Annotated in this window: 117 protein-coding genes, 2 tRNA genes and 2 pseudogenes (2 of these 121 only partly in view); 59 read left to right on the top strand and 62 right to left on the bottom strand. The window is 51.5% G+C overall.

The features are described 5' to 3' along the window. From ACLJPQ_RS09335 to ssaU, 23 genes are all read left to right on the top strand, one after another. Positions 1-473 carry the end of a type III secretion system translocon protein gene (locus ACLJPQ_RS09335; RefSeq protein ID WP_080184924.1) on the top strand. The gene continues 982 nt to the left of window position 1, outside the view, so 473 of the gene's 1,455 nt are visible here — the last part of the coding sequence; its start codon lies beyond the left edge, outside the window; its stop codon occupies positions 471-473. Positions 474-488: 15 nt separating this feature from the next. After that, a complete protein-coding gene (gene sseD, locus ACLJPQ_RS09330) occupies positions 489-1,076 on the top strand; it encodes an SPI-2 type III secretion system translocon protein SseD (protein ID WP_064034693.1) in 588 nt (195 codons plus the stop codon). A 2-nt stretch (positions 1,077-1,078) separates the two neighbouring features. Next, the gene (gene sseE / locus ACLJPQ_RS09325; protein ID WP_000249605.1) at positions 1,079-1,495 is read left to right on the top strand and encodes an LcrR family type III secretion system chaperone SseE; all 417 of its coding nucleotides are present in this window, start codon (positions 1,079-1,081) and stop codon (positions 1,493-1,495) included. 51 nt (positions 1,496-1,546) lie between these two features. Next, the gene (sscB, locus tag ACLJPQ_RS09320; RefSeq protein WP_000979963.1) at positions 1,547-1,981 is read left to right on the top strand and encodes a SycD/LcrH family type III secretion system chaperone SscB; all 435 of its coding nucleotides are present in this window, start codon (positions 1,547-1,549) and stop codon (positions 1,979-1,981) included. A gap of 15 nt (positions 1,982-1,996) precedes the next feature. After that, the gene (gene sseF, locus ACLJPQ_RS09315) at positions 1,997-2,779 is read left to right on the top strand and encodes a type III secretion systems effector SseF (RefSeq protein ID WP_023194622.1); all 783 of its coding nucleotides are present in this window, start codon (positions 1,997-1,999) and stop codon (positions 2,777-2,779) included. Beyond that, the gene (gene sseG, locus ACLJPQ_RS09310; RefSeq protein WP_000805837.1) at positions 2,776-3,465 is read left to right on the top strand and encodes a pathogenicity island 2 effector protein SseG; all 690 of its coding nucleotides are present in this window, start codon (positions 2,776-2,778) and stop codon (positions 3,463-3,465) included. Before sseF ends, sseG begins: the two co-directional genes overlap by 4 nt. Before the next feature lie 93 nt (positions 3,466-3,558). Beyond that, positions 3,559-3,774, top strand: coding sequence for a type III secretion system needle filament protein SsaG (ssaG, locus tag ACLJPQ_RS09305; protein WP_000350226.1), 216 nt, complete (start codon positions 3,559-3,561; stop codon positions 3,772-3,774). Then, complete coding sequence (locus ACLJPQ_RS09300; protein WP_000444713.1) at positions 3,752-4,042, top strand: EscG/YscG/SsaH family type III secretion system needle protein co-chaperone; 291 nt, start codon at positions 3,752-3,754, stop codon at positions 4,040-4,042. The genes ssaG and ACLJPQ_RS09300 overlap by 23 nt, the downstream gene beginning before the upstream one ends. Before the next feature lie 11 nt (positions 4,043-4,053). Further along, positions 4,054-4,302: a SctI family type III secretion system inner rod subunit SsaI gene (ssaI, locus tag ACLJPQ_RS09295; protein ID WP_001562742.1), complete on the top strand. Its 249-nt coding sequence runs from the start codon at positions 4,054-4,056 to the stop codon at positions 4,300-4,302. Beyond that, positions 4,299-5,048 carry an SPI-2 type III secretion system apparatus lipoprotein SsaJ gene (ssaJ, locus tag ACLJPQ_RS09290; RefSeq protein ID WP_024156997.1) on the top strand — a complete coding sequence of 250 codons (750 nt, stop codon included), beginning with the start codon at positions 4,299-4,301 and terminating at the stop codon, positions 5,046-5,048. The genes ssaI and ssaJ overlap by 4 nt, the downstream gene beginning before the upstream one ends. Positions 5,049-5,065: 17 nt before the next feature. Further along, positions 5,066-5,614, top strand: a complete 549-nt coding sequence (locus tag ACLJPQ_RS09285) for a type III secretion system domain-containing protein (RefSeq protein WP_001531605.1) — start codon at positions 5,066-5,068, stop codon at positions 5,612-5,614. After that, a complete protein-coding gene (gene ssaK / locus ACLJPQ_RS09280; protein WP_080184925.1) occupies positions 5,611-6,285 on the top strand; it encodes an SPI-2 type III secretion system apparatus protein SsaK in 675 nt (224 codons plus the stop codon). Before ACLJPQ_RS09285 ends, ssaK begins: the two co-directional genes overlap by 4 nt. Further along, positions 6,251-7,267 (top strand): SPI-2 type III secretion system apparatus protein SsaL, encoded by a 1,017-nt coding sequence (gene ssaL / locus ACLJPQ_RS09275; protein WP_000238886.1) that lies wholly within the window; start codon positions 6,251-6,253, stop codon positions 7,265-7,267. Before ssaK ends, ssaL begins: the two co-directional genes overlap by 35 nt. Positions 7,268-7,324: 57 nt before the next feature. Further along, positions 7,325-7,693 carry an SPI-2 type III secretion system apparatus protein SsaM gene (gene ssaM, locus ACLJPQ_RS09270; RefSeq protein WP_000383706.1) on the top strand — a complete coding sequence of 123 codons (369 nt, stop codon included), beginning with the start codon at positions 7,325-7,327 and terminating at the stop codon, positions 7,691-7,693. Beyond that, a complete protein-coding gene (ssaV, locus tag ACLJPQ_RS09265; RefSeq protein ID WP_080184926.1) occupies positions 7,678-9,723 on the top strand; it encodes an SPI-2 type III secretion system apparatus protein SsaV in 2,046 nt (681 codons plus the stop codon). Before ssaM ends, ssaV begins: the two co-directional genes overlap by 16 nt. After that, positions 9,713-11,014: a SctN family type III secretion system ATPase SsaN gene (gene ssaN / locus ACLJPQ_RS09260; RefSeq protein ID WP_080184927.1), complete on the top strand. Its 1,302-nt coding sequence runs from the start codon at positions 9,713-9,715 to the stop codon at positions 11,012-11,014. Before ssaV ends, ssaN begins: the two co-directional genes overlap by 11 nt. Before the next feature lie 2 nt (positions 11,015-11,016). Beyond that, positions 11,017-11,394: an SPI-2 type III secretion system apparatus protein SsaO gene (gene ssaO / locus ACLJPQ_RS09255; protein WP_000449089.1), complete on the top strand. Its 378-nt coding sequence runs from the start codon at positions 11,017-11,019 to the stop codon at positions 11,392-11,394. Then, positions 11,375-11,749 carry an SPI-2 type III secretion system apparatus protein SsaP gene (ssaP, locus tag ACLJPQ_RS09250; protein ID WP_001223304.1) on the top strand — a complete coding sequence of 125 codons (375 nt, stop codon included), beginning with the start codon at positions 11,375-11,377 and terminating at the stop codon, positions 11,747-11,749. The genes ssaO and ssaP overlap by 20 nt, the downstream gene beginning before the upstream one ends. Then, positions 11,730-12,698, top strand: a complete 969-nt coding sequence (gene ssaQ / locus ACLJPQ_RS09245; protein ID WP_053445293.1) for an SPI-2 type III secretion system cytoplasmic ring protein SsaQ — start codon at positions 11,730-11,732, stop codon at positions 12,696-12,698. Before ssaP ends, ssaQ begins: the two co-directional genes overlap by 20 nt. Positions 12,699-12,765: 67 nt before the next feature. Next, on the top strand, positions 12,766-13,413 hold the full coding sequence (gene ssaR, locus ACLJPQ_RS09240) for an SPI-2 type III secretion system export apparatus protein SsaR (protein WP_000056367.1): 648 nt from the start codon (positions 12,766-12,768) through the stop codon (positions 13,411-13,413). Continuing rightward, positions 13,410-13,676 (top strand): SPI-2 type III secretion system apparatus protein SsaS, encoded by a 267-nt coding sequence (gene ssas, locus ACLJPQ_RS09235; protein ID WP_000999982.1) that lies wholly within the window; start codon positions 13,410-13,412, stop codon positions 13,674-13,676. The genes ssaR and ssas overlap by 4 nt, the downstream gene beginning before the upstream one ends. Beyond that, positions 13,677-14,456, top strand: coding sequence for an SPI-2 type III secretion system apparatus protein SsaT (gene ssaT / locus ACLJPQ_RS09230; RefSeq protein WP_000068763.1), 780 nt, complete (start codon positions 13,677-13,679; stop codon positions 14,454-14,456). Next, a complete protein-coding gene (gene ssaU / locus ACLJPQ_RS09225; RefSeq protein WP_001291718.1) occupies positions 14,453-15,511 on the top strand; it encodes an SPI-2 type III secretion system apparatus protein SsaU in 1,059 nt (352 codons plus the stop codon). The genes ssaT and ssaU overlap by 4 nt, the downstream gene beginning before the upstream one ends. 158 nt (positions 15,512-15,669) lie before the next feature. Here the strand turns inward: ssaU and ACLJPQ_RS09220 are convergent. The 3 genes from ACLJPQ_RS09220 to mdtK form a co-directional block, all read right to left on the bottom strand. Further along, a tRNA-Val gene (locus tag ACLJPQ_RS09220) sits at positions 15,670-15,746 on the bottom strand. 10 nt (positions 15,747-15,756) lie between these two features. After that, positions 15,757-15,833 (bottom strand) — tRNA-Val (locus tag ACLJPQ_RS09215). 151 nt (positions 15,834-15,984) lie between these two features. Further along, entirely contained in the window at positions 15,985-17,358 is a 1,374-nt protein-coding gene (gene mdtK, locus ACLJPQ_RS09210; protein WP_001175081.1) for a multidrug efflux MATE transporter MdtK, read from the bottom strand. A gap of 216 nt (positions 17,359-17,574) precedes the next feature. On the opposite strand from mdtK, the gene ACLJPQ_RS09205 reads away from it, so the two are divergent. Next, positions 17,575-18,216, top strand: coding sequence for a riboflavin synthase (locus ACLJPQ_RS09205; RefSeq protein ID WP_000493972.1), 642 nt, complete (start codon positions 17,575-17,577; stop codon positions 18,214-18,216). A 41-nt stretch (positions 18,217-18,257) separates the two neighbouring features. Here the strand turns inward: ACLJPQ_RS09205 and cfa are convergent, their stop codons facing one another. Then, a complete protein-coding gene (gene cfa / locus ACLJPQ_RS09200; protein ID WP_000098879.1) occupies positions 18,258-19,406 on the bottom strand; it encodes a cyclopropane fatty acyl phospholipid synthase in 1,149 nt (382 codons plus the stop codon). Positions 19,407-19,695: 289 nt separating this feature from the next. Continuing rightward, a complete protein-coding gene (gene punC / locus ACLJPQ_RS09195; protein WP_001182318.1) occupies positions 19,696-20,901 on the bottom strand; it encodes a purine nucleoside transporter PunC in 1,206 nt (401 codons plus the stop codon). A gap of 112 nt (positions 20,902-21,013) precedes the next feature. Here punC and punR point away from each other — a divergent pair, with 112 nt between their 5' ends. After that, a complete protein-coding gene (punR, locus tag ACLJPQ_RS09190) occupies positions 21,014-21,946 on the top strand; it encodes a DNA-binding transcriptional activator PunR (RefSeq protein WP_000269523.1) in 933 nt (310 codons plus the stop codon). On the opposite strand, the gene purR is transcribed toward punR, so the two are convergent. Next, positions 21,943-22,968, bottom strand: a complete 1,026-nt coding sequence (gene purR, locus ACLJPQ_RS09185; RefSeq protein WP_000190992.1) for an HTH-type transcriptional repressor PurR — start codon at positions 22,966-22,968, stop codon at positions 21,943-21,945. The genes punR and purR overlap by 4 nt on opposite strands. A gap of 295 nt (positions 22,969-23,263) precedes the next feature. Here purR and ACLJPQ_RS09180 point away from each other — a divergent pair, with 295 nt between their 5' ends. Next, entirely contained in the window at positions 23,264-23,353 is a 90-nt protein-coding gene (locus tag ACLJPQ_RS09180) for a YnhF family membrane protein (protein WP_000102277.1), read from the top strand. An 82-nt stretch (positions 23,354-23,435) separates the two neighbouring features. On the opposite strand, the gene sodB is transcribed toward ACLJPQ_RS09180, so the two are convergent. After that, positions 23,436-24,017 carry a superoxide dismutase [Fe] gene (gene sodB / locus ACLJPQ_RS09175; protein WP_000007294.1) on the bottom strand — a complete coding sequence of 194 codons (582 nt, stop codon included), beginning with the start codon at positions 24,015-24,017 and terminating at the stop codon, positions 23,436-23,438. Positions 24,018-24,143: 126 nt separating this feature from the next. After that, positions 24,144-24,965 (bottom strand): C40 family peptidase, encoded by an 822-nt coding sequence (locus ACLJPQ_RS09170; protein ID WP_001747632.1) that lies wholly within the window; start codon positions 24,963-24,965, stop codon positions 24,144-24,146. A 334-nt stretch (positions 24,966-25,299) separates the two neighbouring features. On the opposite strand from ACLJPQ_RS09170, the gene grxD reads away from it, so the two are divergent. After that, positions 25,300-25,647 carry a monothiol glutaredoxin 4 gene (gene grxD, locus ACLJPQ_RS09165; protein ID WP_000108176.1) on the top strand — a complete coding sequence of 116 codons (348 nt, stop codon included), beginning with the start codon at positions 25,300-25,302 and terminating at the stop codon, positions 25,645-25,647. 76 nt (positions 25,648-25,723) lie between these two features. Here grxD and rnt read toward each other — a convergent pair whose 3' ends face one another. The 4 genes from rnt to ACLJPQ_RS09145 form a co-directional block, all read right to left on the bottom strand. Further along, the gene (gene rnt, locus ACLJPQ_RS09160; protein WP_001282267.1) at positions 25,724-26,371 is read right to left on the bottom strand and encodes a ribonuclease T; all 648 of its coding nucleotides are present in this window, start codon (positions 26,369-26,371) and stop codon (positions 25,724-25,726) included. 100 nt (positions 26,372-26,471) lie between these two features. Beyond that, positions 26,472-26,879 carry a lactoylglutathione lyase gene (gloA, locus tag ACLJPQ_RS09155; protein WP_001237787.1) on the bottom strand — a complete coding sequence of 136 codons (408 nt, stop codon included), beginning with the start codon at positions 26,877-26,879 and terminating at the stop codon, positions 26,472-26,474. A 68-nt stretch (positions 26,880-26,947) separates the two neighbouring features. Further along, positions 26,948-28,045, bottom strand: a complete 1,098-nt coding sequence (locus tag ACLJPQ_RS09150; protein WP_000092928.1) for an alkene reductase — start codon at positions 28,043-28,045, stop codon at positions 26,948-26,950. Between the two features lie 58 nt (positions 28,046-28,103). Beyond that, positions 28,104-28,703 carry a TetR/AcrR family transcriptional regulator gene (locus ACLJPQ_RS09145; protein ID WP_001041832.1) on the bottom strand — a complete coding sequence of 200 codons (600 nt, stop codon included), beginning with the start codon at positions 28,701-28,703 and terminating at the stop codon, positions 28,104-28,106. Positions 28,704-28,805: 102 nt separating this feature from the next. Between ACLJPQ_RS09145 and ACLJPQ_RS09140 the strand changes: the two genes are divergently transcribed. From ACLJPQ_RS09140 to sodC2, 3 genes are all read left to right on the top strand, one after another. Further along, on the top strand, positions 28,806-29,045 hold the full coding sequence (locus tag ACLJPQ_RS09140) for a DUF1289 domain-containing protein (RefSeq protein ID WP_001538148.1): 240 nt from the start codon (positions 28,806-28,808) through the stop codon (positions 29,043-29,045). A 50-nt stretch (positions 29,046-29,095) separates the two neighbouring features. After that, positions 29,096-29,992, top strand: coding sequence for an aldo/keto reductase family oxidoreductase (locus tag ACLJPQ_RS09135; RefSeq protein ID WP_000250721.1), 897 nt, complete (start codon positions 29,096-29,098; stop codon positions 29,990-29,992). A gap of 79 nt (positions 29,993-30,071) precedes the next feature. Beyond that, positions 30,072-30,593 carry a superoxide dismutase [Cu-Zn] SodC2 gene (gene sodC2 / locus ACLJPQ_RS09130; RefSeq protein WP_000826828.1) on the top strand — a complete coding sequence of 174 codons (522 nt, stop codon included), beginning with the start codon at positions 30,072-30,074 and terminating at the stop codon, positions 30,591-30,593. Here the strand turns inward: sodC2 and ACLJPQ_RS09125 are convergent. The 3 genes from ACLJPQ_RS09125 to ACLJPQ_RS09115 are packed head-to-tail and all read right to left on the bottom strand — an operon-like array spanning position 30,569 to position 33,707. Beyond that, positions 30,569-32,608, bottom strand: coding sequence for an FUSC family protein (locus tag ACLJPQ_RS09125; protein ID WP_000777635.1), 2,040 nt, complete (start codon positions 32,606-32,608; stop codon positions 30,569-30,571). The genes sodC2 and ACLJPQ_RS09125 overlap by 25 nt on opposite strands. Next, positions 32,608-33,468: an HlyD family secretion protein gene (locus tag ACLJPQ_RS09120; RefSeq protein WP_001538147.1), complete on the bottom strand. Its 861-nt coding sequence runs from the start codon at positions 33,466-33,468 to the stop codon at positions 32,608-32,610. The genes ACLJPQ_RS09125 and ACLJPQ_RS09120 overlap by 1 nt, the downstream gene beginning before the upstream one ends. Positions 33,469-33,470: 2 nt before the next feature. Further along, complete coding sequence (locus ACLJPQ_RS09115) at positions 33,471-33,707, bottom strand: DUF1656 domain-containing protein (RefSeq protein WP_000649756.1); 237 nt, start codon at positions 33,705-33,707, stop codon at positions 33,471-33,473. 194 nt (positions 33,708-33,901) lie between these two features. Between ACLJPQ_RS09115 and slyA the strand changes: the two genes are divergently transcribed. Beyond that, the gene (gene slyA, locus ACLJPQ_RS09110) at positions 33,902-34,342 is read left to right on the top strand and encodes a transcriptional regulator SlyA (RefSeq protein WP_000764552.1); all 441 of its coding nucleotides are present in this window, start codon (positions 33,902-33,904) and stop codon (positions 34,340-34,342) included. A gap of 47 nt (positions 34,343-34,389) precedes the next feature. Here the strand turns inward: slyA and slyB are convergent, their stop codons facing one another. Then, positions 34,390-34,857 (bottom strand): outer membrane lipoprotein SlyB, encoded by a 468-nt coding sequence (slyB, locus tag ACLJPQ_RS09105; RefSeq protein WP_000597179.1) that lies wholly within the window; start codon positions 34,855-34,857, stop codon positions 34,390-34,392. A gap of 272 nt (positions 34,858-35,129) precedes the next feature. On the opposite strand from slyB, the gene anmK reads away from it, so the two are divergent. The 5 genes from anmK to pdxY all read left to right on the top strand — a co-directional run bounded on the left by anmK (position 35,130) and on the right by pdxY (position 39,704). Further along, positions 35,130-36,251 (top strand): anhydro-N-acetylmuramic acid kinase, encoded by a 1,122-nt coding sequence (gene anmK / locus ACLJPQ_RS09100; RefSeq protein WP_000835021.1) that lies wholly within the window; start codon positions 35,130-35,132, stop codon positions 36,249-36,251. Positions 36,252-36,338: 87 nt separating this feature from the next. After that, a complete protein-coding gene (mliC, locus tag ACLJPQ_RS09095) occupies positions 36,339-36,668 on the top strand; it encodes a C-type lysozyme inhibitor (RefSeq protein ID WP_001132086.1) in 330 nt (109 codons plus the stop codon). 58 nt (positions 36,669-36,726) lie between these two features. Further along, positions 36,727-37,383 (top strand): pyridoxamine 5'-phosphate oxidase, encoded by a 657-nt coding sequence (gene pdxH, locus ACLJPQ_RS09090; RefSeq protein ID WP_001282334.1) that lies wholly within the window; start codon positions 36,727-36,729, stop codon positions 37,381-37,383. Between the two features lie 126 nt (positions 37,384-37,509). Further along, on the top strand, positions 37,510-38,784 hold the full coding sequence (tyrS, locus tag ACLJPQ_RS09085; protein WP_000168626.1) for a tyrosine--tRNA ligase: 1,275 nt from the start codon (positions 37,510-37,512) through the stop codon (positions 38,782-38,784). A 59-nt stretch (positions 38,785-38,843) separates the two neighbouring features. Next, a complete protein-coding gene (pdxY, locus tag ACLJPQ_RS09080) occupies positions 38,844-39,704 on the top strand; it encodes a pyridoxal kinase PdxY (protein WP_080184928.1) in 861 nt (286 codons plus the stop codon). Positions 39,705-39,762: 58 nt separating this feature from the next. Here the strand turns inward: pdxY and gstA are convergent, their stop codons facing one another. The 12 genes from gstA to blr form a co-directional block, all read right to left on the bottom strand. After that, on the bottom strand, positions 39,763-40,368 hold the full coding sequence (gstA, locus tag ACLJPQ_RS09075; RefSeq protein WP_000765727.1) for a glutathione transferase GstA: 606 nt from the start codon (positions 40,366-40,368) through the stop codon (positions 39,763-39,765). Positions 40,369-40,472: 104 nt separating this feature from the next. Further along, a complete protein-coding gene (dtpA, locus tag ACLJPQ_RS09070; RefSeq protein ID WP_000100911.1) occupies positions 40,473-41,978 on the bottom strand; it encodes a dipeptide/tripeptide permease DtpA in 1,506 nt (501 codons plus the stop codon). Between the two features lie 601 nt (positions 41,979-42,579). Continuing rightward, on the bottom strand, positions 42,580-43,215 hold the full coding sequence (nth, locus tag ACLJPQ_RS09065) for an endonuclease III (RefSeq protein ID WP_001030318.1): 636 nt from the start codon (positions 43,213-43,215) through the stop codon (positions 42,580-42,582). Beyond that, a complete protein-coding gene (locus ACLJPQ_RS09060; RefSeq protein WP_023232038.1) occupies positions 43,215-43,907 on the bottom strand; it encodes an electron transport complex subunit E in 693 nt (230 codons plus the stop codon). The genes nth and ACLJPQ_RS09060 overlap by 1 nt, the downstream gene beginning before the upstream one ends. A 2-nt stretch (positions 43,908-43,909) precedes the next feature. Further along, the gene (gene rsxG, locus ACLJPQ_RS09055; protein WP_000920822.1) at positions 43,910-44,530 is read right to left on the bottom strand and encodes an electron transport complex subunit RsxG; all 621 of its coding nucleotides are present in this window, start codon (positions 44,528-44,530) and stop codon (positions 43,910-43,912) included. A 3-nt stretch (positions 44,531-44,533) separates the two neighbouring features. Next, entirely contained in the window at positions 44,534-45,592 is a 1,059-nt protein-coding gene (rsxD, locus tag ACLJPQ_RS09050; RefSeq protein ID WP_000231963.1) for an electron transport complex subunit RsxD, read from the bottom strand. Then, the gene (rsxC, locus tag ACLJPQ_RS09045) at positions 45,593-47,800 is read right to left on the bottom strand and encodes an electron transport complex subunit RsxC (protein ID WP_080184929.1); all 2,208 of its coding nucleotides are present in this window, start codon (positions 47,798-47,800) and stop codon (positions 45,593-45,595) included. Further along, positions 47,793-48,371 carry an electron transport complex subunit RsxB gene (gene rsxB / locus ACLJPQ_RS09040; RefSeq protein ID WP_001092600.1) on the bottom strand — a complete coding sequence of 193 codons (579 nt, stop codon included), beginning with the start codon at positions 48,369-48,371 and terminating at the stop codon, positions 47,793-47,795. The genes rsxC and rsxB overlap by 8 nt, the downstream gene beginning before the upstream one ends. Continuing rightward, entirely contained in the window at positions 48,371-48,952 is a 582-nt protein-coding gene (gene rsxA / locus ACLJPQ_RS09035) for an electron transport complex subunit RsxA (RefSeq protein ID WP_000133179.1), read from the bottom strand. Before rsxA ends, rsxB begins: the two co-directional genes overlap by 1 nt. Positions 48,953-49,028: 76 nt before the next feature. Further along, complete coding sequence (locus ACLJPQ_RS09030; RefSeq protein ID WP_000214061.1) at positions 49,029-49,469, bottom strand: DUF2569 domain-containing protein; 441 nt, start codon at positions 49,467-49,469, stop codon at positions 49,029-49,031. Between the two features lie 88 nt (positions 49,470-49,557). After that, on the bottom strand, positions 49,558-49,773 hold the full coding sequence (ydgT, locus tag ACLJPQ_RS09025; protein ID WP_000217946.1) for a transcription modulator YdgT: 216 nt from the start codon (positions 49,771-49,773) through the stop codon (positions 49,558-49,560). Between the two features lie 297 nt (positions 49,774-50,070). After that, positions 50,071-50,196 (bottom strand): division septum protein Blr, encoded by a 126-nt coding sequence (blr, locus tag ACLJPQ_RS09020; protein WP_001708800.1) that lies wholly within the window; start codon positions 50,194-50,196, stop codon positions 50,071-50,073. A gap of 207 nt (positions 50,197-50,403) precedes the next feature. Here blr and ACLJPQ_RS09015 point away from each other — a divergent pair, with 207 nt between their 5' ends. After that, positions 50,404-51,444: an oxidoreductase gene (locus tag ACLJPQ_RS09015; protein WP_000998242.1), complete on the top strand. Its 1,041-nt coding sequence runs from the start codon at positions 50,404-50,406 to the stop codon at positions 51,442-51,444. 73 nt (positions 51,445-51,517) lie between these two features. Here ACLJPQ_RS09015 and add read toward each other — a convergent pair whose 3' ends face one another. Beyond that, positions 51,518-52,519: an adenosine deaminase gene (gene add, locus ACLJPQ_RS09010; RefSeq protein ID WP_000565566.1), complete on the bottom strand. Its 1,002-nt coding sequence runs from the start codon at positions 52,517-52,519 to the stop codon at positions 51,518-51,520. Between the two features lie 217 nt (positions 52,520-52,736). Next, a pseudogene (locus ACLJPQ_RS09005) lies at positions 52,737-53,111 on the bottom strand (aminotransferase class I/II-fold pyridoxal phosphate-dependent enzyme); the annotation flags it as partial. 18 nt (positions 53,112-53,129) lie between these two features. Between ACLJPQ_RS09005 and malI the strand changes: the two are divergent. Further along, a pseudogene (malI, locus tag ACLJPQ_RS09000) lies at positions 53,130-53,732 on the top strand (Mal regulon transcriptional regulator MalI); the annotation flags it as partial. Positions 53,733-53,789: 57 nt separating this feature from the next. Here the strand turns inward: malI and ACLJPQ_RS08995 are convergent. Both ACLJPQ_RS08995 and manA read right to left on the bottom strand, forming a co-directional pair. Then, positions 53,790-55,298, bottom strand: coding sequence for a YdgA family protein (locus tag ACLJPQ_RS08995; protein WP_080184932.1), 1,509 nt, complete (start codon positions 55,296-55,298; stop codon positions 53,790-53,792). Between the two features lie 102 nt (positions 55,299-55,400). Next, entirely contained in the window at positions 55,401-56,576 is a 1,176-nt protein-coding gene (gene manA / locus ACLJPQ_RS08990) for a mannose-6-phosphate isomerase (RefSeq protein ID WP_001170625.1), read from the bottom strand. A gap of 199 nt (positions 56,577-56,775) precedes the next feature. On the opposite strand from manA, the gene fumB reads away from it, so the two are divergent. After that, positions 56,776-58,422 (top strand): class I fumarate hydratase, encoded by a 1,647-nt coding sequence (gene fumB, locus ACLJPQ_RS08985; protein ID WP_000066609.1) that lies wholly within the window; start codon positions 56,776-56,778, stop codon positions 58,420-58,422. Between the two features lie 167 nt (positions 58,423-58,589). Further along, a complete protein-coding gene (gene fumC, locus ACLJPQ_RS08980) occupies positions 58,590-59,993 on the top strand; it encodes a class II fumarate hydratase (RefSeq protein ID WP_001649578.1) in 1,404 nt (467 codons plus the stop codon). Here fumC and tus read toward each other — a convergent pair. The 5 genes from tus to rstA all read right to left on the bottom strand — a co-directional run bounded on the left by tus (position 59,990) and on the right by rstA (position 66,643). After that, the gene (tus, locus tag ACLJPQ_RS08975) at positions 59,990-60,919 is read right to left on the bottom strand and encodes a DNA replication terminus site-binding protein (RefSeq protein ID WP_000092495.1); all 930 of its coding nucleotides are present in this window, start codon (positions 60,917-60,919) and stop codon (positions 59,990-59,992) included. The two genes, fumC and tus, sit on opposite strands and share 4 nt — an antisense overlap. A 75-nt stretch (positions 60,920-60,994) precedes the next feature. After that, on the bottom strand, positions 60,995-62,296 hold the full coding sequence (gene rstB, locus ACLJPQ_RS08970; RefSeq protein ID WP_000732942.1) for a two-component system sensor histidine kinase RstB: 1,302 nt from the start codon (positions 62,294-62,296) through the stop codon (positions 60,995-60,997). Positions 62,297-62,406: 110 nt separating this feature from the next. Then, positions 62,407-64,113 (bottom strand): amidohydrolase, encoded by a 1,707-nt coding sequence (locus ACLJPQ_RS08965; protein WP_080184933.1) that lies wholly within the window; start codon positions 64,111-64,113, stop codon positions 62,407-62,409. A gap of 152 nt (positions 64,114-64,265) precedes the next feature. Beyond that, a complete protein-coding gene (gene ompS2 / locus ACLJPQ_RS08960) occupies positions 64,266-65,432 on the bottom strand; it encodes a porin OmpS2 (RefSeq protein ID WP_080184934.1) in 1,167 nt (388 codons plus the stop codon). 479 nt (positions 65,433-65,911) lie between these two features. Further along, on the bottom strand, positions 65,912-66,643 hold the full coding sequence (rstA, locus tag ACLJPQ_RS08955) for a two-component system response regulator RstA (protein ID WP_001080048.1): 732 nt from the start codon (positions 66,641-66,643) through the stop codon (positions 65,912-65,914). Positions 66,644-66,769: 126 nt separating this feature from the next. Here rstA and ACLJPQ_RS08950 point away from each other — a divergent pair, with 126 nt between their 5' ends. Continuing rightward, positions 66,770-67,105 (top strand): GlpM family protein, encoded by a 336-nt coding sequence (locus tag ACLJPQ_RS08950; protein WP_000524877.1) that lies wholly within the window; start codon positions 66,770-66,772, stop codon positions 67,103-67,105. Between the two features lie 59 nt (positions 67,106-67,164). Here ACLJPQ_RS08950 and ACLJPQ_RS08945 read toward each other — a convergent pair whose 3' ends face one another. Together ACLJPQ_RS08945 and ydgH are read right to left on the bottom strand one after the other, a co-directional pair. After that, a complete protein-coding gene (locus ACLJPQ_RS08945; RefSeq protein ID WP_000412353.1) occupies positions 67,165-68,547 on the bottom strand; it encodes an amino acid permease in 1,383 nt (460 codons plus the stop codon). A gap of 298 nt (positions 68,548-68,845) precedes the next feature. Next, positions 68,846-69,790, bottom strand: coding sequence for a DUF1471 family protein YdgH (gene ydgH, locus ACLJPQ_RS08940; protein WP_000769294.1), 945 nt, complete (start codon positions 69,788-69,790; stop codon positions 68,846-68,848). Positions 69,791-70,316: 526 nt separating this feature from the next. Here ydgH and pntA point away from each other — a divergent pair. Together pntA and pntB are read left to right on the top strand one after the other, a co-directional pair. Beyond that, positions 70,317-71,846 (top strand): Re/Si-specific NAD(P)(+) transhydrogenase subunit alpha, encoded by a 1,530-nt coding sequence (gene pntA / locus ACLJPQ_RS08935; RefSeq protein WP_001219354.1) that lies wholly within the window; start codon positions 70,317-70,319, stop codon positions 71,844-71,846. A gap of 10 nt (positions 71,847-71,856) precedes the next feature. After that, complete coding sequence (gene pntB / locus ACLJPQ_RS08930) at positions 71,857-73,245, top strand: Re/Si-specific NAD(P)(+) transhydrogenase subunit beta (protein ID WP_000014056.1); 1,389 nt, start codon at positions 71,857-71,859, stop codon at positions 73,243-73,245. A gap of 174 nt (positions 73,246-73,419) precedes the next feature. Here the strand turns inward: pntB and ACLJPQ_RS08925 are convergent, their stop codons facing one another. Continuing rightward, on the bottom strand, positions 73,420-74,454 hold the full coding sequence (locus ACLJPQ_RS08925) for an AI-2E family transporter (RefSeq protein ID WP_001118267.1): 1,035 nt from the start codon (positions 74,452-74,454) through the stop codon (positions 73,420-73,422). A 417-nt stretch (positions 74,455-74,871) separates the two neighbouring features. On the opposite strand from ACLJPQ_RS08925, the gene mdtJ reads away from it, so the two are divergent. After that, complete coding sequence (gene mdtJ / locus ACLJPQ_RS08920) at positions 74,872-75,234, top strand: multidrug/spermidine efflux SMR transporter subunit MdtJ (RefSeq protein ID WP_000500278.1); 363 nt, start codon at positions 74,872-74,874, stop codon at positions 75,232-75,234. Further along, the gene (mdtI, locus tag ACLJPQ_RS08915) at positions 75,221-75,550 is read left to right on the top strand and encodes a multidrug/spermidine efflux SMR transporter subunit MdtI (protein ID WP_001183821.1); all 330 of its coding nucleotides are present in this window, start codon (positions 75,221-75,223) and stop codon (positions 75,548-75,550) included. Before mdtJ ends, mdtI begins: the two co-directional genes overlap by 14 nt. Positions 75,551-75,584: 34 nt before the next feature. Here the strand turns inward: mdtI and ACLJPQ_RS08910 are convergent, their stop codons facing one another. Beyond that, positions 75,585-76,406, bottom strand: a complete 822-nt coding sequence (locus ACLJPQ_RS08910) for a trypsin-like serine peptidase (protein ID WP_138010011.1) — start codon at positions 76,404-76,406, stop codon at positions 75,585-75,587. 268 nt (positions 76,407-76,674) lie between these two features. Then, entirely contained in the window at positions 76,675-76,926 is a 252-nt protein-coding gene (gene asr / locus ACLJPQ_RS08905) for an acid resistance repetitive basic protein Asr (protein ID WP_000756315.1), read from the bottom strand. A gap of 235 nt (positions 76,927-77,161) precedes the next feature. Here asr and ACLJPQ_RS08900 point away from each other — a divergent pair, with 235 nt between their 5' ends. Next, positions 77,162-77,254 (top strand): KPN_01571 family protein, encoded by a 93-nt coding sequence (locus ACLJPQ_RS08900; RefSeq protein WP_001068154.1) that lies wholly within the window; start codon positions 77,162-77,164, stop codon positions 77,252-77,254. 66 nt (positions 77,255-77,320) lie between these two features. Here ACLJPQ_RS08900 and ACLJPQ_RS08895 read toward each other — a convergent pair whose 3' ends face one another. Then, positions 77,321-78,574: an MFS transporter gene (locus ACLJPQ_RS08895; RefSeq protein ID WP_000091796.1), complete on the bottom strand. Its 1,254-nt coding sequence runs from the start codon at positions 78,572-78,574 to the stop codon at positions 77,321-77,323. Positions 78,575-78,693: 119 nt separating this feature from the next. On the opposite strand from ACLJPQ_RS08895, the gene ACLJPQ_RS08890 reads away from it, so the two are divergent. From ACLJPQ_RS08890 to bioD, 3 genes are all read left to right on the top strand, one after another. Next, positions 78,694-79,593, top strand: coding sequence for a LysR family transcriptional regulator (locus tag ACLJPQ_RS08890; RefSeq protein WP_001019577.1), 900 nt, complete (start codon positions 78,694-78,696; stop codon positions 79,591-79,593). Positions 79,594-79,720: 127 nt separating this feature from the next. After that, the gene (gene mlc, locus ACLJPQ_RS08885) at positions 79,721-80,941 is read left to right on the top strand and encodes a sugar metabolism global transcriptional regulator Mlc (RefSeq protein ID WP_000225093.1); all 1,221 of its coding nucleotides are present in this window, start codon (positions 79,721-79,723) and stop codon (positions 80,939-80,941) included. A gap of 125 nt (positions 80,942-81,066) precedes the next feature. Further along, positions 81,067-81,762: a dethiobiotin synthase gene (gene bioD / locus ACLJPQ_RS08880; RefSeq protein ID WP_000919233.1), complete on the top strand. Its 696-nt coding sequence runs from the start codon at positions 81,067-81,069 to the stop codon at positions 81,760-81,762. Here the strand turns inward: bioD and clcB are convergent. From clcB to ACLJPQ_RS08825, 11 genes are all read right to left on the bottom strand, one after another. Continuing rightward, on the bottom strand, positions 81,718-83,007 hold the full coding sequence (clcB, locus tag ACLJPQ_RS08875) for a voltage-gated ClC-type chloride channel ClcB (RefSeq protein ID WP_080184936.1): 1,290 nt from the start codon (positions 83,005-83,007) through the stop codon (positions 81,718-81,720). The two genes, bioD and clcB, sit on opposite strands and share 45 nt — an antisense overlap. Positions 83,008-83,142: 135 nt before the next feature. Continuing rightward, positions 83,143-84,291, bottom strand: coding sequence for an osmoprotectant ABC transporter ATP-binding protein OsmV (gene osmV, locus ACLJPQ_RS08870; protein ID WP_000593093.1), 1,149 nt, complete (start codon positions 84,289-84,291; stop codon positions 83,143-83,145). Further along, positions 84,291-84,938, bottom strand: a complete 648-nt coding sequence (osmW, locus tag ACLJPQ_RS08865) for an osmoprotectant ABC transporter permease OsmW (protein WP_000379677.1) — start codon at positions 84,936-84,938, stop codon at positions 84,291-84,293. The genes osmV and osmW overlap by 1 nt, the downstream gene beginning before the upstream one ends. Before the next feature lie 9 nt (positions 84,939-84,947). Further along, on the bottom strand, positions 84,948-85,850 hold the full coding sequence (gene osmX / locus ACLJPQ_RS08860) for an osmoprotectant ABC transporter substrate-binding protein OsmX (protein ID WP_001211193.1): 903 nt from the start codon (positions 85,848-85,850) through the stop codon (positions 84,948-84,950). 28 nt (positions 85,851-85,878) lie between these two features. Continuing rightward, positions 85,879-86,589 (bottom strand): osmoprotectant ABC transporter permease OsmY, encoded by a 711-nt coding sequence (gene osmY / locus ACLJPQ_RS08855; RefSeq protein ID WP_000557304.1) that lies wholly within the window; start codon positions 86,587-86,589, stop codon positions 85,879-85,881. A gap of 304 nt (positions 86,590-86,893) precedes the next feature. Further along, a complete protein-coding gene (gene dmsD, locus ACLJPQ_RS08850) occupies positions 86,894-87,508 on the bottom strand; it encodes a Tat proofreading chaperone DmsD (protein ID WP_000206565.1) in 615 nt (204 codons plus the stop codon). A gap of 42 nt (positions 87,509-87,550) precedes the next feature. Continuing rightward, on the bottom strand, positions 87,551-88,408 hold the full coding sequence (locus ACLJPQ_RS08845) for a dimethyl sulfoxide reductase anchor subunit family protein (protein ID WP_080184937.1): 858 nt from the start codon (positions 88,406-88,408) through the stop codon (positions 87,551-87,553). A 1-nt stretch (position 88,409) separates the two neighbouring features. Next, positions 88,410-89,027, bottom strand: coding sequence for a dimethylsulfoxide reductase iron-sulfur subunit DmsB (gene dmsB, locus ACLJPQ_RS08840; protein ID WP_000213069.1), 618 nt, complete (start codon positions 89,025-89,027; stop codon positions 88,410-88,412). A 10-nt stretch (positions 89,028-89,037) separates the two neighbouring features. Continuing rightward, positions 89,038-91,473, bottom strand: a complete 2,436-nt coding sequence (ynfF, locus tag ACLJPQ_RS08835) for a selenate/tellurate reductase subunit YnfF (RefSeq protein ID WP_080184698.1) — start codon at positions 91,471-91,473, stop codon at positions 89,038-89,040. A 98-nt stretch (positions 91,474-91,571) separates the two neighbouring features. After that, on the bottom strand, positions 91,572-94,010 hold the full coding sequence (gene ynfE, locus ACLJPQ_RS08830) for a selenate/tellurate reductase subunit YnfE (protein ID WP_080184699.1): 2,439 nt from the start codon (positions 94,008-94,010) through the stop codon (positions 91,572-91,574). A gap of 156 nt (positions 94,011-94,166) precedes the next feature. After that, on the bottom strand, positions 94,167-94,475 hold the full coding sequence (locus tag ACLJPQ_RS08825) for a DUF1161 domain-containing protein (RefSeq protein WP_077908600.1): 309 nt from the start codon (positions 94,473-94,475) through the stop codon (positions 94,167-94,169). A 103-nt stretch (positions 94,476-94,578) separates the two neighbouring features. Between ACLJPQ_RS08825 and ACLJPQ_RS08820 the strand changes: the two genes are divergently transcribed. Further along, the gene (locus ACLJPQ_RS08820; RefSeq protein WP_000743122.1) at positions 94,579-95,289 is read left to right on the top strand and encodes a YnfC family lipoprotein; all 711 of its coding nucleotides are present in this window, start codon (positions 94,579-94,581) and stop codon (positions 95,287-95,289) included. Positions 95,290-95,329: 40 nt separating this feature from the next. Here ACLJPQ_RS08820 and speG read toward each other — a convergent pair whose 3' ends face one another. Then, entirely contained in the window at positions 95,330-95,890 is a 561-nt protein-coding gene (speG, locus tag ACLJPQ_RS08815; protein ID WP_000199997.1) for a spermidine N1-acetyltransferase, read from the bottom strand. 35 nt (positions 95,891-95,925) lie between these two features. Next, positions 95,926-96,267: a DUF1283 family protein gene (locus tag ACLJPQ_RS08810; RefSeq protein WP_080184700.1), complete on the bottom strand. Its 342-nt coding sequence runs from the start codon at positions 96,265-96,267 to the stop codon at positions 95,926-95,928. Between the two features lie 152 nt (positions 96,268-96,419). Here ACLJPQ_RS08810 and ACLJPQ_RS08805 point away from each other — a divergent pair, with 152 nt between their 5' ends. The 5 genes from ACLJPQ_RS08805 to ACLJPQ_RS08785 all read left to right on the top strand — a co-directional run bounded on the left by ACLJPQ_RS08805 (position 96,420) and on the right by ACLJPQ_RS08785 (position 102,155). Continuing rightward, positions 96,420-96,746: a YnfA family protein gene (locus ACLJPQ_RS08805; protein WP_000921389.1), complete on the top strand. Its 327-nt coding sequence runs from the start codon at positions 96,420-96,422 to the stop codon at positions 96,744-96,746. 121 nt (positions 96,747-96,867) lie between these two features. Further along, complete coding sequence (rspA, locus tag ACLJPQ_RS08800; protein WP_000706270.1) at positions 96,868-98,082, top strand: starvation-sensing protein RspA; 1,215 nt, start codon at positions 96,868-96,870, stop codon at positions 98,080-98,082. Positions 98,083-98,092: 10 nt separating this feature from the next. Continuing rightward, positions 98,093-99,112 (top strand): Zn-dependent oxidoreductase, encoded by a 1,020-nt coding sequence (locus ACLJPQ_RS08795; RefSeq protein WP_000836494.1) that lies wholly within the window; start codon positions 98,093-98,095, stop codon positions 99,110-99,112. A 53-nt stretch (positions 99,113-99,165) separates the two neighbouring features. Then, positions 99,166-100,545, top strand: coding sequence for an MFS transporter (locus ACLJPQ_RS08790; protein ID WP_000192118.1), 1,380 nt, complete (start codon positions 99,166-99,168; stop codon positions 100,543-100,545). 143 nt (positions 100,546-100,688) lie between these two features. Further along, positions 100,689-102,155 (top strand): mannitol dehydrogenase family protein, encoded by a 1,467-nt coding sequence (locus ACLJPQ_RS08785; RefSeq protein ID WP_023202401.1) that lies wholly within the window; start codon positions 100,689-100,691, stop codon positions 102,153-102,155. Positions 102,156-102,221: 66 nt separating this feature from the next. Here the strand turns inward: ACLJPQ_RS08785 and ydfZ are convergent, their stop codons facing one another. From ydfZ to ydfG, 3 genes are all read right to left on the bottom strand, one after another. Further along, complete coding sequence (gene ydfZ / locus ACLJPQ_RS08780; RefSeq protein ID WP_000989267.1) at positions 102,222-102,425, bottom strand: putative selenium delivery protein YdfZ; 204 nt, start codon at positions 102,423-102,425, stop codon at positions 102,222-102,224. Between the two features lie 180 nt (positions 102,426-102,605). Then, positions 102,606-103,292, bottom strand: a complete 687-nt coding sequence (locus ACLJPQ_RS08775; protein ID WP_000215563.1) for a GntR family transcriptional regulator — start codon at positions 103,290-103,292, stop codon at positions 102,606-102,608. A 129-nt stretch (positions 103,293-103,421) separates the two neighbouring features. Next, positions 103,422-104,168, bottom strand: a complete 747-nt coding sequence (ydfG, locus tag ACLJPQ_RS08770; RefSeq protein ID WP_000636564.1) for a bifunctional NADP-dependent 3-hydroxy acid dehydrogenase/3-hydroxypropionate dehydrogenase YdfG — start codon at positions 104,166-104,168, stop codon at positions 103,422-103,424. A 138-nt stretch (positions 104,169-104,306) separates the two neighbouring features. Here ydfG and dcp point away from each other — a divergent pair, with 138 nt between their 5' ends. Both dcp and ACLJPQ_RS08760 read left to right on the top strand, forming a co-directional pair. Further along, the gene (dcp, locus tag ACLJPQ_RS08765) at positions 104,307-106,349 is read left to right on the top strand and encodes a peptidyl-dipeptidase Dcp (RefSeq protein ID WP_000106261.1); all 2,043 of its coding nucleotides are present in this window, start codon (positions 104,307-104,309) and stop codon (positions 106,347-106,349) included. 344 nt (positions 106,350-106,693) lie between these two features. Then, positions 106,694-106,876 (top strand): general stress protein, encoded by a 183-nt coding sequence (locus ACLJPQ_RS08760; RefSeq protein ID WP_000807642.1) that lies wholly within the window; start codon positions 106,694-106,696, stop codon positions 106,874-106,876. Positions 106,877-106,995: 119 nt separating this feature from the next. Here ACLJPQ_RS08760 and ACLJPQ_RS08755 read toward each other — a convergent pair whose 3' ends face one another. Then, a complete protein-coding gene (locus tag ACLJPQ_RS08755; RefSeq protein ID WP_001235357.1) occupies positions 106,996-107,523 on the bottom strand; it encodes a 2-oxo-tetronate isomerase in 528 nt (175 codons plus the stop codon). Positions 107,524-107,949: 426 nt separating this feature from the next. Here ACLJPQ_RS08755 and ACLJPQ_RS08750 point away from each other — a divergent pair, with 426 nt between their 5' ends. Next, positions 107,950-108,342, top strand: coding sequence for a YdeI family stress tolerance OB fold protein (locus ACLJPQ_RS08750; RefSeq protein ID WP_000776348.1), 393 nt, complete (start codon positions 107,950-107,952; stop codon positions 108,340-108,342). 347 nt (positions 108,343-108,689) lie between these two features. On the opposite strand, the gene mgtS is transcribed toward ACLJPQ_RS08750, so the two are convergent. Together mgtS and ydeE are read right to left on the bottom strand one after the other, a co-directional pair. Continuing rightward, positions 108,690-108,785: a protein MgtS gene (gene mgtS, locus ACLJPQ_RS08745; protein WP_000901531.1), complete on the bottom strand. Its 96-nt coding sequence runs from the start codon at positions 108,783-108,785 to the stop codon at positions 108,690-108,692. Between the two features lie 247 nt (positions 108,786-109,032). Continuing rightward, positions 109,033-110,220 carry an efflux MFS transporter YdeE gene (gene ydeE, locus ACLJPQ_RS08740; protein WP_001068056.1) on the bottom strand — a complete coding sequence of 396 codons (1,188 nt, stop codon included), beginning with the start codon at positions 110,218-110,220 and terminating at the stop codon, positions 109,033-109,035. Positions 110,221-110,447: 227 nt separating this feature from the next. On the opposite strand from ydeE, the gene eamA reads away from it, so the two are divergent. Then, on the top strand, positions 110,448-111,048 hold the 5' portion of the coding sequence (gene eamA / locus ACLJPQ_RS08735; RefSeq protein ID WP_000987750.1) for an O-acetylserine/cysteine exporter. Its footprint extends 302 nt past the window's final position; 601 of the gene's 903 nt are visible here — the first part of the coding sequence; its start codon is at positions 110,448-110,450; its stop codon lies beyond the right edge, outside the window.

The raw sequence follows: 111,048 nt of genomic DNA, 5'->3' as shown, positions 1-111,048 counted from the left end.
ATATGACGCGAAGCGCGGGAAAAAGCTTTACGAAAGAGGGGGTGAAAGCCATGGCAAAAGAAGCGGCAAAAGAAGCCCTGGAAAAATATGCGCAAGAAGGGGGAAAGTTTCTGTTAAAAAATTTTCGTAATAAAGTTCTCTGGAATATGTTCAAAAAAATCCTGTATGCCTTACTGAGGGATTGTTCATTTAAAGGCTTACAGGCTATCAGATGTGCAACCGAGGGCGCCAATCAGATGAATACTGGCATGGTTAACACAGAAAAAGCGAAGCTCGAAAAGAAAATAGAGCAATTAATAACTCAGCAACGGTTTCTGGATTTCATAATGCAACAAACGGAAGACCAAAAAAAGATAGAACAAAAACGCTTAGAGGAGCTTTATAAGAGTAGCGGTGCCGCGCTTAGAGATGTATTAGATACCATTGATCACTATAGTAGCGTTCAGGCGAGAATAGCTGGCTGTCGCGCTTAATCTGAGGATAAAAATATGGAAGCGAGTAACGTAGCACTGGTATTACCAGCGCCTTCCTGGTTAACGCCTTCTTCCAGTCAATCACCCTCCGGGGAGGGAATGGGTACTGAATCAATGCTTCTGTTATTTGATGATATCTGGATGAAGCTAATGGAGCTTGCCAAAAAGCTGCGCAATATCATGCGCGACTATAACGTAGTAAAACAACAGCTGGCCTGGGGGCTACAGGTCAATGTTTTACAGACGCAAATGAAAACAATTGATGAAGCGTTTAGAGCATCAATGATTACTGCGGGTGGCGCAATATTGTCGGGCGTGCTGACGATAGGATTAGGGGCCGTAGGCGGGGAAACCGGCCTTATAGCGGGTCAAGCCGTAGGCCACACTGCTGGAGGCGTCATGGGCCTGGGGGCCGGTGCAGCGCAACGTCAAAGTGATCAAGATAAAGCGATTGCCGACCTGCAACAAAATGGGGCCCAATCCTATAATAAATCCCTGGCGGAAATTATGGAGAAAGCAGCTGAAATTATGCAGCAAATCATGGGTGTGGGGTCGTCACTGGTCGCGGTTCTTGCTGAAATACTCCGGGCATTAACGAGGTAAATATGGTGCAAGAAATAGAGCAATGGTTGCGTCGGCATCAGGTGTTTACTGAGCCTGCATATTTAGGGGAGACCGCCATATTACTTGGGCAGCAGTTTATATTATCGCCTTACCTGGTGATCTATCGTATTGAGGCAAAAGAAATGATTATTTGTGAGTTCAGGCGCCTGACGCCCGGGCAACCTCGACCACAGCAATTGTTTCACTTACTGGGACTTTTACGCGGGATATTTGTGCATCACCCGCAGTTAACATGTTTAAAGATGTTGATAATCACCGACGTTCTGGATGAAAAAAAAGCCATGCTACGCAGGAAATTATTGCGCATCCTGACAGTAATGGGAGCGACCTTTACACAGCTTGATGGCGATAACTGGACAATTTTATCCGCCGAGCATCTTATCCAGCGACGTTTTTAAATGACCTTCCTGACGTAAATCATTATCACGTGAAAATAACAATCAATAGGTATGATGATGAAAGAAGATCAGAAAAATAAAATACCCGAAGACATTCTGAAACAGCTATTATCCGTTGATCCGGAAACCGTTTATGCCAGTGGTTACGCCTCATGGCAGGAGGGGGATTATTCGCGCGCCGTAATCGATTTTAGCTGGCTGGTGATGGCCCAGCCATGGAGTTGGCGTGCCCATATTGCATTGGCTGGCACCTGGATGATGCTTAAAGAATACACGACGGCCATTAATTTCTATGGACATGCCTTGATGCTGGATGCCAGCCATCCAGAACCGGTTTACCAAACGGGCGTCTGTCTCAAAATGATGGGGGAACCCGGGTTGGCGAGAGAGGCTTTTCAAACCGCAATCAAGATGAGTTATGCGGATGCCTCATGGAGTGAGATTCGCCAGAATGCGCAAATAATGGTTGATACTCTTATTGCTTAAATAACAGAACGAAATATGAAAATTCATATTCCGTCAGCGGCAAGTAATATAGTAGATGGTAATAGTCCTCCTTCCGATATACAAGCGAAGGAGGCATCGTTTCCTCCCCCTGAAATTCCAGCCCCTGGCACCCCCGCAGCCCCAGTGCTGCTTACGCCTGAACAAATAAGGCAGCAGAGGGATTATGCGATACATTTTATGCAATACACTATTCGTGCGCTGGGTGCGACAGTCGTGTTTGGATTATCGGTTGCTGCAGCGGTAATTTCTGGCGGGGCAGGATTACCCATTGCTATTCTTGCGGGGGCGGCGCTCGTGATTGCTATTGGGGACGCTTGCTGTGCGTATCATAATTATCAATTGATATGTCAGCAAAAGGAGCCGTTACAAACCGCCAGTGATAGCGTTGCTCTTGTGGTCAGTGCGCTGGCCTTAAAATGTGGGGCAAGTCTTAACTGCGCTAACACCCTTGCTAATTGTCTTTCTTTATTAATACGTTCAGGAATCGCTATTTCTTCGTTGGTTATACAACTACAGTTTCCACTGCCCGCCGCTGAAAATATAGCGGCCTCTTTGGACATGGGGAGTGTAATTACCTCCGTTAGCCTGACGGCGATAGGTGCGGTACTGGATTATTGCCTTGCCCGCCCCTCTGGCGACGATCAGGAAAATTCTGTTGATGAACTTTATGCCGATCCCAGTGCGTTATTGGCGGAACAAATGGCATCGCTCTGCCAATCTGCTACTACACCTGCATTAATAGACAGTTCTGGTCATACATCTCAGGGAGAACCATGAAACCTGTTAGCCCAAATGCTCAGGTAGCAGGGCAACGTCCTGTTAACGCGCCTGAGGAATCACCTCCATGTCCCTCATTGCCACATCCGGAAACCAATATGGAGAGTGGTAGAATAGGTCCTCAACAAGGAAATGAGCGGTTATTGGCCGGACTTGCGAAACGAGTGATAGAGTGTTTTCCAAAAGAAATTTTTAGTTGGCAAACGGTCATTTTGGGCGGACAGATTTTATGCTGTTCCGCTGGAATAGCATTAACAGTGCTAAGTGGTGGAGGCGCACCGCTCTTAGCCCTGGCGGGAATTGGCCTTGCTATTGCCATCGCGGATGTCGCCTGTCTTATCTACCATCATAAACATCATTTACCTATGGCTCACGACAGTATAGGCAATGCCGTTTTTTATATTGCTAATTGTTTCGCCAATCAACGCAAAAGTATGGCGATTGCTAAAGCCGTCTCCCTGGGCGGTAGATTAGTCTTAACCGCGACGGTAATGACGCATTCATACTGGAGTGGTAGTTTGGGACTACAGCCTCATTTATTAGAGCGTCTTAATGATATTACCTACGGACTAATGGGTTTTACTCGCTTCGGTATGGATGGGATGGCAATGACCGGTATGCAGGTCAGCAGCCCATTATATCGTTTGCTGGCTCAGGTGACGCCAGAACAACGTGCGCCGGAGTAATCGTTTTCAGGTATATACCGGATGTTCATTGCTTTCAAAATTTTGCTATGTTGCCAGTATCCTTACGATGTATTTATTTTAAGGAAAAGCATTATGGATATTGCACAATTAGTGGATATGCTCTCCCACATGGCGCACCAGGCAGGCCAGGCCATTAATGACAAAATGAATGGTAATGATTTGCTCAACCCAGAATCGATGATTAAAGCGCAATTTGCCTTACAGCAGTATTCTACATTTATTAATTACGAAAGTTCACTGATCAAAATGATCAAGGATATGCTTAGTGGAATCATTGCTAAAATCTGAAGTTATTAGCGACGATGTTCGACGGTTGCTGCTGGAAATCATGTTTGCGGGCGTTAACCATAGCCTGATTTCCCAGGTACATGCGATGTTACCAGCGCTAACGGTTATTGTTCCGGATAAAAAATTACAGTTGGTATGTCTGGCATTATTATTGGCGGGTTTAAATGAGCCGCTAAAAGCCGCGAAAATTTTATCGGATATTGATTTGCCAGAGGCTATGGCGCTGCGTCTGTTATTTCCTGCACCAAATGAGGGGTTTGAAAATTGAATATTTCTGATATGAGCGTAGTGCCTGTAAGCACTCAATCTTATGTAAAGTCCTCTGCAGAACCGAGCCAGGAGCAAATTAATTTTTTTGAACAATTGCTGAAAGATGATGCATCCACCAGTAACGCCAGTGCTTTATTACCGCAGGTTATGTTGACCAGACAAATGGATTATATGCAGTTAACGGTAGGCGTCGATTATCTTGCCAGAATATCAGGCGCAGCATCGCAAGCGCTTAATAAGCTGGATAGCATGACATGAAGATTCATCGTATAGTATTTCTTACTGTCCTTACGTTCTTTCTTACGGCATGTGATGTGGATCTTTATCGCTCATTGCCAGAAGATGAGGCGAATCAAATGCTGGCATTACTTATGCAGCATCATATTGATGCGGAAAAAAAGCAGGAAGAGGATGGTGTAACCTTACGTGTCGAGCAGTCGCAGTTTATTAATGCGGTTGAGCTACTTAGACTTAACGGTTATCCGCATAGGCAGTTTACAACGGCGGATAAGATGTTTCCGGCTAATCAGTTAGTGGTGTCACCCCAGGAAGAACAGCAGAAGATTAATTTTTTAAAAGAACAAAGAATTGAAGGAATGCTGAGTCAGATGGAGGGCGTGATTAATGCAAAAGTGACCATTGCGCTACCGACTTATGATGAGGGAAGTAACGCTTCTCCGAGCTCAGTTGCCGTATTTATAAAATATTCACCTCAGGTCAATATGGAGGCCTTTCGGGTAAAAATTAAAGATTTAATAGAGATGTCAATCCCTGGGTTGCAATACAGTAAGATTAGTATCTTGATGCAGCCTGCTGAATTCAGAATGGTACCTGATGTACCCGCGAGACAAACATTCTGGATTATGGACGTGATCAACGCCAATAAAGGGAAGGTGGAGAAGTGGTTGATGAAATACCCTTATCAGTTGATGTTATCGTTGACAGGACTGTTATTAGGAGTGGGCATCCTGATCGGCTATTTTTGCCTGAGACGCCGTTTTTGAGCCGACCTGATCCCGAGGTGTTGCAACTTTATCGTTATTTCTGGCAACCTGCTCGTTACGCTGTACCGGAATGGCTGGATAAGCTGGGTTTTCATCCTTCAAACTGCTGGCGTTATGGCGATCGGCCCGAGTTGGATCGTCTTCTTGACAGAGCGTTAAATAGACTAAGGGGAAGCTCTGTTATTCCAGCCTGTTTAAATGACAGGCAAAAACGGCAGGTTCGTCTTGCGCCGCGTATATCGGCATTTGCCTTTGGGCTGGGATTATTCAAACTCAGGTGTAGTGACTATTTTATGCTACCAGAGTATCGGCAATTGCTTCTACAGTGGTTTAGCGAGGATGAGATCTGGCAGCTATATGGTTGGTTGGGGCAAAGAGATGGCAAATTACTTCCTCCGCAAGTGATGCAACAAACTGCATTGCAGATCGGTACCGCCATTCTTAATCGGGAAGCGCATGATGATGCGGTTTTACATGCGCTATTAGTATTATTACCCCCTCCGCAGCGTATACTTTGGCCGAAGACTTCTCTTACCGAGATTATCTTCATGGAGCATTTGCTATGAGTTTTACTTCACTTCCACTGACGGAAATTAACCATAAGCTACCCGCTCGAAATATTATTGAGTCACCGTGGATAACATTACAATTAACTTTATTTGCACAAGAGCAACAAGCTAAGAGAGTTTCACATGCTATTGTGAGCTCCGCTTACCGTAAGGCTGAAAAAATCATCCGAGACGCCTATCGTTATCAGCGTGAACAGAAAGTTGAGCAGCAACAAGAACTAGCGTGGTTGCGTAAAAATACGTTGGAAAAAATGGAAGTGGAATGGCTGGAACAGCATGTAAAACATTTACAAGAAGATGAAAATCAATTTCGTTCATTGGTCGATCACGCAGCGCATCATATTAAAAATAGTATAGAACAGGTTCTGTTGGCCTGGTTCGACCAACAGTCGGTAGACAGTGTTATGTGCCATCGTCTGGCACGCCAGGCCACGGCTATGGCGGAAGAGGGAGCGCTTTATTTGCGTATTCATCCTGAAAAAGAGGCATTGATGCGTGAAACTTTTGGCAAGCGGTTTACGTTGATTATCGAGCCTGGTTTCGCTCCCGATCAGGCTGAACTTTCCTCAACACGATATGCCGTTGAGTTTTCACTTTCTCGTCATTTCAACGCGTTACTGAAATGGTTACGTAATAGTGAAGATAAAAGAGGTAGCGATGAATATTAAAATTAATGAGATAAAAATGACGCCCCCTACAGCATTTACCCCTGGCCAGGTTATAGAGGAACAAGAGGTTATTTCGCCTTCAATGTTAGCTCTCCAGGAGTTACAGGAAACGACGGGGGCAGCGCTCTATGAGACGATGGAAGAAATAGGAATGGCGCTGAGTGGTAAACTGCGCGAAAGTTATAAATTCACTGATGCTGAGAAACTGGAGCGCAGACAGCAGGCTTTGCTGCGTTTGATAAAACAAATACAGGAGGATAATGGAGCAACGTTGCGTCCGCTTACCGAAGAGAATAGTGATCCTGATTTACAGAATGCGTATCAAATTATCGCTCTTGCAATGGCGCTTACTGCCGGCGGGTTGTCAAAAAAGAAAAAACGCGATTTGCAATCGCAACTGGATACGCTTACAGCGGAGGAGGGATGGGAACTTGCCGTTTTTAGTTTACTGGAACTTGGCGAAGTGGATACCGCTACGCTGTCCTCGCTGAAGCGTTTTATGCAACAGGCGATAGACAACGATGAAATGCCCTTATCGCAGTGGTTCAGACGCGTGGCAGACTGGCCGGATCGCTGTGAACGGGTCCGTATTTTGCTAAGAGCAATAGCCTTTGAACTTAGCATATGCATCGAACCCTCGGAGCAAAGTCGTTTGGCCGCAGCATTAGTACGTTTGCGTCGTTTGTTGTTATTCCTTGGCCTTGAAAAAGAGTGCCAGCGTGAGGAGTGGATTTGCCAGTTGCCGCCTAATACATTACTGCCGCTACTACTCGATATTATTTGTGAGCGTTGGCTTTTCAGTGATTGGTTGCTTGATAGACTTACCGCTATAGTTTCTTCATCAAAGATGTTCAATCGGTTACTCCAACAACTTGATGCGCAGTTTATGCTGATACCCGATAACTGTTTTAACGACGAAGATCAACGTGAACAAATTCTCGAAACGCTTCGTGAAGTAAAGGTAAATCAGGTTTTATTCTGATACCTGGCTTTCAATATTTAGGTAAATTGGCGTTCTGGCTCATCATGAGGCGGCAGGATGGATTGGGATCTCATTACTGAACGTAATATTCAGCTTTTTATTCAATTAGCAGGATTAGCTCAACGGCCTTTAGCAACCAATATGTTCTGGCGGCAAGGACAATATGAAACCTATCTAAACTATCATAACGGTCGTATTCACTTATGTCAGATACTCAAGCAAACCTTCTTAGACGAAGATCTGCTTTTTAAAGCCTTAACTCACTGGAAACCTGCAGCGTTCCAGGGTATTCCTCAACGATTATTTTTGTTGCGCGATGGGCTTGCAATGAGCTGTTCTCCTCCTCTTTCCAGCTCCGCCGAGCTCTGGTTACGATTACATCATCGACAAATAAAATTTCTGGAGTCGCAATGCGTTCATGGTTAGGTGAGGGAATCAGGGCGCAACAGTGGCTCAGTGTATGCGCGGGTCGGCAGGATATGGTTCTGGCGACGGTGTTATTAATCGCTATTGTGATGATGCTGTTACCTTTACCGACCTGGATGGTTGATATCCTGATTACTATCAACCTTATGTTTTCAGTGATCCTGCTCTTAATTGCTATTTATCTTAGTGACCCTCTCGATTTATCGGTATTTCCGTCTTTATTACTTATTACTACATTATATCGTTTGTCACTCACAATCAGCACATCACGGCTGGTACTGTTACAACATAATGCCGGTAATATTGTGGATGCTTTCGGTAAGTTTGTCGTAGGAGGAAATCTCACCGTTGGGTTGGTCGTATTTACCATCATTACTATCGTGCAGTTTATTGTCATTACAAAAGGTATCGAGAGGGTGGCGGAAGTTAGCGCGCGTTTCTCGCTTGATGGGATGCCAGGCAAACAAATGAGTATCGATGGCGATTTGCGTGCCGGAGTTATCGATGCAGACCATGCCCGTACATTAAGACAGCACGTCCAGCAGGAAAGCCGTTTTCTCGGTGCGATGGACGGTGCGATGAAATTTGTTAAAGGCGATACGATTGCCGGTATTATTGTTGTTCTGGTGAACATTATCGGCGGTATCATTATCGCTATCGTACAATATGATATGTCGATGAGTGAGGCTGTTCACACTTATAGCGTACTTTCAATCGGAGATGGTTTATGTGGGCAAATTCCATCGCTGCTGATTTCCCTTAGCGCGGGAATTATTGTCACCCGTGTTCCGGGTGAGAAACGCCAGAACCTGGCGACAGAGTTGAGTTCTCAAATTGCCAGACAACCTCAGTCGCTCATATTAACCGCTGTGGTTTTAATGCTCCTCGCTTTAATTCCTGGCTTTCCTTTTATCACTCTCGCTTTCTTTTCAGCGTTGTTAGCATTGCCAATTATCCTCATTCGCCGCAAAAAGTCTGTGGTTTCCGCAAATGGCGTCGAAGCACCGGAAAAAGATAGTATGGTTCCCGGCGCATGTCCTCTAATCTTACGTCTTACCCCGACGTTACATTCTGCCGACCTGATTCGTGATATTGACGCCATGCGATGGTTTTTATTTGAGGATACCGGCGTCCCTCTCCCTGAGGTGAATATTGAAGTTTTGCCTGAACCCACCGAAAAATTGACGGTACTGCTATATCAGGAACCCGTATTTAGTTTATCTATTCCCGCCCAGGCGGATTATTTATTGATAGGCGCGGACGCTAGTGTGGTGGGTGGCAGCCAGACGTTACCGAACGGGATGGGGCAGATCTGTTGGCTTACAAAAGACATGGCTCATAAGGCGCAAGGTTTTGGACTGGACGTTTTCGCGGGCAGCCAACGTATCTCCGCCTTATTAAAATGTGTCCTGCTTCGGCATATGGGAGAGTTTATTGGTGTTCAGGAAACGCGTTATCTAATGAATGCGATGGAAAAAAACTACTCTGAGCTGGTGAAAGAGCTTCAGCGCCAGCTACCCATTAATAAAATCGCTGAAACTTTGCAGCGGCTTGTATCAGAGCGGGTTTCTATTAGAGATTTACGTCTTATTTTCGGCACCTTAATTGACTGGGCACCACGCGAAAAAGATGTCCTGATGTTGACAGAATATGTCCGTATCGCGCTTCGCCGTCATATTCTGCGTCGTCTTAATCCGGAAGGAAAACCGCTGCCGATTTTGCGGATAGGCGAAGGTATTGAGAACCTCGTGCGTGAATCCATTCGCCAGACGGCAATGGGGACCTATACTGCGCTGTCGTCTCGTCATAAGACGCAGATTCTGCAACTTATCGAGCAGGCGCTGAAGCAGTCAACCAAATTATTCATTGTCACTTCTGTCGACACCCGACGTTTCTTGCGAAAAATTACAGAAGCCACCTTGTTCGACGTACCGATTTTGTCATGGCAGGAATTAGGAGAGGAGAGCCTTATACAAGTGGTAGAAAGTATTGACCTTAGCGAAGAGGAGTTGGCGGACAATGAAGAATGAATTGATGCAACGTCTGAGGATGAAATATCCGCCCCCCGATGGTTATTGTCGATGGGGCCGAATTCAGGATGTCAGCGCAACGTTGTTAAATGCGTGGTTGCCTGGGGTATTTATGGGCGAGTTGTGCTGTATAAAGCCTGGAGAAGAACTTGCTGAAGTCGTGGGGATTAATGGCAACAAAGCTTTGCTATCTCCTTTTACGAGTACTATCGGACTTCACTGCGGGCAGCAAGTGATGGCCTTAAGGCGACGCCATCAGGTTCCCGTGGGCGAAGCGTTATTAGGGCGAGTCATTGATGGCTTTGGTCGTCCCCTTGATGGCCGCGAACTGCCCGACGTCTGCTGGAAAGACTATGATGCAATGCCTCCTCCCGCAATGGTTCGACAGCCTATCACTCAACCATTAATGACGGGGATTCGCGCTATTGATAGCGTTGCGACCTGTGGCGAAGGACAACGAGTGGGGATTTTTTCTGCTCCTGGCGTGGGGAAAAGCACGCTTCTGGCGATGCTGTGTAATGCGCCAGACGCAGACTGCAATGTTCTGGTGTTAATTGGTGAACGTGGACGAGAAGTCCGCGAGTTCATCGATTTTACACTGTCTGAAGAGACCCGAAAACGTTGTGTCATTGTTGTCGCAACCTCTGACAGACCCGCCTTAGAGCGCGTGAGGGCGCTGTTTGTGGCCACCACGATAGCAGAATTTTTTCGCGATAATGGAAAGCGAGTCGTCTTGCTTGCCGACTCACTGACGCGTTATGCCAGGGCCGCACGGGAAATCGCTCTGGCCGCCGGAGAGACTGCGGTTTCTGGAGAATATCCGCCAGGCGTATTTAGTGCATTGCCACGACTTTTAGAACGTACAGGAATGGGAGAAAAAGGCAGTATTACCGCATTTTATACGGTACTGGTGGAAGGCGATGATATGAATGAGCCGTTGGCGGATGAAGTCCGTTCACTGCTTGACGGACATATTGTGCTATCCCGACGGCTTGCAGAGAGGGGGCATTATCCTGCCATTGACGTGTTGGCAACGCTCAGCCGCGTTTTTCCAGTCGTTACCAGCCATGAGCATCGTCAACTGGCGGCGATATTGCGACGGCGCCTGGCGCTTTACCAGGAGGTTGAACTGTTAATACGCATTGGGGAATACCAGCGAGGAGTTGATACTGATACTGACAAAGCCATTGATGCCTATCCGGATATTTGCACATTTTTGCGACAAAGTAAGGATGAAGTATGCGGACCCGAGCTACTTATAGAAAAATTACACCAAATACTCACCGAGTGATCATGGAAACTTTGCTGGAGATAATCGCGCGGCGTGAAAAGCAATTACGCGGCAAGCTTACCGTACTTGATCAGCAGCAACAGGCGATTATTACGGAACAGCAGATTTGCCAGACGCGCGCTTTAGCAGTGTCTACCAGACTGAAAGAATTAATGGGCTGGCAAGGTACGTTATCTTGTCATTTATTGTTGGATAAGAAACAACAAATGGCCGGGTTATTCACTCAGGCGCAGAGCTTTTTGACGCAACGGCAGCAGTTAGAAAATCAGTATCAGCAGCTTGTCTCCCGGCGAAGCGAATTACAGAAGAATTTTAATGCGCTTATGAAAAAGAAAGAAAAAATTACTATGGTATTAAGCGATGCGTATTACCAAAGTTGAGGGAAGTCTTGGGTTGCCATGCCAGTCTTATCAGGATGATAACGAGGCGGAGGCGGAACGTATGGACTTTGAACAACTCATGCACCAGGCATTACCCATTGGTGAGAATAATCCTCCTGCAGCATTGAATAAGAACGTGGTTTTCACGCAACGTTATCGTGTTAGTGGCGGTTATCTTGACGGTGTAGAGTGTGAGGTATGTGAATCAGGGGGGCTAATCCAGTTAAGAATCAATGTCCCTCATCATGAAATTTACCGTTCGATGAAAGCGCTAAAGCAGTGGCTGGAGTCTCAGTTGCTGCATATGGGGTATATAATTTCCCTGGAGATATTCTATGTTAAGAATAGCGAATGAAGAGCGTCCGTGGGTGGAGATACTTCCAACGCAAGGCGCTACCATTGGTGAGCTGACATTGAGTATGCAACAATATCCAGTACAGCAAGGGACATTATTTACCATAAATTATCATAATGAGCTGGGTAGGGTGTGGATTGCAGAACAATGCTGGCAGCGCTGGTGTGAAGGGTTAATTGGCACCGCTAATCGATCGGCTATCGATCCTGAATTGCTATATGGAATAGCTGAATGGGGGCTGGCGCCGTTATTGCAAGCCAGTGATGCAACCCTCTGTCAGAACGAACCGCCAACATCCTGCAGTAATCTACCACATCAGCTAGCGTTGCATATTAAATGGACAGTTGAAGAACATGAGTTCCATAGCATTATTTTTACATGGCCAACGGGTTTTCTGCGCAATATAGTCGGAGAGCTTTCTGCTGAGCGTCAACAGATTTATCCTGCCCCTCCTGTGGTAGTCCCTGTATATTCAGGCTGGTGCCAGCTTACATTAATTGAACTTGAGTCTATCGAAATCGGCATGGGCGTTCGGATTCATTGCTTCGGCGACATCAGACTCGGTTTTTTTGCTATTCAACTACCTGGGGGAATCTACGCAAGGGTGTTGCTGACAGAGGATAACACGATGAAATTTGACGAATTAGTCCAGGATATCGAAACGCTACTTGCGTCAGGGAGCCCAATGTCAAAGAGTGACGGAACGTCTTCAGTCGAACTTGAGCAGATACCACAACAGGTGCTCTTTGAGGTCGGACGTGCGAGTCTGGAAATTGGACAATTACGACAACTTAAAACGGGGGACGTTTTGCCTGTAGGGGGATGTTTTGCGCCAGAGGTGACGATAAGAGTAAATGACCGTATTATTGGGCAAGGTGAGTTGATTGCCTGTGGTAATGAATTTATGGTGCGTATTACACGTTGGTATCTTTCCAAAAATACAGCGTAAACCTGATAACAAAAATAATATGCGAACAATATAATAGCGTTCCAGGTCGTGTCATGAGAGATACAGTATGTCTTTACCCGATTCGCCTTTGCAACTGATTGGTATATTGTTTCTGCTTTCAATACTGCCTCTCATTATCGTCATGGGAACTTCTTTCCTTAAACTGGCGGTGGTATTTTCGATTTTACGAAATGCTCTGGGTATTCAACAAGTTCCCCCAAATATCGCACTGTATGGCCTTGCGCTTGTACTTTCCTTATTCATTATGGGGCCGACGCTATTAGCTGTAAAAGAGCGCTGGCATCCGGTTCAGGTCGCTGGCGCTCCTTTCTGGACGTCTGAGTGGGACAGTAAAGCATTAGCGCCTTATCGACAGTTTTTGCAAAAAAACTCTGAAGAAAAGGAAGCCAATTATTTTCGGAATTTGATAAAACGAACCTGGCCTGAAGACATAAAAAGAAAGATAAAACCTGATTCTTTGCTCATATTAATTCCGGCATTTACGGTGAGTCAGTTAACGCAGGCATTTCGGATTGGATTACTTATTTATCTTCCCTTTCTGGCTATTGACCTGCTTATTTCAAATATACTGCTGGCTATGGGGATGATGATGGTGTCGCCGATGACCATTTCATTACCGTTTAAGCTGCTAATATTTTTACTGGCAGGCGGTTGGGATCTGACACTGGCGCAATTGGTACAGAGCTTTTCATGAATGATTCTGAATTGACGCAATTTGTAACGCAACTTTTATGGATCGTCCTTTTTACGTCTATGCCGGTGGTGTTGGTGGCATCGGTAGTTGGTGTCATCGTAAGCCTTGTTCAGGCCTTGACTCAAATACAGGACCAAACGCTACAGTTCATGATTAAATTATTGGCAATTGCAATAACCTTAATGGTCAGCTACCCATGGCTTAGCGGTATCCTGTTGAATTATACCCGGCAGATAATGTTACGAATTGGAGAGCATGGTTGAATGGCACAACAGGTAAATGAGTGGCTTATTGCATTGGCTGTGGCTTTTATTCGACCATTGAGCCTTTCTTTATTACTTCCCTTATTAAAAAGTGGCAGTTTAGGGGCCGCACTTTTACGTAATGGCGTGCTTATGTCACTTACCTTTCCGATATTACCAATCATTTACCAGCAGAAGATTATGATGCATATTGGTAAAGATTACAGTTGGTTAGGGTTAGTCACTGGAGAGGTGATTATTGGTTTTTTAATTGGGTTTTGTGCGGCGGTTCCCTTTTGGGCCGTTGATATGGCGGGGTTTCTGCTTGATACTTTACGTGGCGCGACAATGGGTACGATATTCAATTCTACAATGGAAGCTGAAACCTCACTTTTTGGCTTGCTTTTCAGCCAGTTTTTGTGTGTTATTTTCTTTATAAGCGGCGGCATGGAGTTTATATTAAATATTCTGTATGAGTCATATCAATATTTACCACCAGGGCGTACTTTATTATTTGACCGGCAATTTTTAAAATATATCCAGGCAGAGTGGAGAACGCTTTATCAATTATGTGTCAGTTTCTCTGTTCCTGCCATAATATGTATGGTATTAGCCGATCTGGCTTTAGGTCTTTTAAATCGGTCGGCACAACAATTGAATGTGTTTTTCTTCTCAATGCCGCTCAAAAGTATATTAGTTCTACTGACGCTCCTGATCTCATTCCCTTATGCTCTTCATCACTATTTGGTTGAAAGTGATAAGTTTTATATTTATCTGAAAGACTGGTTCCCATCTGTATGAGCGAGAAAACAGAACAGCCTACAGAAAAGAAATTACGTGATGGTCGTAAGGAAGGGCAGGTCGTCAAAAGTATCGAAATAACATCATTATTTCAGCTGATTGCGCTTTATTTGTATTTTCATTTCTTTACTGAAAAGATGATTTTGATACTGATTGAGTCAATAACTTTCACATTACAATTAGTAAATAAACCATTTTCTTATGCATTAACGCAATTGAGTCATGCTTTAATAGAGTCATTGACTTCTGCACTGTTGTTTCTGGGCGCTGGGGTAATAGTTGCTACTGTGGGTAGCGTGTTTCTTCAGGTGGGGGTGGTTATTGCCAGCAAGGCCATTGGTTTTAAAAGCGAGCATATAAATCCGGTAAGCAATTTTAAGCAGATATTCTCTTTGCATAGCGTAGTAGAATTATGTAAATCCAGCCTAAAAGTTATCATGTTATCTCTTATCTTTGCCTTTTTCTTTTATTATTATGCCAGTACTTTTCGGGCGCTACCGTACTGTGGGTTAGTCTGTGGTCTGCTTGTGGTTTCTTCTTTAATAAAATGGTTATGGGTTGGGGTGATGGCTTTTTATATCGTCGTTGGCATACTGGACTATTCTTTTCAATATTATAAGATTAGAAAAGATCTAAAAATGAGTAAAGATGACGTAAAACAGGAGCATAAAGATCTGGAGGGCGATCCTCAAATGAAGACACGGCGTCGGGAAATGCAGAGTGAAATACAGAGTGGGAGTTTAGCTCAATCTGTTAAACAATCTGTTGCGGTAGTGCGTAATCCAACGCATATTGCGGTTTGTCTCGGCTATCACCCCACCGATATGCCAATACCACGCGTTCTGGAAAAAGGCAGTGATGCTCAAGCTAACTATATCGTTAACATCGCTGAACGCAACTGCATCCCCGTTGTTGAAAATGTTGAGCTGGCCCGCTCATTATTTTTTGAAGTGGAACGCGGAGATAAAATTCCTGAAACGTTATTTGAACCCGTTGCAGCCTTGTTACGTATGGTGATGAAGATAGATTATGCGCATTCTACCGAAACACCATAAATGCCTTTGGTATGCTTCTTCAGGCCACTGCGAAGGTTAAGAGGGGTAATACAGTATAGAGCAGCGCTTGACGATAAAGGTGAGAGACTGAAAATAATCGCTTTTAGCCTGGCACAAGCACCAGATAGCGTATTTTAAAATTAAACAAGATAATGGATTGGTGCGTCTGAATGGACTCGAACCATCGACCCCCACCATGTCAAGGTGGTGCTCTAACCAACTGAGCTACAGACGCATTAAAATGATGGTGCGTTCAATTGGACTCGAACCAACGACCCCCACCATGTCAAGGTGGTGCTCTAACCAACTGAGCTATGAACGCAACGTTGTAGGTGACAACGGGGACGAATATTAGCGTCACAACTGCAATGAGGCAAGAGGGAAATCGCAATTTTCTTCCTGAAATCACCTGATTGCGGTGGAAATATGCAACATGTCGAGAAAATAGCCGCCATGCGACGGCTATCGTCGTATTATCGCGCAGCGCGCTGCAAAATGATGGCGGACGGCTGACGTTGTAGATAGCGCATCCGTAGCATCATTAACACCGCCGCCGAGGTCAGGCCGATGATGAACCCCATCCAGAAGCCTGCCGGTCCCATACGATCCACCACCAGATCCGTTAACGCCAGTATATAACCGCTGGGTAAACCTAACACCCAGTAGGCGGTAAAGGTGATAAAAAAGATGGAACGCGTATCTTTATAACCGCGCAGAATACCGCTGCCGATAACCTGTATAGAGTCGGAAATCTGGTAAACCGCAGCGAGCAGCATTAATTGTGCGGCAAGCGCCACGACCTCGGGGTTATCATTGTAGAGCAAAGCAATATGCTTACGCAGAGTAACGGTAAAAATAGCGGTAACCACAGCCATACAAATGCCGACGCCTAAACCGGTACGCGCTGCGGTTTGCGCATCCAGCGTTGAGCCCTGGCCCAGACGATAACCCACTCGAATTGTTACCGCCGCAGCCAGCGACATCGGCAGCACGAACATCAGCGAGCTAAAGTTAAGCGCAATCTGATGACCCGCGACATCCACAATACCTAATGGTGAAACCAGCAGCGCAACGACCGCAAACAACGTCACTTCAAAGAACAGCGCCAGCGCAATCGGCAACCCCAGTTGAATCAGGCGCTTCATGACGACGCTATCGGGTTTGCCAAAGCCTGTTTCATTACGAATATCACGCATTGAACGCGCGTGTTTAATGTAAGAAAGCATGGCGATAAACATCACCCAATAGACCGCCGCGGTCGCAACGCCGCAGCCGATACCGCCGAGTTCAGGCATACCAAAATGGCCATAGATAAAAATATAGTTCACCGGAATATTCACCAGCAGGCCCAAAAATCCCATCACCATACCCGGTTTGGTTTTGGCCAGACCTTCGCACTGGTTTCGCGCTACCTGAAAGAAAAGGTATCCTGGCGCGCCCCACAGCAGCGCGCGAAGATAACCCACGGCTTTATCGGCCAGCGCCGGATCAATATTATGCATGGAGCGGATAATGTATCCGGCATTCCACAGGACGATCATCACCAGCACGGAGACAAAGCCTGCCAGCCAGAACCCTTGTCGAACCTGATGCGCGATACGCTCACGGCGGCCGGAGCCATTGAGTTGCGCAATCACCGGCGTCAAGGCCAGCAGTAAGCCGTGACCAAACAAAATGGCGGGAAGCCAGATAGAGGTGCCGATAGCGACGGCAGCCATGTCCGTAGCGCTATAGCCTCCTGCCATGACGGTATCGACGAATCCCATTGCGGTCTGTGCCACTTGCGCAAGGATCACCGGTATCGCTAACGCTAATAACTGACGCGCTTCACTGGTATACTTCTGCACGTATTCACCTTTTATTTTGTTGTTATATGAAAGACTAAAAAGCCGCCGTAGTGGCAGCCAAAAGAAATAGCAGGGGAAATTTCAGTCTATTGTAGCGGGGTATTACTATTTCTCCAGCGAAAAAACAGTTGTTAACGGCGCATTGCTGGCAAGCTGTTTTTCCACCTGCTATTGTGCTGAACAGTTCTGCTTTTATTTATTTCAGGAGTTGAAGATATGTTTACGGGGATCGTACAGGGTACCGCGAAACTGGTATCGATTGATGAAAAACCCAACTTTCGCACCCATGTGGTGACGTTACCGGACTACATGCTGGAGGGGCTGGAGACGGGGGCGTCGGTAGCGCATAACGGATGCTGTTTGACGGTGACTGAAATAAACGGCAACCAGATAAGCTTTGATCTGATGAAAGAAACGTTGCGCATCACCAATCTGGGCGCGTTGAGGGTAGGTGATGAGGTCAACGTAGAGCGCGCCGCCAAATTCAGCGATGAAATCGGTGGACATCTGATGTCGGGGCATATTATTACGACGGCGGAGATCGCGAAAATCCTGACCTCCGAAAATAACCATCAGGTGTGGTTTAAAGTGCAGGATGCGTCCCTGATGAAGTATATCCTGTACAAAGGCTTTATCGGCGTTGACGGTATCAGTTTGACCGTCGGCGAGGTAACGCCAACGCGCTTCTGCGTGCATCTCATTCCGGAAACGCTGGAACGTACTACGCTTGGCAGAAAAAAACTGGGTGAGCGTGTGAATATCGAGATCGATCCGCAAACGCAGGCGGTTGTCGATACCGTAGAACGCGTACTGGCTACACGAGAAAATGCGGTCAGAAATCAGGCCGACATTGGCTAACGGAAAATAAGATTCCCCCGCATGAAATGCGGGGGTGATGATTAGCGAGGAACGCGCAGACCGTTTTCAACGCCGCGCGTAAATACCACCTGCCAAAGCTGGATATCACGTGCGCGAAACGCACCCGCGCAGGCATTGAGATAATAGCTGAACATACGTTTAAAGCGCTCGTTATAATTGCCCGCAATCTCTGGCCAGGCATTGATAAAGCGCTCATGCCACGCCATCAGAGTCGTGTCATAGTCGGCGCCAAAGTTATGCCAGTCTTCCATTACAAAGTGTGATTCGCTGGCCTCGGCGATTTGACGAACAGACGGCAAACAACCGTTGGGGAAAATATACTTATTGATCCACGGATCGACATTATGATCGGTTTTTTTAGAACCAATAGTATGGAGCAGGAAAAGACCATCCGGTTTTAAATTCCTGTCAACGACCTCAAAATAGGTGTTGTAGTTTTTTGGCCCGACATGTTCGAACATACCGACGGAGACGATTCGGTCAAACTGATCGTTAAGGTCGCGATAATCTTCGAGGAGAATGGAGACATCCAGACCTTCGCAACGCGTCTGCGCCATTTTTTGTTGTTCAGCGGAGATCGTTACGCCCACCACGCTAACGCCATAATGGGTCGCCATATATTGCGACAGGCCGCCCCAGCCGCAGCCGATATCCAGCACACGCATCCCCGGTTGTAGCTGTAGCTTTTCGCAAATCAATTTCAGCTTGGCTTGCTGTGCCGCTTCCAGCGTATCGGCATCTTTCCAGTAGGCGCAAGAATATTGCATATAGGGATCGAGCATACGGGAAAAAAGGTCATTACCAAGATCGTAATGTTCCTTGCCGACAATCCAGGCGCGTTTTTTACTTTGTAGATTAATCAGACGCGCGCCGAGGATACGGAGCGTATCTTTAACATGGTGGGGGAGTTGATTTTCAAGACCGGCACGTAAGACTTTGCTGAAGAAAATATCCAGACGCTCGCATTCCCACCAGCCATCCATGTAACTCTCACCTAACCCCAACGATCCTTCCTGAAGGACGCGTTTAAAAAAATCGGGATTCTTAACACGAATGTCAGACGGGGCGGAACCATTAATTGTAATATCCGCGCGACTTAACAATTCGTTGGCGATTCGGTACCAGTTATCATCCGGTACGCTGACTTCTTCTATACACGATGAACTCATAGTTTCTCCATCACTGGACGGTGATCAGAACCTTAAAACAGCGTAGACGCTTTTTTGGCTTTGTGAGAAATCCCACGGGCAATTCCGTGAGCCAGTTATCCGACGTAGAACAGAGGAAGGGAGGAACCCTTGCCGAAAAGGCCATCCATGGTGAATCGGGAACGCTCCGGTTCCCGTTAATGCCTAATAATTATCGTAATATAAACAACCGTGAATCAGTATAGGCCGCAATTTTTGATGATTCAACCGAAAATTGTTAGCGTGCTAATTACCAGCGGTTAACAAGCTTTTAGTGAGACTTGTCGTGGGCGACATTGGCATGAGGAAACCCAGTCTCAGCGCACTCTGCATGAGACTGCATTTTATAGCCTAACGCCGCCAGAACAACGGTAGAGAGCATTACGCTGGTGGTGGTCAGCAGCGGCGTGCTGATGAGCCATGAAACCACCAGGCTTGCCAGGAAACATAACCCCAGTTGCAGCGTATTTTGTAGCGCCGCAGCGCGCCCCGTGGCTTGAGGGAAAGGGCGTAACGCTTGCGCGACGACGATAGGGTAGATGGCGCCATTAGCAATCGCCATTACGCAGAAAGGAATCAGGATCTCCACCAGTGAGGCATTATTCAGAAGGCCCGCTCCCCAGGTGGCGATAACGCTCAGCGCATACAGCCCTAACAGCCACGGAAGCAATTGGTAGCCCTGCCATTTTTGTAGCGCCGCGCGGCAACCATATCCGCCAATCAGAAAAGCGATGGTTTGCGGAACATAGCTCAGGCCAATCACTGCCGGGCTGTAACCCATCGCGCTGAGAATAAACGGCGACCCTGTTAGCCACGCAAAAAAGCTGGCGGAACAGGCGGCATAAATCAGCACATTACCGCGATAGGTTTTAGAGCGTAACAACGTCGCGAAAGTGAGTTTATCCTGTCCCTCGGTACGCGCTTTTACCGATGGTTTTAAGCGCAGCGCTGGCAACATCAGCAACAACGTAATCACGAACAGAGTGGCGAAAATCGCCTGCCATGAGAAATGCGTCAGTATCCAGCTTCCCAGTAAGGGCGCAAGCGCCGGGGATAATCCCACCAGTGGCATGATAGTGGCGAAGATACGGTTAATTTTTTGCGAAGGATAATAATCGGTCACCAGCGCTTGCCAGATTACCGTTGCCGCACAAACGCCGACGGCCTGCACAAAGCGCAGCGTCAGCAGTGCTGCCGCGCTTTCTACCCACAGCATCCCCAGACTTCCGAGCGCAAAGATAGATAACCCCAGCAGTAAAATCGGTTTACGGCCATAACGATCCGATAGCGGTCCCCAAAGTAGTTGCGCGACGGCAAAGCCAGCTAAAAACAGGCTGAGGCTGGCGCTGACAGCGGCGGCAGGCGTTTGTAAATCCGCCTGTATGGCGGCAAACGCGGGCAGGTACATGTCCGTAGCCAGAAATCCCAGCACGCTAAGACCGGCTAACCAGACTAAAAAACCTTTTCCAGGTTGCATATTTGTTTCTCTTTCTTATCAGACAGACATTGTCGCAGAGTGTAGGGAGTGAAATTACGGTTGTGAAACGTTAATATTTGTCCAGTGAATTCAAAATTTTTGTAGGCAAATTATGTGGTCGGAATACTCGCTTGAAGTGGTTGACGCCGTGGCGCGCAATGGCAGTTTTAGCGCGGCGGCGCAGGAACTGCACCGTGTGCCTTCAGCAGTCAGTTATACCGTTCGTCAGCTAGAGGAGTGGCTGGCCGTACCGCTTTTTGTACGACGTCACCGTGATGTTGAACTGACGCCTGCTGGCGTCTGGTTTTTAAAAGAAGGGCGTTCTGTTATCAAAAAAATGCAGATCACTCGCCAGCAGTGTCAGCAAATTGCTAATGGCTGGCGCGGGCAGTTAGCTATTGCGGTGGACAATATCGTCAGACCAGAACGTACCCGGCAGATGATCGTCGATTTCTATCGCCATTTTGACGATGTTGAACTGCTGGTTTTTCAGGAGGTGTTTAACGGCGTCTGGGACGCGCTCTCCGACGGGCGTGTCGAACTGGCGATTGGGGCGACGCAGGCGATTCCGGTAGGGGGGCGTTACGCTTTTCGGGATATGGGGACCCTGAGCTGGAGCTGCGTAGTGGCAAGCGATCACCCGCTGGCGTCGATGCCTGGGCCGTTAAGCGATGATACCCTGCGCAACTGGCCGTCGCTGGTCAGGGAAGACACTTCGCGAACCTTACCGAAACGGATTACCTGGCTGCTGGATAACCAAAAAAGGGTCGTCGTACCGGACTGGGAGTCATCGGCAACCTGCCTGTCGGCAGGACTATGCGTGGGAATGGTGCCGACGCATTTTGCCCGACAGTGGATAGACAGCGGAAAATGGGTGGCGCTGACGTTAGAGAATCCGTTTCCCGATGCGGCCTGTTGCGTGACGTGGCAGCAAAACGAAGCCTCGCCCGCGCTGGCATGGCTGCTGGACTATTTGGGCGATAGCGAAACGTTGAATCGGGAGTGGCTGCGGGAGCCAGAAGAGGCTCCCGACAGTGGGGATTAACGCCGATAGTCGCGGAACGGGCCGTCAGCGACCGAGCGACGCTCAACCAGGCGTGGATGAACTTCAATAGACTGTGACTCTTCACGCTTATTGACGATGCGATCCAGTAGCATATTAAATGCGGTTTCGCCTAAAGAGTCTTTGGGCTGGTGAATCGTCGTCAGCGCCGGGGTAAAGAAACGGGCGTTACGCACATTGTCATAACCGATCACCGAAACGTCCTGCGGTACGCGAAGCCCCATTTCGTCAGCCGCGCAAAGCGCGCCCATCGCCATAATATCGCCGCCGCAGAAAACGGCGGTAGGGCGATGTGACTGCGATAAGATTTGCTGCATCGCGTGGTAACCGGATTCCGGCTCGAAGTCGCCCTGAACAATCCAGTTGTCCGGCACGTTGATCAGCGCCTCCTCCATAGCTTTCATAAAGCCTGCCAGCCGGCCCGCGCCGGTGTTGCGCTCCAGCGGGCCGGGAATAACGCCGATATCCCGGTGGCCGCGTTCAACCAGATAACGACCCGCCATATAGCCGCCTGCAAAGGCGTTATCAATCACCGTGTCGGTAAAATCGGCCTTCGCTTCACCCCAGTCCATCACCACCATCGGAATATGGCGATACTCTTCCAGCATGGAAAGCAGAGGTTCTGGATACTCAGAACACATCACCAGTAGGCCATCCACGCGCTTTTGCGCCATCATGGACAGGTAGGCGCGCTGTTTTTCCAGGTTATTCCAGGCGTTGCCTAAAATCAGCGTATAGCCTTTCTGGAAACAGTTTTTTTCAACTGCCTCGATAATTTCGGCAAAATAGGCCGCTTCGCTGCTGGTCGCCAGTAAGCCTATCGACTTGGTATGGTTAACCTTCAGGCTACGCGCGACGGCGCTGGGAGAGTAGTGCAGCTCTTTAATTGCCGCCCAGACCGCGTTACGCGTTTCTTCAGCGACAAAACGCGTTTTGTTAATTACGTGTGATACAGTTGTAGTGGAAACGTTTGCTCGTTTCGCTACATCTTTAATTGTTGCCATTACATTTCACTCCAGACCCTCGCTAAGCTCCTGAGAAACGCCAGGTAAACGTTTGCCTACACACACCCTAATCGCAACATCAGGGTTGCGGCACGCCGGAAAAACGACACGGAACGTCAGGAAGGGGTCAATGGCCGTTACGCTAATTCAGTAAGCCTGGAATTTTGTCTGATCTTGAGGAAAAGGGGAAGCGTTAAAAACAGTTATCAATATAAAACATGAGAGATTTTTGTGCGGGAATGTGCAAAAATGCGCTATATCACTTTTTGTGTGGGAATAAAAAGGAGAAAACTTGATGAGTACCGACCTGAAATTTTCGTTGATTACTACGCTGATTGTTCTGGGCGTGATTGTCGCAGGTGGATTAACGGCCGCTCTGCACTGATTTCCTCTCTTCTGAGGGTGGGCGTCTCCTCTATTCTATCCCTCTCTAAAACGCAGAAGGCGTACCTTCTGCGTACTCAGACTTATGCGGCGAGATTTTTCGCAACAAATTCCCAGTTAACCAGCGCCCAGAAATGCTCCAGATAGTTTGGACGGGCGTTGCGGTAGTCGATGTAATACGCGTGTTCCCACACATCAACCGTCAGCAACGGCGTTGCATCCGTAGTCAGCGGCGTACCGGCATTTGAGGTAGAAACGATAGCCAGTTTGCCATCAGCGCTTTTTACCAGCCATGTCCATCCGGAACCAAAGTTTTTGATAGCGGCATCGGTGAACTGCGCTTTAAATTCCGCGAAGCTGCCAAAAGATGCCGCGATAGCATCAGCCAGTTTCCCGGTCGGTTCGCCGCCAGCGTTTGGCGCCAGGCAGTTCCAGTAGAAGGTGTGGTTCCACACCTGAGCGGCGTTATTAAAGATACCGCCTTCGGAGGCGCGTACGATCTCTTCCAGCGATTTGCCTTCAAACGCCGTGCCTTTGATCAAATTGTTAAGATTGGTCACGTAAGTCTGATGATGTTTGCCATAGTGATATTCCAGCGTCTCAGCAGAAATATGCGGCGCCAGAGCATCTTTGGCATACGGTAATGCAGGTAATTCGAACGACATTGCTTCTCTCCTTATTATTAATATTGCGCACGCACAATAACCCTGGTGCGCGTAAGGATAGGGTAGCAAATTGAGAGGTGGCGCAAAAGAAGAAGTTATCCTGTCGTTAAACGACAGGATAAAATATTAGCGAATTGTTTTAGGCGTCATCACCCGACGAGCGCCGACATAATGACGTTGCCAGTACTCTTCGTTCAGTGAGGTGATCTTAATTTCCTGACCGCTGCGCGGGGACTGAATAAACTTACCGTTGCCGACATAGACGCCAACGTGATCGGCGGTGCCGCGCCCCTGCGTACGGAAGAACACCAGATCGCCGTTTTTCAACTCGCTACGCTCAATGGGCGCCGCGTCACGCAGGTGATACATCTCATTCGCCGTTCGGGGGATACGGATCTTCACTAAATCTTTATAGGCATAATAAACCAGACCGCTGCAATCAAAACCGGTGCGCGGCGACGCGCCTCCCCAGTGATACGGTTTACCAATCTGATTCATGAGTTTGGACATCGCGGTTTTCGTCGCTTTTTGTACTTTTGCACGATGCGCATCGGCAATAGAGACCGGCAATGTTCCTTTCCCCTTCACGCAGTGCGGCTTACGGCCTTTACGCGTCGTGCATTTTTCCGTTACGTCGAGGGCGGCGATTGACGTGGGCGCGGTTCTGTTACGACGATGCGTCGTATGACGAGATTTCGTGGAGGCGGTGGTACGTTTTGGCGTAGAAGCGGAAGAAGAACGGCTGGTTTTTGAGGTTTTTTTTACGTTTTTTTTGCTGTTTTTACTGATCTTTTTCGTTGTGCTTTTCTTTTTATCTGCCGTTTTCGTGACATGAGAAACAGCAGGCGTCGCTTTGGCTTGCCTGGAAGCATGGGCCATTGGCGTAAAGGGGAGAGTAGTAAAAAGTAAAGCACAGAGCGTGATCGAGATTTTGTTTATCCGCGCCACTGAGCAATCCTCTGTTAAAGGCAGGCGATTCATGCCTGCGTATGATTTACAAAACCTGATAATTCTAATCTACAAAAGCACAGATTGGTAATTGCTTTTGGTTTCTGAAGCTGTGTTTCGTTAACAGATGTAAAAAAATAGCAATTAATGCTAAACACAAACGCGTTATCTACAAATCACTGCTCGGCAACCCGCTTAAAAGATATTTTGTATACAACTTATTCCCGCAGACGGTAAAATAATAAGGCATGATGAAAATGTTATTTTCCGTTGCCAGCCTGACCCGTTACAATGACAGGCTTCGGTCGTAAAAGTAGTTTAAGGAAGCGAGACAATGAGCACCACTATCGAAAAAATTCAGCGCCAGATCGCTGAAAACCCGATTCTCCTGTATATGAAAGGTTCACCGAAACTGCCAAGCTGTGGTTTCTCTGCGCAGGCCGTTCAGGCGCTTTCAGCCTGCGGGGAACGTTTTGCCTATGTTGATATCCTGCAAAACCCGGATATTCGCGCTGAATTACCGAAATACGCCAACTGGCCGACATTCCCACAACTGTGGGTGGACGGCGAGCTGGTCGGCGGGTGTGATATTGTGATTGAAATGTATCAGCGTGGCGAGCTGCAGCAGCTTATTAAAGAAACTGCGGCAAAATATAAAACTCAGGAGCCGGACGCAGAGTAATCTGTGCAAGAGGAAAGCGACCTGTAAAGGTCGCTTTTTACCGCCATCGTGAGCAAGAGCGGCGTTGTTAGCCTCGTTATTTGTCCGTCGGCAAAGGTAACGGCCAGCCGCCCAGGCGCTTCCAGCGATTGACGATTTCACAAAACAGCACCGCTGTCCGCTCGGTATCATACAAAGCGGAATGGGCCTTTTCGCCGTCAAACTCCATACCTGCCGCCAGGCACGCTTTTGATAACACCGTTTGTCCCAGCGCCAGTCCGCTCAATGCCGCAGTATCAAAGGTGACGAACGGATGAAACGGGTTACGTTTCAGCGAGGCGCGCTCTGCGGCGGCCATCATAAAACTGTGATCAAAAGTGGCGTTATGCGCGACCATAATGGCGCGGCTACAACCGCTGTCTTTGATACCTTTACGCACCATTTTGAAAATAGCGTGTAGCGCCTCATATTCACTCACCGCGCCGCGTAGCGGGTTAGAGGGATCGATACCGTTAAACGCGAGCGCTTCCGGCTGTAAGTTGGCTCCAGCGAATGGCTCCACATGGAAATGCAGCGTCATGTCCGGCATCAGCCAGCCTTGTTCATCCATTTTCAGCGTGATGGCGGCGATTTCGAGCAGCGCATCGGTTTTAGCGTTAAATCCTGCAGTTTCAACGTCGATGACGACAGGATAAAAACCACGAAAACGGTCGCACAGACCGGAAAGTTGAGCGTTATCGGACATCTGAGTCTCTTAATACGAAAAAATGCAGCGCGTATTATGGCAAATTTTACGCCGGGATGCAGTAAAACAACGGGCGCAGTGACCTGCGCCCGGCGGGGGATCAGTTACCCAGACCGCGGCCTGCGTCTTTAGCTTCAATCAATTCGATTTTATAGCCATCCGGATCTTCAACGAAGGCGATGATGGTCGAACCGCCTTTTACCGGCCCCGCTTCACGGGTCACGTTGCCGCCGTTCTGACGAATGCGTTCACAGGCTTCAGCAGCATTGTCAACGCTCAGCGCGATATGCCCGTACGCATTGCCCATGTCGTAGCTCTCAACGCCCCAGTTATAGGTTAGTTCGATGACCGCTTCTTCCGTTTCCGGACCATATCCCACAAAGGCCAGCGAGTATTTGTATTCCGGATTCTCACTGGTACGCAGCAATTTCATGCCCAGAACGTTAGTGTAAAAAGCGATGGAACGCTGCAAATCGCCGACGCGCAGCATAGTATGCAATAAACGCATTTTCGTTGTCCTTAAAATAGTCAAGATATTCAAAGTATAGCGGCGATGTGAGGCCGCTATCAATGAAATTACAGAGTAGGGTAGTCAGTGTAGCCTTCCGCGCCGCCGCCATAAAAACTTTCGGGACGCTGTGGATTAAGTTCCGCTTTACGTTGCAGACGCGCCACCAGATCCGGGTTAGCGATGTAATCGCGACCAAACGCCACGGCGTCAATCAGCCCTTTTTCGATCAGATCTTCCGCTTTTTCTGGCGTATAGGCGCCAGCGCCGATGATGGGACCGTGGAAACGCGCGCGCACTTTTTCACGGAACGCGTCGCTGTACGGTTCGCCGCCCGCCCAGTCTGGTTCAGACATATGCAGATAAGCGATGCCGCGTTTGCCTAACGCTTCAATCAGATAAAGGGCGTCAGCTTCTTCATTCGGGCCGTTATCGACATTCTGGAAAGTGCCGACAGGAGAAAGGCGGATGCCGATACGGTCCGCGCCCCATTCCTTAATGCCGGCATCAACCACCTCCAGCACCAGACGGGCGCGATTCTCTACGCTGCCGCCGTACTGATCGGTACGGTGATTAGAAGACGGTGAGAGGAACTGGTGCAGCAGATAACCGTGCGCGGAGTGCAGCTCCACCAGATCGAAGCCTGCCTCTCGGGCATTGGCGATAGCCTGGCGGAAATCGTTGACGATCCCGGGGATCTCGTGAGTATCCAGCGCGCGCGGCGTGGAAGTCTCTACGCGGATGGCCTGACCGTTTTCGTCACGCAAAGAGGTGCGGGTTCCCGCATTGATAGCGGATGGCGCGACGGGCGCTTGTCCGCCTGGTTGCAGGCTGGCGTGTGAAATACGGCCCGTATGCCACAGTTGCACCGCCATATGGCCGCCCTGGGCATGGACTCCCTGAGTGATTTTTTTCCAGGCGGCGATCTGCTCATCGCTGTGTAATCCCGGTGCGCCGGCATAGCCTTTCGCCTGTGCGGAGATTTGTGTGGCTTCGCTGATGATCAATCCGGCGCTGGCGCGTTGACGGTAATATTCCGCCATTAACGGCGTAGGAATGTCGCCCGGTTCAATACTCCGCAAACGCGTCAAAGGCGCCATAAATACGCGATTTGTCGCCGTGATGGCACCCACCTTGAGGGGGGTAAACAGTTTTGCTGATGACATAGTGGCTCCTGATATAAGTAGACCGGTCGTCTTGTAATAAAGGAAATAAAAACGCCTGTTACTGCTCAGGCGTTGCAATGATGGTCTTAACATGCGCCAACGCATTTTCCAGCGGCGCGGCGCTACGGGATATTTTGGCCTGCAAATTGGCGCCCAGCCACAGGGCATAAAGTACCTGCGCCTGTGGCAACGGCTGGCCGGTGAAATGTAAACAGTGGCTATTACGGCCATCTTCCAGCGCGCGTGCAAGCAGTGCCATGATCTCCTGCGCTCCTTTATCCATCGTAGAGCGCATATCCTCCGACAGATCGCAGACCTCCGCTGACAGTTTCACCGTCAGGCAACCGCTAATGGCGCCTTGCTGGCAAAACTGCTTTAACGTTTCCTGATACCAGGCGAGAAGACGATCGCGATGATTACCGGGACCGGAGGTGAAGTGCGCCATAAGACGCTGATGATAGCAGGCGTAATGTCGCTCAAGCATGGCGACGCCGAAGGCTTCTTTCGAGCGAAAGTAGTGATAAAACGACCCTTTAGGCACCTGGGCGGTTTTGAGCAATTCGCTAAGCCCCATGCCGGTAAAACCCCGTTGCATACAAAGCTGCTCGCCGGTGGCCAGCAGATGTTTGCGGGTATCGTGTTCGGTTTGCTTATTCATGACAGGCAGTATAGTAGACCAGTCGGTCTACTACAAGCAGAGTTGCCATAATGTCAGTTAGCGTCTTCAATAGTCATAAGCGTCAAACGTTGAGGAGGGGATGTGGCCGAGCAGTTGGAGTTTTTTCCTGTAGCAAGCCCATGTCGCGGTATCTGCCAGTCTGATGAGCGTGGCTTTTGTCGGGGATGTATGCGCAGCCGCGACGAACGGTTTAACTGGCAAAAAATGAGCGATGCCGAGAAACAAAATGTACTGCGGCTTTGTCGCCAGCGTTTCTTGCGTAAAATACGCGCAAATAAGCCTCTCCCATCGGAAGATCCTCAACAACCTTCACTCTTTTAAACGCGGAATTGCGTATACTCAACCTCATTATTCTCTATGAGGAATCTGTTATGGTTCAGCGTGTCACCATCGCTCCACAAGGCCCGGAGTTTTCGCGTTTTGTCATGGGTTACTGGCGTTTGATGGACTGGAATATGTCCGCGCGTCAGTTAGTGAGTTTTATCGAAGAACATCTGGATTTGGGCGTCACCACCGTTGACCATGCGGACATTTATGGCGGTTATCAGTGCGAAGCGGCGTTTGGCGAGGCGCTAACGCTGGCGCCGCATTTGCGGGAAAAACTGCAAATCGTTACCAAATGCGGTATTGCGACCACCGCCAGAGCGGAAAATAGGCTCGGTCATTATATTACCGATCGCCGCCATATTATTCTGAGCGCCGAACAGTCATTAAAAAATCTGGCGACAGATTATCTGGATATGTTGTTAATTCACCGTCCCGATCCGTTAATGGATGCGGATGACGTCGCCGAGGCGTTTCAACATCTGCATCAAAGCGGCAAAGTGCGCCATTTTGGCGTTTCTAATTTTACGCCAGCGCAATTTACGTTGCTGCAATCGCGCCTGCCGTTCACCCTGGCGACCAACCAGGTGGAGATCTCGCCGGTTCACCAGCCTTTGTTGCTGGACGGCACATTAGATCAATTACAGCAACTGCGTATTCGTCCGATGGCCTGGTCATGTCTTGGCGGCGGTCGGCTGTTTAATGATGAGGCTTATCAGCCGTTGCGCCAGGAACTTTCCGTTATCGCGCAAGAACTCAACGCCAGTTCTATTGAACAGGTGGTCTATGCCTGGATTTTACGTTTGCCGTCGCAGCCGCTGCCGATTATTGGCTCGGGTAAAATCGAACGCGTACGCGCCGCACTAGAAGCGGAAACGCTGTCATTGTCGCGTCAACAGTGGTTCCGAATCCGCAAGGCGGCACTGGGTTATGACGTGCCGTAATCGCCAACTCGTTGACTTTCCGTTCATGTTTTCGCCAGTGGTTTACACTTAACAGGCGACCACATGTAACGGAGGTTTTATGAAGCGATTAAGTTTAGCGATGGTGACGCTGTTGGCCTGTGCGGGTGCGCAGGCCAACAGCGAGAAAGTAGAGATGAACCTGGTGACGGCGCAAGGCGTAGGACAGTCTATCGGCACCGTCGTCATCGATGAAACCGAAGGTGGCTTAAAATTTACCCCACACCTTAAAGCGTTGCCGCCGGGCGAGCATGGTTTTCACATTCATGCCAACGGTAGCTGCCAGCCCGCGATTAAAGACGGCAAAGCGGTTGCCGCAGAAGCCGCTGGTGGTCATCTGGACCCACAAAATACCGGCAAGCATGAAGGACCGGAAGGCCAGGGGCATCTGGGCGACCTCCCGGTGTTAGTCGTTAATAATGATGGTATCGCCACCGAACCGGTTACTGCGCCGCGTCTGAAGTCTCTTGATGAAGTGAAAGATAAAGCGCTCATGATCCATGTGGGCGGCGATAACATGTCCGATCAGCCGAAACCGCTCGGCGGCGGCGGAATGCGTTACGCCTGCGGCGTCATTAAATAACCTGGAGCCAGCGTTCCCTGCGCTGGAGCCTGTTCCAGCTGCGACAGCGAACAGTGTAAGCGCCAGATAATCGCCGCCAGCTCATGCGCGGCGGGTTGATGATGATGTGCGAGCGTGTCGCAGATACGCTGTAGTTCCTGTAGCGTGACGGCAAGCGGGCGTTGCTGCACGCCGCGCTCGCTCATCACATCGCGCAGCAGGGATATACAAATATCCCGCACCCGGGAAAGCGGATCGGAACGCGACTCCCAGGCGCGCAGCTGCCACACCACATGCGAGCAGTTCAGCAGTACCACTCCCCAACGTAATAACCACCGGCGCGCCAGCGCATCCTGGCTATTGCTGAGCTGACTGACGTGATGATAGGTCAGCGACTCAAACTCGCTTTCGCTATGGGAAGGGTGACGGCTAAGCTGATCGACGAAATCCCGGCGTAGCGCGCGGATATGGCGGCGGCTTTTTACGGCATCGGAACCGGGGCGCAAAATCGCAAACGCCAGCCAGGAAATCGCGACGCCGACGATCTTGGCGGTATTATCGTTAAGGAAGTCGGCGAAGTCGTACACCGGCGGATTGGTCACGGCGATGAATGAGCCCATAAAAACGATAAGCTGCCCCCACAGTCCCGCCAGCTTAGGCATCTGCAGTTTAAGCAGTTGCATCGTGACGAACAGCGGAAAAAGGAAAAGCAAGAATTGCCACAGATCGGTGATTTGCACCATCAGGCCAAATTTCACCACGAAGCTGAATAAGGACAGCAGCACTAAAGTACGCATCAATAAGGTGAGCGACTTAAACGGCGTGGCGACGATGGAGTAGAGGACGCAACTGATCGCCGCCAGGGTTAATGCGCCGGGCCCGGATTCCCATTGCGCGCCAATACTCCAGGCGCCAATTACCGTGAGCGTGCAAAAGGTACGCACGCCGCTCCAGATGGCCTCTGCGTTATCCGTATGCCGAGCAAGGCCGGGAGTGCGGCGGATATGGATTTGATCTACCGGCGCGCCGCTTTCGATCAGATATAACTGACGGCTGCTGCGCAGATATAAGTGGCAAAAATAGCGTAATCGCTGCCAGAACGCGAGGTGACGATAATCCTGTTCATCCTGCGGGCGTAGCGGCGCAATAATCCGCGCCACGGTGTAGCTGTCCGCGCGCGGTTTTGCCAACTCAGCTAAGAGTTGTTCAATGACTTCGCGGCTGTTTTCCGGCGGCGTCGGCCAGTTTAAAAGCATTCTACGCAGACTGGAGATCACGCTGGTTAGCCGTAATTGCTGGTGTAATAATGCATTTAGCAATGCATTCTGGCGGCGAAAACGGTAGTGACTCCAGAAGGCCTGAATACGCAGCAGGTTCATGGTCAGGATTTGCCCAATCACGCCCTCATGCGCGGAGCGGATAGCGTCGGTAGTCTCCGGCTGCCACAGTAGACTGGCATGTTCCAGCAAGCGCGCATGCATGTTTTTCAACGCGGTGAGCAGGGCAGTGCCATCCGATGTGCTGGGTAGGATCATCATCATCATGCCGCCACAGAGGATGCCGACGATAACTTCACATACACGTGCCTGGGCGATATCCCACAACTGCGTGATTTCTACAATATTAACCATCGGGAACGCGATGATCGCCGCCGTGTAGCCGGACAACTGGAAAGCATAAGCGACATTATTGGTAAAATGCGCGCAGGCCCAGGTACAAAAACCGATCCAGGCGGCCATGCTAAATAAGAACAACCAGGGTTCATTCAGCGTATGGCCGGCAATAATCAACGCGGCGGTCGCGCCGAGTAAACTCCCGGCAATACGCCCCAGACTTTTACTGATTACGCCGCCTACGGTCGGAAAGCTCACCACTGCGGCCGAAGTCATCGCCCAGTAGGGCTCATCCAGATTGAGATAATAAGCGAATGTCAGCGCGAGACACATGGCAATGGTATTGCGCAACGCGTAACGCCATTGGCCGGAGGTCGCTTTAAACCAGGGCGTATTTCGCAGGGCCGGCAGGGAGAGTTTCATTACCGCTGTCCAATGGCTACGCTGCAGGTAGTGCCGGAGACGAGCGTGATATCCTGCGGCAAAGCGTCAAATTCGATACGTACCGGTACGCGTTGCGCCAGACGTACCCACGGTACGTTGGGTTTGATATCGGGCACTAAACCGGAGTCACTTTCTACGCTTTGGTCGTAAATAGCGCGCCCGATACTGCCAACGTGACCCTGTAACTTAACATTGCCACTATACAGTGTTATTAATGCAGGCTCACCTTCGCGGATATGGCGTAGTTTGGTTTCTTCGAAATATCCCATTACATAAAATGAATGGCTATCTACCAGGGCGAAAAGTGGCTTACCGGTACTGGCATAATCACCGGTACGCGTGGAAAGGTTGGTCACCCAGCCGGATACCGGCGCTTTTACTTCCGTCTGGCTAAGCTGCCACTGCGCCTGTTTTAACGTCGCCAGTGCGACATCTACGCTGGCCTGCATCGCTTTAACATTCAGATTGGCGCTATCCAGATCTTCAGCAGAGATGTAGTTACGCGATAAATGTCGACGTCGATCGGCTTCATTATTCGCTTTCGCCAGATCGGACTGCGCTTTGGCCAACTGCGCCTGCGCGTTAAGTTCTGCAATATGGAAGGGCGTTTTATCAATGACAAAAAGAACGTCCCCGGCGTTGACGAACTGATTATCTTTGATATTGAGTTGGGTAATGCTGCCAGAAACCTGCGGCGTTACGCTGACCTGTTCCGCGCGGATTTTACCATCGCGCGTCCATGGCGATTGCATATAGTAATTCCATAACCACCACGCGGCCAGAACGGCGACAACGGCGACAATGAGAGTAGAAAAATATTTTATTGTTTTTAACGACATATTTACCACACGATCAGTAAAACGAGGCCCAGACATACGCAAAGCGTAAAGAGGGAGAGATCCATTAACAGGGGATGCCAGATTTCATCAGAGTATATCCGGTCACGCAGGAGTCGGTGAATAAACAACCAGATAACGAACCCAAGCGCAAAGGCTTTAAAGAATGGCGGAAAGTAAACAGATGCTCCCAACATGAGATCTTGTAAGGGCAATCCTGTGGCGTTGAGTATACACTTCACAAGCAATGTTCCTTTGCGTCAGACATCGATGCTTTAGTTTTAGCCAAAACCGAAGCTACAGGTGCCAGGTGCGCACTATGTCTGAAAAAATGTCTATTGGTAAGCAAATTTAGCAATACATTTGTTTTGAGAATACAAATACTGCACACTATTCTAAAATCAGCATAATAACTTAGCAAGCTAATTATAAGGAGATGAAATTGGAATCGCCACTAGGTTCTGATCTGGCACGGTTGGTGCGCATTTGGCGTGCTCTGATTGACCATCGCCTCAAGCCTCTGGAATTGACGCAGACACATTGGGTCACGTTGCACAATATTCATCAATTGCCGCCTGACCAGTCGCAGATTCAATTGGCTAAAGCGATAGGCATTGAGCAGCCATCGCTGGTACGCACGTTGGATCAACTTGAAGACAAGGGGCTAATTTCGCGGCAAACCTGCGCCAGCGATCGTCGCGCTAAGCGCATTAAACTGACCGAGAAAGCGGAGCCGCTGATCGCTGAGATGGAAGCGGTCATTCATAAAACGCGCGGTGAAATTTTGGCTGGGATTTCTTCAGAGGAGATTGAGCTTCTGATTAAACTTGTCGCTAAACTTGAACACAACATTATGGAATTGCACTCTCACGATTGAGGTGCAGGGGCATACGTGTGGCCATGTGACCACACGTAAAGCCTGGTTTAGCGTGGAGAGACAGTAACCTGGCTGCCGTTGCTGGCCAGCACGACACGCTGACCTGCCGAGAAACGCGTATTTCCTTGTTTCTGCACAACCATAATGGTGTTGCCATCGTCTTTACGAATTTCCAGTTCCACACCCTGGGTTTTATTCATTGCGCTCTGGACGCCCTGGCCCGCTACGCCACCAGCCACCGCGCCTGCCGCGGTCGCCAGTGAACGACCCGTACCGCCGCCGATAGTGTTGCCGAGGAATCCGCCCAACACCGCGCCGCCGATAGCGCCAATCACGTTAGAATCATCACCGCCCTGAATTTGAACCGGACGAACGTTAACGATAGTACCGTACGTTACATTCTGAACTTGTTTAGCCTCGGATGCGGTATAAACATCACCCGAAAGGCTATCATTGTTAACACACCCAGCTAAGGATAACCCCATCAGTGAAACGGCCAGTACACGTTTAATCATTTACCCATCTCCTGTTCTTCACGAAACGCTATTTCAGCATCCCTATAGCTAAATTATATGGCATTTATGCAGTTAAGGTCATATCTTCTGCCGAAAGAATGTAAAAATCATAATCAGAAGTTAATTAACTAATCTTAAACGAAGTGGGAAGCAAGAAAAGATAGGTTATTGATATCCGTGGACGGCACGGCAAAAAACGTGACGCGGGCATCGCATTGCAAAATACGTTATGCCGAGTGTTAAGGCTTAACCCAGCTTAATAAGGAAGAGGTATGAAATCGGGCCGTTTTATTGGCGTTATGTCCGGGACCAGCCTTGATGGTGTGGATGTTGTACTGGCGGCAATTGATGAAACCATGGTTGCGCAACAGGCAAGTCTCACCTGGCCCATTCCCGTTCATCTGAAAAAAGGCATTCTCGATATTTGCCAGGGACAACCGCTTACGCTCTCGCAACTCGGCCAGCTGGATACCCAGTTAGGCCGGCTTTTTGCACAGGCGGTTAATGCGCTGTTAGCGCAACAACGTTTGCAGCCGCGGGATATCGTCGCCATTGGTTGTCATGGGCAAACGGTCTGGCATGAGCCGACCGGCGAGGCCCCGCATACGCTGCAAATTGGCGATAATAATCACATCGTCGCCCATACGGGGATTACAGTGGTCGGCGATTTTCGGCGGCGGGATATTGCGCTGGGCGGACAAGGCGCGCCGCTGGTGCCCGCTTTCCATCACGCGCTGTTGGGACATCCGACGGAAAAACGTATGGTCCTGAATATCGGCGGCATCGCCAATTTATCTCTGCTTTTCCCCGGACAGGCGGTGCGCGGGTACGACACGGGGCCGGGTAATATGTTGATGGATGCGTGGATTTGGCGACAATGCGCGCAGCCCTACGACAAAGACGCGGCATGGGCGAAAGAAGGTCAGGTTATTCTTCCATTGCTGCAAAAGATGTTGCGCGATCCGTACTTTGCTGCGTCGGCGCCCAAAAGTACAGGACGCGAATATTTCAACTATGGCTGGTTAGAGCGTCATCTTACGGCTTTCCCTGGCGCAGACGCGCGCGATGTACAGGCCACGCTGGCGGAGCTGACGGCGGTCTCCATCGCCCAACAGGTGCTGCTCAATGGCGGCTGCGAGCGGCTGATGGTCTGTGGCGGCGGAAGCCGGAATCCGTTAGTGATGGCCCGTCTGGCGGCGCTGTTGCCCGGTATCGAGGTTTCGACCACCGATAAGGCGGGGATCAGCGGCGATGATATGGAAGCGCTGGCCTTTGCCTGGCTTGCCTGGCGAACGCTCGCGGGCCTGCCGGGAAATTTGCCTTCCGTGACGGGGGCTACAGAAGCCAGTGTTTTAGGCGCTATTTACCCGGCTAACCCAATAACTCAGAGTTAACTGAATTTTTCCCGGACCCTATATCGGTAAACTAGCAAGGTCAGGAAGGGGCGTTTGCCCTTCCAGAAGCAGGAGAGCTTTCGGGATATGCCTATGAAAAAGATCGCAATAATGTGTTTACCTGTGCTGCTGACCGGCTGTAGCGTTTATCAACAATTTGTTGAACGTATGCAAACGGATACGCTGGAATACCAGTGTGATGAGAAGCCGCTTACCGTTAAAGTCAATAACCCGCGTGAAGAGGTCAGTTTTGTTTATGACAATAAGCTGCTGACCCTGAAGCAAGGAATCTCGGCCTCGGGCGCGCGTTATACCGACGGGATTTATGTTTTCTGGTCGCAAGGCGAGAGCGCCACGGTCTATAAACGAGACAGAATTGTGCTTAATAACTGTCAGTTACAAAATCCGAAGCGTTGAGATTTTCAGTATGGGGGCGCACAATAGCGCCACCCACTGATTATTTCTGATCAACGCCATGTCTGATAACGACCAATTGCAGCAGATCGCGCATCTGCGCCGTGAATACACGAAAGGCGGCTTGCGTCGCCGCGATTTACCCGCTGAACCGTTAACCTTATTTGAGCGCTGGCTTGGGCAAGCGTGCGACGCCAGACTGGCCGATCCGACGGCAATGGTCGTGGCGACCGTAGATGACAAGGGGCAACCGTACCAGCGTATTGTATTGCTCAAGCATTATGATGAAAAAGGCCTGGTCTTTTATACCAACCTGGGAAGCCGCAAGGCGCATCAAATTGAGCACAATCCGCGTATCAGCCTGTTATTTCCCTGGCATATGCTTGAACGCCAGGTGATGGTGACAGGCAAAGCCGAGCGTCTCTCCACTCTTGAGGTGGTGAGGTATTTCCACAGCCGTCCGCGCGACAGCCAGATCGGCGCATGGGTCTCTAAACAATCCAGCCGCATTTCCGCGCGCGGTATCCTCGAAAGCAAATTCCTGGAGCTCAAGCAGAAATTTCAACAGGGCGAAGTGCCGTTACCCAGCTTCTGGGGCGGTTTTCGCGTGAGTATCGAACAGATGGAGTTCTGGCAGGGCGGCGAACATCGTCTGCACGATCGCTTTTTGTACCAACGCGACGACGGCGCATGGAAAATCGACCGTCTTGCGCCCTAAAGATGCAAAAATCTTGTTTTAAGCACTGGTGCGGATGAATCCGCCGTTTTATGCTATGTCTCTTTCGCGTCTGGCGAAAAGTCGTGTACCGGCAAAGGTGCAGTCGTTTTATACATGGAGATTTTGATGGCAAGCAGTAACTTGATTAAACAATTGCAAGAGCGGGGGCTGGTAGCCCAGGTGACGGACGAAGACGCGTTGGCAGAGCGACTGGCGCAAGGCCCGATCGCGCTCTATTGCGGCTTCGATCCTACCGCTGACAGCTTGCATTTGGGGCATCTGGTTCCATTGTTATGCCTGAAACGCTTCCAGCAGGCAGGGCACAAACCTGTTGCGCTGGTAGGCGGCGCGACCGGTCTGATTGGCGACCCGAGCTTCAAAGCCGCCGAGCGTAAACTGAACACTGAAGAGACCGTTCAGGAGTGGGTGGCGAAAATTCGTAAACAGGTTGCCCCATTCCTGGACTTTGATTGCGGCGAAAACTCCGCCATCGCGGCCAATAACTATGACTGGTTCGGCAGCATGAATGTGCTGACTTTCCTGCGCGATATCGGTAAACATTTTTCCGTTAATCAGATGATCAACAAAGAAGCGGTGAAGCAGCGTCTGAACCGTGACGATCAGGGTATCTCTTTCACGGAGTTCTCTTATAACCTGCTACAGGGGTACGACTTCGCTTGTCTGAATAAACTGCACGGCGTTGCCTTACAGATTGGCGGTTCTGACCAGTGGGGGAACATCACTTCCGGTATCGACCTGACCCGTCGCCTGCACCAGAATCAGGTATTTGGTTTGACCGTTCCGCTGATCACCAAAGCTGACGGCACGAAATTCGGTAAAACCGAAGGCGGCGCTGTCTGGCTGGATCCGAAGAAAACCAGTCCGTACAAATTCTACCAGTTCTGGATTAACACCGCAGATGCCGATGTTTATCGCTTCCTGAAATTCTTCACTTTTATGGACATTGAAGAGATCAATGCCCTGGAAGAAGAAGATAAAAACAGCGGTAAAGCGCCGCGCGCGCAGTATGTGCTGGCCGAGCAGGTGACGCGCCTGGTTCATGGTGAAGAGGGGCTGGTCGCGGCGAAACGGATCACTGAATGCCTGTTCAGCGGTTCACTGAGCGCGCTGAGCGAAGCTGACTTTGAGCAGTTGGCGCAGGACGGCGTACCGATGGTTGAAATGGAAAAAGGCGCCGACCTGATGCAGGCGCTGGTAGACGCCGAACTCCAGCCGTCGCGTGGTCAGGCGCGTAAGACTATCGCCTCCAACGCTGTCACTATCAATGGTGAAAAACAATCCGATCCTGAATACATCTTTAACGATGAGGACCGTCTGTTTGGCCGCTACACCTTATTACGTCGCGGCAAAAAGAACTATTGTCTGATTTGCTGGAAATAAGGCATTAAGTAACAGGGAGTGAGAAATCACTCCCTTATTTTTGATGTTCAGGTAAAAAAATGAAGAATATCCTCGCTATCCAGTCCCATGTTGTTTTCGGACATGCGGGCAACAGCGCCGCCGAATTTCCCATGCGCCGTCTTGGCGCGAATGTTTGGCCGCTGAATACCGTTCAGTTTTCTAACCACACGCAATATGGTAAATGGACCGGCTGTGTCATGCCGCCCAGCCATCTGACTGAGATTGTCCAGGGGATTGCGGACATTGGCCAGTTAGCGCACTGCGACGCCGTACTTAGCGGTTACCTGGGATCTGCCGAGCAGGGAGAACACATTCTCGGTATTGTGCGCCAGGTTAAAGCAGCAAATCCGCAGGCAAAATATTTCTGCGATCCCGTGATGGGGCATCCGGAAAAGGGCTGTATCGTGGCGCCTGGCGTCGCAGAGTTCCATATGCGTTATGCGCTACCCGCCAGCGATATTATCGCGCCTAACCTGATTGAACTGGAAATTCTCAGCAAACATAGCGTGAATAATGTGAATGACGCCGTGCAGGCGGCGCGTGAACTGATTGCTCAGGGGCCAGAAATTGTACTGGTAAAACATCTCGCCCGCGCCGGTTACAGTTCAGAACGCTTTGAAATGCTGCTGGTGACAGCGCAGGAAGCCTGGCATATTAGCCGTCCGCTGGTGGATTTCGGCTCACGTCAGCCGGTTGGCGTTGGCGATGTCACCAGTGGTTTATTGCTGGTCAAAATTTTGCAGGGCGCGACGTTGCAGCAGGCGCTGGAGCACGTTACGGCGGCAGTCTATGAGATTATGATCGCCACCAAAACGATGCAGGAGTACGAACTGCAGGTCGTGGCGGCCCAGGACAGGATCGCTAACCCTGAACATTACTTCAGCGCAACGCGGCTGTAATTATTGCTGCTAAAAAGAGGCCGGATGGCGGTACAGCGAGCTATCCGGCAACATGACATTAATTCAGTCCTTCCGCTTTAAGCGCTGCCGCAACGGTCGGTCTTTTTGCGACACGCTGCATATAACTTTCAATATGCGTCAACCCGTCCATATTCAGTTTTACGCCATAGGCCCAACGCAATACGGTAAACAGATAAGCGTCTGCGATGGTAAAACGCTGGCCGCAAATCCACTGGTCGTCTGAAAGCGACTCATCCACATACTGCAATTTCTTTTCCAGACCGGCGCGAACGGCGGGTTTAAGTGTTTCCGGCGTGTCAGGGCGGAACAGCGGGGTAAAGCCTTTATGCAGTTCCGTTGCAATATAGTTGAGCCATTCCAGCGTATGATAGCGAGCAAGACTACTTACCGGCGCCAGAAGCTGGCGGTCGGGAACGCTGTCGGCGAGGTACTGCATAATGGCGACGCCTTCAGTCAACAGTGTGCCGTCATCCAGCAGCAGAGCCGGAACCTGTCCTTTAGGGTTGACTGCCAGGTAATCATCACCGTTTTCCAGGCGTTTTTTTGCGAGATCGACGCCATCAAGCGTAAAGTCTTTGCCAATTTCGCGCAGGGTAATATGGGAAGCAAGAGAGCAGGCACCCGGTTTGTAGAACAGTTTCATCGGTAACTCCTTTTTGCTGAGGTTTAAAGTATGGTAGTGCGGGGACGAGCAAAAAAAAAGCCGCTAACGCACAGTTAGCGGCCTGAATGTTGTTTCCCGGAAAATTAAACTGTAGCGGCTTTAGAGCCTTTTTCAGCGGTATCATCGTCCTGGGTCATACGGTTCAGCTTAGGCGCTGTCAGCAGCATCAGGACGGCGATAACGGCGGTTGCTATGCCAATCTGCATAAATACGCGACCATAGACTTCCAGGGACATCAGTGGGTCAGTCACGTCGCTCGGCACAGCCATCAGGTTGGCGACATAACCGCCGATGATGTTAGCGCCTGCCGTTGTCAGGAACCAGCTACCCATGATGAAACCCATCAGACGCTGCGGAACCAACTGTGCGACCATTGCCAGTCCCAGACCGGAGATCATCAGCTCACCGATACTTTGCAGGCCGTAGCTTGCGATCAGCCAGTTTACGGATACGATGCCGGCATCGTTCGCAAATTTGGCGCCCAGCGGCAGAATCAGGAACGCGCCGGAACACAGCACCATACCAATGGCGAATTTCATCGGCATCGGCAGCGTATCGCCCATCCTGTTATAGATAGCGGCCAGAATCGGGCTGCCGATAATGATCCAGAATGGGTTCAGCGCCTGATACTGTTCCGGTTCGAACGCGATACCGAGAATAGAGTGCTCGACGTTACGAATGGCAAAGAAGTTCAGCGACGTCGGCATCTGGCTGTACAGTACGAAGAAGATAATCGCCTGCAGCATCAAAATAAAGGCGACGATCATTTTACGGCGAGCCGCGCCGTGCATGGAAAACGCTTCTTTACCGAAGATAATGACGATGCCAAGAGCGATTACGCCCAGCACCATACGCGCGATATCTTGGTTGTGCAGCAGCCAGGTGGCGACCGCAATCAGAACGACAATACCCACGATTGTCAGCAGCAGATTACGGAAGTTGATCGGTTCAAAGTCGGGTTTGGAACCGTAGCTTTTCACCCAGCGCTGGCAGAAAGCAAAGTTAACGACGGTTATCAGCATACCGACGACGCTAAGCGCAAACGCGGTGCTCCAGCCATAACGCGCCGCCAGCCACGGCGTCGCCAGCATAGAGAAGAAGGAGCCGATGTTGACGGACATATAATACATCGTAAATGCGCCGTCGAGACGCGGATCGTCCTTCGCGTAACAGGTAGACAGCAGGGAAGACGGGTTAGCTTTAAACAGACCGTTACCCACAGCGATAGCCGCCATGCCCATATAGACGATGCCAGCGTCATGACCAGACCATGCGACCAGCGCATAACCGATAGCCAGCACCACGGCACCCAGCATAATAACGCGTTTGGTGCCCAGAATTTTATCACCTAACCAACCGCCAATGGCGACCAGGCCGTACACCAGCGCACTGAAGGAAGAGAAAAGGGTGATGGAATCCGCTTCTGACATACCCAGTTGTTTTACCAGGTAGACGGCCATAATGCCTTGCAGGCCGTAATAACCAAAACGCTCCCATAACTCTATCGAGAAGATGAGATAGAACGCCTTCGGTTGTTTGAAAGCGTTCAAACTGACGCTTTCAGTTGGTTTTTTGTTTGCAGTAGACACTTTTACCTCTTTTTTACGCCCCGTATTAACAGGGATTGTCTGGCGCGTGATGAGTCAGACTCATCCGTCCGATTGTTATATTGGAGGGGAAACGGCAGGTAATGTTCACTATCTTTCCTCTCCAGACAAGAGCTTTGTAATAATCTGTTACATATAACTCTTCTGGTTGAATCGTCCGATGTCAGAAATGTTATCCAGCGTTAAATTTCTTCATTTGAAGAATGGCAGATTTTTACACTGCAAAAAGGCCATTAGTTTGGGTGAAAGGCGATATCTTCTGCTATTTAAGGTGAAAAGCAGTGATATAGGCCATTATCTGAAAAAATGGCAGAGTAATGTTTTGTAGTGAAAACGGGGCGTCAGTCTATCCGGTTGTAAATGTAACCTTAGATGTCATTAAATTTCACATGAAGTTATCAAAGTGATCCTGATCACGGATAGATAGAATTTTTTGCGATTAAAAAAATGATTAACCTGACGTGGAGTGAAAACGAAAGCACAATACATCAGAAAAAGGACAGAGACTGGAATGATTGATGGCTAAAATAGATCCAGGCCGAAGGTGGGAGCGCGCTGGCGTGACGGACGCACTCCGACCATATCAAATATCGACTTTTTCTTTGTATTCGCAAAGATCTTCAATGAGGCAGGAGCCGCAGCGGGGTTTTCGGGCGATACAGGTATAGCGGCCATGCAAAATTAACCAGTGATGGCAGTCCACTTTGAACTCATTCGGCACCACTTTCAGCAACTTCTCTTCTACCTGCTCGACATTTTTACCCGGCGCGAACTGTGTTCGGTTGCATACACGAAATATATGCGTATCAACGGCGATGGTCGGCCAGCCGAAGGCGGTATTTAGTACTACGTTAGCGGTTTTACGCCCCACGCCGGGAAGCGCTTCCAGCGCCGCCCGATCCTCCGGCACTTCGCCATTATGCTTGTCCAGTAAAATACGGCAGGTCTTAATCACGTTTTCCGCTTTACTGTTAAATAAACCGATGGTTTTGATATAGGATTTCACGCCTTCTACGCCCAGTTCCAGCATCGCGGCTGGCGTATTGGCGACCGGGTAAAGTTTGGCGGTAGCCTTGTTCACGCTGACGTCGGTTGCCTGCGCGGAAAGCAACACGGCAATCAGCAACTCAAACGGCGACGTGAAATTGAGTTCCGTTGTGGGGTGCGGATTGTTGTCGCGCAGGCGCGTCAGAATTTCCAGCCTTTTTGCTTTGTTCATCAGACTTTCCCTGTTTCACCTGCCGGAACTGCGGAAGGCGCGGTTTCGGCGCGGCGTTTCTTCATTTTTTCATCAATAAGATATTTTACCGCCAGCATGAGTCCCAGGCCGATAAACGCGCCTGGCGGCAGCATCGCCAGCAGGAAAGGCGAGTCGGTGTGAAATATCTCGACCCGTAATACTTTTGCCCAGCCTCCCAGCAGGCTATCCGCGCCATCGAAAAGCGTACCATTCCCGAGGATCTCGCGCAGCGAACCCAGCACGAACATCGCGCCTGTCGCGCCCATGCCGATGGAAAAACCGTCCAACGCGGAAAGCCACGGTCCTTTTTTCGCGGCAAACGCTTCGGCGCGACCGACAACAATGCAGTTCGTTACAATCAGCGGAATAAAAATCCCTAAAGACTGATACAAACCGAACGCATACGCATTGATCAGCATCTGTACTGCGCTTACCACCGAAGCAATGATCATAACGTAAATCGGGATACGGATTTCTGCCGGCGTCCAGCGACGTAGTGCGGACACCGTAAGGTTGGTCAGCGTTAATACCAGCGTTGTGGCCAGACCCAGCCCCAGAGCGTTGGTTGCCGTAGACGTCACCGCCAGTAAAGGGCACAGGCCAAGTAGCTGCACCAGAGCAGAGTTATTTTTCCATAACCCCTGAACAACAATGTCTCTTATTTCGCTCATGGTTATTCTCCACAGGCGGTTAAATGGGGGAGCTGAGCGGGCAGTGATTCGGCGTACAGCCCGGCGCGTTTAACCGCATTCACTACGGCACGCGGCGTTATTGTCGCCCCGGTAAATTGGTCAAAATCACCGCCATCTTTTTTCACCGCCCAGTGCGTATCATTTTCACCACTGATGGTTTTACCGCTAAAGTGGGTAATCCAGTCAGACAAACGGCGCTCAATTTTATCACCTAACCCTGGCGTCTCATGATGTTCCGTCACACGCGTCCCCAGGACGGTACCGTTGAAATCTGCGCCAACAATAAGCTGGATAGCGCCGGAATAGCCATCTGGCGCGGTGGCCTCAATGATGGCCGCTACGGGTTTATCATCCTTGCGAGCGATAAAAACACGGTGTGTGCCTTTGCCGAGGGCGGGCGCATCGACCAGATAACAGCTCTCTTGCAGATTATTATTGTAACGATCTGGCGGCAATACCTGATCGAACAGGGCATGCTGTTGTTGCAGCGCTTGTTCGTGGATGGTTGATTTTGTCATCTGATTAATCACCGCGGTCAATCCCGTAGAGCCTGCGGCAAAAAGCGCCAGCGTAATACCGTGTTTACGAATCGTTTTCAGCATGGTTTATCCTTTGCGATGTCCATAGACGCGGGGGCGCGTGTAGTAGTCGATCAGAGGAACCGTGATATTCGCCAACAGGACAGCAAAAGCAACGCCGTCCGGATAGCCGCCGAAGCTACGAATCAGCCACACTAATACCCCAGCCAGCGCGCCGAAAATTAAACGTCCACGGTTGGTCGTGGAGGCGGTAACCGGATCCGTTAAGATAAAAAATGCGCCCAGCATGGTGGCGCCTGACAGCAGATGAAGCTGCGGCGAGGCCAGCGTAGCGGGCGAGAAAAGCCAACCTAACGCGGCGCATAGCGCCAGCGTCAGCAGAAAACTGACCGGGATATGCCAGCGGATGGCTTTTTGCCACAGCAGGAATACGCCGCCGACAAGCCAGGCGAGGTTAACCCACTGCCAGCCCACGCCAGCCAGCGCGCCGCTGTATATCGGGTACTGCATGATTTGCTCAACGGAGTGCCCGGCGCGCAAGGACGTTTTAAACGTATCCAGCGGCGTTGCCTGGCTGATACCGTCAATACCGATACGTAGCAGCGTCATATCGCCGCCGCTGGCGGTATGCCCGGTAAAAATCATCCGCAACGTGTCCAGCATATCGGGCGTTGTTGCGGCTATTTCATAAGGCGGCAACCAGCTTGTCATTTGCACCGGAAAGGAAATTAATAGCACCACGTAACCGATCATGGCCGGATTAAAGGGGTTTTGTCCCAGCCCGCCATATAACTGTTTAGCGATAATAATGGCGAATCCGGTTCCCAGCACGACCATCCACCAGGGCGCAAGCGGAGGGATGCTGACCGCCAGCAAAAGCCCCGTCAATAACGCGGAATAATCCTGCAGGTGACTGGCGACCGATTGTTTGCGCAGCCTGAGGACAATGGCTTCTGCGACGAGCGCCGTGATAGCAGCCAGAACGATCTGGAAAAGCGTTCCCCAACCAAAAAACCACGTCTGCGCGGCAATCCCCGGCAGAGCGGCGATTACTACCAGCAACATGATTCGCGATGTCTGGCGCTGGTTATGGGTATAAGGCGAGCTTGCGATTCTGAATACCATTTAATCCTCGTTAACAACCTGCTGCTGTGCTGCTTTTTTTGCCTGAACGCGGGCGATAGCCGCAGCAACCGCGGCTTTACGCGGGTCGGCCGGTTCGGCAGGTTCGCTTCCGGCCTGCTGCTCCTGTTTACGAGCTTTGGCGCGGGCGATGGCCGCTTCCACCGCGGCTTTACGCGGATCGACCGGTTCGGCAGGTTCGCTTCCGGCCTGCTGCTCCTGCTTACGGGCTTTGGCGCGGGCGATAGCCGCTTCCACCGCGGCTTTGCGCGGATCGACCGCTTCGGCAGGTTCGCTTCCGGTCTGCTGCTCCTGCTTGCGGGCTTTGGCGCGGGCGATAGCCGCTTCCACTGCGGCTTTGCGCGGATCGACCGCTTCGGCAGGTTCGCTTCCGGCCTGCTGCTCCTGTTTGCGGGCTTTGGCGCGGGCGATAGCCGCCTCCACCGCGGCTTTACGTGGGTCGGCCGGTTCGGCAGGTTCGCTTCCGGCCTGCTGCTCCTGTTTGCGGGCTTTGGCGCGGGCGATGGCTGCCTCCACTGCGGCTTTACGCGGGTCGCCGCCGGATATCGCGCTGTCAGCCACCGGATGAGCGGCTTGTTTAGCGCGCGCTTGCGCTTTACGCGCTTCACGGGCCGCGATGACGGCGCTATTGTCTGGCAGACTACCCGCCTGAATAACCACCGGTTGCGTGGCCTGCGCCTGTTTCTCTTTTACCCGCGCCAGCGCAGCGGCAATGGCATCCTGATCTTTTGCCGCTGGTTGTACCGCTGCGCTCTTATGACGTGCAAGGCGGGCGGCTTTTTCGCGCTCCAGTCTTGCCTGACGAGCCTCAAAACGCGCTTTGGCTTCGGCGGCGCGTTTTTCTTCAAGCCTGATCGCATTAATCTCCGCTTTTTCCTGACGGAAATATTGGACGAGCGGAATATTACTGGGGCAGACCCAGGCGCAGGCGCCGCATTCTATACAATCAGCAATATGGTGAGCGGTAGCCTTGTCATGCTGCTGCCCTTTGCTGAACCAATAAAGCTGCTGCGGTAAAAGGTCGGCAGGGCAAGCGTCAGCGCAAGCGCTGCAACGAATACAGCTTTTCTCTTCCTGAGGCGCTCCCATTTCAGTCACGGATGGCGCCAGCAGGCAGTTGGTGATTTTTACGACCGGTACGTCAAGCCAGGGAAGGGTGAATCCCATCAACGGGCCGCCCATGATGACCATCTGGTCAGCAGAAGGGCAGAACCCGGCATCGTTAAGCAAATGACGAACGGGAGTGCCGAGCCGCGCCCAGACGTTACCCGGGCGGCTTACCGCTTCACCCGTTAAGGTGACGACGCGTTCTGTGATCGGTTCGCCGTCAATCACGGCGCGTTTAACGGCATAAGCCGTACCGACGTTTTGCATCAGCACGCCAATATCAGAGGAGCGCCCGCCGTGGGGAACCTGTTTTCCCGTCAGTATTTGGGTAAGCTGTTTTGCGCCGCCGGAAGGGTATTTGGTTGGGATCACACGTAACGAAATATCGTGAGCGTCAGCCAGTACGGCGCGCAGCATGGAAATAGCCTGCGGTTTGTTATCTTCAATGCCGATTAATACCTCACGCGGTTGCAGAATATGCGCCAGGATGCGAATACCTTCCACAATCTGCGCGGCGCAGTCCTGCATCAGACGATCGTCCGCCGTAATGTAAGGTTCGCACTCTGCGGCATTGATAATAAGCGTGGTGATTTTATCGCCGCCACCCTGCAATTTAACGCCGGTGGGAAACCCTGCGCCGCCAAGCCCGGCAACGCCATACTGATGAATGCGTTCAATGAGCGCTTCACGGCTGTGGGCGCGGTAATCAGACCAGCCATCACGCTCAATCCAGCGGTCCTCGCCGTCGGCATCAATGATGACGCTTAACTCCGCCAGCGCCGAAGGATGCGCCGTCGAGTGGGGGGCAATAGCGATAACCGTCCCGGAGGTGGGCGCGTGTACCGGCAGCATTCTCCCACGTCCACGGGTAAGCGCCTGGCCGCGTAGCACGCGATCGCCGACGCTAACGCACAGCTCGCCCTCAGCGCCAATGTGCTGTTTTAAAGGGATAACAAAGCGCGGCGCTAAAGGCACCTGGCGCAGCGGCGTGCCGTTTGACTGGGACTTCATTTCGGGCGGATGAATACCACCGTCGAAATCCCAGATTTTATCTTTTCTGAAAGCGGAAAATAGTTTAAGCATGTTGTTCCACGGGAATGATGCGAACGGGAATGGTGTTCAAATCCCATTTCCAACTGTCGGGCGTCTCATTCACCGGACGTAATTCGATGCAGTGCGTCGGACACGGATCGACGCACAGATTACAGCCAGTACAGAGATCGCTCATGACCGTGTGCATGGCGCGCGTTGCGCCAACGATGGCGTCAACCGGGCAGGCCTGAATGCATTTTGTGCAGCCAATGCAGTTATTTTCATCAATAACTGCCAGCATACGTACTGGCGCGGCCTGCTGTTCTTCACCATCGCATGGTTGCGGCTCTACGTTTAGCAACTCTGCCATTTTCAGCATGACGGCTTCGCCGCCGGGCGCGCAACGATTGATTTTCTCGCCCTGGAGACCCACGGCTTCGGCGTAGGGGCGACAGCCGGGATAGCCGCACTGACCACACTGACTCTGCGGCAAAATCGCATCGATTTTTTCAACAACCGGATCATCTTCAACCGCGAATCGGCGGGAGGCATAACCCAGAATGGCGCCGAACACCAGACCCAGAAGGGTCAGGGCGCCAACGGCAATCCAGATAGTATTCATTACAACTTCACCAAACCACTAAAGCCCATAAAGGCCAAAGACATTAATCCTGCGGTAATCAATGCTATCGCGTTACCACGAAAAGGGGCGGGCACATCCGCCACGGCAAGGCGTTCGCGGATAGCGGCAAACAGAACCATCACTAATGAAAAACCGACGGCGGCGGAAAATCCGTACAGCGCCGACTGAAGAAAGTGATGACCGAGATTAATATTCAGTAACGCTACGCCCAGAACCGCACAGTTAGTGGTAATCAGTGGTAAGAAGATGCCTAACAAGCGGTATAACGCCGGGCTGGTTTTCCGCACAACCATTTCGGTAAATTGCACGACCACAGCAATGACGAGGATAAAGGCTAGCGTCCGCAGATAAATCAGATCCAGCGGAATAAGTATCCAGGTGTCGATAAGCCAGGCGCATATCGACGCCAGCGTCATGACAAAGGTCGTCGCGAGGCCCATCCCCATGGCGGTTTCCAGTTTTTTGGATACGCCCATAAAGGGACAAAGGCCCAGGAATTTGACCAGTACAAAGTTATTGACCAGTACAGTTCCGACAAAGAGCAGCAGGTAATCAGTCATGTTTCGGCCTGAAATAAAAAAGCCGCCTATTATCTGTCAAACTACCACAGGCGACAACAGGTTAACTGTAGGGTTATTACGGATTAACAAACGTTGTTTTAACGCGCGCTGAACGTTTGAGATAAGGCACAATGAGCGCCGTTGCCAACAGTGGGAAGAGTAACTGACGCACGGCAAAGGCATCTGAGACGGGCGAAAAGGCAAATGCTTTAACCGCCAGTAACACCGACACCAGCAGCCAGATAATGTAATGCTTCGGCACGCAGCGTCTGCGCTTGAAGAATGCGATCGTCAACCACAGGGTATAGTACCACATGGCGATAGCGGTAATAAATGAAATGCCCCATAGCAGTAAATTACCGGTTTCCTGTCCGCTAAGCGTCTTGAACGTTTGCGGTGTGGCAAGCGCCATAACGTAGAGTAATAACGCCAGCGAGGCGCTCAACAACGCGACTAACAGCCAGGCTAACGGGCCAAGAAGCCAGCCTCCAATTCGTTGTGGCGGTGTTGTAGTCATATCTTCTCCGGGGTTACGCGCATTAACGGTCATGCCGCTCATTTTGGGGCAAATATTATAAGGTTTTTGATGTTAAACGCTACTTTCTTTATTGCACATAGCGCCAGACGGATTGCGGAACCTGACCTACATCAAACAGGCGTCCTCCGGAAACCAGTTCGGCACGGCGGTGATCTGCAGCGCGATACATATTAACAATGTCCATGTCATCAGTAAGGGTATAGTTAAGGTGGTCGAACAGTTTTTCCAGACTTTCGAGCGAACTAATTTTGCGGAATTTTAATAGATAATCCTGAACAGTCATATAAAGTTGATCCATATTAAATATAATGCCAACGGAGTAGTCACTGATAAAAAATAAACAAAACCGCACCAGTGAGAGGTCAGGGGTGCAGGTAAAAAGGGAATATTCTTACCGGTAAAGAGTCAGGCGCCACATGGCGCCTGGGGCGAAAGGTTAACGCGCTTTCCTACAACAGGCAATAAACGTCAGACCAGATAGGACATATTTCGTTTTTTTTGCCGGTTTTTGACTTTTCTTTGTACCCCCCGGGGCGCCGCTTACCGTACCACGCGAAAATGCCTTTACATTATCTGACGCTTACTTCTTCTGGACGGAAGCCGTGGGCTCTGGTGGTTGGTAATTGTCAATATGGTTGGCAATACCTAAAAGAATGACTGAGATAACGAGAACTATCCACCCAGTTAATTCAATAAGACGATTCATTATTGACGACATTTGCTTTGATTTATCCATAAACACAGGGGGTAAATGTTACTTTCCTGGCGAACGGTCGGCAAGAGGGAGGGAAACGTTTTCAGCCTCTGTTCTGTAACAAGTTAATCATTTGATGCTACGTTGATGGTCAGGACGCTATTGCGGCTAATCGCACGATGGTGTGGAATAGCGATATCTAAAACCGGAGGCAGTGAGATGAATGACAAAATCCGCGTTGGGTTAATCGGTTATGGCTACGCCAGTAAAACCTTTCATGCGCCCTTAATTATGGGAACGCCAGGGCTAGAGCTTGCGGCGGTATCCAGCAGCGATGAAACAAAAGTGAAAGCAGACTGGCCGGCGGTTTCCGTGGTCTCTGAGCCCCGACATTTATTTAACGATCCGCATATCGACCTGATCGTGATCCCGACGCCCAACGATACCCATTTCCCGCTGGCGAAAGCTGCGCTGGAAGCCGGTAAGCATGTGGTGGTTGATAAACCCTTTACCGTGACACTGTCACAGGCGCGAGAATTGGATGCGCTTGCGCGGAGCACTGGCCGGGTACTTTCCGTCTTCCACAACCGACGCTGGGACAGCGATTTTTTGACGCTTAAGGCCTTGCTGGCGGATGGCGTGCTCGGCGAGGTGTCCTTGTTTGAATCCCACTTTGATCGCTTCCGTCCCCAGGTGCGCGACCGCTGGCGCGAGCAAGGCGGGCCAGGAAGTGGTATCTGGTATGATCTGGCGCCGCACTTGTTGGATCAGGCCATTCAACTTTTTGGCCTGCCGGTCAGCATGACGGTGGATTTAGCGCAGCTGCGTCCGGGCGCGCAATCTACAGATTATTTCCACGCGATTTTATCCTACCCCCAGCGCCGCGTGATTTTGCACGGTACGATGCTGGCCGCGGCGGAATCCGCGCGATACATCGTTCATGGTTCGCGCGGTAGCTATGTAAAATATGGCCTCGATCCCCAGGAAGAACGGTTAAAAAACGGCGAGCGTTTACCGCAGGAAGACTGGGGATATGACATGCGTGACGGCGTATTGACCCTGGTTGAGGGAGAGACGCGCAAAGAAGAGAACTGGCTTACGTTGCCGGGTAACTATCCGGCATATTATGCCGCTATCCGCGATGCGTTAAACGGTAACGGTGAAAATCCCGTGCCGGCAAGCCAGGCGATTCAAATTATGGAGTTGATTGAACTGGGCATGGAATCGGCAAAACATCGCGCGACGCTGTGTCTTGCCTGAGATGTCGCATTTCTCCGCCTGGGATAGCATTAAACCGCAGGCGGAGAAGAGCGTTAGTGTCAATAAAGCAATCTTACGCCGCGGCCACTTTTTCGCGCAGCGCACGTTTTTCGCTATCGCTCAGAAAGGCGATTTCCAGACCGTTAATCTGCGCCTGGCGAATCTGTTCGCGGCTCAATCCTGCCGCTGGCGCGGCGACATGATATTCATGGATAATATCTACGCCCTGAACAGCCGGATCGTCCGTATTAAGACTGGCGAGAACGCCATGCTCAAGGAAGGTTTTGAGCGGATGATCCGCCAGCGATGCGACGGTACTGGTCTGAATATTCGAGGTCAGACAGGATTCAATACCGATACGCTGCTGTGCAAGAAAATCCATTAACGCGCGATCTTCGACAGCTTTTACTCCATGTCCGATACGTTCGGCCCCCAGTTCGCGAATCGCCTGCCAGATACTTTCCGGCCCTGCGGCTTCGCCAGCGTGAACGGTAATATGCCAGCCCGCATCGCGCGCCCGATTAAAGTGCGACAAAAACAGACTGCCGGGAAAGCCCAGCTCATCACCGGCTAAATCCAGCGCGGTGATTTTCTCTCTGTGCGCCAGCAGCGCATCAAGCTCCTGTAAACATGCCGCCTCGCCGAAGGTACGGCTCATAATGCCAATGAGTCGCGCCTCGACGCCAAACGTGTTACAGCCGTCGCGTACACCGTCGATAACGGCTTCAACCACGCCTGCGATCGGTAACTGATGCGCCATCGCCATATAGCCGGGCGAAAAGCGAAGCTCGACGTAATGCAGGCCGTTACGTGCGGCATCTTCAATATTTTCAAAGGCCACACGGCGGCAGGCGTCAAGCGATGCCAGGACTTTTACCCCCCAATCGAGCTTCGTGAGAAAGCTCACTAAATCGGGTTCGGTTGAGGTGACCTGGACATGCGGAATCAGCGTTTCCAGCGTTTGGGCGGGAAGGGCGATGTTGAACTGCCGACCAAGATCCAGAATTGTTTGGGCGCGAATGTTGCCATCAAGGTGGCGGTGGATGTCAGTCAAAGGAAGCGTAATATCAATCATGGGCGCACTCAATTTTTAATAAAAGTGCGCACCATTATACTACAGATTGATAATGCTCTGGAAATTTTGCAAAAACGGAGTCATTACGTTGCAACTTCGCGAGAGCGCGGGAGAAATTTTGTATCATTCTCTTTAACGCGCCCCCGGTCAGCTCACGGGGGCCGTCTCTGTTATCGCCTCTCAGGATAAAGGGGCAACCCCCCGCTTGTAGACAGTATCAGCGAACGGTGCGGATAGCGTTAATCAATCCGTTGACGCCTTTTTCAAGTTTCAGGCGAGGGCATCCGGCATTCAGACGCACAAATCCCCGGCCTTCTGCGCCATAGGTATCGCCGGGCATAATGGCGACTTTCTCCTGATGAATGAGCGTGTGCTGTAATTTTTGATCGTCAATGCCGAGTGGACGGAGATCAATCCAGGCCAGATAGGTCGATGGCGGCGCTTGCCAGTTCAACGTCGGAAAGGCGCCATTCAGCGCCTGCTCAATATAGCGCATATTAGCCGCCAGCGAGGCGCGTAACGCATCCAGCCACAGCGCGCCGTGCTGATACGCGGCAATATGCGCCGTGAGCGAGAGCACCGCTGGCGAAGAAGAGCGCAGGCCGACGCACAAGGAATTCCGGTGGTGTTTGCGTCACGCGCCAGCTATCTTGATGATGCGGATACCGTTCGGCCTGACAACATGCAGGCGGCGCAGCTCCTGACGGAGTACCTTATTCGTCAGGGCCATCAGCGCATCGCCAGGCTGGGAGGACAAAGCGCATCTTTAACCCGCGCGGAGCGCGTGGGCGGCTATTGCGCGACGTTGTTAAAATACGGTCTACCGTTTCACAGCGAGTGGGTCGTGGAATGCGCTTCCAGTCAGAAACAGGCAGCAGAAAGCATTACCGCGCTGTTGCGATACAATCCGACCATTAGCGCTGTCGTTTGTTACAACGAAACCATTGCGATGGGGGCGTGGTTTGGCCTACTGAGAGCCGGACGACAGAGTGGCGAGAGCGGTGTCGATCGTTATTTCGAGCAGCAGGTGTCGCTGGCGGCGTTTGCTGATGTGGCGGAGAACGCCCTCGACGACCTGCCGATTATCTGGGCCAGTACGCCGGCGCGAGAAATAGGCTATACCCTGGCCGAACGAATATTGCAGCGTATTGCTCACGACGAGCACCATGTGCGGAGTCAAACGATAGCCGCTCGCCTGGTAACGCAAAAGTAGAGGCTGCGCGTCGTTCGGCGCAGACCGGGTGCAGCGTCGCGACACCCGGCAAGGCGATTATTGTTGAGGCAGCGCCGGAACGTCCGGAACGGAAAGCGCCGGTATCCCAAACAGGCCGACAAAGTCTTCCAACGGCATTTTTTGTCCGTTGAGCGTGATCTGACCATTGGCGTACTGCAAACTGGAGGCGATAGTATTATCCTTCAGCGTTGTCAGTCGGAACATCTGACCCATTGCGGACAGCCCCTGCACCTGCTGTTTTGCCAGTTTTTCCGCATCATCCTGCTGATAGCCTTCCAGTTTTGCTATCTGCGTCATAAACTCGACCGCCATGTCCATTGGAATTGCCAGTTTCGCATCCAGCGATTTCACGGAGCGGTCGACTTCCTGCGCCAGCGTTTGCGGTTGTGCCGTTGTGGTTGCCGGATCTTTGAGGAACAGCGACAGATTCAGCGTGGTTTCCCCTTTGGCGTTTTTCCAGCTAAGCGGCGCCAGAGTCAGTACCGGATCGCCTTTTAACAGCACGGGGAGAGCGCTAAAGAACGCTTCAGTGACTTTTTGCTGATAAAGCTCAGGATTCTGCGCCACGTCCGGCTGATTCAACAGCGCCTGCGTTTGCGCATGATATTGCTGACTAAACTGGTGCCAGGCTTCGCCGTCGATTTGACCGACTTTCAGCGTTAATTTACCGCTGCCTAAATCCTGATTCTGCACTTTCAGGCTGTTAAGCGAGTAATCCAACTGGCTGTTAATGGTTTTTCCGTCGTTGACGAGATCGGACTTGCCGGCAATTTCCATCCCTTCCAGCACCGCCATCTCTTTACCCTCAATGGCGATGGACAGTTTATCCAGCGTTAACTTTTGGTCGCCCACACGTTCGCCAAAACTTGCCAGTTTACTGGTACCGTCGGTTTTCAAATTATTAAAGGTGAGTTGGACCTTCTGGTTATATTCGTTAACGGCATCGACCAGGCCGCTCTGCGCTTCGCCCGACAGCGAAACCACATTACCGTCTTTATCGGCGTTAAGCTGGAACTCGCCACCGCTAAAGGCGACCTTTTCACCGGCATTCTCGTAGTTTAACGGCTTGAGAGAGATATCGGAGCGGGTATCGCCGCCATAACCAATGCGGGTATTGATAACAAAGGGCGCGTCGCCTTTCGCGATATCAAAGAGGGGTTTTGCCGCATCGTTATTCACCAGGGTGGTTTTTACCGACGCCATAGAAGGGATCAGATTGAGCGTTTTGAGCTGGGCGAGCGGGAAGGGGCCATGTGAAACGGACTCGTCCAGCACAATGCTTTGCCCGGGTTTCAACCAGGTAGTGTCTGCGCCGGCAACCGGTTTGACAACCAGTTGCAGATGGCTACTGAACACGCCACGCTGGTAGTTTTGATAACTTAATTCGACACCGGCCTCCGGCGCAGTACGCTTGAGCTGTTCATTGGCCTGAGTCACCATTTCTGCAAGATGGTTCTCCAGCTTTTTCCCCGTATACCAGGCGCCGCCTGTCCAGACGATGCCAAGTGCAATTACTACACCTGCAGCTACCAGTGTTTTTTTCATATCAATTGTCCATAAAAATGAAACCAGGCGGATTAAACCGCCTGGAGGAGTTTTACGTCTGTTATAAGCTTAGCAAGAGTTGTTAAAAAATTCAGTACGTTGCTACAGCTTGTTATAAACACGCGCTAAACGGCCCGTGCCGCTGGCGTTAACCGGAGACTCATCCGCGCCGATAAAGGCAGATTCACCCGGCTTCAGTACCAGACGCTGTTCATCTTTACGTAACACCGCCTCACCCTCAACGCAGAACAGAATCGCGGCGCTGTGTTGGCCGATGCTCGTCTCCTGAAGCGCCAGGTCGTGCAGTGAAAAAGCAAAATCGTCAACCGGAATTGGGAAGTCCAGCTCCGCGCCGCTTTTCACCGGGGCAGTCAGCAACTCGCTGGCAGGTTTAGGTTCGAACTTCACGTTCGCGACCAGCTCAGGGATGTCGATATATTTTGGCGTAAGGCCAGCGCGCAGAACGTTATCGGAGTTTGCCATGACTTCCAGCGCAACGCCCTGCAGATAAGCATGAGGCGTTTCGGCAAACAGGAACATCGCCTCGCCGGGATTCAGTTTGACCACATTCAGCAACAAAGGAGAGAAAAGCCCGCTGTCGTCAGGATAATACTCTGAAATCACGCGGATCGTTTGCCACGGTTCGCCTTGCTGGCTGTTAAGCGCCGCTTTGAGTACGGCTAACGCGCGGGATTTTTCTTCGCCTTGCATATTCAACAGGCTGGCGAAAAGCTGGCTCAGACGTTCAGCGTTTGGCGCCTGCAAAAAGTGGGCGATAGCGGAATGCGCGCCGGCGACAGGTTGCAGTAAAGAGACAATGTCAGAAAATTCGCGGAACGCGTTCATCGCCAGGAAAGGCGTCAGGGCAAAAACCAGCTCTGGTTTATGGTTAGGATCTTTATAGTTCCGCTCTGCGGCATCCATGGGGATACCCGCCGCATTTTCTTTCGCGAAACCGATTTCGGAATTGCGCTTATTCGGGTGCACCTGAATAGAGAGCGGCTGCGCGGCGCACAGTACTTTAAACAGAAACGGCAGTTCGCCGAAACGGTTGGCTACCGCTTCGCCCAGCATGGCGGTTTTATTCTTTTCGATGGCGTCACGCAGGGAGACGGTTTCGCCGTTGGCGGTGGTGATTCGCGAGCTGCTTTTGGGATGCGCGCCCATCCAGAGTTCAGCCATTGGCTGCTGCTGCGGATTGGCGATGCCATAAAGTTCCGTTAACGCAGTTTTACTTCCCCAGGCATAGTTTTGCACTGAGTTAATGAGTTTTTGCATTATCAAGCCCTGTTTCAATGTGGAGATCAATGGGAGGTATTAAACCAAGAAACCCGCATGAAGTAACCTCCGGGCGTAAAAAGTCGTACTTGTCTCAGTTTTTGTTAAAAAATTGTGTAGGATAGTGTTACTCGCTTTGAGTCGGGCAATGGAACACCTGCCCAGAGAATAACCATACCGAGCGGTAAGTGAGAGCACAATGTCAAACAAACCCTTCTTTTATCAAGACCCTTTTCCCCTCAAAAAGGACGATACCGAGTACTACTTGTTGACCAGCGAACATGTTTCCGTCGCCGAATTTGAAGGACAAGAGATCCTGAAAGTCGCGCCGGAAGCGCTAACGCTGTTGGCGCGTCAGGCCTTCCACGATGCGTCTTTTATGCTACGTCCCGCGCATCAGCAGCAGGTGGCGGATATTCTGCGCGATCCGCAGGCCAGTGAAAACGACAAATATGTCGCGCTGCAATTCCTGCGAAACTCCGATATCGCGGCCAAGGGCGTGTTGCCCACCTGCCAGGATACCGGTACGGCCATTATTGTCGGCAAAAAAGGCCAACGCGTCTGGACTGGCGGAGGTGATGAAGCGGCGCTGGCTCGCGGCGTATATAACACCTATATCGAAGATAACCTGCGCTATTCGCAAAACGCGGCGCTGGATATGTACAAAGAGGTCAATACCGGTACTAACCTGCCGGCGCAGATCGATCTCTACAGCGTCGATGGCGATGAATATAAATTCCTCTGTATCGCTAAAGGCGGCGGATCGGCGAATAAAACCTACCTCTATCAGGAGACAAAAGCGCTTCTGACGCCGGGTAAGCTCAAAAATTATCTCGTCGATAAGATGCGTACGCTGGGCACCGCCGCCTGTCCGCCGTATCACATCGCGTTTGTCATTGGCGGCACCTCGGCGGAAGCGAACCTGAAGACCGTTAAGCTGGCCTCGGCAAAATACTATGATGCGCTACCGACCGAAGGCAATGAACACGGGCAGGCCTTCCGCGATATTGAACTGGAAAAAGAATTGTTGCTTGAGGCGCAAAATCTTGGCTTAGGCGCGCAGTTCGGCGGCAAGTATTTCGCTCACGATATTCGTGTCATCCGATTGCCGCGCCACGGGGCATCGTGTCCGGTAGGTATGGGCGTGTCCTGCTCCGCGGATCGAAACATTAAAGCGAAGATCAACCGGGAAGGGATCTGGATCGAGAAGCTGGAGCGCAATCCCGGTAAATATATTCCTGAGGCGCTGCGCCAGGCGGGAGAGGGCGAGGCGGTGCGCGTTGATCTTAACCGTCCCATGAGCGAGATACTGCAACAACTGTCGCAGTATCCGGTATCAACGCGCCTGTCGCTGAACGGCACGATTATTGTGGGCCGCGACATCGCGCACGCTAAACTGAAAGAACGGATGGACAGAGGCGAAGGTTTGCCGCAGTACATCAAAGATCATCCTATCTATTATGCGGGGCCGGCAAAAACGCCGGAAGGGTACGCCTCCGGGTCGCTTGGGCCGACTACCGCAGGACGGATGGACTCTTATGTTGATCAGCTCCAGTCGCAGGGCGGCAGTATGATCATGCTGGCGAAAGGCAACCGCAGCCAGCAGGTGACCGATGCCTGTAAGAAACATGGCGGCTTCTACCTGGGCAGTATCGGCGGCCCGGCAGCCGTTCTGGCGCAGGGTAGTATCAAGCGCCTGGAGTGCGTGGAATATCCTGAACTGGGTATGGAGGCTATCTGGAAAATTGAAGTGGAGGATTTTCCGGCCTTTATTCTGGTGGATGATAAAGGTAACGATTTCTTCCAGCAGATTCAGTCATCGCAGTGCGCGCGCTGCGTTAAGTAATGTCGCCGCCCTGCGGGGCGGTAACATGATTCGCTATTTTGCCGGAGAACGGCGCAAGCGCCTTATCCGGTCTACACCGTTGTGTTGTTATCGTTAATACTCATAAGACCGCAAACATGTGAGCAATGTCGACACATGATCTCATCAACTTGAGTAAGGAGCAGGTAATGGTAACGGTACGCCGCGAGAAAGATTCAATGGGCGCGATTGAAGTCCCGGCAGATAAACTGTGGGGGGCGCAGACTCAACGTTCGCTGGAGCATTTTCGGATTTCCACGGAGAAAATGCCCGTTTCGCTCATTCACGCTCTGGCGTTGACCAAGCGCGCCGCTGCGAAGGTCAACCAGGACTTAGGGTTGTTGGCGGCGGAAAAAGCCAGCGCGATTATCCAGGCGGCTGATGAAGTGCTGGCGGGAAAACATGCTGATGAGTTTCCGCTGGCGATTTGGCAGACCGGGTCCGGTACGCAAAGCAACATGAATATGAATGAGGTGTTAGCGAACCGCGCCAGTGAAATTTTGGGCGGCGTTCGCGGTATGGAACGCAAGGTGCATCCCAATGATGACGTCAATAAGAGTCAAAGCTCAAACGATGTGTTCCCAACCGCCATGCACGTGGCGGCGTTACTGGCGTTACGCGAACACCTTATCCCGCAATTATCCGCATTAACGGATACGCTTCGCGATAAATCCCACGCTTTCGCCGATATTGTCAAAATTGGCCGTACTCACCTGCAGGACGCGACGCCGCTCACCTTAGGCCAGGAGATTTCCGGTTGGGTAGCCATGCTGGAACATAACCTCAGGCACATTGAGCACAGTTTACCGCACGTCGCAGAACTGGCGCTCGGCGGAACCGCAGTGGGGACAGGGCTTAATACCCATCCGGAATATGCCCGGCGCGTGGCCGAGGAACTGGCGACGATTACCGCGGCGCCGTTTGTTACCGCCCCGAATAAATTCGAAGCGCTGGCGACCTGTGACGCGTTGGTACAGGCGCATGGCGCATTAAAAGGACTGGCGGCCTCGCTGATGAAAATCGCCAACGATGTTCGCTGGCTGGCGTCCGGCCCGCGCTGCGGCATTGGCGAGATTGCTATCCCGGAGAATGAGCCAGGCAGTTCCATTATGCCTGGTAAAGTGAATCCGACCCAGTGTGAAGCGGTAACGATGCTATGTTGCCAGGTGATGGGTAACGATGTGGCCATCAATATGGGGGGCGCATCGGGCAACTTTGAGCTCAACGTCTATCGTCCGATGGTTATTCATAATTTTCTGCAAACGGTGCGCCTGCTGGCCGATGGCATGGAGAGTTTCAATCAACACTGTGCGTCAGGAATCGAGCCAAACCGCGAGCGTATTACGCAGTTGCTGAATGAGTCGCTGATGCTGGTCACTGCGCTCAATACGCACATCGGTTACGATAAAGCGGCGGAGATTGCGAAGAAGGCGCATAAAGAAGGGCTGACGCTCAAAGCCTCAGCCGTGGCATTAGGATACCTTAGCGACGAGGAGTTCGACGCCTGGGTACGTCCGGAGTTGATGGTTGGCAGTATGACGCCGGGACGTTAATCCGCCACATACAGGTGCAGTCGCGGAATAATCAGTCGCAGCGGCTGCGCCTGTGGTTTAAAACGGTGCTGAATATTGTCGGCGTCATAGTTTTCCAGCCCGCCAATATCCGGCACGCCAGCGCCGTTGTCCGTGTTGATTAACGCGATAATCGGCGTGGGACAGGCGTGTTGCACCTGTTTTTGCTGGCCTTTATACCAGATGCGGGCGATCGGCTGTACTTTAACCGGACGCTTAATCTTGAGTCGGGCCTGCTGCGGTAAGGCAGCGATATCCTGATATTCCCGTTCCAGCTTGAATTGCCATTGTTCGCGCGTCCACGGCGGGACGCTGCGCGGCGACGCGAGGCTTTTTTTCAACTGGCTCAGAACCTCATCCCGGCTTAAATTTTTAATAATATGTTTATTTGCCCAGCCGAAACGTATGGTAGCGGGGTTATTGATAAGCGTCAGCGTGCGGTAAGCGTTCAGCGTAATTAAGCCGGGTAGATGCCGATGCACCCACTCAAAGCGTGCCGCTGAGGGAAGACCGGACTCTACCGTAACCATCTGCTCGAAGGTGGTTTTCAACTGGTTAATGCGCTGTATCTGATTTTCCAGATCTAACTGTGTCGCATTATCCACTTGATAGCATAAGACGCCAGGCAGGCGGACGGCGGCTTTACTGCTGCGGTTTTCGGACTGCTGTTGAATAAACAAATGGCGATAGTGACGTAGCGCCAGCGTTTCGGCCTCTTTCCCCAGATGTTGCGTTACCTCGATAGTATCCAGCGGCGCATGTTCCGCCTCTTTGGTCACCTGCGGCAGTGAAAAGACACGGGCGATAAGTAGCGAATGCTGCTGTAGATTATCCGTCAGCGCCGCCAGGTGTTGTTCTATCTGGCGAAAAGTGCCATTCAGGCGTTCAACGAGATCGTAGCGGGACATGGTATCACTCACTTTAGTTACAACATGCTATCTGTATAGCACAGTTCCCGCCGCTCAACCAGCGTGCAAAATACGTCAGGCAGCGGTCATGTCGGGCATCGCGTGCCAGACCGGCCAGCGAAAGCTAAATTTTGCGCCGCCCAGTTCGCTCTCGTCACAGACGACGCTACCGCCCATCGCTAGGGCGATAGAGTGTACGATGGCGAGTCCAAGCCCGCAGCCGCCTGTCGCCCGGTCTCTACTGGGGTCGAGTCTGACAAAAGGTTCAAATATGCGCTCACGCGCATCCGCTTCAATGCCGGGGCCATCATCTTCGACTATCAGCGTTGCCTGACTGCCGTCGAGTAACAGACTGACCTGAACGGTGGTATGACTGTAGCGCAACGCATTATTCAGCAGGTTATCCAGCACTCGCGACATTAACCGCATATCAAGCGCGCCATAATCGCCGATTACACATGTGAGAAGGTTTACGGCGCGTTCCGGGGTCACGCTCTGCACATCCTGCAAATGCGCGAGCAACCAGGCGGGGAGGTCGGGTTCGGTCAACATCAGTTCATTTTGTGGTCGGTCAAGGCGCGCATAGGTGAGCAGTTCTTCAATCAGCGCTTCCAGTTGACCAATATCGCGATTGAGCGCCTGTGATTCCGGCGGTGTCAGATTTTCACTCATTTCAAGCCGATAGCGTAAGCGTACCAGCGGCGTGCGAAGCTCATGGGCGATACCGTCAATCAGCTGTTTTTTACTGGCGATCAGGGCATTAATGTTATCCGCCATCTGGTTGAACGCGACGCCCAGACGTTCGAAACTGGAGCCATTATCGAAGTGCAGGCGTTCAGTCAAATGACCCTCGCCAAAGCGCTGCGCGGCGGATTCGAGCCTGAGCATTTCTTGCCAGTGCGGGCGCATCCAGATAAACACAGGAAAGGCGAGAGAAAAGGCAATGAGCGCCATTAAGGCGATATCCAGCAGTCGCATTTGATGCAGGAAATAGAGATAGGGAACCGGGCCAACCGCCAGGACGTAATGGCTGCGTGGGATACGCTGAATAAAGGTGTATTGATCGTCAAGCGCGACGATATCGCCTTCACGCAGTCGCTGCGTGGTGGCGGCATCAAGCTTATAGTGATTTAACGGTTCAACGCGTAAATCGAAAGAGAGGTTCAGGTCCATCTCTTTTAACGTTTTCCCCCATTCACGCGGCGGAATTTCCCGCAGTTCGCTGCGCATCAGATAGAGCGAACTTTTCATCAGATCGTCGAGCGATTGCCTGCCCGCGCGTTCGGCGGTGAATTTGTACACCAGTCCGACCAATAAGGTCATGACCAGAAAACAGACGAACAGCAAAAGGTAAAACTGCACAAACAGCTTTTTCATCAACGCCCACCGGATCTTAATACATTAGCTCTATCGCGCGCTGGCGGAAAAGATTTCCCGTCAGCGCCGCTGGTGGGTTATAAAAGCAGGCTTTGCGTCAACTGACAACCTCATTGTCCGGCGTTAAGGTCCGGACTTTCGTGAACAATGCGTCCATCGACAAGCGTCAAAACAGCGCGAATGGTATCAATTCTGTCTTCCGGCATCGTCATAAATGGCTGATTGAGTACCGCCAGATCGGCCTGTTTTCCGACGCTAAGCTGGCCCCGGTGTTGTTCGGCAAAGGCGAGCCAGGCGGCATGACGTGTATATAACGCTAGCGCTTCCAGACGCGTGAGTCGCTCGCTGGCGGGTTTACGCACGGAACCGCCTGACGCTATACCGGTGATATGATATTCGATAGCGTGCCAGACACCGGCAATGCCAATACGCGTCGAATCGGTGCCGCCAGCTACGACAAGCCCTTTATCCAGCGCCAGTCGAACCGGCGGCGAATTGTCCGTCGCGCCGGGTGGATTGGCGTCACGGATGGCAAGCCCCTCAAAGTAAGGCCCCATTTGCACAGTGTATGCCAGGCCCAGCTTACGCATTCGCTCAAGCGTCTGTGGCGAACCGGTATTCAGGTGCGCAATAGACCAGCGCAGAGGGCGCAGATCGTACTGCTGCGCTACCTGCTCAAAAATCGTCAATATCGCGTCGGCGCTGTCATCGGTATAGGCGTGGATCTCAAGCGGTATTCCCCGTTTTGCCGCAAACGTCGCGACCTGGCGAAGCGCGGTTTTGTCTTGCTCTGAGGAAGAAAACCCTGGGGCCATCCGCACGCCGTCATTCATTCCGGCCACCAGGCTTTCCCCCAGACCTAGAAAAGCCAGTTGCCCGTCATCGGCACGCGCCGGGCGAAAGGCCATCAGGTTGCTGAACCACTGCGCTTCATGACCTTTCGCTTCTGGCTGTACCGGAATGCGATACCCCACGCGCAGCGGTAAATCCCCCTGGTTTCGCATTGTAAATAAAGGCTCATAAGCGGCGGCAGGCCCGGCAGAGGGGTCAATGATGCCGGTCACGCCGCGAGCGTTCATATCAGCGAAAAATTGCCGCAGACCGCCCTCGCGATCGGCGTTACGACTTATGCTGGCAAAAAGCTGGTTAAACGCGGCGATGTCACCAAATAATTTCCCCGTGGCGCTACCTTTTGCGTCGCGCTCTACGCGGATTCCCGCTAAATCAGGAGGAGGGGTGTTGTTAAGGCCAAGTACGTCTATACCGCGCTGATTCACTAACGCATAGTCGTAAAGATACTGAATATAAGCCGGATGATCGGGAAGGGCGTGGCTCAGTTCGGCTACCGTCGGCGCCCGGTTTTCTGCAAATTGCGCCGGTATCCACGATCCCACTACGGCTACCCATTGATCGTGGGGACGACGGTTAGCGTCGGCGCGTAATTTATCCAGCGCGTCTTTAAGCGAAGGGCTGTCGTACCAGTAGGTTTCGAATGTCCAGGTTTGTCCGCCGCGAATGGCGTGGATGTGGGTATCGGTCAGGCCGGGTATCACGGTTTTACCCTGTAAATCGATGGTACGGGTATGGTTGCCGCGCCATTCATTTGTCGCCGTATCATCGCCAATCGCCACAATCCGCGAGCCGGAAATCGCCAGCGCGCTGGCCTGCGGCTGGGCATCATTCAGAGTGATGATATTACCGTTATGCAAAATAATATCCGCTGCCGGGCGGGCGGCGGTGGCTGCGCCTGTGGCCGTGAGCAGAAAGAGAAGCGCGGTTCTGGAAAGCAGAGACGGGACGAGACTGATCATTAACATGTTCCTTTTGTCGGGCGATAAGCAAACCATAGAGAGCGAACAAGAATTGTTCAATCTGCGCCCAGGGAACAGTGCGTTCTGTTTTTAGAACGGTGGTGATAAAAAAAGAAAAGCCCGCCAAAACGGCGGGCTTGAGAAGAATTAATGAATAATTAGAACTGGTAAACCATACCCAGCGCGACGATATCATCAGTGCTGATACCGGCATCTTTATAGAACGGGTCGTCGTCATCCAGCAGGTTGATTTTATAATCAACATAGGTGGAGAAGTTTTTGTTGAAATAATAGGTAGCACCTACATCAGCATATTTAACCAGGTCTTTATCATCGCCATTAACGTTGTTATAGGTCAGATCTTTACCTTTAGACATCAGGAAAGAAACCGCCGGGCGCAGACCGAAATCAAATTGATATTGGGCTGTAACTTCGAAGTTTTGCGTTTTGTTTGCTACGCCGCCATCATAACCCTTGTCCGTTTTACCATAAGGCGTCATATTACGGGTTTCAGAATACATAGTCGCTAAATAGATGTTGTTGGCATCATATTTCAAGCCAGCTGTCCATGCATCCGCTTTGTCGCCGCCAGCAATCGTGCGGCCAGCAATCGTGCTGCTAGCATTGACTTGCTCATTAGTACGATCGGAAGTGGTATATGCAGCGCCTGCGCTGAAGCCCATACCAATATCATAGGTAGTAGAAATACCGAAGCCATCACCGTTATCGTAACGAATATCGTCGCTATCATTACGGTTATTGGTACCGATATTTACATCGTCAGCGCTTTGGCTTTCATTTTTACCCTGATATTGCAACGCGAAGTTCAGACCGTCTACCAGACCGAAGAAATCAGTGTTACGGTAGGTGGCCACGCCGTTAGCACGACCGGTCATGTAGTTGTCAGCGTAAGTATAGGAGTCGCCGCCGAACTCAGGCAGCATATCGGTCCAGCCTTCCACGTCGTACAGGACGCCGTAGTTACGACCATAGTCGAATGAGCCGTAGTCGCCGAATTTCAGGCCGGCGAATGCCAGACGAGTCCAGGAATTAGCGCCTTCGCCTTCGGTAGTGTTAGCCTGAACGTTATATTCCCACTGGCCGTAACCGGTCAGTTGGTCGTTAATCTGTGTTTCGCCTTTAAAGCCGACACGCATATAGGTCTGATCGCCATCTTTAGAAGAGTCATCAGAGAAATAGTGCAGGCCGTCTACTTTCCCGTAAAGGTCCAGTTTGTTGCCGTCTTTGTTATAAATTTCAGCGGCGTGTGCTGCGCCAGCAGCCAGCAGAGCCGGGATGACAAGTGCCAATACTTTTCTTTTCATTTTTTTATCCTTAAAAACTTAACTTATTTGCAAAAGATTGAACTTCTACAGATTCGTTGAATCAAAGGCATCCTAATCTGAATAATATTATTTCAGCAAATGCTAACTTTTCTTATATGTTATTAATTAATACAAAAGTTACTATCGGAAACGCATATACTTATGGTGAATATATTTGTTATTATATATTCATGGTTTTGATTTGTTTTATTTCACAATTTGCGAAAAAAGATGGCAATATAGCGGCGGGCAGACATTCTGTTATCAATTTTGTGAACTGGCTTCGAGTTTTTTTAATTTAATTTTCTTGAGCGAAAAAGACGTAATGATGAACCACAACGCAGAGAAAACGGTAATAAAGGGGCTGTTCCGACTAATAAAAATAGCATCCATGTATGCAATGCCTGTTTTTTGAACAGTGGCGGTGATGAGCATCGCCACTATGACTTAATAAAGGCAGGTAAAATCTGTCGGCTAACTTATCCCGTCGTTTCGTCCCAGGCATGAGGGGCAAAAAGATAGCCTTTATTGCGAATGGTCTTTATACGATAGGGCTCAGCAGCGCTATCCAGCAGTTTCTTACGCAGGCGGGAAATCGCCACATCCACGCTGCGATCCAGACCATCATAATTGACGCCGCGCAGCGTTTTTAGCAACGCGTCGCGATCCATAATTTGTCCGGCGTGTGTCGCCAGTTCCCAGAGCAATTCAAAATCGGCGGTGGAGAGCGATATGAAATCGCCATTGAGCTGGACCGCCCGGTTAAGGGGATCGATGGTTAACGCGCCAAAACGCAGCGCTTTATGCGGCGTAAGCGCGCTCTCCTGAAGACTTTTTGCCTGTTGCGTTTGTTCGCTTTGCCGCAGGTGTAAGCGCAGACGCGCCAGCAAAACGGCCGGAGGCGTGGTTTTGAGGATGTAGTCGCAAGCGCCCATCTCCAGCGCCAGAATATGATTCATATCACTGTCCAGCGAGGTGAGCAGGACAATCGGGCCTTGCCAGCGGTGGCGCAGATCGCGGCATATCGTCATGCCATCTTTACCTGGAAGCATAATATCCAGTAAAACCAGATCGGGCTGAGTGGTGAGGATAAGATCCTCCGCCCGGTCACCACGCGGCTCAACAATGACATCAATATCATGTTTCGCCAGATAAGCGGCAATGAGAGAACCCACTTCAGCGTCGTCTTCAACAAATACAATGCGGTTCATATTATAAATGGAGAATAGAAAACGCCAACATACACCGCCTCTGTTTTCCCTTCCATAAATCTTTTCTAAACGAGAGCGGTTCCGTTATGCTACACGCTGTTGTTATTAGCATGTTAAGGCAAGGTAATGGGACTCGTGATTAAAGCTGCCCTGGGGGCGCTGGTCGTCGTATTGATTGGTCTGCTGTCAAAAACGAAAAATTATTATATCGCCGGATTAATTCCTCTGTTTCCAACGTTTGCGCTTATCGCGCACTATATCGTGGCCAGCGAGCGGGGCATCGACGCGATGCGTACCACCATCGTCTTTAGCATGTGGTCGATCATTCCTTATTTCATTTATCTTGCAACGCTATGGTATTTCAGCGGCGTGATGCGCCTGCCCGTCGCGCTTGGCGGTGCGGTGGTCTGCTGGGGGCTAAGCGCGTGGCTGCTGATTTTTTGCTGGATTAAATGGCATTAATATTGGCAAAGACCGTGGTTTCCCCATCGTAATACAGACGGATATTACGATGGGGGGGGTTAACCCACCAGCATCCACGTAGCCGGAACCGCCGCGACCAGCAATAAACCAATCAGCACGACTTCCTGACGATTTAATACGTTGTCATGCTTGTGCGTCCGACGCGCATACAGGAAAACCAGTAATCCAGGCGCGTACAGCACGACGGACAGCAGCAGGTGCATGGGACCCGACGCGTATAACAACCATAAGCCATAAATACAGGCTCCGATACCGACCGCCCGATGGAGGGGACGCGTTGCAATCTTCAGCAGAAATGCGCCGACCAGAAAGTAGGGCACCAGAATCATTTCTGACGCAATCGTCAATAGTGTGTTGTAGTCCGAACCGGTCAGCCAGATCAGCACCAGACAGATTTGCACACAGATATTGGTGAGCCATAACGACGCAGAAGGCGCGCCTTGCGCATTTTGTCGCGCGAAGATGCCCGGGAAGGATTTATAGGCTGCCGCCAGAAACGGCACCTCCGCCGCCATGATAGTCCAGCTTAGATAAGCCCCGCAGACAGACACAATCAGTCCCGCTGCAATAATAATTTCTCCCCACGGCCCCATCATTTTCACCATCAGACCGGCCATCGACGGGTTGCGCATCTCCGCCAGTTCCGGACGCGCCAGAACGCCAAGAGAAAGCAGCGTGACCAGGAGATATATTCCCAGCGCTGCGAGTACCGCCAGTAGCGTGGCGCGGCCTACATCGCGTTTATTTTTCGCTCGGGCCGAGACGACGACGGCGCCTTCAACGCCAATAAACACCCACAGCGTAATAAGCATGGTGTTCTTGACCTGTTCCCATACGGGAATACCGAGTTCAACACCAGTGAAGTCCAGAGTGAAGGTATCCAGTTTGAACATCATGATAGCCAGCACAATAAACGCGCCGAGCGGCAACAGTTTCGCCAGAGTCGCAACCAGATTGATGCTGGCTGCCGTTTGTACGCCGCGCAGGATGAGGAAATGGACAATCCAGAGCAGGACTGAAGCGCCGACAATAGCCTGCCAGGTATTACCGTCGCCAAACAGACGCAGGGCAGGCGTATCGGTAAAGAAACTCAGCGCTGAAAAAACGATAACCAAATAGGATACGTTGGCGATGACCGCGCACAGCCAATAGCCCCAGGCAGAACAAAAGCCAATCAGTTCGCCGAAGCCTTCGCGGGCGTAAGTAAAGATGCCGCCGTCAAGCTCGGAGCGAATGCGTGTAAGGATTAACATGGCGAATGCCAGTAAGAGTATCCCCACGCCGGTAATGGCCCAGCCAATTAACAACGCAGCCGGACTGGCAACGGCGGCCATATTCTGGGGCAGACTGAAAACACCTGCGCCAAGCATTGAGCTTAAAACCAGCGCGGTCAGCGCGCTCAGTCCCAGTTTTTTTTCCATTGGTATCCAGCTATAAAAATGAAATTGGAAGAATAATTATTATGGCAAAACGCATAAAAATGGTGAAAGCCACTAAGGCGCGGGATTTTACGGAGAGAAGGGACCGCATGCAACGGCCTGGATAAGATTTATCGCCAAAAAAGCGAAAAGTGAGATTCATCGCGATATTTGACGGAACTGGCATCCCGCGAGAAAGTGCCGGATGGCGGCTTATCAGGCCTGCCGTTGAACGATCGTGTAGGCCTGATAAGGCAGGTATGCCGCCATCCGGCGAGAAAGCCTGATGGCGACGCGCGCCTTATTTATAGAGGTCGGCGCTGATGGTGATGTTATTGCCGCGCTCCTGCCACTGACGCGTAATATGATAATACTTAGCGCCTTTCTTCGCCGCGCGTTTGGCGACCTGATAGGAGATTTCTGTCATATTGCCGTAGTTGCCGGTGAACTTAACGCTGTCGAAAGGCACCATCATCGCAGCCGTCGCTTTATTCAGCTCCTCAACTTTTGTGCCATCCGGAAGTGTGACAGTGTAACGTCCGCCTTTGGAGGATTGCGTTTCGAAGAAACGGCCTACTTCGGCGCTCGGCGAGGCTGACGTGGCGACGCCTGGAATTTCGACTTTCTTCGCAGCTTCGCCGCCCTGAGCCAGCGCGGCGCGGCCAGCTTCAGAGTCTGCCGGAATAGCGTCCGGGCTCTGAACGATGCGTTTTTTCGCATCTTGTTTATAGATAAATGCAGTGATGCGCTGGTTTCCGCCCTGATTCGCATCTATCTGACGAACAATATAGAAAGCGTATGCGCCTTTTTGTTTCGCCGCTTTCGTAATGGCATCGTTAACTTCCGGCTGGCTACGGTAGAAGCCCTGAACGGTGACGGTGTCATACGGTTCTAATTGTACGGCCTGGTCTTTCGGTAATTCCACGATGCCATTAATGACACGATTTTTGGGCGCGTCGGCTTTCGGCGCGTCGGCTTTATACACGTCCGCCACAACACGCCAGTTACCACTGTTGCCGAACTCCGAGGTGTCGACAACATAGAAGGAGGCTGCGCCTTCTTTATCTGCGCGGCGGGACACGGCGGAGACCGCATCGCCAATAGCATTAAAACGACCGGTAATAACGATGCGGTCATAAGGTTTTAGTGCAGCCGCTTGCTCCGGCGTCAGTTCTGTTGCTGCATGGACAGAAAAAGCAGCCGCAGAAAGCAGAGCCGACGCCAGGAGAGTGTTCTTAAGCTTCATAAAAATAATCCTTCGCCTTGCGCAAACCAGGTACTGGTATTGTTATTGACTAGAAACGTGGCTGATTATTGCATTTAAACCATATGGATGTCTGCGGGATTTTTCACGCATCGTGTCATGTATCCTATCTTTGATGATAACATTTGCCGATATGTCGAAAAAAACGGCGTCCGGGCGGCTAAGCTAATGAAGCGCATAAATTTAATAAGTTAATTTAATGTTAATTTCTTGATCTCGCCAGGGGTTTAATGATGTTTTGCTGTCAAATTTGAGCGAATTATCAGCCCTCGCAGGCCATTTTCAAGGCATTATGGCTGCTTAGCGGCTGAATCGTTCATGTTTTGCAAATTTGATAAAAAATTCTGTTTTTTGGCGCTAGATCACAGGCGTTATTTTCAGTAGGTTATAGAGAGTTTGTAACGGTTTTATTCTGCTGGGGTAACATTTACCTCAAACGCGGGCAGGCGTACGCTTCTCGCGCTTACTGACAAACCATCATCAAAAATACCGATGGAAGGGAACATTTATGCGAATTGGCATACCAAAAGAGCGGTTACCCAATGAAACCCGTGTCGCTGCGACGCCGAAAACGGTAGAGCAGCTACTGAAGCTGGGGTTTAGCGTCGCTATCGAAAGCGGGGCGGGTCAACTGGCAAGTTTTGACGACAAAGCGTTTGCGCAGGCTGGCGCGGATATTGTAGACGGCAATGCTATCTGGCAGTCGGAAATTATTCTCAAGGTTAATGCGCCTGAAGAAGATGAAATCGCTTTACTGAACCCCGGGACTACGCTGGTCAGTTTTATCTGGCCTGCGCAAAATCCTGGGTTAATGGAGAAACTTGCCGAACGTAAGGTCACGGTGATGGCGATGGACTCCGTGCCGCGTATTTCCCGCGCGCAGTCGCTCGACGCGTTAAGCTCAATGGCGAATATCGCGGGTTATCGCGCCATTGTAGAGGCCGCGCATGAATTTGGGCGCTTCTTTACCGGCCAAATCACCGCCGCCGGGAAAGTGCCGCCGGCGAAGGTGATGGTGATTGGCGCGGGCGTTGCCGGTCTTGCGGCTATCGGCGCGGCAAACAGCCTGGGGGCGATTGTCCGCGCGTTTGACACTCGTCCTGAAGTCAAAGAGCAGGTCCAGAGTATGGGGGCTGAGTTCCTCGAACTGGATTTTAAAGAGGAAGCCGGTAGCGGCGATGGTTACGCCAAAGTGATGTCCGAGGCGTTTATCAAAGCGGAAATGGCGCTCTTTGCCGCCCAGGCCAAAGAGGTCGATATCATCGTTACCACCGCGTTGATTCCGGGCAAACCAGCGCCGAAGCTGATTACCCGCGATATGGTCGATTCTATGAAGGCCGGCAGCGTGATTGTCGACCTGGCCGCGCAGAATGGCGGTAACTGCGAATATACCGTCGCCAATCAGGTTGTGACGACGGACAATGGCGTAAAAGTGATTGGCTACACCGATCTACCGGGGCGTTTGCCGACGCAGTCATCCCAGCTTTATGGCACCAACCTGGTTAACCTGCTGAAGCTGCTGTGCAAAGAGAAAGACGGCAATATTGACGTGGATTTTGACGATGTCGTGATCCGTGGCGTGACGGTGATTCGCGACGGCGACATTACCTGGCCTGCGCCGCCAATCCAGGTTTCCGCGCAGCCACAGGCCGCGCCTAAAGCAGCACCTGCACCAAAAGAGCCGGAAAAGCCCGCTTCACCCTGGCGGAAGTATGCGTTAATGGCGCTGGCGATCATTCTTTTTGGCTGGCTGGCCGATGTCGCGCCAAAAGAGTTCCTCGGCCATTTTACCGTGTTTGCGCTCGCCTGCGTGGTTGGTTATTACGTGGTGTGGAACGTGTCTCATGCGCTTCATACGCCATTAATGTCGGTGACCAACGCAATTTCAGGGATTATTGTTGTCGGGGCATTATTGCAAATTGGTCAGGGCGGCTGGGTCAGCTTCCTGAGCTTTATCGCGGTGCTTATCGCCAGCATTAATATTTTCGGTGGCTTCACCGTGACTCAGCGTATGCTGAAAATGTTCCGGAAAAACTAAGGGGTAACACATGTCTGGAGGATTAGTTACAGCTGCATACATTGTTGCCGCGATCCTGTTTATTTTCAGTCTTGCCGGGCTTTCAAAGCATGAAACGTCCCGCCAGGGGAATAACTTCGGTATTGCCGGGATGGCGATCGCGTTGCTGGCGACCATTTTCGGGCCGGATACCGGCAACGTGGCATGGATTCTGGTCGCCATGATTATTGGCGGCGCGATTGGCATCCGCATGGCGAAAAAAGTTGAGATGACCGAGATGCCGGAGCTGGTCGCGATTCTGCACAGTTTCGTGGGCCTGGCGGCGGTACTGGTTGGCTTTAACAGCTATCTGTACCATGACGCCAGTCTGGCGCCGGTGCTGGTGAATATCCATCTGACCGAAGTCTTCCTCGGTATCTTTATTGGCGCAGTCACTTTCACTGGATCGATCGTAGCGTTTGGTAAACTGCGCGGCAAAATCTCTTCTAAGCCGTTGATGTTGCCTAACCGTCACAAAATGAACCTGGCGGCGCTGGTTGTTTCTTTCCTGTTGCTGCTGGTTTTTGTTCGTACCGAAAGCGTGGGTCTACAGGTTCTGGCGCTGCTGCTGATGACCATTATCGCGCTGGCGTTTGGTTGGCATCTGGTCGCTTCTATCGGCGGGGCGGACATGCCGGTGGTTGTTTCAATGCTGAACTCCTATTCCGGTTGGGCTGCCGCGGCGGCTGGCTTCATGTTGAGCAACGATTTGCTGATTGTGACCGGCGCGCTGGTCGGTTCGTCAGGCGCGATCCTGTCTTACATTATGTGTAAAGCGATGAACCGCTCTTTCATCAGCGTTATTGCTGGTGGGTTCGGTACTGACGGCTCCTCAACGGGCGACGATCAGGAAGCTGGCGAACATCGCGAAATCACGGCGGAAGAGACCGCTGAGATGCTGAAAAACTCCCACTCCGTCATTATTACGCCGGGGTACGGGATGGCGGTGGCGCAGGCGCAGTATCCGGTGGCGGAAATCACCGAAAAACTGCGTGCACGCGGTATCAACGTGCGTTTCGGCATTCATCCGGTGGCGGGTCGCCTGCCGGGGCATATGAACGTGCTGTTGGCGGAGGCGAAAGTGCCTTATGACATCGTGCTGGAAATGGACGAAATCAATGATGATTTCGCCGATACCGATACCGTGCTGGTGATTGGCGCGAACGATACGGTGAACCCGGCGGCGCAAGACGATCCCCGCAGCCCGATCGCCGGTATGCCGGTTCTCGAAGTGTGGAAAGCACAGAATGTCGTGGTCTTTAAGCGTTCAATGAATACTGGTTATGCTGGTGTGCAGAACCCGCTGTTCTTTAAAGAGAATACGCAAATGCTGTTTGGCGATGCAAAAGCCAGCGTGGATGCAATTCTGAAAGCGCTTTAATCTTTTAAACGTGCGACGGCCTCTTTGGAGGCCGTTTTTATACACTTCATCTTTTAAGCTGCCTCTTTGTTGGCTGCGCTCAGAAACCCCGGTCACATCGTTATCTATGCTCCCGGGGATTTCTTCCCTTGCCGCCGCGATGCATCTTGAATGATTTTGTGTATGTATTGCATTTTATCTTTTGTTTAAATCGCTAAGCAGAACGGCGATACTCTGCCCGCCGGTGGTCTGTTCGAGGGCGATTTTGACAATGATGGTTAACGGAACGGAGAGCAACATGCCCACCGGACCTAATAGCCAGCCCCAGAAAATTAACGACAAAAATACCACTAAGGTTGAAAGGCCTAAACCACGTCCCATGATTCGTGGCTCAAGGATATTGCCGAAGACCAGATTAATCAGCAGATAGCCTGCCAGCACCAGCAGCGCATCATAAAACCCGTTAAATACCAGCACCTGAATAATGGGTGGCAGGGCAGCGAGCACCGATCCAATATTAGGAATATAGTTCAGCGCGAAGGCCAGTAGACCCCAGACAAAGGCGAAGCGGACATCCAGCGCGGCCAGCATTCCCCATGCGACCAGCCCCGTCACGATACTGATCGCTGTTTTTAACACCAGATAATGGGAAACGCTATCAAGCGCGCGTTGAATTGCCGCCATGCCTTCCGCCGGACGGCTCATCATCTGCTGCAGTTTTTCAGGCAATTGTGGAACCTCCAGCAGCATAAATACCACGGTCAATAACAATAAAAAGATGGACGACATGGCATTGGACAGTTGGGTGAGCAGGTTCGTTACCAGAGTCATGGCGGCGTTTGGATCGATATATTTCGCCAGCTCATCAACCGACACGCCAATGCCTGCTCGCTGTAACCACGGTTCAATACGTTGCAACGGTATCACCAATGAGGAGCGATATTGCGGTAGGGTACGAGCCAGTTCATTTAATGATGTCCCCAAATAGGCCAGTAGCAGTACCATTAACATAACAATAATCACAATGAGCAATGATACGGCGATAACGCGCGGAATTCGGCATCGGGTCATCCGTTGCACAACGGGATTGAGAACGACTGCAATAAATAACGCCAAAATAAAGGGAACAATGATATCTGCGGCGAAGCGGATACCGCTCAGAATAACTACCAGCATTCCCAGCATAATGACGATTTTTAGACCATTGAGCGTGATGATCGGTTTTGCCATATCAGTCCCTGTTTTCTGATGCCGACACGAATAATAATGTGATGTCGGTCGACCTGTTCTGGTTAAAATCAAACACTTCAGGTAAAGAAGTGAAAATATTTTGAGTTAATTCCTGGCTTATGATACAAATCAGGCGTGTTCAACTACCGAGGACAATTATCATCCGCGATGACGAGAAGCAACACTGCGGATAATTGTAATATTATGGACAATATGTTCAGCGCTTTTTTCTCCACGCAAACGCATCTTCACTCTACCTCCTTTTTCCTGCTTATCGGCGAGCAGCACTGGCGTAACGCACTTTAGTCTCTCACTTCTGCCTGAGCTGGCGCAATGCGCTGTGCTAACTGATTTTATTTTTTAGTTTGCTGCGTGCAGCAGACTCGAAAGAGTATATTCTCATGCAGGAGAAGTGTCATGTTTTACTGGATTTTATTAGCTCTGGCTATCGCGACTGAAATTACCGGCACGCTCTCAATGAAATGGGCTAGCGTGGGTAATGGCAATGCGGGTTTTATTTTAATGCTGGTGATGATCACGCTGTCATATATATTTCTTTCTTTTGCGGTAAAAAAGATTGCCCTGGGTGTAGCGTATGCCTTATGGGAAGGGATCGGCATTTTATTTATTACCATTTTTAGCGTGCTGCTATTTGATGAAGCATTATCAACCATGAAGATAGCCGGCTTGCTGACGCTGGTCGCTGGCATCGTATTGATCAAATCAGGGACGCGTAAACCCGGCAAACCGGTGAAGGAGGCGACTCGTGCAACAATTTGAATGGATACACGGCGCCTGGCTTGGGCTGGCAATAATGCTGGAAATCGCGGCTAACGTACTGTTGAAATTTTCGGACGGCTTTCGCCGTAAATGCTATGGCATCTTATCGCTTGCCGCTGTTCTGGCCGCCTTCAGCGCGCTTTCCCAGGCGGTAAAAGGGATAGACCTGTCGGTGGCGTATGCGCTATGGGGCGGTTTTGGTATTGCCGCCACGCTGGCGGCGGGCTGGGTGCTCTTCGGCCAGCGCTTAAATCCCAAAGGCTGGGTTGGCGTGATATTGCTGCTCGCCGGAATGGTCATGATAAAATTTGCCTGAGACGATCGCTGCCGGTCAGGCAGCGATTCGCGTATTAGTCCTGCGCCAGGGCTTTCAGCTTATCGCGAAAGCCGGTGACGGATATAGCGCGGTTATCGGCGCGCCAGCGATCTTTAGCCGCAGGGGCGGAGCTTTGTACGCCAATGAGCTGCCATCCGCTATCCGTGTGCAATAATAACGGCGAGCCGCTGTCGCCAGGTAACGTGTCGCACTGGTGTGAGAGTACGGCATTCTGCGCCCAGCCGGTCACGACGCAATCCTGATGGGAATAGAGCGCATTCAGATGATCTTCCGGATAACCAGACTGCGTGACTTTTCGGTCTGCGGCTTTCAACGCCGCAGTGAGCGCCGCTTTATCGCCGGTAAATAAAGGCACTGGCGTGATACCGGAAGGTGGGTAGCGCAATATTACCAGACCAAAATCCCAGCTTGCCGCAGCAGGCGGCACAATCCAGCCATCGCCATCCGCTTTCAGACGTCGGCCCAGCGACGGTTCAACGCGGCCTTCAATGCCGTGGATTTCATAGCGCCATACTCCTTTTCGCGCCACAAAACGCAGCGCAACCGCCTTGTCTGGTTTTCCTTTCGGTGGCGTTAGCAGGCAGTGACCTGCTGTCAGGGCGATATGCGGGGAGATAAGTGTTGCCGTACACAAATTACCGCTGGCGGTCTCTAGTTGCCCGATGGCATCCCACGGCGATTGGGTAGGATAGGCGACGGGCACCCGATCGTCATGGTTAAAAAAAAGCGTTTTGACGTCGCTGGCATCCGTGGCGTCTGTTTCAGTCCCCCTGGCTTTCGCCATAACCGGTAAAAAACACACTATGCCCAGTAATACAGCAATGGTTTTATGCATATCACACTCTGGTGGGTAATTATGATTATTAACAACAAACCCTCAGTACTACTATAGACGTGACGGTAAGAAAGTGGGAGTAAAATCAGATAACTACACTCAGGAAAGATAGAAATGCGTGGCAATAGCGGCGCATAAAATAAGCACGATAAGAATGAGCTCAAAGCGGTAGCGAGACACTTTTTTGCCCTCCCGGAAGGCGGCGCTAAACCAGAACAATTTAGCGCCGTAAAAACGGGCGCGGGGGCGCGCCGCAGCATGTTACGACTTACGCAGCCGGCTGCGAAGTTGTTTTTGACGTAGATTTGGCTGGGGCTTTTTTGCCATCTTTTTTCTGGTGCTTTTTAGCCGCCTGCGCTTTTTGCTCAACGGTTTTTTTATGCTGTTTTTTGTGGTGCTGGGTGTTCTGGGTTGTTTTGGCAGGCGTTGCGGTTTTCGCAGGCGTTGCAGTCTCAGCCGCGAATGCTGCGGAAGAGAGACCCATTGCAGCGGCAACAACCAGAGCTAATACTTTTTTCATTTTGATACCCTCGATTTGGTTTTCATTCAACCCCACTGCGGGGCCGGTGAAATGACTATATCGCTGTTATCAAAAGGCTTCCGTGAGTGATTGGTTTCGGCATGTAACGCTATGTACAATCCCCCGGTAACGCGATGTCAGCCCCCACCATAATAGGTAGCTTTACGTTACCGGCCGTTATTTTTGGTCGCAGAGTCGGTAATATCCGCCCTCCAGAATAACAGGCACACCGTATATGAATCCGATAATCTGGGTGGTATTTACGCTTCTGGCGCTGGATGCAATCAGAGAAGTTATGGGCGTATCAAGCCTGACAGGTCTATGGTGAACAGTGAGTCGTGGCGTGAAACCAGCCCGGCGATAGCGCACGTTGCTATCGCCGGATTATTTCTTTTCAGGCATGAAGACGGTGATGTAACCGCGTCCCGACCAGGATGGCCAGCACCAGCATTAGCGCGATAAAACCGCCTACGCCGTTCCAGCCGTAACTATGCCAGAATACGCCGCCTAGCGTCCCGGCGATACTGGACCCCAGATAATAGCTGAAAAGATAAAGTGACGAGGCCTGTCCCTTCGCCCGGCGCGCACGCGGGCCAATCCAACTACTGGCCACGGAGTGCGCGGCGAAAAAGCCGGCGGAAAAAAGCAGCATCCCGGCAAAAATCAGCCAAAGCGAGGTAAAAAGCGTCAGTAAAAGCCCACCCAGCATTACTGCGGTAGAGAACAGCATCACCGGCCCCCGGCCATAGCGTGAGGTCATTGCGCCAGCTTTCGGCGAGCTCCATGTGCCGGTGAGATAGGCTACGGATAACAGTCCGACCACGGCCTGGCTTAATTCCCAGGGGGAGAGCATCAGGCGATAACCAATGTAGTTAAACAGGGTGACGAACGCGCCCATCAGTAAAAAACCTTCTGCAAACAGCAGAGGTAACCCCCGATCGCGCCAGTGGAGACGGAAATTAATAAATAGCGTTTTAGGCCGTAGCGACGTGGGACGGAAATGTTGCGAGGCGGGTAAAATCTTCCAGAACATCAGCGCGGACGCAAGCGCAAAGCATCCGATGGCCGCCAGCGCGATGCGCCAGTTAAAAAAGTCGGTCATGACGCCGCTTAATAAACGCCCGCTCATCCCGCCGATGGAATTACCGCTAATATAGAGCCCCATGGAGAAAGCGACAAAGCTGGGATGGATTTCTTCACTCAGGTAGGTCATTCCCACCGCGGCGACGCCGCTTAACGACAAACCGATCAGCGCACGCATAATCAGAATACCATGCCAGCTGGTCATCATGGTTGATAACAATGTGCAGCAGGAAGCTAATAACAACGCGGTGACCATCACCGGTTTACGGCCTATCGCATCAGAAAGCGGGCCGGTAAAAAGTAAGCCGATAGCCAGCATGGCGGTAGAAATAGAAAGTGAAACGCTGCTGCTGGCGGGGGAGACGCCAAACTCCTGGGAAAGTACCGGTAGTATAGGCTGAACGCAATAAAGGAGCGCGAAAGTCGCCAGGCCCGCGGAAAAAAGGGCCAGCGTGACGCGCATGAAAGGCGCTGTACCGCGTTTAATAAATTGAACCGGCTGAGAATGGCGTTGTTCATCGATATCGCTCGCCGTGGCGTCATCGAGAATAGTTGTACGACTCACGTTAAATCCTTGCTTTACATCTCCGTCAACAGGAGACGGGTATAACCGACATGTAAAGCATAGAAAAAGCAAAATATTCTGTCTAATATATTAATTGTCTCAAATAAGACGTTAAAAATATGAATATCGAATTACGTCATTTACGTTACTTTGTGGCGGTAGCAGAAGAGCTGCATTTTGGTCGTGCCGCCGCGCGCCTCAATATCTCGCAGCCGCCGCTCAGTCAGCAGATACAAATTCTGGAGCAGCAGGTCGGCGCGCGATTACTGGCGCGGACCAACCGCAGCGTAGCGTTAACGGCCGCCGGGCGACAGTTTCTGGTGGACAGCCGACACATCCTGAGTCTGGTAAACGACGCCGCCGCTCGCGCCGAGCGGTTGCATCAGGGCGAAGCGGGTGAAATCCGTATTGGCTTTACGTCTTCAGCGCCTTTTATTCGGGCGGTATCGCATACCTTTTCGCTGTTCCGCCAGTCCTATCCGGGAGTGCATATGCAAACGCGTGAAATGAATACGCGTGAGCAAATCGCGCCGCTCAACGAAGGCGTACTGGATATTGGCTTGCTGCGGAATACGCCGCTGCCCGACACACTTAATCGCGAGGTGATTTTGCATGAGCCGCTTATGGCCATGATCCCGCGCGAACATCGGCTGGCGCAAAAGCCGGTCGTCAGTCTGACAGAACTGGCGGAAGAACCTTTCGTCTTTTTCGATCCGCATGTCGGGACGGGCCTCTACGACGATATTCTCGGCCTGATGCGGCGCTATAACCTGTCGCCGACCATCACGCAGGAGGTTGGCGAGGCAATGACCATTATCGGTCTGGTGGCGGCGGGGCTGGGTGTCTCGATTCTGCCGGCATCCTTTAAGCGTGTACAGATGAGCGAGATGCGCTGGGTTCCCCTGGCGGAAGAGGACGCCGTATCTGAAATGTGGCTGGTATGGCCGAAGCATCATGAACAGAGTCATGCCGTACAGCGGTTTTGCCAACTGCTATTACTGGCTGCCCGACGGGATTAATTACGCTTAAAAAGGGTGAAAATGTGCAGTTAATCACACGGCTAAGCAAAAAGTTGACGGCGAGTATTGAAGTGTTTCACCATAGCACACAGATTATTTCGGAGCGCGAAAATAAAGGGAGTGAGCGGTGGTTGCTGATAGTCAGCCTGGGCATATCGATCAAATTAAGCAGACCAATGCTGGCGCAGTGTATCGCCTGATTGATCAGCTCGGACCGGTATCGCGAATTGACCTGTCTCGTCTGGCGCAGTTGGCGCCTGCCAGTATTACGAAAATTGTTCGCGAAATGCTGGAAGCGCATTTGGTTCAGGAACTTGAAATTAAAGAGGCGGGCAGTCGCGGACGTCCCGCCGTCGGGCTGATGGTGGAAACGGAAGCCTGGCACTATTTATCTATTCGTATTAGCCGTGGCGAAATTTTCCTTGCGCTGCGCGATCTTAGCAGCAAACTGGTGGTAGAAGAGTGTCTGCCGCTGCCGTTAAACGAAGCCACGCCGTTGCTTGAGCGAATTATTACGCACGTTGATCGGTTTTTTACCCGCCATCAGCAGAAACTGGAGCGTCTGACCTCTATTGCCATTACGTTACCGGGCATTATCGATACCGAAAACGGCGTTGTGCACCGGATGCCGTATTACGAAGATGTCAAAGAGATGCCTTTGGGAGATGCGCTGGAGCGGCACACCGGCGTACCGGTTTACATTCAGCATGATATTAGCGCCTGGACGATGGCAGAGGCGCTTTTTGGCGCCTCACGCGGCGCGCGCGACGTTATCCAGGTGGTGATTGATCATAATGTGGGGGCGGGCGTTATCACCGACGGTCATTTGCTTCATGCGGGCAGTAGCAGTCTGGTAGAGATTGGGCATACCCAGGTCGATCCTTATGGTAAGCGCTGTTATTGCGGTAATCATGGCTGTCTGGAGACCATCGCCAGCGTCGATAGTGTGCTGGAACTTACGCAGCTTCGGCTTAATCAATCGATGAGTTCAATGTTGCACGGCCAGCCGTTAACGGTAGATTCACTGTGTCAGGCGGCGATGCAGGGAGATCTATTAGCAAAAGATATTATTAGCGGCGTTGGCGCGCATGTCGGACGCATTCTGGCTATCATGGTGAATTTATTTAATCCGCAAAAAATTCTTATTGGTTCGCCGCTAAGTAAAGCAGCTGATATCCTTTTTCCGGCCATTGCTGACAGTATCCGTCAGCAGGCGCTGCCCGCCTACAGCAGGAATACGGTAGTGGAAAGCACGCAGTTTACCAACCAGGGCACGATGGCCGGGGCGGCGTTGGTAAAAGACGCGATGTATAACGGCTCTTTGTTGATTCGTCTATTACAGGGTTAACATTTTTTAACTGTTGTACAAAAATTTGCGCTAACTCAAGCTGATTGCCCTTGCCATATCTTAGACTTTCTCCACTGTATTATTTTCCTGGCTTATATTTTCGAAGCATAACGGTGGAGTTAGTGATGCTGAAGCGTTTCTTTATTACAGGTACAGACACTTCTGTTGGGAAGACGGTGGTTTCCCGCGCATTACTACAAGCGTTAGCGTCGAGTGGTAAGAGCGTTGCAGGGTATAAACCTGTCGCTAAAGGGAGCAAAGAGACTGCAGAAGGGATGCGCAACAAAGACGCGCTGGTATTGCAAAGCGTCTCTTCGCTGGAGTTGCCGTATGAGGCGATTAATCCGATCGCGTTAAGCGAAGAAGAAAGCAGCGTCGCGCATAGCTGTCCTATAAATTACACCTTGCTGTCCAACGGTCTGGCGAGCCTGAGCGATAAAGTGGACCACGTGGTTGTGGAGGGTACTGGCGGCTGGCGTAGTTTGATGAATGATTTACGTCCATTGTCCGAATGGGTGGTACAGGAACAGTTACCGGTATTGATGGTGGTAGGGATTCAGGAGGGGTGCATTAATCATGCGCTACTGACTGCGCAAGCTGTCGCTAATGATGGACTGCCATTAATTGGCTGGGTGGCGAATCGTATCAATCCTGGCCTGGCGCATTATGCTGAAATTATTGATGTGCTTGGGAAAAAACTGCCAGCGCCACTGATTGGCGAGCTACCGTACCTGCCGCGCGCCGAGCAGCGTGAGCTGGGGCAGTATATTCGTTTGTCAATGCTCGGCAGCGTGCTGGCGGTAGATAGAATCATGGCGTAACGTTCGCGAGAGCACTGACGCGACTACACAGGCAATCAGCAGACCGGGGAGTAACTGATACTCGCCGGTCATTTCACAAATCATCAGGGTGGACATTATCGGCGCATGGGTTGTCGCCGCCAGTAGCGTCGCCATACCCGCCAGCCCCAATAAAATCGCTATTTCATCCGAGCCTGGCATCCAGAATCCCCATATCCGACCCAGAAACATTCCAATTGATAATCCGACAAATAATGTTGGCGTAAAGACGCCGCCCGGCGCGCCAGATCCGCTACTGGCGAGCACCGCCAGGATTTTGCACACAAAAATTCCGCCAATCAGCGAGAATAGCGGCGGGGAGAGCAAAAATGATTGTACGACGCTATAGCCGTTTCCCCATACCGTGGGCGTGAGTAACGACAGTAATCCGACAATAAGCCCGCCCAACGCCAGTTGCCAGGGCGGGGACAGTTTTAAGCGTAAGAAACTATTATGGCTGGCCGTCATCAGCCACATCAGCAATGGGCCGCACAGACCGGCGACCAGGCCAGTACTGACTATCATGACGTACTCCCGCGCGTGGAGATCAACGGTCAGATGTACGGTATAGAGTAGTGAATCGCTACCGTTTAATACATGGGTGGTTAGCAGGGCGACGACGGCGGAAACGACAACCGGGCCGAGGGAAGCCAGCATTAAGGTACCGAACAGGATCTCCGCGATAAACAGGCTGCCCGCCAGCGGCGCATGGTAAGCGCCCGCCATGCCCGCAGCGGCGCCGCTGGCGATCCATAATTTCCATTCCTCACGCGGCGTGAAGCGTCGGGCAAAGCTGGATGCCGCCAGCGCGGCGAGGAGGATCATTGCGCCTTCGCGACCAATTGCGCTGCCGCTGACCACGACCAGCAGCGAGGCCAGCGATTTCACCAGACTGGCGCCAACGTCAAATTGCCCGTCGGTTTGCAATGCTTCCATATAGTCAGTGGGCGCATGGGGGCGCTGTTGGTTCATTTTTTGCCACCCCCACAGCAACAGACCAGCGGCCAGGCCGCCAAGCGCCGGCGTAATCAGCCGTCGCCAGGGCGAAAGCCCCTCAGCCGCATTCACCAGACTGCCGGTGTCATTACTCAGGAAAATCCACTCCAGCAATTGCATCGCATGACGGAAAGCGGCGACAGCCAGCGCCGCGAGAATACCGATGAGCGTAGCGATCAGCAGGCGACGAAACATCGCGCGCAGATCCGGGTAAGCGTGTAAACGATGCATGAGCGGGTAAACAGGGAGTTTCAGGATAGCCTATTCTGCGGGGAAATGGCGTCAGACGCAAAAGCACTATGTGCGATATAATATTGCGTACAATAATGATATTGCCGGATAGCGAGAGGCCATCCGGCGGTAACGTTAGCTGCTTTCGTGAATATTTAGCGCCCGACGCGTGCGGCCTGAGCTGAGATAATCGGCGATGTAATCCTGAGAGATTTCACCGTTATAGCGTCCGTCTTCATCAACGATCGGCATCCAGCTGGTATTACTTTCGTACAATCTGGACAGCACAATACGCAGGTTATCTTCCGCTTTGCCCGTAATACGGAAAGGATGGGTGATATCGGCGCAGATTCCGCTGGCGTTCCGCGCTTCCCGGCGCTTCACAAATCCCAGTGGCTTACCGTCGTTGTCAATGACGGTAATGGCGCGAATATCGTGATCATCCATAATGCCGAACGCCTCGCTTAACGGCGTGGAAGGCCGCGCGGTAATGGTTGGCTGTTGGTCGGTAACATCGCCTGCGGAGACCAGTAGCAAACGCTTTAACGTTCTGTCCTGACCGACAAACGACCCGACAAACTCGTTAGCCGGTTTGGCCAGCAGTTCATCAGGACTGGCGCACTGTACAATTCGCCCCTGACGGAACACGGCGATACGGTCGCCGAGTTTTAGCGCTTCGTCGATATCATGGCTGACCAGCATAACGGTCTTTTTTAGCTTACGCTGCATATCCAGAAACTGGTTCTGGATCACTTCGCGGTTAATGGGGTCCACCGCGCCGAAGGGCTCATCCATCAGCAGTACCGGCGGATCGGCGGCCAGAGCGCGGATCACGCCAATACGCTGTTGCTGTCCCCCGGACATCTCCTTTGGATAGCGATGCAGAAATTTTCTGGCATCCAGCGCCACCATGTCCATCAACTCTTCGGCGCGTTGCTTGCAGCGCGCTTTGTCCCAACCCAACATGCGCGGCACAACGGTAATATTTTCTTCAATCGTCATATTAGGAAACAGGCCGATCTGTTGGATAACATACCCAATATTGCGGCGTAGCGTTACCGTATCCATATCGTTGGTATTCTCGCCGTTGATAAGAATATTACCGCTGCTGGGCGCGATCAGCCGGTTGATCATCTTTAACGTGGTGGTTTTGCCGCAGCCGGAGGGACCGAGTAAGACGCACATTTCGCCTTCCGGCACGTTCAGGTTGACGTTGTCGACGGCTTTTAGCGGCTGACCCTTTTTCTGTACAAATTGTTTGGTGAGATTTTCCAGTTTTATCATTATCGTATCCCCTTAGGTGTCAGTACGACTTGCAGACGATGCAACAGCCAGTCAAGTACAATTGCCAGTAGACAGATCATCAGCGCGCCGGCAATTAACATGCGAATATCGCTGCCGCTAATGCCGTTTAACAGTAGCAGTCCCAGACCGCCGGCGCCGATCACCGCGGCAATCGCCATCACGCCGATATTCATCACTACCGCGGTGCGGATACCCCCGAAAATAACCGGTAGGGCCATTGGGATTTCGACCCAGCGCAGCCGTTGCCAGAAAGTCATACCGATGCCGCGTCCCGCTTCACGCAGACCGGGCGGCAAACTATCAAGCGCAGTATGGGTATTACGGACAATCGGCAGTAAAGAGTAGAGAAAAACGGCCGTCACGGCGGGCAGAACGCCAATACCGTGTCCGATCAGCGAAAAAAGCGGGATCATTAATCCAAACAGCGCGATAGACGGAATGGTAAGAAGTAGCGTGGCGGCGCCCAATACCGGCGTTGCCAGCCATTTGTGGCGTACAATCAAAACGCCTAACGGTACGCCGATGATAATCGCCAGACCGACGGCCAGCGCGACCAGCCAGAGATGCTGAAAAGTAAGGCTGGCGAGATAGCCTGCATTATCCAGCATATAATGTATCGTATCCATAGGCGCTCCTTACAGCAGACCTTTGTCCTGTAAAAATTGATGGGCTACCTGTTGCGGCGTGCGATGCTCGATATCGACCTGGGCGTTTAGGGTCGATATCACATCGTTATTGAGCAGGCCGGAAAGGGTGTTTAAGGCGTCATCAAGGCCAGGATTGGCTTCCAGCACCTCTTTACGCACCACGGGCGTGACAGCGTAACTTGGGAAGAAGCCTTTATCATCTTCCAGCACTTTCAGATCAAACCCTTTCACCCGTCCGTCGGTGGTATAGACCAGCCCGGCGTCAACCAGCCCATCCCGAACGGCGTTATAGACCAGCCCTGGGTCCATCTGTCGTATTTGCGGGCGATCGAGCTGCATCTGATAGGCTTGCTGAAGGGGCTTCATCCCGTCGCTGCGCCCGGCGAATTCCAGATCGAGGCCGAGCATCCAGTTGTGGTCAGGATCGTTCTGCCGGACCTGTTCGATTTTTGCCACCATTTGCGATATGGTGGTGATATTTTCCGACTCGGCGCGTTTACGCTGCATCGCGAACGCGTAAGTATTGTTCATGTCAGCCGGTTTGAGCCATACCAGGCCCAGCTTCGCATCCAGGCGTTTTACCGTGTCGTAGGTTTCCTGTGGACTCATGCGCTTATCGATACGGTTGAAAATAATCAGCGATGTACCGGTGTATTCCCAGGTAATATCAATTTGTTTATTCACCATCGCATTACGTGAAATCACCGCGGCGATATTGGTTTGCGGCTGAACCTGAAAGCCTTTCTTCTGCAAATACTGAACGGTCATAGCGGAAAGAATATGCTGCTCGGTAAAGCTTTTGGTGGCGAGAACCAGCGGCGCGGCCTGCGTCTGGCTACTGAACAACAGCGTTGCGGCAAGCCATCCCAACAGGTGTTTTTTGAATCTCATTTAACGCTCCTTATTGTTATTTATGCGTTCAGACGGTATGAGGGCTAAGGCGTCGCCCAAACCAGGCAAGCAGAGTGTCAAGAATCAGCGCGAATAACGCCGTGGCCGTTGCGCCGAGGATCAACGTCGGAAAATCGTTGAGATAAATTCCCGGGAAAATCAGCTCGCCGTAGCTGCTGGCGCCAATCAGAAAGGCCAGCGGCGCGGTGCCGACATTGATGGCGGTCGCGATGCGAATACCGGACAGCATCACTGGCCACGCATTAGGTAGCTCTACCTGGCGAAGCCGCTGCCATTTTGTCATCCCAATCCCGTTCGCCGCTTCAATCAGTGAGGCGGGAACGGAACAGAGGCCCGCATAGGTATTGCGGACGATAGGCAGAAGGGAGGCCAGAAATAGCGCGACAATGGCGGGCGTATCGCCGATCCCGATAATCACCATCGCTAAGGCCAGGACGGCCAGCGGCGGCAAGGTATTACCAACATTAAAGATTTGCATGACATATTCAGCAAATCCCTTTGCCGCAGGACGGCTGAGTAAAATCCCACTCGGGATACCGACCAGTAAAGCAAAAAACATGGACGTAAATACCAGCATCAAATGCCGTTGTCCGAGATACAGCAGATCGACCTGACGCGCTTTCAGCGTCTCCAGACCGATTCCCCAGATAAACAGCGCCAGTAACAGCAGAATGACGATAGTGAACCCAAGTACGCGTTTTAGGGTGAGGGTGTGCATTGCGGTGTGTCTCCCTGTTTGCATGTGTTATGGCGACGTTAAGAGTCGCGTGTTGTTATGCCATGTTCCGGCAGGGTGCTTTGAGCTATAGCAACAGGTTGGGAAGGATTCCAGCGAAGCGTGATGTTTAACACTATTAAACATCTATTAACAATTATGTTTTGCCCTTATGCGGCTTAGCGTGAACATTCACGATAAAGAATTATCTTAAAAATAGAAGCGTAGTGTGACGTTGTCACTTTTTGTAGATAAAAATAGGCCGCAATGGGAGAAAAGGCAGGTAAAATCCTGCCTTTTGTGGGGATTAACGGAATAACGGTTTTACAGCGACGGGAATAATAAGTTGAGCTTGCCATTGCGCCAGCGTCAGACGCGCCAGTTGCCCCAACGCCTGATAAAACGGATGCCCGGCATGATCGATAAATACGTCCAGAAAGCGGGACGACCACGGAAACAGATGCCAGGCCAGGAGTTGTTCGCATTCATGATGACGATCATTCTCGGCAAGCCAGGCCGCCAGCAGCAACAGCGACCCAAAATGATCTTCTGGCTCGTTTTGCTGCATTTCAAACTGAATTCCGTTTTCGCGCATCCACTGACGTAGCGCCAGCGTAGAATCGCCAAATAATACGCTCTCACGATCCAGCCAGACGGAACCCCACGGCGGAGACGGCAGAGCGTAAGGGCCGATAAACAGACGCTGCCAGGCCTGTGGCAACGACTCTTCGCTATGGGTCTTAAACATAGCCGCCACAGGCGCAAGCGCCTCGGCATCAAGCGGCCACTGCGCCTGCCAGTCGTCGGTTAATAGCGCCTGAACCAGAGGAGCGGTTTCGTGGCTTTCCGGCGAATAATAAAACAACGCGCCGAGAACACGCGCCGTTACTGCAAAATCATCACGTTGTAAAAAAGTGGTCATTCAAACAATCCCGAAAGGTGCGGGTCGCCCCGCACGCATAAATTAACCTGCGACGGCCATACCTACGGTCATATGCAGGCCATAAAAAAGTCCGCGGCCAATAATTTCGCCTGCCAGCACCAGCACGACACCGAGCAGCAAACCAACGGTATGCGGTTCGCGGCGACGGATTAGCGGACATAGCCAGCAGCCTAATCCGGCAGCAAGCAAGACAATGCGCCAGACCTGTAGCATACCGTAATCCGGTGCGAGATGGCTGGCCTGTTGCACGGAACTGTGAATGGTTGAGAGAGACAGTCCTTGTAGTACAATGACCGCCACGCACACCACCAATGCCAGGCCGCTAATACTGGCAAACGTCACGCTGCAAAATGGGACGCGCGCGATGCGTAGCAGTAACGCCGCAAACACCGGGCCGCACAGGAATGCCGTGAGGAAAAAGGCCAGCGTGGTGTAGCCATTATACCAGGTTGGCACGGTATCTATCTGATAAACGAGCGTCATTGCCCAGATGAATGCAACGCCGAGCGCCATACTGACCAGCAGCCACACTTTACCCAGCACCGGGGGCATTTTACCGAGTACCGCCACCAGCCACCAGATGCTGCCTACGGCAAAGAACACCGATCCTGCGGCGATTTCATTACTCAGTGCGGAAGCGCCTACGCGGTTAAGCGAGTTAAACGCGCGCATCGGCGAGCCGAGATGCATAATCGACGCGAGGAATCCCAGTCCCATCACCAGCCACAGAAAAAACATGCTGCGCACGATGCGCTGACGGGCGATGGTATCGTCTTTTGCCGTCAGCCAGCCCAGTCCGCTAACGATTAACGCGCCGACCACGCACTGACCAAAGACCGTGAAGATCATCAACGGCCATTCATGCCATCCACTTCCCATCTTATACCTCCTTCGGATTGGCCAGATAACCGGTAGTGTCCCCGGTCGGGCGGCTGTTGGCGTTGGGTTTAATCACAATATTCGGCTTCGTGAAATGCGCGCGCGGCAACGGCGCGACGGCAGCCAGCTCACCGTGTTTTTTGCGCAGTTCGTCTATCGGGCCGAAATCCAGCGCCCGCAGCGGACAGGATTCGACGCAGATCGGTTTCTTGCCTTCCGCCACCCGGTCATAACAGCCGTCGCACTTGGTCATATGACCTTTGGCGGCGTTGTACTGCGGCGCGCCGTACGGGCAGGCCATGTGGCAGTAGCGGCAGCCGATACAGACCTCTTCGTTCACCACCACAAAACCGTCATCGCGCTTGTGCATCGCGCCGCTCGGGCAGACTTTGGTACAGGCCGGGTCTTCGCAGTGGTTGCACGAAATGGAGAGGTAATAGGCAAAGACGTTCTGGTGCCAGACGCCGTTATCTTCCTGCCAGTCGCCGCCCGCATACTCATAAATGCGGCGGAAGCTGACATCCGGGGTCAAATCTTTGTAGTCCTTGCAGGCCAGTTCGCAGGTTTTGCAACCGGTGCAACGACTGGAATCAATAAAAAATCCATACTGGGTTGTCATCGGTTACTCCTTACGCCTTTTCAACCTGAACAAGATTACTGTGTGACGGATTACCTTTCGCCAGTGGGGAAGGCCGGTGCGACGTCAGAATGTTAATGGAGCCGCCGCGATCGACTTTGTCGCCAAACATGTCGGCATTTAACCAGGCGCCCTGGCCGATAGCGGTGACGCCAGGCAATATGCGCGGCGTGACTTTTGCCGGAATGAGCATCTCTCCGTTCTGGTTAAAGACCCGCACGGTGTCGCCGTGCTGAATGCCGCGCGCTTGCGCATCAATCGGGTTGATCCAGATCTCCTGCGGACACGCCTGTTGCAGGACGTCGATATTGCCGTAGCTGGAGTGGGTACGCGCTTTATAGTGGAAGCCGGTTAGCTGTAGCGGGTAGCGCTGACGAAGCGGATCGTCCCAACCGTCAAAGCCTGGCGTATAGGCGGGTAAAGGATGGATAATCTCATCTTTCTTCAGCTCCCACGTGTTGGCGAGGGTTGCCAGACGCTCGGAATAGATTTCGATTTTACCGGACGGCGTTTTCAGTGGGTTGGCGGCAGGGTCTTCGCGGAAGGCGCGGAAAGCGACGTAGTGCTCCTCCGGGCATTTTTTCTTGAAAATCCCTGTCTGTTTCATCTCTTCGTAATCCGGCATTTCCGGGTTACGCGCTTTGGTTTTTGCGTGCAGGTATTTGACCCACTCATGCTGCGTGCGGCCTTCTGTGAAGGTCTGGTATACGTCCGGACCAAGCCGTTTAGCCACTTCACTGAGCATCCAGTAAATGGGCTTTCTTTCAAATTTCGGCGAGGTGGCGGGCTGACCAAGAATGACATAGCCCATATTGCCTGCGGATTCGTGGGAAATCAGATCTTCCTGCTCGGTCGGCATTAAATCAGGCAGCAGAATGTCGCAATATTTTGCCGACGCGGTCATAAAGTGCTCGATGCCGACGATCATTTCACATTTACTGTCGTCCTGAAGCACCTCGTGGGTGTGGGCGATATCGCCATGCTGATTGATCAGCGTATTACTGGCGTAGCACCACAAAAATTTGATCGGCACGTCGAGCTTGTCTTTTCCCCGCACGCCGTCGCGTGTGGCGGTCATTTCCGCGCCATGATCGATAGCGTCGGTCCAGGTAAAGACCGAAATCTGGGTTTTTACCGGGTTCTCCAGCATAGAAAACCATTCGACGCCCAGATCCCAGGTGCCTTCGCGCACGCCGGAATTACCGCCATTTATGCCGACGTTACCGGTGAGTACAGACAACATGGCGATTGCGCGTGCGGTCTGCTCCCCGTTAGAGTGGCGTTGCGGTCCCCAGCCCTGGCAAATGTAAGCCGGTTTCGCCGAGCCGATTTCCCGCGCCAGTTGAATGATTTTTTCCGCCGGAATACTGGTAATCTGCGCGGCCCATTGCGGCGTTTTGGCGATACCGTCGTCGCCCTGACCCAAAATATAGGCTTTATAGTGCGCGTTACGCGGGGCCGAGGCGGGCAGAGTGGTTTCGTCGTAGCCGATGCAGTATTTATCCAGAAACGGTTTATCAATAAGATCTTCGGTAATCAGCACCCAGGCGATTGCCGCCGCCAGCGCGCCATCGGTACCCGGGCGAATCGGCAGCCACTCGTCTTCGCGGCCGGCAGCAGTGTCGTTATAACGCGGGTCAATGACGATCATCCGGGCGTTGGAGCGTTCGCGCGCCTGTTCGACATAGTATGTCACGCCGCCGCCGCTCATACGTGTTTCCGCGGGGTTATTGCCAAACATCACCACCAGTTTTGTATTGGCGATATCATCCGGACTGTTGCCGTCGTTGCCGCCGAACATATAGCTCATGGCCGCGCTGATTTGGGCGGTGCTGTAGCTACCGTAACGGCTGAGATAGCCGCCGCAGGCGTTCATCAGGCGATACGGTACGTTAGAATTGGTAATATTGCCGCCGTCCACGCCGGTACCGTAAAGCACATGTACCGCTTCGTTGCCGTAGTCCTTGAGGATACGTTTCAGGTTATCGCCGATGGTATCCAACGCTTCATCCCAACTGATACGTTCGAATTTGCCTTCTCCTCGTTTACCAACGCGTTTCATCGGATATTTCAGGCGATCGGGATGATTCATCCGGCGACGAATAGAACGACCGCGCAGGCAGGCGCGTACCTGATGGTTGCCATATTCATCGTTGCCCGTGGTATCTGATTCAACCCAATATACGGTGTCATCTTTTACGTGCAGGCGCAGCAGGCAGCGGCTGCCGCAGTTAACGGTACATGAACTCCAGACCGCTTTTTCTGCCACATTGCCAGATGCGAGATCTGCTGCGGCGTGGGCGATGCGGGAGAACGGAAGGGTGAAAGCGCTACTGGCAAGCGCAAGGCTACCGATAGCGGAGGTTTTCACCAGGCTTCGTCGGCTGATACTGGCCGCCATTAATGCCTCAGGGTTGGTGATTTTCATAACAGCTCACTATGCTCATCCAAAAAAGAGTTTTAAATGTCGTTGTGTTCGCAAAACGGGGAGCTCCGGGCGCGTAAAAACGTCCCGGAGCAGGCGGCTTAGATTTTTTCGATTTCCACCAGATTTGTATGTTGAGGATTCCCTTTTGCCAGGGGGGAAGGACGCAGCGTCGTGAGCGTATTGATGCAGGCGCCGTGGTCAATTTTATCGCCAGCCATATCCGCATTATGCCATGCGCCCTGACCCATCGCGCTGACGCCCGGCAGAATACGCGGCGTGACTTTGGCGGGTAGACGCACCTCTCCACGATCGTTAAAGACGCGAACCTTATCGCCATTCGCGATACCGCGTTTTTGCGCATCGAGCGGATTTATCCACACCTCCTGGCGACAGGCGGCCTGCAGAACATCAATATTGCCGTAGCTTGAATGGGTACGGGATTTATAGTGAAAGCCAAACAGCTGTAGCGGGAAGGTGCTCCGTTTCGGATCGTCCCATCCTTCAAAAGTAGGGGTATAAATCGGCAGTGGGCTTATCACGTCGCCTTCCGCCAGCTCCCAGGTACTGGCGATGCGAGCGAGTTTGCTTGAGTAGATTTCGATTTTACCGGACGGCGTTTTTAACGGATTGGCCTGCGGATCTTCACGAAATTTTTTATAGGCGACAAAATGGCCGTTGGGATCTTTGCGTTTATAGATGCCCATTTTTTTCAGCTCGTCATACGCGGGCAATGCCGGATCTCTTGCCTGCATTTTGGCGTACAGATATTGCAGCCATTGCGCCTGGGTACGGCCTTCGGTAAACCGCTGATACACATCGTCGCCGAGGCGTCTGGCGATTTCGCTGAGTACCCAGTAGATGGGCTTGCGCTCGAACTTAGGCGTCGTCGCCGGTTGGATAAAAATCAGATATCCCATATTGCCGGCGTAATCATTGGGGATGATATCTTCCTGTTCGACGGTCATGAGATCCGGCAGTAAAATATCGGCGTACTTCGCGGAAGAGGTCATAAAGTTGTCGATGACCACAATCATTTCGCATTTCGCTTCATCCTGAAGAATTTCATGGGTTTTATTAATATCCGAATGCTGATTAATCAGGGTGTTGCCAGCGTAGTTCCATAGAAATTTGATCGGGACATCCAGCTTATCTTTGCCGCGTACGCCGTCGCGCAGGGCGGTCATTTCCGGGCCGCGCGCAATGGCGTCCGTCCAGCTAAAGCAGGAGATGGCGGTTTTAACGGGATTCTCCAGGACCGGCAGACGTTCAATGGTAATGGTGTAAGTGGATTCGCGTGCGCCGCTATTACCGCCATGAATGCCGACGTTGCCGGTCAGAATCGGTAACATGGCGATGGCGCGAGCGGTTTGTTCGCCGTTCGCCTGACGCTGCGGTCCCCAACCCTGACAGATGTAGGCCGGCTTGACGCTACCTATCTCGCGCGCCAGTTTGATAATCCGATCGGCGGGGATGCCGGTAATGTGTGACGCCCACTGCGGCGTTTTGGCGATACCGTCCTCGCTCTGGCCCAAAATATAAGCCTTATAATGGCCATTGGGGGGCGCGTCAGCCGGAAGGGTCTTTTCATCGTAGCCGATGCAATAGTTGTCGAGAAAAGGCTGGTCAACGAGATTTTCGTTAATCAATACCCAGGCAATTCCCGCCACCAGCGCGGCGTCGGTGCCGGGGCGAATCGGTATCCACTCGTCTTCACGTCCGGCAGCGGTATCGGTATAGCGCGGATCTATCACGATCATGCGCGCATTTGAGCGTTCACGCGCTTGCTCCAGAAACCAGGTAATGCCGCCGCCGCTCATGCGTGTTTCAGCCGGATTATTGCCGAACATGACCACCAGTTTACTGTTTTCGATATCAGACGTGCTGTTGCCGTCGTTGGAGCCATAGGTGTAGGGCATGGCGCAAGAAATTTGCGCGGTACTGTATGAGCCGTATTGATTCAACGAACCGCCGTAGCAGTTCATCAAACGCTTCACCGGCGAGGCGGCAGGCGACGAGCGGGTTATGTTGCCGCCTACGATGCCGGATGAATAGTGGATATAAACGGCTTCATTGCCGTAGGTCTCTACGGTCTTTTTCAGGCTGGCGCTAATGGTGTCCAGCGCTTCCTGCCAGCTAATGCGTTCAAATTTGCCTTCGCCGCGGCGGCCAACGCGTTTCATGGGATAGTTAAGGCGATCCGGATGGTTAATGCGCCGACGGATTGAACGGCCCCGCAGACAGGCGCGAACCTGATGATTGCCGTAGACATCGTCGCCAGTATTATCAGTTTCAACCCACCAGACTTCATTATCTTTTACATGCAGACGCAGGGCGCAGCGACTGCCGCAGTTGACCGAACAGGCGCCCCAGACGATTTTATCTTCTTCGTTGCGCATGGCCTGCTGCACCGCCGCGGCCGCGGTACGCATCCCAAACGGTAAAGATACGCCTCCGGCAGCCAGCGCCAGTGAGCCAAGCGCCGCTGATTTCACTAACGTCCTGCGGCTAACGCCTGTTTGTTGCTTTTCTCCGGGCATCACTCACTCCATTGTCGTTATTATTTCGCTATATATTGATAACTATAACGAAATTATTAACATGCTAATGATGTAATGAGTTTACCCCTTTGGGAGTAAGGATTATTAATCCATGTCAAAGAGCGTTACCCTCCGGACCCGGAGGGCAGGAGGAGGTTATTGCGGTTCGGCGGATGAACCGTCCTGAGCGGGAGAGGTATTGGCTGGCGCATTGCCGCTGCTGGTGCGGGTATAAAGAATTTTATGCGTGTCGTTCGCGCAATGGCCCACCACCTGTGAGTCCGGCTGATCGGCCTGGTCGTTAGGAACGATAGTGAGCGTAAAATTATCCGCCGGCACGCCGTTATTGATGATACGTTGTTCGATATCGCTTTTTACTCTCTCGCACGATCCCGGTGCCGCCATCACCAGCGAGGGGGTGCTAACTAACGCCAGAGCGGCTATTGCAGTTGCGATTTTCATCATGAACTCCTGTGATTAATGACGATGTTCTAAGCTTAGCATTTTTCGTGTAAATAACTGTATTTGCTAATATGATGATAAATATCTTTTCATCCTGGTGATACGTGTGAAGAAACCCCTTTTACTGACGTTATTGTGCATGATACTGGCAGGTTGTGATAACCCGAAATCCCTTGAGTCTTTTACGCCGGAAATGGCCAGTTTTTCGAACGAATTTGATTTTGATCCATTACGTGGTCCGGTAAAGGATTTCAGCCAGACATTGATGAGTGAGAATGGCGAAGTGGCGAAGCAGGTCACCGGTACGCTTTCACAGGAAGGCTGTTTTGATACGCTTGAGTTACACGATCTGGAGAATAATACGGGGCTGGCGCTCGTGCTGGATGCCAATTATTACCGGGATGCTCAGACGCTGGAAAAAAAGGTGCAGTTACAGGGTAAGTGCCAGCTGGCGGCGTTGCCTTCGGCGGGCGTGACCTGGGAAACGGACGACAACGGTTTTGTGGTATCGGCGACGGGCAAAGAGATGAAAGTCGAGTATCGCTATGATAGCGAAGGTTATCCGCTAGGTAAGACAACCATAAACTCGCAGAATACGCTCTCTGTGACGGCAAAACCCTCCGCGGACCCGCGTAAAAAGCTGGATTACACGGCAGTCAGCCGGGTGGATGATCGACAGGTCGGCAACGTCACACAGAGCTGCGAATATGATGCGTACGCGAACCCTGTTGACTGCCGACTTGTTATCGTCGATGAGAGCGTTAAGCCGGCAGTGTCCCACCATTACACCATTAAAAATCGTATCGATTACTACTAAACCGGGCGCGGTGCGATTCTCCGTGACTACCGCGCCGCGTTTACTGCGCGGTGGGTTTCAGGAGCGTAGAACCGGACGTTTTATGTTCATCCAGATACTGCTGCTGGAAGATACACATGCGGATGGTGTTACGGTATTCGCCGTTAATGAAGAACTCATGAATCAGCTCGCCTTCTACTCTAAACCCGAGTTTACGGTAGATGTGAATCGCTTTTTCATTCTCTTTATCGACGATCAAATACAATTTATAGAGATTGAGTACGGTAAATCCGTAATCCATCGCCAGTTTGGCCGCGCGTGACGCCAGGCCTTTTCCCTGGTACTCCGGCGAAATAATAATCTGAAATTCCGCCCGCCGATGCACATGGTTAATTTCCACCAGTTCTACCAGCCCGGCGTTTTCACCATCGCATTCGACGACAAAGCGCCGTTCGCTTTGGTCGTGGATGTGTTTGTCGTAGAGATCCGACAGTTCGACAAAAGCCTCATACGGCTCCTCAAACCAGTAACGCATAACGCTGGCATTATTATCAAGCTGGTGGACAAATCGTAAATCTTCACGCTCAAGCGGGCGCAGTCTGACCTTGTAGTCACTTGTCATACTGTATCCTTACACTTCCTTTTAGTTATCCTGCATCAGGGCGTAATAACGCGACCTGTACGACGATCCAGACACCGCAGCGTATTGGGTTCCCAATAGGCGTTGATGTTGGCGCTTTGCTCGCATTTATCGCGGTTATCAAAGGCGGCATCGGCTTTGTCCCACTCTTTTTCTGCGCGGGTATTCACTTTCTGACGCAGACTGCGAGTGTCGTTCCATTGTTCCTTTTCCATCGCCGCTTCCTGACGACTTTGTGCGTTATCTCCCGATTCAATCACCAGTTTACTGGTTTCAGCGAATGCGGAAGTAGTATATACAACGGCCGCCAACGTAAGCATTGCCGTCAGGCACAGGCGTTTGCTCAGCGTATTGTTCATCACAACATCCTTTCATTAGAGGGGAAAAAGCGGTAAACCACCTGTAAATTCTACACCAATCCTTATGCCTGGCATATACACAAGAATGGCCGGATAACCGTAACGATATTCTGTTGTATTATCACTTATCATTTCGTAACCAAATGAATCTCATGCTAAAGACGACTCTGCTTTTCTTTGTCACCGCCCTCTGTGAAATCATTGGATGTTTTCTTCCCTGGCTATGGCTTAAGCGCGGCGCCAGCGTGTGGTGGCTTCTGCCCGCCGCCGCGTCACTTGCGTTATTCGTCTGGCTTTTGACCTTGCATCCGGCGGCGAGTGGGCGGGTTTATGCGGCTTACGGTGGGGTATATGTCTGTACTGCGCTCCTGTGGTTACGTGTTGTCGATGGCGTCCGGCTCACGGTTTATGACTGGTGCGGCGCGCTGATCGCGCTGTGTGGAATGCTGATTATCGTCGTCGGATGGGGACGTACGTAACATTGCCGCGCGACCAGAACATTTTGTGATCTGGCAGCGCTTTTTACATCAATATACTTGTATGGTAGTAGCTCAGTTGGGTAAATTTCCTGCATCCCATAATGCGATGTAAGGAATAAAAATGAAGATTGTAGGGGCTGAAGTTTTTGTTACGTGTCCAGGGCGTAACTTCGTCACCTTAAAGATAACCACGGAAGACGGGATCACCGGTCTGGGGGATGCCACCCTGAACGGACGCGAGCTCCCGGTGGCCTCGTACCTTACCGATCACCTGTGCCCACAGCTCATCGGGCGGGATGCTCGCCGCATCGAAGATATCTGGCAGTTCTTCTACAAAGGCGCGTACTGGCGCCGTGGCCCTGTCACCATGTCCGCCATTTCCGCGGTTGATATGGCGCTATGGGATATTAAAGCCAAAGCCGCCAATATGCCGTTGTATCAGTTACTCGGCGGCGCTTCGCGTGAAGGCGTCATGGTGTATTGCCATACCACAGGCCACACCATCGACGATGTGCTGGAAGACTACGCGCGTCATAAAGAGCAAGGGTTCAAAGCAATCCGCGTGCAGTGCGGCGTTCCGGGGATGAAAACCACCTACGGCATGGCGAAAGGCAAGGGGCTGGCCTATGAGCCCGCGACAAAAGGCCAGTGGCCGGAAGAACAGTTGTGGTCAACGGAAAAGTATCTCGATTTTACGCCAAAGCTGTTTGACGCCGTGCGCAATACGTTCGGGTTTAATGAACATCTTCTGCACGATATGCATCACCGACTGACGCCTATTGAGGCTGCCCGCTTTGGCAAAAGTATTGAAGACTATCGTTTGTTCTGGATGGAAGACCCGACGCCGGCTGAAAATCAGGCGTGCTTCCGCCTCATCCGCCAGCATACGGTCACGCCGATTGCGGTAGGCGAAGTCTTTAACAGTATCTGGGATTGCAAACAGCTCATTGAAGAGCAATTGATTGACTATATCCGCACCACGCTTACCCATGCCGGTGGTATTACCGGGATGCGCCGCATTGCCGATTTTGCCTCGCTCTACCAGGTGCGTACCGGTTCGCATGGGCCGTCCGATCTGTCGCCGGTTTGTATGGCCGCTGCATTACATTTCGACCTGTGGGTGCCTAACTTTGGTGTGCAGGAGTATATGGGCTACTCCGAACAGATGCTGGAGGTTTTCCCGCATAACTGGACGTTCGAGGGCGGCTATATGCATCCGGGCGACAAGCCAGGACTGGGCATTGAGTTCGATGAAAAACTGGCGGCGAAATATCCGTACGATCCAGCCTATTTGCCGGTGGCCCGCCTGGAAGATGGCACACTGTGGAACTGGTAAGGAGCGAAAAATGAAAAGCATCGTAATCGAAAAACCGAATACATTAACTATCGAAACGCGCGCGCTTCCGCAGCCTGCGCCGGGCGAAGTTCGTATTAAAGTGAAACTGGCGGGTATCTGCGGTTCCGACAGTCATATTTATCGGGGACATAATCCCTTTGCAAAATATCCCCGTGTCATAGGCCATGAATTTTTCGGTGTCATCGACGCGGTAGGCGACAACGTCAATCGCGACCGGATAGGAGAACGGGTATCCGTCGATCCGGTGATCAGTTGCGGGCATTGTTACCCTTGTTCAGTCGGTAAACCCAATGTGTGTACCTCGCTGGTGGTGCTGGGCGTGCATCGTGACGGCGGTTTCAGCGAGTATGCGGTGGCGCCGGCCCGTAATGCTCATCGCATACCGGACAACATCGCAGATCATCATGCCGTCATGGTTGAGCCGTTTACCATTGCGGCAAATGTGACGGGGCAGGTGAATCCGACCGAGCAGGACGTGGCGCTTATCTATGGCGCAGGCCCGATGGGACTGACGACCGTACAGGCGCTGAAGGGGGTTTATCAGGTCAAAACGGTCATAGTCGTTGATCGCATTGAAGAGCGTTTAGCGATGGCGAAGCAGAGCGGCGCTGACTGGACCCTCAATAATGGTCAACATTCACTGGCGGAATTTCTACAGCAGAAGGCGCTAAAGCCGACCTTGATTGTCGATGCCGCCTGTCATCCCGCTATCCTGCAAGAGGCGATTACACTTGCATCGCCTGCGGCACGCATTGTCCTGATGGGATTTTCCAGTGACCCGTGTGAGATTGTACAGCAGGGTATTACCGGAAAAGAGCTGGCTATTTATTCATCGCGTCTTAATGCCAATAAATTCCCGGTCGTGATTGACTGGCTGAATAAAGGGCTTATTGATCCGGATAAGCTGATAACGCATACATTTGATTATCAACATGTCACCGACGCGATTGAGCTTTTCGAGAAAGACCAGCGTCAATGCTGCAAAGTCTTACTCACGTTTGCGAAATAATATAAATAATTGCGAGTAAGTGGTACGCATCTTACCTCTTAGAGATTGCCTATATGACACAAATAAAGCATGAACGATCGACTCAGGATTTAGTGCGCGCTGCCGTATCTGGCTGGTTAGGCACCGCGCTTGAATTTATGGATTTTCAGTTATATTCACTAGGCGCGGCTCTGGTCTTCCATGAGATATTTTTCCCGGAACAGTCTGCCGCGATGGCGCTTATTCTGGCAATGGGCACCTATGGTGCAGGTTATATAGCCAGAATTATCGGCGCCTTTGTTTTTGGTAAAATGGGCGACCGCATCGGACGAAAAAAAGTATTGTTTATTACCATCACCATGATGGGGATCTGCACCACGCTGATTGGCGTACTGCCGACGTATGCGCAAATCGGCATTTTTGCGCCAGTATTACTGGTAACATTGCGAATTATACAGGGGCTGGGCGCCGGGGCGGAAATTTCCGGCGCGGGTACCATGCTGGCCGAGTATGCGCCGAAAGGAAAGCGTGGCATCATTTCCTCGCTGGTCGCGATGGGCACCAACTGCGGTACGTTGAGCGCGACGGCGATCTGGGCGGTGATGTTCTTTGCGCTTGAACGCGAACAACTGATCGCCTGGGGATGGCGTATTCCTTTCCTGGCGAGCGTCGTTGTTATGATATTCGCGATCTGGCTGCGAATGAATCTGAAAGAAAGCCCGGTATTCGAAAAAGTAAGCGAAGGCGAAAAATCGCCAGCGTTAACGCCTGCGTCAGAAAATACATTGGGCGCGATGTTTACCAGCAAATCTTTCTGGCTGGCCACCGGTTTACGTTTTGGGCAGGCGGGGAATTCGGGGCTTATTCAAACCTTCCTTGCCGGATATTTAGTTCAGACGTTATTATTTAACAAATCTATCCCAACCGATGCGTTAATGATAAGTTCCGTAATTGGTTTTATCACTATCCCACTCTTGGGGTGGTTGTCCGATAAATACGGTCGTCGGCTGCCGTATATAATATTGAATATCTCCGCGATTATTCTCGCCTGGCCGATGCTGTCTATTGTGGTAGATAAAACGTATAGCCCTGGCGTAATTATGGCGGCGCTCATTGTTATTCATAACTTTGCCGTGCTGGGATTATTTGCGCTGGAAAACATCACCATGGCGGAAATTTTCGGATCGCGTAATCGCTTCACCCGGATGGCGATTTCAAAAGAGGCAGGAGGCCTGGTGGCGGTTGGCTTTGGCCCTGTTCTTGCGGGGATCTTTTGTAACATGACCGATTCCTGGCTGCCCATCTTAATTATGCTGGTGCTCTACTCGTGTATTGGTCTGATTTCTGCGCTGTTGATGCCGGAGGTCAGAGATCGCGACCTGAGTTTGCCTGAGGATGCGGCGGAAGCGACAGCGGCAGAGAAGTTACGCCACTCCGCAACCCAGACGAGTTAAATCGTGTCGACGGTATGGCCGGAACGCTAATGCGGTTTCGGCCATGCTGTCCGGTCACTTTTGTTTAATTAGCGTAAATCCAAATGCACCAGGGCAGGCGTTACTCTGCGACTGTTCCGCTTTCAGAATATAGAGGTTATAAAATGCAAAACAGGCTTTTATCGGCAAAGGCGACGCTTCCTGATTACGATCGCGCGGCGCTGGCGGCGCGGATGGTCCATCTCGGTTTTGGCGCGTTTCATCGCGCGCATCAGGGGGTTTATACAGATATTCTGGCTGCGGAGCAGCATAGCGACTGGGGCTATTATGAGGTTAATCTTATTGGCGGCGAACAGCAGATTGCCGATCTAAAGCAGCAGGATAACCTCTATACCGTGGCGGAGATGTCGGCGGAAGCCTGGACGGCGCGTGTGGTGGGCGTCGTCAAAGCGGCGTTGCATGTCCAGGTTGATGGTCTGGAACGTGTGCTGGCGGCGATGTGCGAACCGCAAATAGCGATTGTGTCTCTGACTATTACCGAGAAAGGGTATTGTCATTCGCCAGCCACGGGCCAACTTCTGCTGGAACATCCCATGATTGCCGCCGACCTGCAAAATCCGCATCAACCGCTAACGGCACCGGGTATTATTGTCGAAGCGTTAGCGCGTCGTAAAGCCGCAGGCTTACCGGCATTTACCGTGATGTCCTGCGATAACATGCCGGAAAATGGGCATGTGACGCGTCAGGTTGTGACGGCTTACGCCCGGGAGGTGGATGCGGAACTGGCGATATGGATCGAGCAAAACGTGACATTTCCGTCAACCATGGTTGATCGGATTGTCCCTGCGGTCACGCCGGAGACGCTGGATAAAATCGAACAACTGACCGGCGTGCGCGATCCGGCGGGCGTCGCCTGCGAACCGTTTCGTCAGTGGGTGATAGAAGATACGTTTGTGGCGGGGCGTCCGCAGTGGGAAAACGCGGGCGCGACGTTGGTCGCCGACGTGGTTCCGTTTGAAGAGATGAAACTGCGAATGCTTAACGGCAGTCATTCATTCCTGGCTTATCTGGGGTATCTTGCCGGCTATCAGCATATTAATGACTGCATGGCTGACGACAACTATCGTCTGACCGCGCAGGCGTTAATGTTACGCGAGCAGGCGCCAACGCTGAAAGTCCAGGGGGTAGATTTACAGCGTTATGCCGATCAGTTGATTGCGCGTTACTGTAATCCGGCGCTGCGTCATCGTACCTGGCAGATTGCGATGGATGGTAGCCAGAAACTTCCGCAGCGTATGCTGGACTCCGTTCGCTGGCATCTTGCTAATCATAGCGATTTTGATTTGCTGGCGCTGGGCGTGGCGGGGTGGATGCGTTACGTTGGCGGCGTGGATGAACAGGGCAAGGCCATCGACATTAGCGATCCGCTATTGCCTGTTATTCAGCGCGCCGTGGCAAACAGTGAAGAAGGCGCCAGTCGTGTTAAGGCGCTGCTGGGAATGGCTGAAATTTTCGGCAACGATTTGCCGCAGGTGGCGCGGTTTACGCAAAAAGTGCAAGAAGCCTATGACAGTTTACTGACATATGGCGCGAAAGCGAGCGTGGCGAAATATGCCGAGCGGTTGAAGTAGCGCAACAGAGACCCGGTAGCATTATGCTACCGGGAAGGCCGGAGCGGTTCTTAGCGGCCAGTGGTATCAGTTCATGCCAAGACGAATCAGTTCGACCGGCGCGAATTTACCTTCACAACCTTCGACAATCACCGTTTTGCCGCGGCGAATTTGACCTGCATCCAGACCTTCGCTCTCAATGGCTTTGATAATCCCGGTATGACCCGTGCCGCTTATCATGACCCGGCTACCGGTAGTGATTGCGTTACGGTTACGATCGTATGTCATCATGGTGTTTTCTCCTTTCAAACTTACAGCCAAAGCCCGCAGGTTTCCCCGCATGACGGGCGACATATAAATACGCTTATCGTTGCGAATTTTTTTTGTTTTTGATCAAGCTCACGGCTTTTTAGGCAGGAATGTGCAGGGTGAGAAAGCGAAGAAGGCGTCTCACCCCGACGTTAAAGGGAGTTACTCTTCGCTAAACCAGCCGCTGTTTTCCTGACGGATAAGCTGGACGGATTCGCTAATTTCCTGCAAATGCTGGGTCATTGCGCTCTCAACCGCATTGCCGTCACGATTTTCCAGCGCGGAGAAAATATCATGGTGCTGGCGCAACAACATCTCCGGCGGAGAAACATGATCCAGACTCATATAGCGAACCCGGTCGATTGTCGCTTTGATATTTTCAATGGTATCCCACGCTAACTGGCAATCGGCGATCTGCGCCAGTTTTTGGTGGAAATCGTCATCAAGCTGGAAAAAATCATCAATCTGTTTGCGCTCGATGGCAATATGTTGCAGGTGCAGGTTTTGCGCCAGTTGATAGCACTGGTTGTCGGTGATCATCGCCGCCGCACGGCGGACCACCGCGCATTCGATAGCCTGCCGAACAAAGCAGCCATTCTGTACCTGAGAGAGCGAAATCTTATTTACATAACTACCGCGCTGAGGGCGGATCTGAATCAACCCATTTTCCGCCAGCTTTATAAAAGCCTCGCGCACCGGTTGACGCGAAACGTTAAAACGGGTTGAGACCTCTTTTTCTGATAGCGGCGTGCCAGGCGGGATCAGGCAATGCACGATATCACGCCGAAGAATACGGTAAATTTGCTGGTTGACAGGCTGTGTAGGGTTAAGCTGCGTTTCGACGGTCATTCATTCTTACTTTTTAGGCGGTTGACCCGGATACTCTACCACTTTTCCGTGGCGGTCTATACCGATCATGTTCTTGGTTGCAGATACGTTTGCCAGGGATTACCCGGCCCGCAGACCGGGTATAACCTCTTAGCTACGGTGGACGCTGAGCCCTGCGAAAGATTGGGTAACAGGCATCATTTCAACGGTATTAATATTCACATGCGCGGGGAGTGTGGCCACCCACCATACCGCTTCGGTAATGTCTTCTGGCGTGAGCGCGGTGGTATTTTCGTAGGTTTTACCCGCTTTCTCATCGTCGCCTTTGAAACGGACGCTGGAAAACTCGGTACCGCCAACCAGACCCGGTTCAATGTCGGTCACGCGAACCGCCGTGCCGTGTAAATCCGTGCGCAAATTCAGGCTAAACTGGCGCACAAAGGCTTTCGTCGCGCCATAGACATTGCCACCAGCATAAGGCCAACTGCCGGCGGTCGAACCGATGTTAATGATATGACCGCGATTACGTTCGACCATTCCTGGCAGCACGGCGCGGGTCATATAAATTAAGCCTTTATTATTAGTATCGATCATAGTTTCCCAGTCTTCTACGCTGGCTTTATGCGCCGGTTCAAGACCCAGCGCCAGACCGGCGTTATTGACCAGCACATCAATATCGCGCCACTGCGCAGGCAGAGAGGCCATCATCTCTTCGATGGCCGCGCGGTTGCGCACGTCCAGTTGGGCGGTCAATACGTTCTCGCCAAGCTCATCTTTTAACGCTTGCAGGCGTTCATGACGACGTCCCGTGGCAATGACTTTATGTCCATTCTCAACAAAACGGCGTGCAATGCACTCGCCAAACCCTGCGGTTGCTCCAGTTACTAAAACGATCATCACACAGTTCCTCAACGCTTTTTGTGTTGTATTACCATAGCACGCGGCGTTTATGAAAGGGTAATCCTGGTTAACACGGTTGCGGTCAGCATAGGGGGAAGCTTACTCTTATGATCAACCTATTTTCAGGAGTGAAAAATGTCGACGAATCCTTTGTTAGACCAGAGTATGTTGCCCTATCAGGCACCGCGTTTTGATCGGATCAAAGATTGCCATTATCGTCCTGCTTTTGATGAGGGCGTGCGGCAAAAACGAGTGGAAATCGAGGCCATCGTCAATCATCCGGCGGCCCCTGATTTTACGAATACGCTTCTGGCGCTGGAGCAAAGCGGGGCGCTTCTGTCACGCGTCACCAGCGTTTTTTTCGCGATGACGGCCGCGCACACTAACGATGAACTCCAGCGGTTGGATGAGGCCTTTTCTGCCGAGCTGGCGGCGCTCTCCAACGATATTTATCTGAATAGCGCGTTATTCGCTCGCGTGGACGCCGTCTGGCAACAGCGTCACTCACTGGGGCTGGATGATGAGTCGCTACGGTTGGTCGATGTTATCCATCAGCGTTTTGTGTTGGCAGGCGCGCAGCTTGCCGAAGAGGATAAAGCGCGACTGAAAGTATTGAATACTGAATCCGCGACCCTAATGAGTCAGTTTAATCAGCGTCTGCTGGCGGCAAGTAAAGCGGGCGGGCTGGCGGTAGATGACGCGCATTGCCTGGCAGGATTAAGCCCGGAAGAAATGACCGTCGCTGCCGAAGCGGCGCGTGAAAAAGGCCTGGAGGAGCGCTGGTTCATTCCGCTCCTTAATACGACGCAACAGCCTGCGCTTGCTACACTGCGCGATCGCCAGACTCGCGAAAATTTATTCGCAGCGTCATGGACTCGGGCGGAAAAAGGAGATGCCCACGATACCCGCGCTATCGTTCAGCGTCTGGTAGAGATTCGTCGCTGTCAGGCAAAACTGCTGGGTTTCCCCAATTATGCCGCATGGAAAATGGCCGATCAGATGGCGAAAACGCCGCAAGCCGCACTGAGCTTTATGCGTGGCATTGTGCCGCCAGCGCGTCAGCGTGTACTCAATGAACAGGCGGAAATTCAGAACGTCATTGATGGTGAGCAGGGCGGCTACACCGTTCAGGCCTGGGACTGGATGTTCTATGCCGAACAGGTACGGCGGGAAAAATATGCGTTAGATGAAGCGCAACTGAAGCCCTATTTTGCCTTAAATACGGTGTTGCAAGAGGGGGTTTTCTGGACCGCCAACCAGCTATTCGGCATCACCTTCGTCGAGCGTTTTGACATTCCGGTGTATCACCCTGATGTTCGGGTATGGGAGATTTTCGACTCCGATGGTGTCGGCATGGCGTTATTTTATGGCGACTTCTTCGCGCGGGACTCGAAAAGCGGCGGCGCGTGGATGGGGAATTTTGTCGAGCAATCCACACTCAATGAAACCCGGCCCGTTATATACAATGTATGTAACTATCAGAAACCGGTTGATGGGCAGCCTGCATTACTGCTTTGGGACGACGTTATTACGCTCTTCCATGAGTTTGGTCATACGTTACATGGTTTGTTTGCCGTTCAGCGCTATGCCACGCTTTCAGGTACCAATACGCCCCGCGACTTTGTCGAGTTTCCCTCCCAGATTAATGAGCATTGGGCGAGCCATCCACGCGTGTTCGAACGCTACGCGCGTCATGTCGACAGCGGTGAAAAAATGCCCGCTGATTTACAGGAAAAAATGCGCAAGGCGAGTTTATTTAATAAAGGTTACGATATGACTGAATTGCTCGGCGCCGCATTGCTGGATATGCGCTGGCATATGCTGGAGGAGAGCGTAGCAGAGCAGTCTGTCGCTGAGTTCGAGCAGCAGGCGCTGGCCGCCGAGCATCTTGATTTACCGGCAGTGCCGCCCCGCTATCGCAGCAGTTATTTTGCCCATATCTTCGGCGGCGGCTACGCAGCGGGATACTACGCCTACCTGTGGACGCAAATGTTAGCGGATGACGGTTATCAATGGTTTGTAGAGCAGGGCGGCCTGACGCGTGAAAACGGGCAGCGTTTTCGTGATGCTATCCTTTCCCGGGGGAATAGTACTGATTTAGAAACGCTTTATTCAGCCTGGCGTGGACATGAACCGCATATTGACCCCATGTTGCAATATCGTGGGCTCGATCGCTAAGCTGATACGGTTGTTCGGCACTGTCGAACAACCACCTGAAAATGAATCCTGCACTTCTGATGACAGCCAGTTAAATTTATGGGGTTAAATTGTCTGAATATAAAGAGGGCGTGCATTCGGATTTTTCTACTTATTTTCCCGTGGTGGCTTGATTGCCAAAGATTTATTACCGCTTCGCTGTTGATGTTTTCAAAAAATATATTTTCCGCTATGTGGTGGTATTATGTAAATAATGCAGAAATGAATTTGACACTGCGCACAGGGCGACTAGATTTAGAACTGTATCACATGATATGAGAAGACATATCATATTTAAAACGCAACATCATCATGAGGATTATATTATGGCAGAACATCGCGGCGGTTCCGGTAATTTTGCAGAAGATAAAGAGAAAGCCTCAGAAGCAGGTCGTAAAGGCGGCCAGCATAGCGGTGGGAACTTTAAAAACGACCCACAGCGTGCATCTGAAGCGGGTAAAAAAGGTGGCCAGAATAGCCACAGTGGCGGACGGAAATCCGGCAATTAATTTTACTGCTGATATTTCATAAATATATTCTGAAATATTGCACATACGATGCGGGCCATAGGCTCGCATTTTTTTATTCTGACCGGGAGTTATTCTGACCGGTCAGATGAAATTATTGTTTATGCTTTCTTCGTTAACAGAAAAAGCAATTCAGCGAGGGCGAAGCGTACGCATTTTTCCAATACTTCCTGACAATCTCCGTTGAAATGTTGTCGGCTTGTAAAAGTTGTATTGTTAATATTCCAGGCAAACCAAACTGTGCCCGCCGGCGTGCCATCTTCGCCGCCTTCCGGACCGCCATAGCCGCTGATCGCTATGCTGATATTGACCTCAGCCTGATCCTTAGCGCCCTGTGCCATTTCAGTAACGACCGCTTCGCTGACGGCGGTATGTTCGGCAAGACTGTGGCGTTGTACGCGTAAGATTTTTGCTTTGGCTTCATCAGTAAAGGTGACATAACCCACACCGTAAAATGAGGGCGTATCTTCTGCTGCGCACAATGCTGAAGCCAGTTTCCCGCCAGTGCAGGATTCTGCAGTGGTCAGACGGAGTTTCTGGTTAACCAGTAAATCACCAAGTTTTTTTGTCAGGCTATCGACGGATTCGGCTTCATCAAGGGTGACAATATCGTGCTGTTCTAATCTCATCGTTTATTTTTCCGTTACAGAGACAAATGAAATCTGTTCGTTCTTCTCAAGTATGGCATATTTATTTTATGACATTGTCAGTGAATGATTATTTTATCCAGTTACCAACAAACCCGCTGTTGCATAACTTGCTTACTTTTCTGCGGCGATGACTGTCATTGATTATGCGTAAGGCCATTATCCTCAAAAAATAAAGCCGATTATTCTGAATTGCTATCAAAACGTTGATGCATATGACTTCAGCTATGTGGCAAGTTCTCTATTACGCCGTTACGCTTTCGCGCTCACCGGCGCTGATATCGGTTGCATATTAATCCGGATGGGTTGATTTTATTGCTTAATATTCTGCGGGTAAATTCATGTTTGTAAAAACTAAAAATAGCGGCCAGACTTAATACGTCTAATAGACGTTATTAAGGAGAGAGCATGAAACTACAGGTGGCTGCATTTTTAAGTTTTCTGATAATGCCTTACGCGCTAGCGGATGATCAAGGGGGATTAAAAAAAGACGTGGCACCGCCGCCGCCTCATGCTATTGAGGATGGTTATCGCGGTACGGATGATGCAGAAAAAATGACCATCGAACAGGCAAAAACCCTGCATGATGGCGCGACCGTTTCGCTGCGCGGCAACCTTATTGATCATAAAGGCGACGATCGCTATGTATTTCGTGATAAATCCGGCGAGATTAACGTGATAATTCCTTCCGCCGTATTTGATGGGCGGGAAGTTCAGCCGGATCAAATGATCAACATTAACGGTAGTCTGGACAAGAAAGCGAAGGAACCGCTTGTTCGCGTGAACCGACTGCAAAAATAACGCGCGCTAACCGGCAATCTCCAGGTCAGCCATACGGGGCATGCGGCTGGCCTGATACCATGGGTCTTGTAAAAGCGCCTGGGGGACAAAAGGTCCCATAATGTCTTATTCAGGTCTGGTTGCGTATCGTTTAAGCTTCATTGATATTGACGGTGCTACAGTCGTTAGCGATCCGTTATCCTCGCAAGAATTTGCCCGGTAGCGTATAAGCAAAACACAAATCTATCCATGCAAGCATTTACCGCTGGTGAACCGGCGGTTTTTTTTTGCCTGCCATCCAGACAAAAGCGGCCCCTTGCGCAACGATGCAGCAAGGGGCCGGCTCTGCGAGGGATTATCTCCGTTCATTAATCATCCCATTTGTGACTGAACCAGGCGGCCAGAAATCCGGAAAATAAAATAATTCCTAATACAACGATAAAAAGGTTAATACTGCCTAACATCTCGTTTCTCCTTATTTTAGTGTGCATCCTCTTTTTTAAAAAACCTCGTACAGACTATAGTACTAATTTATACTTAAGCAAAGTCTGAATTGCGTATTTATTTTACTGGAAGGGTAAAGCATTAGAGTATTTTCGTCAGCGCCCAGGAATATTCCTGAATTACCGCAGTGACAGCAGATAATTAGCCTGCAATATATAGGGTTAACCCGGTGCGCCAGAAACTGCGCACATCACTGGCTGCAGATAATTAACAGGTAATAGCCTGTTGCGTAGGGGTAATCCGCATTCCTTTTAACATCAGTGCCCAGGCGAACACAATGGCGATTATCAGGACAACGAAAAGCGACCAGGCTGGAAGCGTCGTCAGGATGACGCCGCTGGCCAGCGGGTTTACCGCCGCACCCAGCCAGCCCAGCGATTGCGCTGAAAAATAGCTGGCTTTCATCCCGGCAGGCGCAATGTTGTCAATTAACATATATTCGCCGGGGGCATAAATAATTTCGCCAATCGTGAATACTGCCGCTGAAAGCCCCCAAAAAAACAGATTGTCGCCTGAAAAAATAAATCCGATGAGCCCGGCGATAAAAAAGACGGTGCCGGTCGTCATCATTGGTCGAATATTGACGGCGGTAAGTCGACGGCCCACGGCGTATTGCAAACTGACCACAATAACCGCATTAACCGGCAGGACGACGGCTACCACTTTTTCCGCGAAGCCGCTATCGGCAACGACCATAACGTACTGTGAAATACAGGACGCAAAGGCGCCCCCCACAAAGGAGGCCAGAAATGCCGAAAGCGTAAACCACAATAATGCTTTGTCGCGCAGCAGAACGGAGGGAGACCAGATAGCGGCATTTTTCCCCTCGCTGGCGGCAACCGAACGTGTCACCCATACCTGAATAAAGACCAGCGGAAATGCGGAGCAGATGGCGGCAAGCCAGAAGGGTAAATTGATGCTTTGCATCACCAGCAGCGTGCCGAGCGGCGGGCCAACCGTCCAGCCGATATTGAGTACGGTATAGTTGAGCGAAAAAATCCGTGTTTTTGTTGTCGCGGTGAGATTATCGGCGAACCAGGCCTTCAGGACGGTAGAAAAAACCGAATAGGCACAGTTAATAAGCGCAAAAAGCAGGACAACCAGTACGACATTATGCACCATTGGGATGGCGATAAATCCGCAGGCGAAGGCGATAATCGCGAGTAACATGTAGCGCTTTTTATCAAACTTGTCCGCCAGAATCCCAAAGCCAAGACTAAAGACGACGCCAATCGTTAACGCGCTGGTCAGCGCGTAGCCAATCAGATCCACACCTAAACCGTACTGACGGTTAAGATAGATGGTCATAAAGGGGAGCGTGGCCCCGCGTCCAATTGTCAATAACAGCGATGAGGCGAGTAGAGCCAACGTCGAACGTCTCAATCCTGGATTCATTTTTCCTGCCTGAAATGGAGGTTACGTATCGGGACGTTTTAATCTACCGTGCCCGCAAAAGCATGATGTCTATACGCTATAGCGTAGTCTTAACATACCATAACGCAGGATTTTGCCCATCGTGTGTTGTTCAATGCCATGCTCACGGTAAAAAGAAAAGTCCTGTTATGGCGCACTGATTTCCGATAACTTACCTTTTTACAAAATTTTAATAATGACAGGGGCCGATGATGTCGCGTAAAGACGGTTTTTTGGCGTTACTGGTGGTTGTCGTATGGGGGCTCAATTTTGTTGTCATCAAAGTCGGCCTGCACCATATGCCGCCATTATTGCTGGCAGGATTACGATTTTTACTGGTGGCGTTTCCGGCAATTTTCTTTGTCGCCCGGCCTAAAGTCCCGCTTACGCTGTTGCTGGGCTATGGCCTGACGATAAGCTTTGGGCAGTTCGCCTTTCTCTTTTGCGCGATAAAGTTTGGTATGCCCGCAGGACTGGCGTCGTTGGTATTACAGGCGCAGGCCTTTTTTACCATGGCATTGGGGGCGTTTGTTTTTAGCGAGCGGTTACAACGTAAGCAGTTAGCGGGGATCGCCCTGGCGATTATAGGTGTACTGGTATTGATTGAAGCCAGTCTCAACGGACAGCATATAGCGATGTCGGGATTTATGCTGACTCTGGCGGCGGCCTTTAGCTGGGCCTGCGGCAATATCTTTAATAAAAAAATTATGCAACATAGTCCGCGCCCGGCGGTGATGTCGCTGGTGGTCTGGAGCGCGCTGATCCCGATCCTGCCGTTCCTGCTGTCATCGCTGCTACTGGAGGGGGCGG

Origin of the sequence: Salmonella sp. SAL04213 (assembly GCF_046550535.1) — a bacterium.
In the GTDB taxonomy this organism is placed as follows: Bacteria; Pseudomonadota; Gammaproteobacteria; order Enterobacterales; family Enterobacteriaceae; genus Salmonella; species Salmonella enterica.
Note: the sequence above shows the minus strand (reverse complement) of the source record. Positions and strands in the feature narration are given on the sequence as shown.

What these genes read in the sequence shown, in the direction of transcription:
- sseD (WP_064034693.1), top strand. Translation starts at nt 489, where the DNA reads ATGGAAGCGAGTAACGTAGCACTGGTATTACCAGCGCCTTCCTGGTTA.
- sseE (WP_000249605.1), top strand. Translation starts at nt 1,079, where the DNA reads ATGGTGCAAGAAATAGAGCAATGGTTGCGTCGGCATCAGGTGTTTACT.
- sscB (WP_000979963.1), top strand. Translation starts at nt 1,547, where the DNA reads ATGATGATGAAAGAAGATCAGAAAAATAAAATACCCGAAGACATTCTG.
- sseF (WP_023194622.1), top strand. Translation starts at nt 1,997, where the DNA reads ATGAAAATTCATATTCCGTCAGCGGCAAGTAATATAGTAGATGGTAAT.
- sseG (WP_000805837.1), top strand. Translation starts at nt 2,776, where the DNA reads ATGAAACCTGTTAGCCCAAATGCTCAGGTAGCAGGGCAACGTCCTGTT.
- ssaG (WP_000350226.1), top strand. Translation starts at nt 3,559, where the DNA reads ATGGATATTGCACAATTAGTGGATATGCTCTCCCACATGGCGCACCAG.
- ssaI (WP_001562742.1), top strand. Translation starts at nt 4,054, where the DNA reads ATGAGCGTAGTGCCTGTAAGCACTCAATCTTATGTAAAGTCCTCTGCA.
- ssaJ (WP_024156997.1), top strand. Translation starts at nt 4,299, where the DNA reads ATGAAGATTCATCGTATAGTATTTCTTACTGTCCTTACGTTCTTTCTT.
- ssaK (WP_080184925.1), top strand. Translation starts at nt 5,611, where the DNA reads ATGAGTTTTACTTCACTTCCACTGACGGAAATTAACCATAAGCTACCC.
- ssaM (WP_000383706.1), top strand. Translation starts at nt 7,325, where the DNA reads ATGGATTGGGATCTCATTACTGAACGTAATATTCAGCTTTTTATTCAA.
- ssaV (WP_080184926.1), top strand. Translation starts at nt 7,678, where the DNA reads ATGCGTTCATGGTTAGGTGAGGGAATCAGGGCGCAACAGTGGCTCAGT.
- ssaN (WP_080184927.1), top strand. Translation starts at nt 9,713, where the DNA reads ATGAAGAATGAATTGATGCAACGTCTGAGGATGAAATATCCGCCCCCC.
- ssaO (WP_000449089.1), top strand. Translation starts at nt 11,017, where the DNA reads ATGGAAACTTTGCTGGAGATAATCGCGCGGCGTGAAAAGCAATTACGC.
- ssaP (WP_001223304.1), top strand. Translation starts at nt 11,375, where the DNA reads ATGCGTATTACCAAAGTTGAGGGAAGTCTTGGGTTGCCATGCCAGTCT.
- ssaQ (WP_053445293.1), top strand. Translation starts at nt 11,730, where the DNA reads ATGTTAAGAATAGCGAATGAAGAGCGTCCGTGGGTGGAGATACTTCCA.
- ssaR (WP_000056367.1), top strand. Translation starts at nt 12,766, where the DNA reads ATGTCTTTACCCGATTCGCCTTTGCAACTGATTGGTATATTGTTTCTG.
- ssas (WP_000999982.1), top strand. Translation starts at nt 13,410, where the DNA reads ATGAATGATTCTGAATTGACGCAATTTGTAACGCAACTTTTATGGATC.
- ssaT (WP_000068763.1), top strand. Translation starts at nt 13,677, where the DNA reads ATGGCACAACAGGTAAATGAGTGGCTTATTGCATTGGCTGTGGCTTTT.
- ssaU (WP_001291718.1), top strand. Translation starts at nt 14,453, where the DNA reads ATGAGCGAGAAAACAGAACAGCCTACAGAAAAGAAATTACGTGATGGT.
- ACLJPQ_RS09205 (WP_000493972.1), top strand. Translation starts at nt 17,575, where the DNA reads ATGTTTACGGGGATCGTACAGGGTACCGCGAAACTGGTATCGATTGAT.
- cfa (WP_000098879.1), bottom strand. Translation starts at nt 19,406, where the DNA reads ATGAGTTCATCGTGTATAGAAGAAGTCAGCGTACCGGATGATAACTGG.
- punC (WP_001182318.1), bottom strand. Translation starts at nt 20,901, where the DNA reads ATGCAACCTGGAAAAGGTTTTTTAGTCTGGTTAGCCGGTCTTAGCGTG.
- punR (WP_000269523.1), top strand. Translation starts at nt 21,014, where the DNA reads ATGTGGTCGGAATACTCGCTTGAAGTGGTTGACGCCGTGGCGCGCAAT.
- purR (WP_000190992.1), bottom strand. Translation starts at nt 22,968, where the DNA reads ATGGCAACAATTAAAGATGTAGCGAAACGAGCAAACGTTTCCACTACA.
- ACLJPQ_RS09180 (WP_000102277.1), top strand. Translation starts at nt 23,264, where the DNA reads ATGAGTACCGACCTGAAATTTTCGTTGATTACTACGCTGATTGTTCTG.
- sodB (WP_000007294.1), bottom strand. Translation starts at nt 24,017, where the DNA reads ATGTCGTTCGAATTACCTGCATTACCGTATGCCAAAGATGCTCTGGCG.
- grxD (WP_000108176.1), top strand. Translation starts at nt 25,300, where the DNA reads ATGAGCACCACTATCGAAAAAATTCAGCGCCAGATCGCTGAAAACCCG.
- rnt (WP_001282267.1), bottom strand. Translation starts at nt 26,371, where the DNA reads ATGTCCGATAACGCTCAACTTTCCGGTCTGTGCGACCGTTTTCGTGGT.
- gloA (WP_001237787.1), bottom strand. Translation starts at nt 26,879, where the DNA reads ATGCGTTTATTGCATACTATGCTGCGCGTCGGCGATTTGCAGCGTTCC.
- ACLJPQ_RS09150 (WP_000092928.1), bottom strand. Translation starts at nt 28,045, where the DNA reads ATGTCATCAGCAAAACTGTTTACCCCCCTCAAGGTGGGTGCCATCACG.
- ACLJPQ_RS09145 (WP_001041832.1), bottom strand. Translation starts at nt 28,703, where the DNA reads ATGAATAAGCAAACCGAACACGATACCCGCAAACATCTGCTGGCCACC.
- ACLJPQ_RS09135 (WP_000250721.1), top strand. Translation starts at nt 29,096, where the DNA reads ATGGTTCAGCGTGTCACCATCGCTCCACAAGGCCCGGAGTTTTCGCGT.
- sodC2 (WP_000826828.1), top strand. Translation starts at nt 30,072, where the DNA reads ATGAAGCGATTAAGTTTAGCGATGGTGACGCTGTTGGCCTGTGCGGGT.
- ACLJPQ_RS09125 (WP_000777635.1), bottom strand. Translation starts at nt 32,608, where the DNA reads ATGAAACTCTCCCTGCCGGCCCTGCGAAATACGCCCTGGTTTAAAGCG.
- ACLJPQ_RS09120 (WP_001538147.1), bottom strand. Translation starts at nt 33,468, where the DNA reads ATGTCGTTAAAAACAATAAAATATTTTTCTACTCTCATTGTCGCCGTT.
- slyA (WP_000764552.1), top strand. Translation starts at nt 33,902, where the DNA reads ATGAAATTGGAATCGCCACTAGGTTCTGATCTGGCACGGTTGGTGCGC.
- slyB (WP_000597179.1), bottom strand. Translation starts at nt 34,857, where the DNA reads ATGATTAAACGTGTACTGGCCGTTTCACTGATGGGGTTATCCTTAGCT.
- anmK (WP_000835021.1), top strand. Translation starts at nt 35,130, where the DNA reads ATGAAATCGGGCCGTTTTATTGGCGTTATGTCCGGGACCAGCCTTGAT.
- mliC (WP_001132086.1), top strand. Translation starts at nt 36,339, where the DNA reads ATGCCTATGAAAAAGATCGCAATAATGTGTTTACCTGTGCTGCTGACC.
- pdxH (WP_001282334.1), top strand. Translation starts at nt 36,727, where the DNA reads ATGTCTGATAACGACCAATTGCAGCAGATCGCGCATCTGCGCCGTGAA.
- tyrS (WP_000168626.1), top strand. Translation starts at nt 37,510, where the DNA reads ATGGCAAGCAGTAACTTGATTAAACAATTGCAAGAGCGGGGGCTGGTA.
- pdxY (WP_080184928.1), top strand. Translation starts at nt 38,844, where the DNA reads ATGAAGAATATCCTCGCTATCCAGTCCCATGTTGTTTTCGGACATGCG.
- gstA (WP_000765727.1), bottom strand. Translation starts at nt 40,368, where the DNA reads ATGAAACTGTTCTACAAACCGGGTGCCTGCTCTCTTGCTTCCCATATT.
- nth (WP_001030318.1), bottom strand. Translation starts at nt 43,215, where the DNA reads ATGAACAAAGCAAAAAGGCTGGAAATTCTGACGCGCCTGCGCGACAAC.
- ACLJPQ_RS09060 (WP_023232038.1), bottom strand. Translation starts at nt 43,907, where the DNA reads ATGAGCGAAATAAGAGACATTGTTGTTCAGGGGTTATGGAAAAATAAC.
- rsxG (WP_000920822.1), bottom strand. Translation starts at nt 44,530, where the DNA reads ATGCTGAAAACGATTCGTAAACACGGTATTACGCTGGCGCTTTTTGCC.
- rsxD (WP_000231963.1), bottom strand. Translation starts at nt 45,592, where the DNA reads ATGGTATTCAGAATCGCAAGCTCGCCTTATACCCATAACCAGCGCCAG.
- rsxC (WP_080184929.1), bottom strand. Translation starts at nt 47,800, where the DNA reads ATGCTTAAACTATTTTCCGCTTTCAGAAAAGATAAAATCTGGGATTTC.
- rsxB (WP_001092600.1), bottom strand. Translation starts at nt 48,371, where the DNA reads ATGAATACTATCTGGATTGCCGTTGGCGCCCTGACCCTTCTGGGTCTG.
- rsxA (WP_000133179.1), bottom strand. Translation starts at nt 48,952, where the DNA reads ATGACTGATTACCTGCTGCTCTTTGTCGGAACTGTACTGGTCAATAAC.
- ACLJPQ_RS09030 (WP_000214061.1), bottom strand. Translation starts at nt 49,469, where the DNA reads ATGACTACAACACCGCCACAACGAATTGGAGGCTGGCTTCTTGGCCCG.
- ydgT (WP_000217946.1), bottom strand. Translation starts at nt 49,773, where the DNA reads ATGACTGTTCAGGATTATCTATTAAAATTCCGCAAAATTAGTTCGCTC.
- blr (WP_001708800.1), bottom strand. Translation starts at nt 50,196, where the DNA reads ATGAATCGTCTTATTGAATTAACTGGGTGGATAGTTCTCGTTATCTCA.
- ACLJPQ_RS09015 (WP_000998242.1), top strand. Translation starts at nt 50,404, where the DNA reads ATGAATGACAAAATCCGCGTTGGGTTAATCGGTTATGGCTACGCCAGT.
- add (WP_000565566.1), bottom strand. Translation starts at nt 52,519, where the DNA reads ATGATTGATATTACGCTTCCTTTGACTGACATCCACCGCCACCTTGAT.
- ACLJPQ_RS08995 (WP_080184932.1), bottom strand. Translation starts at nt 55,298, where the DNA reads ATGAAAAAAACACTGGTAGCTGCAGGTGTAGTAATTGCACTTGGCATC.
- manA (WP_001170625.1), bottom strand. Translation starts at nt 56,576, where the DNA reads ATGCAAAAACTCATTAACTCAGTGCAAAACTATGCCTGGGGAAGTAAA.
- fumB (WP_000066609.1), top strand. Translation starts at nt 56,776, where the DNA reads ATGTCAAACAAACCCTTCTTTTATCAAGACCCTTTTCCCCTCAAAAAG.
- fumC (WP_001649578.1), top strand. Translation starts at nt 58,590, where the DNA reads ATGGTAACGGTACGCCGCGAGAAAGATTCAATGGGCGCGATTGAAGTC.
- tus (WP_000092495.1), bottom strand. Translation starts at nt 60,919, where the DNA reads ATGTCCCGCTACGATCTCGTTGAACGCCTGAATGGCACTTTTCGCCAG.
- rstB (WP_000732942.1), bottom strand. Translation starts at nt 62,296, where the DNA reads ATGAAAAAGCTGTTTGTGCAGTTTTACCTTTTGCTGTTCGTCTGTTTT.
- ACLJPQ_RS08965 (WP_080184933.1), bottom strand. Translation starts at nt 64,113, where the DNA reads ATGTTAATGATCAGTCTCGTCCCGTCTCTGCTTTCCAGAACCGCGCTT.
- ompS2 (WP_080184934.1), bottom strand. Translation starts at nt 65,432, where the DNA reads ATGAAAAGAAAAGTATTGGCACTTGTCATCCCGGCTCTGCTGGCTGCT.
- rstA (WP_001080048.1), bottom strand. Translation starts at nt 66,643, where the DNA reads ATGAACCGCATTGTATTTGTTGAAGACGACGCTGAAGTGGGTTCTCTC.
- ACLJPQ_RS08950 (WP_000524877.1), top strand. Translation starts at nt 66,770, where the DNA reads ATGGGACTCGTGATTAAAGCTGCCCTGGGGGCGCTGGTCGTCGTATTG.
- ACLJPQ_RS08945 (WP_000412353.1), bottom strand. Translation starts at nt 68,547, where the DNA reads ATGGAAAAAAAACTGGGACTGAGCGCGCTGACCGCGCTGGTTTTAAGC.
- ydgH (WP_000769294.1), bottom strand. Translation starts at nt 69,790, where the DNA reads ATGAAGCTTAAGAACACTCTCCTGGCGTCGGCTCTGCTTTCTGCGGCT.
- pntA (WP_001219354.1), top strand. Translation starts at nt 70,317, where the DNA reads ATGCGAATTGGCATACCAAAAGAGCGGTTACCCAATGAAACCCGTGTC.
- pntB (WP_000014056.1), top strand. Translation starts at nt 71,857, where the DNA reads ATGTCTGGAGGATTAGTTACAGCTGCATACATTGTTGCCGCGATCCTG.
- ACLJPQ_RS08925 (WP_001118267.1), bottom strand. Translation starts at nt 74,454, where the DNA reads ATGGCAAAACCGATCATCACGCTCAATGGTCTAAAAATCGTCATTATG.
- mdtJ (WP_000500278.1), top strand. Translation starts at nt 74,872, where the DNA reads ATGTTTTACTGGATTTTATTAGCTCTGGCTATCGCGACTGAAATTACC.
- ACLJPQ_RS08910 (WP_138010011.1), bottom strand. Translation starts at nt 76,406, where the DNA reads ATGCATAAAACCATTGCTGTATTACTGGGCATAGTGTGTTTTTTACCG.
- asr (WP_000756315.1), bottom strand. Translation starts at nt 76,926, where the DNA reads ATGAAAAAAGTATTAGCTCTGGTTGTTGCCGCTGCAATGGGTCTCTCT.
- ACLJPQ_RS08900 (WP_001068154.1), top strand. Translation starts at nt 77,162, where the DNA reads ATGAATCCGATAATCTGGGTGGTATTTACGCTTCTGGCGCTGGATGCA.
- ACLJPQ_RS08890 (WP_001019577.1), top strand. Translation starts at nt 78,694, where the DNA reads ATGAATATCGAATTACGTCATTTACGTTACTTTGTGGCGGTAGCAGAA.
- bioD (WP_000919233.1), top strand. Translation starts at nt 81,067, where the DNA reads ATGCTGAAGCGTTTCTTTATTACAGGTACAGACACTTCTGTTGGGAAG.
- clcB (WP_080184936.1), bottom strand. Translation starts at nt 83,007, where the DNA reads ATGCATCGTTTACACGCTTACCCGGATCTGCGCGCGATGTTTCGTCGC.
- osmV (WP_000593093.1), bottom strand. Translation starts at nt 84,291, where the DNA reads ATGATAAAACTGGAAAATCTCACCAAACAATTTGTACAGAAAAAGGGT.
- osmW (WP_000379677.1), bottom strand. Translation starts at nt 84,938, where the DNA reads ATGGATACGATACATTATATGCTGGATAATGCAGGCTATCTCGCCAGC.
- osmX (WP_001211193.1), bottom strand. Translation starts at nt 85,850, where the DNA reads ATGAGATTCAAAAAACACCTGTTGGGATGGCTTGCCGCAACGCTGTTG.
- osmY (WP_000557304.1), bottom strand. Translation starts at nt 86,589, where the DNA reads ATGCACACCCTCACCCTAAAACGCGTACTTGGGTTCACTATCGTCATT.
- dmsD (WP_000206565.1), bottom strand. Translation starts at nt 87,508, where the DNA reads ATGACCACTTTTTTACAACGTGATGATTTTGCAGTAACGGCGCGTGTT.
- ACLJPQ_RS08845 (WP_080184937.1), bottom strand. Translation starts at nt 88,408, where the DNA reads ATGGGAAGTGGATGGCATGAATGGCCGTTGATGATCTTCACGGTCTTT.
- dmsB (WP_000213069.1), bottom strand. Translation starts at nt 89,027, where the DNA reads ATGACAACCCAGTATGGATTTTTTATTGATTCCAGTCGTTGCACCGGT.
- ynfF (WP_080184698.1), bottom strand. Translation starts at nt 91,473, where the DNA reads ATGAAAATCACCAACCCTGAGGCATTAATGGCGGCCAGTATCAGCCGA.
- ynfE (WP_080184699.1), bottom strand. Translation starts at nt 94,010, where the DNA reads ATGCCCGGAGAAAAGCAACAAACAGGCGTTAGCCGCAGGACGTTAGTG.
- ACLJPQ_RS08825 (WP_077908600.1), bottom strand. Translation starts at nt 94,475, where the DNA reads ATGATGAAAATCGCAACTGCAATAGCCGCTCTGGCGTTAGTTAGCACC.
- speG (WP_000199997.1), bottom strand. Translation starts at nt 95,890, where the DNA reads ATGACAAGTGACTACAAGGTCAGACTGCGCCCGCTTGAGCGTGAAGAT.
- ACLJPQ_RS08810 (WP_080184700.1), bottom strand. Translation starts at nt 96,267, where the DNA reads ATGAACAATACGCTGAGCAAACGCCTGTGCCTGACGGCAATGCTTACG.
- ACLJPQ_RS08805 (WP_000921389.1), top strand. Translation starts at nt 96,420, where the DNA reads ATGCTAAAGACGACTCTGCTTTTCTTTGTCACCGCCCTCTGTGAAATC.
- rspA (WP_000706270.1), top strand. Translation starts at nt 96,868, where the DNA reads ATGAAGATTGTAGGGGCTGAAGTTTTTGTTACGTGTCCAGGGCGTAAC.
- ACLJPQ_RS08795 (WP_000836494.1), top strand. Translation starts at nt 98,093, where the DNA reads ATGAAAAGCATCGTAATCGAAAAACCGAATACATTAACTATCGAAACG.
- ACLJPQ_RS08790 (WP_000192118.1), top strand. Translation starts at nt 99,166, where the DNA reads ATGACACAAATAAAGCATGAACGATCGACTCAGGATTTAGTGCGCGCT.
- ACLJPQ_RS08785 (WP_023202401.1), top strand. Translation starts at nt 100,689, where the DNA reads ATGCAAAACAGGCTTTTATCGGCAAAGGCGACGCTTCCTGATTACGAT.
- ydfZ (WP_000989267.1), bottom strand. Translation starts at nt 102,425, where the DNA reads ATGATGACATACGATCGTAACCGTAACGCAATCACTACCGGTAGCCGG.
- ACLJPQ_RS08775 (WP_000215563.1), bottom strand. Translation starts at nt 103,292, where the DNA reads ATGACCGTCGAAACGCAGCTTAACCCTACACAGCCTGTCAACCAGCAA.
- ydfG (WP_000636564.1), bottom strand. Translation starts at nt 104,168, where the DNA reads ATGATCGTTTTAGTAACTGGAGCAACCGCAGGGTTTGGCGAGTGCATT.
- dcp (WP_000106261.1), top strand. Translation starts at nt 104,307, where the DNA reads ATGTCGACGAATCCTTTGTTAGACCAGAGTATGTTGCCCTATCAGGCA.
- ACLJPQ_RS08760 (WP_000807642.1), top strand. Translation starts at nt 106,694, where the DNA reads ATGGCAGAACATCGCGGCGGTTCCGGTAATTTTGCAGAAGATAAAGAG.
- ACLJPQ_RS08755 (WP_001235357.1), bottom strand. Translation starts at nt 107,523, where the DNA reads ATGAGATTAGAACAGCACGATATTGTCACCCTTGATGAAGCCGAATCC.
- ACLJPQ_RS08750 (WP_000776348.1), top strand. Translation starts at nt 107,950, where the DNA reads ATGAAACTACAGGTGGCTGCATTTTTAAGTTTTCTGATAATGCCTTAC.
- mgtS (WP_000901531.1), bottom strand. Translation starts at nt 108,785, where the DNA reads ATGTTAGGCAGTATTAACCTTTTTATCGTTGTATTAGGAATTATTTTA.
- ydeE (WP_001068056.1), bottom strand. Translation starts at nt 110,220, where the DNA reads ATGAATCCAGGATTGAGACGTTCGACGTTGGCTCTACTCGCCTCATCG.